Annotated in this window: 79 protein-coding genes and 7 pseudogenes (2 of these 86 only partly in view); 27 read left to right on the forward strand and 59 right to left on the reverse strand. The window is 58.8% G+C overall.

Going from position 1 to position 115,343, the window contains the following annotated elements; translation table 11 throughout:
- The 3 genes from ACQRBT_RS22880 to ACQRBT_RS22890 form a co-directional block, all read right to left on the reverse strand.
- Positions 1–737, reverse strand: partial view of a serralysin family metalloprotease gene (locus tag ACQRBT_RS22880; RefSeq protein WP_060753099.1) — the 5' portion only. 697 nt of this gene lie to the left of the window's left edge; the window shows 737 of its 1,434 coding nt (coding positions 1–737); it begins with the start codon at positions 735–737; the stop codon falls past the left edge of the window.
- 367 nt (positions 738–1,104) lie between these two features.
- The gene (locus ACQRBT_RS22885) at positions 1,105–2,208 is read right to left on the reverse strand and encodes a P1 family peptidase (RefSeq protein WP_412046028.1); all 1,104 of its coding nucleotides are present in this window, start codon (positions 2,206–2,208) and stop codon (positions 1,105–1,107) included.
- A 9-nt stretch (positions 2,209–2,217) separates the two neighbouring features.
- Positions 2,218–3,582 carry an APC family permease gene (locus tag ACQRBT_RS22890; protein ID WP_411984084.1) on the reverse strand — a complete coding sequence of 455 codons (1,365 nt, stop codon included), beginning with the start codon at positions 3,580–3,582 and terminating at the stop codon, positions 2,218–2,220.
- A 201-nt stretch (positions 3,583–3,783) separates the two neighbouring features.
- Here ACQRBT_RS22890 and ACQRBT_RS22895 point away from each other — a divergent pair, with 201 nt between their 5' ends.
- Entirely contained in the window at positions 3,784–4,569 is a 786-nt protein-coding gene (locus ACQRBT_RS22895) for a helix-turn-helix transcriptional regulator (RefSeq protein ID WP_104993750.1), read from the forward strand.
- A gap of 78 nt (positions 4,570–4,647) precedes the next feature.
- Here ACQRBT_RS22895 and ACQRBT_RS22900 read toward each other — a convergent pair whose 3' ends face one another.
- The 4 genes from ACQRBT_RS22900 to ACQRBT_RS22915 all read right to left on the reverse strand — a co-directional run bounded on the left by ACQRBT_RS22900 (position 4,648) and on the right by ACQRBT_RS22915 (position 8,959).
- Positions 4,648–5,064, reverse strand: coding sequence for a hypothetical protein (locus tag ACQRBT_RS22900; protein ID WP_411984082.1), 417 nt, complete (start codon positions 5,062–5,064; stop codon positions 4,648–4,650).
- Positions 5,065–5,534: 470 nt separating this feature from the next.
- Positions 5,535–6,614, reverse strand: a complete 1,080-nt coding sequence (locus tag ACQRBT_RS22905; protein WP_412046027.1) for a polyamine ABC transporter substrate-binding protein — start codon at positions 6,612–6,614, stop codon at positions 5,535–5,537.
- A gap of 79 nt (positions 6,615–6,693) precedes the next feature.
- On the reverse strand, positions 6,694–8,100 hold the full coding sequence (locus tag ACQRBT_RS22910) for an NAD(P)/FAD-dependent oxidoreductase (RefSeq protein ID WP_412046026.1): 1,407 nt from the start codon (positions 8,098–8,100) through the stop codon (positions 6,694–6,696).
- 49 nt (positions 8,101–8,149) lie between these two features.
- The gene (locus ACQRBT_RS22915) at positions 8,150–8,959 is read right to left on the reverse strand and encodes a helix-turn-helix transcriptional regulator (RefSeq protein WP_060752897.1); all 810 of its coding nucleotides are present in this window, start codon (positions 8,957–8,959) and stop codon (positions 8,150–8,152) included.
- A 253-nt stretch (positions 8,960–9,212) separates the two neighbouring features.
- Between ACQRBT_RS22915 and ACQRBT_RS22920 the strand changes: the two genes are divergently transcribed.
- Positions 9,213–9,497: a DUF1652 domain-containing protein gene (locus tag ACQRBT_RS22920; RefSeq protein ID WP_060752896.1), complete on the forward strand. Its 285-nt coding sequence runs from the start codon at positions 9,213–9,215 to the stop codon at positions 9,495–9,497.
- A 37-nt stretch (positions 9,498–9,534) separates the two neighbouring features.
- Here the strand turns inward: ACQRBT_RS22920 and ACQRBT_RS22925 are convergent, their stop codons facing one another.
- A complete protein-coding gene (locus ACQRBT_RS22925; RefSeq protein WP_412046025.1) occupies positions 9,535–11,982 on the reverse strand; it encodes a UvrD-helicase domain-containing protein in 2,448 nt (815 codons plus the stop codon).
- 217 nt (positions 11,983–12,199) lie between these two features.
- Here ACQRBT_RS22925 and ACQRBT_RS22930 point away from each other — a divergent pair, with 217 nt between their 5' ends.
- Positions 12,200–12,895: a pirin family protein gene (locus tag ACQRBT_RS22930; protein ID WP_060752894.1), complete on the forward strand. Its 696-nt coding sequence runs from the start codon at positions 12,200–12,202 to the stop codon at positions 12,893–12,895.
- A 157-nt stretch (positions 12,896–13,052) separates the two neighbouring features.
- Here the strand turns inward: ACQRBT_RS22930 and pgm are convergent, their stop codons facing one another.
- The 4 genes from pgm to ACQRBT_RS22950 form a co-directional block, all read right to left on the reverse strand.
- Positions 13,053–14,696 (reverse strand): phosphoglucomutase (alpha-D-glucose-1,6-bisphosphate-dependent), encoded by a 1,644-nt coding sequence (gene pgm / locus ACQRBT_RS22935; protein ID WP_060752893.1) that lies wholly within the window; start codon positions 14,694–14,696, stop codon positions 13,053–13,055.
- 104 nt (positions 14,697–14,800) lie between these two features.
- On the reverse strand, positions 14,801–16,207 hold the full coding sequence (locus ACQRBT_RS22940) for a PLP-dependent aminotransferase family protein (protein WP_205343772.1): 1,407 nt from the start codon (positions 16,205–16,207) through the stop codon (positions 14,801–14,803).
- A gap of 36 nt (positions 16,208–16,243) precedes the next feature.
- The gene (locus tag ACQRBT_RS22945) at positions 16,244–17,662 is read right to left on the reverse strand and encodes a hypothetical protein (protein ID WP_412046024.1); all 1,419 of its coding nucleotides are present in this window, start codon (positions 17,660–17,662) and stop codon (positions 16,244–16,246) included.
- Positions 17,663–18,367: 705 nt separating this feature from the next.
- Positions 18,368–19,390 (reverse strand): zinc-dependent alcohol dehydrogenase family protein, encoded by a 1,023-nt coding sequence (locus tag ACQRBT_RS22950; RefSeq protein WP_060752890.1) that lies wholly within the window; start codon positions 19,388–19,390, stop codon positions 18,368–18,370.
- A 268-nt stretch (positions 19,391–19,658) separates the two neighbouring features.
- On the opposite strand from ACQRBT_RS22950, the gene ACQRBT_RS22955 reads away from it, so the two are divergent.
- The 6 genes and pseudogenes from ACQRBT_RS22955 to ACQRBT_RS22980 all read left to right on the forward strand — a co-directional run.
- Complete coding sequence (locus ACQRBT_RS22955; RefSeq protein WP_060752889.1) at positions 19,659–20,573, forward strand: LysR substrate-binding domain-containing protein; 915 nt, start codon at positions 19,659–19,661, stop codon at positions 20,571–20,573.
- Between the two features lie 578 nt (positions 20,574–21,151).
- The gene (locus ACQRBT_RS22960) at positions 21,152–21,997 is read left to right on the forward strand and encodes a GTPase (protein ID WP_412046023.1); all 846 of its coding nucleotides are present in this window, start codon (positions 21,152–21,154) and stop codon (positions 21,995–21,997) included.
- A gap of 29 nt (positions 21,998–22,026) precedes the next feature.
- Positions 22,027–22,491, forward strand: coding sequence for a hypothetical protein (locus ACQRBT_RS22965; RefSeq protein ID WP_412046022.1), 465 nt, complete (start codon positions 22,027–22,029; stop codon positions 22,489–22,491).
- A complete protein-coding gene (locus ACQRBT_RS22970) occupies positions 22,488–24,341 on the forward strand; it encodes a dynamin family protein (protein WP_412046021.1) in 1,854 nt (617 codons plus the stop codon). The genes ACQRBT_RS22965 and ACQRBT_RS22970 overlap by 4 nt, the downstream gene beginning before the upstream one ends.
- Positions 24,328–25,953, forward strand: coding sequence for a GTPase (locus tag ACQRBT_RS22975; protein WP_412046020.1), 1,626 nt, complete (start codon positions 24,328–24,330; stop codon positions 25,951–25,953). Before ACQRBT_RS22970 ends, ACQRBT_RS22975 begins: the two co-directional genes overlap by 14 nt.
- A 117-nt stretch (positions 25,954–26,070) precedes the next feature.
- Positions 26,071–26,241 (forward strand): annotated as a pseudogene (locus ACQRBT_RS22980) (5'-nucleotidase); the annotation flags it as partial.
- A gap of 1,915 nt (positions 26,242–28,156) precedes the next feature.
- On the opposite strand, the pseudogene ACQRBT_RS22985 reads toward ACQRBT_RS22980, so the two are convergent.
- From ACQRBT_RS22985 to ACQRBT_RS23030, 10 genes and pseudogenes are all read right to left on the reverse strand, one after another.
- A pseudogene (locus ACQRBT_RS22985) lies at positions 28,157–28,906 on the reverse strand (DEAD/DEAH box helicase family protein); the annotation flags it as partial.
- The gene (locus ACQRBT_RS22990; protein ID WP_412046019.1) at positions 28,903–30,861 is read right to left on the reverse strand and encodes a hypothetical protein; all 1,959 of its coding nucleotides are present in this window, start codon (positions 30,859–30,861) and stop codon (positions 28,903–28,905) included. The pseudogene ACQRBT_RS22985 and the gene ACQRBT_RS22990, both read right to left, overlap by 4 nt.
- Positions 30,858–32,309: a hypothetical protein gene (locus ACQRBT_RS22995; protein WP_412046018.1), complete on the reverse strand. Its 1,452-nt coding sequence runs from the start codon at positions 32,307–32,309 to the stop codon at positions 30,858–30,860. The genes ACQRBT_RS22990 and ACQRBT_RS22995 overlap by 4 nt, the downstream gene beginning before the upstream one ends.
- Before the next feature lie 45 nt (positions 32,310–32,354).
- Positions 32,355–34,496 carry an Hsp70 family protein gene (locus ACQRBT_RS23000; RefSeq protein WP_412046017.1) on the reverse strand — a complete coding sequence of 714 codons (2,142 nt, stop codon included), beginning with the start codon at positions 34,494–34,496 and terminating at the stop codon, positions 32,355–32,357.
- Between the two features lie 304 nt (positions 34,497–34,800).
- Positions 34,801–35,085, reverse strand: coding sequence for a hypothetical protein (locus ACQRBT_RS23005; RefSeq protein WP_412046016.1), 285 nt, complete (start codon positions 35,083–35,085; stop codon positions 34,801–34,803).
- Between the two features lie 77 nt (positions 35,086–35,162).
- Complete coding sequence (locus tag ACQRBT_RS23010; protein ID WP_412046015.1) at positions 35,163–36,191, reverse strand: hypothetical protein; 1,029 nt, start codon at positions 36,189–36,191, stop codon at positions 35,163–35,165.
- 107 nt (positions 36,192–36,298) lie between these two features.
- Entirely contained in the window at positions 36,299–36,847 is a 549-nt protein-coding gene (locus ACQRBT_RS23015; RefSeq protein WP_038632720.1) for a 3'-5' exonuclease, read from the reverse strand.
- A 64-nt stretch (positions 36,848–36,911) separates the two neighbouring features.
- Entirely contained in the window at positions 36,912–37,808 is an 897-nt protein-coding gene (locus ACQRBT_RS23020) for an AAA family ATPase (protein WP_412046014.1), read from the reverse strand.
- Complete coding sequence (locus ACQRBT_RS23025; RefSeq protein ID WP_038632722.1) at positions 37,805–38,296, reverse strand: hypothetical protein; 492 nt, start codon at positions 38,294–38,296, stop codon at positions 37,805–37,807. The genes ACQRBT_RS23020 and ACQRBT_RS23025 overlap by 4 nt, the downstream gene beginning before the upstream one ends.
- Entirely contained in the window at positions 38,293–39,237 is a 945-nt protein-coding gene (locus ACQRBT_RS23030; RefSeq protein ID WP_170038276.1) for a CBASS oligonucleotide cyclase, read from the reverse strand. The genes ACQRBT_RS23025 and ACQRBT_RS23030 overlap by 4 nt, the downstream gene beginning before the upstream one ends.
- 344 nt (positions 39,238–39,581) lie before the next feature.
- Here ACQRBT_RS23030 and ACQRBT_RS23035 point away from each other — a divergent pair, with 344 nt between their 5' ends.
- The 3 genes from ACQRBT_RS23035 to ACQRBT_RS23045 all read left to right on the forward strand — a co-directional run bounded on the left by ACQRBT_RS23035 (position 39,582) and on the right by ACQRBT_RS23045 (position 42,281).
- A complete protein-coding gene (locus ACQRBT_RS23035; RefSeq protein ID WP_282405673.1) occupies positions 39,582–40,400 on the forward strand; it encodes a helix-turn-helix transcriptional regulator in 819 nt (272 codons plus the stop codon).
- 50 nt (positions 40,401–40,450) lie between these two features.
- Positions 40,451–41,977 carry a purine phosphorylase gene (locus tag ACQRBT_RS23040; RefSeq protein WP_412046013.1) on the forward strand — a complete coding sequence of 509 codons (1,527 nt, stop codon included), beginning with the start codon at positions 40,451–40,453 and terminating at the stop codon, positions 41,975–41,977.
- A 106-nt stretch (positions 41,978–42,083) separates the two neighbouring features.
- Positions 42,084–42,281, forward strand: coding sequence for a hypothetical protein (locus tag ACQRBT_RS23045; protein WP_412046012.1), 198 nt, complete (start codon positions 42,084–42,086; stop codon positions 42,279–42,281).
- A 22-nt stretch (positions 42,282–42,303) separates the two neighbouring features.
- Here ACQRBT_RS23045 and ACQRBT_RS23050 read toward each other — a convergent pair whose 3' ends face one another.
- Positions 42,304–43,746: a hypothetical protein gene (locus tag ACQRBT_RS23050; protein ID WP_412046011.1), complete on the reverse strand. Its 1,443-nt coding sequence runs from the start codon at positions 43,744–43,746 to the stop codon at positions 42,304–42,306.
- Between the two features lie 149 nt (positions 43,747–43,895).
- On the opposite strand from ACQRBT_RS23050, the gene ACQRBT_RS23055 reads away from it, so the two are divergent.
- The 4 genes from ACQRBT_RS23055 (at position 43,896) to ACQRBT_RS23070 (ending at position 45,522) form a co-directional block, all read left to right on the forward strand.
- Entirely contained in the window at positions 43,896–44,090 is a 195-nt protein-coding gene (locus tag ACQRBT_RS23055) for a hypothetical protein (RefSeq protein ID WP_412046148.1), read from the forward strand.
- 519 nt (positions 44,091–44,609) lie between these two features.
- Positions 44,610–44,825, forward strand: coding sequence for a hypothetical protein (locus ACQRBT_RS23060; protein ID WP_282405670.1), 216 nt, complete (start codon positions 44,610–44,612; stop codon positions 44,823–44,825).
- Between the two features lie 47 nt (positions 44,826–44,872).
- Positions 44,873–45,163, forward strand: coding sequence for a type II toxin-antitoxin system ParD family antitoxin (locus ACQRBT_RS23065; protein WP_412046010.1), 291 nt, complete (start codon positions 44,873–44,875; stop codon positions 45,161–45,163).
- 2 nt (positions 45,164–45,165) lie between these two features.
- Positions 45,166–45,522: a type II toxin-antitoxin system RelE/ParE family toxin gene (locus ACQRBT_RS23070; protein WP_412046009.1), complete on the forward strand. Its 357-nt coding sequence runs from the start codon at positions 45,166–45,168 to the stop codon at positions 45,520–45,522.
- Positions 45,523–46,328: 806 nt separating this feature from the next.
- Here ACQRBT_RS23070 and ACQRBT_RS23075 read toward each other — a convergent pair.
- From ACQRBT_RS23075 to ACQRBT_RS23095, 5 genes are all read right to left on the reverse strand, one after another.
- Complete coding sequence (locus tag ACQRBT_RS23075) at positions 46,329–47,615, reverse strand: type II toxin-antitoxin system HipA family toxin (protein WP_060752877.1); 1,287 nt, start codon at positions 47,613–47,615, stop codon at positions 46,329–46,331.
- Positions 47,608–47,925, reverse strand: coding sequence for a helix-turn-helix domain-containing protein (locus ACQRBT_RS23080; RefSeq protein WP_060752876.1), 318 nt, complete (start codon positions 47,923–47,925; stop codon positions 47,608–47,610). The genes ACQRBT_RS23075 and ACQRBT_RS23080 overlap by 8 nt, the downstream gene beginning before the upstream one ends.
- Positions 47,926–48,772: 847 nt before the next feature.
- The gene (gene fabF, locus ACQRBT_RS23085) at positions 48,773–50,071 is read right to left on the reverse strand and encodes a beta-ketoacyl-ACP synthase II (protein WP_060752875.1); all 1,299 of its coding nucleotides are present in this window, start codon (positions 50,069–50,071) and stop codon (positions 48,773–48,775) included.
- A 10-nt stretch (positions 50,072–50,081) separates the two neighbouring features.
- Positions 50,082–53,192, reverse strand: a complete 3,111-nt coding sequence (locus tag ACQRBT_RS23090) for an efflux RND transporter permease subunit (protein ID WP_412046008.1) — start codon at positions 53,190–53,192, stop codon at positions 50,082–50,084.
- A complete protein-coding gene (locus tag ACQRBT_RS23095) occupies positions 53,189–54,298 on the reverse strand; it encodes an efflux RND transporter periplasmic adaptor subunit (RefSeq protein ID WP_198762486.1) in 1,110 nt (369 codons plus the stop codon). Before ACQRBT_RS23095 ends, ACQRBT_RS23090 begins: the two co-directional genes overlap by 4 nt.
- Positions 54,299–54,504: 206 nt before the next feature.
- Here ACQRBT_RS23095 and ACQRBT_RS23100 point away from each other — a divergent pair, with 206 nt between their 5' ends.
- Together ACQRBT_RS23100 and ACQRBT_RS23105 are read left to right on the forward strand one after the other, a co-directional pair.
- Entirely contained in the window at positions 54,505–55,965 is a 1,461-nt protein-coding gene (locus ACQRBT_RS23100; RefSeq protein ID WP_412046007.1) for an efflux transporter outer membrane subunit, read from the forward strand.
- Positions 55,966–56,046: 81 nt separating this feature from the next.
- Positions 56,047–56,832, forward strand: coding sequence for an SDR family NAD(P)-dependent oxidoreductase (locus tag ACQRBT_RS23105; RefSeq protein WP_060752871.1), 786 nt, complete (start codon positions 56,047–56,049; stop codon positions 56,830–56,832).
- 103 nt (positions 56,833–56,935) lie between these two features.
- On the opposite strand, the gene ACQRBT_RS23110 is transcribed toward ACQRBT_RS23105, so the two are convergent.
- The 9 genes and pseudogenes from ACQRBT_RS23110 to ACQRBT_RS23150 all read right to left on the reverse strand — a co-directional run.
- On the reverse strand, positions 56,936–58,207 hold the full coding sequence (locus ACQRBT_RS23110; protein ID WP_412046006.1) for an OmpP1/FadL family transporter: 1,272 nt from the start codon (positions 58,205–58,207) through the stop codon (positions 56,936–56,938).
- A 318-nt stretch (positions 58,208–58,525) separates the two neighbouring features.
- Positions 58,526–59,146 carry a TetR/AcrR family transcriptional regulator gene (locus ACQRBT_RS23115; RefSeq protein WP_060752869.1) on the reverse strand — a complete coding sequence of 207 codons (621 nt, stop codon included), beginning with the start codon at positions 59,144–59,146 and terminating at the stop codon, positions 58,526–58,528.
- Between the two features lie 354 nt (positions 59,147–59,500).
- A complete protein-coding gene (locus ACQRBT_RS23120) occupies positions 59,501–60,262 on the reverse strand; it encodes an SDR family oxidoreductase (RefSeq protein ID WP_412046005.1) in 762 nt (253 codons plus the stop codon).
- A 28-nt stretch (positions 60,263–60,290) separates the two neighbouring features.
- Positions 60,291–61,118, reverse strand: a complete 828-nt coding sequence (locus tag ACQRBT_RS23125) for an EamA family transporter (protein ID WP_412046004.1) — start codon at positions 61,116–61,118, stop codon at positions 60,291–60,293.
- 74 nt (positions 61,119–61,192) lie between these two features.
- Positions 61,193–62,098, reverse strand: a complete 906-nt coding sequence (gene gcvA / locus ACQRBT_RS23130; RefSeq protein ID WP_412046003.1) for a transcriptional regulator GcvA — start codon at positions 62,096–62,098, stop codon at positions 61,193–61,195.
- 216 nt (positions 62,099–62,314) lie between these two features.
- A pseudogene (locus ACQRBT_RS23135) lies at positions 62,315–62,830 on the reverse strand (methyl-accepting chemotaxis protein); the annotation flags it as partial.
- A gap of 345 nt (positions 62,831–63,175) precedes the next feature.
- Positions 63,176–64,258 (reverse strand): annotated as a pseudogene (locus tag ACQRBT_RS23140) (HAMP domain-containing protein); the annotation flags it as partial.
- 294 nt (positions 64,259–64,552) lie between these two features.
- Positions 64,553–65,542 (reverse strand): annotated as a pseudogene (locus ACQRBT_RS23145) (methyl-accepting chemotaxis protein); the annotation flags it as partial.
- Between the two features lie 300 nt (positions 65,543–65,842).
- Positions 65,843–66,118 (reverse strand): annotated as a pseudogene (locus ACQRBT_RS23150) (PAS domain-containing protein); the annotation flags it as partial.
- 272 nt (positions 66,119–66,390) lie between these two features.
- On the opposite strand from ACQRBT_RS23150, the gene ACQRBT_RS23155 reads away from it, so the two are divergent.
- Positions 66,391–67,332, forward strand: coding sequence for a cupin (locus ACQRBT_RS23155; RefSeq protein ID WP_412046002.1), 942 nt, complete (start codon positions 66,391–66,393; stop codon positions 67,330–67,332).
- Positions 67,333–67,391: 59 nt separating this feature from the next.
- Here ACQRBT_RS23155 and ACQRBT_RS23160 read toward each other — a convergent pair whose 3' ends face one another.
- Positions 67,392–68,276, reverse strand: coding sequence for a LysR family transcriptional regulator (locus tag ACQRBT_RS23160; protein WP_412046001.1), 885 nt, complete (start codon positions 68,274–68,276; stop codon positions 67,392–67,394).
- A gap of 94 nt (positions 68,277–68,370) precedes the next feature.
- Here ACQRBT_RS23160 and ACQRBT_RS23165 point away from each other — a divergent pair, with 94 nt between their 5' ends.
- Together ACQRBT_RS23165 and ACQRBT_RS23170 are read left to right on the forward strand one after the other, a co-directional pair.
- Entirely contained in the window at positions 68,371–69,507 is a 1,137-nt protein-coding gene (locus tag ACQRBT_RS23165) for a DSD1 family PLP-dependent enzyme (protein ID WP_412046000.1), read from the forward strand.
- Positions 69,497–69,886 (forward strand): RidA family protein, encoded by a 390-nt coding sequence (locus ACQRBT_RS23170; RefSeq protein WP_412045999.1) that lies wholly within the window; start codon positions 69,497–69,499, stop codon positions 69,884–69,886. Before ACQRBT_RS23165 ends, ACQRBT_RS23170 begins: the two co-directional genes overlap by 11 nt.
- A 97-nt stretch (positions 69,887–69,983) precedes the next feature.
- Here ACQRBT_RS23170 and ACQRBT_RS23175 read toward each other — a convergent pair whose 3' ends face one another.
- The 8 genes and pseudogenes from ACQRBT_RS23175 to ACQRBT_RS23210 form a co-directional block, all read right to left on the reverse strand.
- A complete protein-coding gene (locus ACQRBT_RS23175) occupies positions 69,984–70,391 on the reverse strand; it encodes a HEAT repeat domain-containing protein (RefSeq protein WP_412045998.1) in 408 nt (135 codons plus the stop codon).
- 160 nt (positions 70,392–70,551) lie between these two features.
- Complete coding sequence (locus tag ACQRBT_RS23180) at positions 70,552–71,022, reverse strand: hypothetical protein (RefSeq protein ID WP_412045997.1); 471 nt, start codon at positions 71,020–71,022, stop codon at positions 70,552–70,554.
- A gap of 680 nt (positions 71,023–71,702) precedes the next feature.
- The gene (locus tag ACQRBT_RS23185) at positions 71,703–72,050 is read right to left on the reverse strand and encodes a hypothetical protein (protein ID WP_412045996.1); all 348 of its coding nucleotides are present in this window, start codon (positions 72,048–72,050) and stop codon (positions 71,703–71,705) included.
- 91 nt (positions 72,051–72,141) lie between these two features.
- On the reverse strand, positions 72,142–72,411 hold the full coding sequence (locus ACQRBT_RS23190) for a hypothetical protein (protein WP_412045995.1): 270 nt from the start codon (positions 72,409–72,411) through the stop codon (positions 72,142–72,144).
- A gap of 392 nt (positions 72,412–72,803) precedes the next feature.
- On the reverse strand, positions 72,804–73,193 hold the full coding sequence (locus ACQRBT_RS23195) for a hypothetical protein (RefSeq protein ID WP_412045994.1): 390 nt from the start codon (positions 73,191–73,193) through the stop codon (positions 72,804–72,806).
- Positions 73,194–73,195: 2 nt separating this feature from the next.
- On the reverse strand, positions 73,196–73,573 hold the full coding sequence (locus ACQRBT_RS23200; protein WP_412045993.1) for a hypothetical protein: 378 nt from the start codon (positions 73,571–73,573) through the stop codon (positions 73,196–73,198).
- 354 nt (positions 73,574–73,927) lie between these two features.
- Positions 73,928–74,224, reverse strand: a complete 297-nt coding sequence (locus ACQRBT_RS23205; protein ID WP_427851686.1) for a barstar family protein — start codon at positions 74,222–74,224, stop codon at positions 73,928–73,930.
- 1 nt (position 74,225) lies between these two features.
- Positions 74,226–77,432: pseudogene (locus ACQRBT_RS23210) on the reverse strand (DUF637 domain-containing protein); the annotation flags it as partial.
- A gap of 363 nt (positions 77,433–77,795) precedes the next feature.
- Between ACQRBT_RS23210 and ACQRBT_RS23215 the strand changes: the two are divergent.
- Positions 77,796–78,128, forward strand: a complete 333-nt coding sequence (locus ACQRBT_RS23215) for a DUF6124 family protein (RefSeq protein ID WP_060752854.1) — start codon at positions 77,796–77,798, stop codon at positions 78,126–78,128.
- Between the two features lie 387 nt (positions 78,129–78,515).
- On the opposite strand, the gene ACQRBT_RS23220 is transcribed toward ACQRBT_RS23215, so the two are convergent.
- From ACQRBT_RS23220 to ACQRBT_RS23235, 4 genes are all read right to left on the reverse strand, one after another.
- Positions 78,516–78,914: a hypothetical protein gene (locus ACQRBT_RS23220; RefSeq protein ID WP_158683624.1), complete on the reverse strand. Its 399-nt coding sequence runs from the start codon at positions 78,912–78,914 to the stop codon at positions 78,516–78,518.
- Between the two features lie 403 nt (positions 78,915–79,317).
- The gene (locus ACQRBT_RS23225) at positions 79,318–79,707 is read right to left on the reverse strand and encodes a contact-dependent growth inhibition system immunity protein (RefSeq protein WP_412045991.1); all 390 of its coding nucleotides are present in this window, start codon (positions 79,705–79,707) and stop codon (positions 79,318–79,320) included.
- On the reverse strand, positions 79,704–96,812 hold the full coding sequence (locus ACQRBT_RS23230; protein WP_412045990.1) for a filamentous hemagglutinin N-terminal domain-containing protein: 17,109 nt from the start codon (positions 96,810–96,812) through the stop codon (positions 79,704–79,706). Before ACQRBT_RS23230 ends, ACQRBT_RS23225 begins: the two co-directional genes overlap by 4 nt.
- Before the next feature lie 33 nt (positions 96,813–96,845).
- The gene (locus ACQRBT_RS23235) at positions 96,846–98,567 is read right to left on the reverse strand and encodes a ShlB/FhaC/HecB family hemolysin secretion/activation protein (protein WP_412045989.1); all 1,722 of its coding nucleotides are present in this window, start codon (positions 98,565–98,567) and stop codon (positions 96,846–96,848) included.
- Positions 98,568–98,840: 273 nt separating this feature from the next.
- Between ACQRBT_RS23235 and ACQRBT_RS23240 the strand changes: the two genes are divergently transcribed.
- Together ACQRBT_RS23240 and ACQRBT_RS23245 are read left to right on the forward strand one after the other, a co-directional pair.
- Positions 98,841–99,902: a Rieske 2Fe-2S domain-containing protein gene (locus tag ACQRBT_RS23240; RefSeq protein WP_412045988.1), complete on the forward strand. Its 1,062-nt coding sequence runs from the start codon at positions 98,841–98,843 to the stop codon at positions 99,900–99,902.
- Positions 99,903–99,929: 27 nt separating this feature from the next.
- The gene (locus tag ACQRBT_RS23245) at positions 99,930–100,880 is read left to right on the forward strand and encodes a PDR/VanB family oxidoreductase (RefSeq protein ID WP_412045987.1); all 951 of its coding nucleotides are present in this window, start codon (positions 99,930–99,932) and stop codon (positions 100,878–100,880) included.
- A 6-nt stretch (positions 100,881–100,886) separates the two neighbouring features.
- On the opposite strand, the gene ACQRBT_RS23250 is transcribed toward ACQRBT_RS23245, so the two are convergent.
- From ACQRBT_RS23250 to ACQRBT_RS23270, 5 genes are all read right to left on the reverse strand, one after another.
- The gene (locus ACQRBT_RS23250) at positions 100,887–101,600 is read right to left on the reverse strand and encodes a GntR family transcriptional regulator (RefSeq protein ID WP_412045986.1); all 714 of its coding nucleotides are present in this window, start codon (positions 101,598–101,600) and stop codon (positions 100,887–100,889) included.
- Positions 101,601–101,684: 84 nt separating this feature from the next.
- Positions 101,685–103,427 carry an acyl-CoA dehydrogenase gene (locus ACQRBT_RS23255; protein ID WP_412045985.1) on the reverse strand — a complete coding sequence of 581 codons (1,743 nt, stop codon included), beginning with the start codon at positions 103,425–103,427 and terminating at the stop codon, positions 101,685–101,687.
- A gap of 9 nt (positions 103,428–103,436) precedes the next feature.
- Entirely contained in the window at positions 103,437–105,320 is a 1,884-nt protein-coding gene (locus ACQRBT_RS23260) for a feruloyl-CoA synthase (protein ID WP_412045984.1), read from the reverse strand.
- A gap of 62 nt (positions 105,321–105,382) precedes the next feature.
- Complete coding sequence (locus ACQRBT_RS23265; RefSeq protein ID WP_412045983.1) at positions 105,383–106,831, reverse strand: aldehyde dehydrogenase; 1,449 nt, start codon at positions 106,829–106,831, stop codon at positions 105,383–105,385.
- Between the two features lie 77 nt (positions 106,832–106,908).
- Positions 106,909–107,739, reverse strand: a complete 831-nt coding sequence (locus ACQRBT_RS23270; RefSeq protein ID WP_412045982.1) for a p-hydroxycinnamoyl CoA hydratase/lyase — start codon at positions 107,737–107,739, stop codon at positions 106,909–106,911.
- A 213-nt stretch (positions 107,740–107,952) separates the two neighbouring features.
- Between ACQRBT_RS23270 and ACQRBT_RS23275 the strand changes: the two genes are divergently transcribed.
- Entirely contained in the window at positions 107,953–108,444 is a 492-nt protein-coding gene (locus ACQRBT_RS23275) for a MarR family winged helix-turn-helix transcriptional regulator (protein ID WP_412045981.1), read from the forward strand.
- A 1-nt stretch (position 108,445) separates the two neighbouring features.
- Here the strand turns inward: ACQRBT_RS23275 and ACQRBT_RS23280 are convergent, their stop codons facing one another.
- Positions 108,446–109,762: an OprD family porin gene (locus ACQRBT_RS23280; protein WP_412045980.1), complete on the reverse strand. Its 1,317-nt coding sequence runs from the start codon at positions 109,760–109,762 to the stop codon at positions 108,446–108,448.
- Between the two features lie 305 nt (positions 109,763–110,067).
- On the opposite strand from ACQRBT_RS23280, the gene mhpT reads away from it, so the two are divergent.
- Entirely contained in the window at positions 110,068–111,300 is a 1,233-nt protein-coding gene (gene mhpT, locus ACQRBT_RS23285) for a 3-(3-hydroxy-phenyl)propionate transporter MhpT (protein ID WP_104993567.1), read from the forward strand.
- Here mhpT and ACQRBT_RS23290 read toward each other — a convergent pair.
- From ACQRBT_RS23290 to ACQRBT_RS23300, 3 genes are all read right to left on the reverse strand, one after another.
- Entirely contained in the window at positions 111,278–112,225 is a 948-nt protein-coding gene (locus ACQRBT_RS23290; protein WP_104993566.1) for a SphA family protein, read from the reverse strand. The two genes, mhpT and ACQRBT_RS23290, sit on opposite strands and share 23 nt — an antisense overlap.
- A gap of 81 nt (positions 112,226–112,306) precedes the next feature.
- Positions 112,307–113,074 carry a coniferyl-alcohol dehydrogenase gene (locus ACQRBT_RS23295; protein WP_412045979.1) on the reverse strand — a complete coding sequence of 256 codons (768 nt, stop codon included), beginning with the start codon at positions 113,072–113,074 and terminating at the stop codon, positions 112,307–112,309.
- A 44-nt stretch (positions 113,075–113,118) separates the two neighbouring features.
- Positions 113,119–114,594, reverse strand: a complete 1,476-nt coding sequence (locus tag ACQRBT_RS23300; protein ID WP_412045978.1) for a benzaldehyde dehydrogenase — start codon at positions 114,592–114,594, stop codon at positions 113,119–113,121.
- 269 nt (positions 114,595–114,863) lie between these two features.
- On the opposite strand from ACQRBT_RS23300, the gene ACQRBT_RS23305 reads away from it, so the two are divergent.
- Positions 114,864–115,343, forward strand: the beginning of a protein-coding gene (locus ACQRBT_RS23305; protein WP_412045977.1) for a sigma 54-interacting transcriptional regulator. 1,278 nt of this gene lie beyond the right edge of the window; only the first 480 of its 1,758 coding nucleotides appear in the window; its start codon is at positions 114,864–114,866; its stop codon lies beyond the right edge, outside the window.

Raw genomic sequence — 115,343 nt, forward strand, 5'->3', positions numbered from 1 at the left:
AGCGGGCCCGAGGAGTAAGCCTCGACCCCGCCTTTACTGAAGTTCTGGTTGGTGTTGCTCTCGCTCCAGTAACTCATGACGCTGTAGCCACGCGTGTCCTGTCCATAGGTCGCGTCGTTATAGGTCGGGTTGCCATTCCCGGCGTTGTAGTCGCCAGGGTGAGCCAGGCCCAGGGTGTGGCCGATTTCGTGGGTCAGGGTCTGCCGGCCATAGTTGTTCAGGTCCGGGGTCTTGTTCGGCGTGTAGCTGTTGTTGGTCAGGTACCACGAAGTGCCGTCGTAGCCTGCGCCGGTGCCGGGCAGGTAGGCGAAAGCCGCTGCGCCGTCCTGGCCACCGCTGTAGTTGCCGAAGGTCATGTGTGCATCACCACCGGAAGCCTTTTCGGTAAAGGTCACGTTGGCGACATCCGACCAGGATTGCATGGCCAGTGCGGCCTGTGCTTTTTGCTGGGCGTTGAATTGGCTGAACCCGGAAATGCCATGTTTGTTCATGGTGGCCGAGGAAGCCGAGGTGAGGAAGGTGTAGGTCAGATCGATCTTGCCGTTGCCATCAAAGTCCCGGTACGCGGCACCATCCCGCAGCAGCTGGGTCGCTGCCTGGTCCACGGTGTAGGACGGTTTGCCATTGACCGTGAGGTTGCCGCCACGATCGTACAGATGGCTGAAACTATCGATCTGCGAATACGCTGTGCTGGTTTGCGCTGCAGAAACAATAGCTTTGTCTTTTACTTTTGACATAAACGTACTTCCTTGTTTGCAAGTGCATCAGTCTTTGTTCGATAGGAACCTCGCGGGCGAGATCGTCCTATCACTCGCCTCTTTTGAAGGCGTATCGAAACTGACACAACCTGAAATCTTTCGTCTACAAATATTTCCGCATTGAAACTGTGACGTAGATTCAACTTGAGGAAGTGCTCTCCAGCATTTATTGGGGGCCATTGCTTCTGCGCGGCCAATTGTCGCCCACTGTTATTTAAATATTAAATATCGGTAAAGCCGCTCAAGTTGAGCGGCACACTTGATAAATGGATCCAATATATTGTCACGGTGTCATCTACAACATTAAAGAGCCACTATCTGCACTATTAAAGTGCTTTGTCCCCTATTACCGGGCCACACTCCAACCCGACTTGTTCAACGCGCTGATCAGCCTCTCGCCGGCAAGTCCCGGCACGCTGATGCCGTCTTGCGTGGTCATGTCTTCACCGGCCAGCAAGGCATTGATGATCGCCTCCTCCACCGCCTCTGCCGCCGCGCTGAACAGCGGTGAAATATGGTCGTTGTTCACCATCTGCAGGGGCGTGCTCAGCGGTAGGTCCTTGCGCCCGTAATCGGCCGGTGGGATCGCCTGGTTGCCCGTGGCGAACGCCAGGAACAGATCGCCACTGGAGTCTTCAGTGCCGCCACCGGTGCGGGCGATACCGACCGAGGCACGCTGTGCCAGGCGTCGGCATTGGTGCGGCAATAACGGCGCGTCGGTGGCGAGGATCACCACAATCGAGCCCATGCCGGGCGTACCGCGTTCGGCGAACGGCGAAGGGATCTCCATCAGATGACGCCCCACCGGGTAGCCATCCACACGCAGTTCCTGGCGTTTGCCATGGTTGGCCTGCACCAGCGCGCCGACTGTCCAGCCCCCCTGCTGCGCCGGCAAGCGCCGCGATGCCGTCCCGATGCCACCCTTGAACTCGTGACAGATCATCCCGGTCCCGCCGCCCACCGCGCCCTCCTGCACCGGGCCGGATTCAGCGTTATCCAGCGCCTCGCGCACATGCTCAGGCTTGACGTGCTGGCCCCAGATATCATTCAGCAGGCCGTCGTAGGTTTCCATCACCACCGGCATGCACCAATACACGGCCGGGTCTGCCAGGCGCTCGCGCTCCAGAGCGATCAACGTGTCGCGCACCACGCCGATGCTGTGGGTGTTGGTGATGGCCAGCGGTGTGGTCAGCAGCCCCGCTTCGCTGATCCATTCAAGGCCAGTGGCGTCGCCATTGCCATTGAGCACGTGATAGCCGGCAAAGCAGGGTTGATGGCGCGCCTCCCCGGCCCGTGGCTGGATGACGCTGACGCCGGTGCGCACCTGTTTGCCGTCGATGCAGGTCTTGAGCGTGGCGTGGCCGACCCGCACGCCCGGTACATCGGTGATTGCATTCAATTCGCCGGGCGTGCCCAGCCCCAACGTGATGCCCAATTGACGTGCACGCATAACCACTCCTTACAATTTCTGAAACGCCGGACTCAACCGGCCACTGATGCAATACAAAATCACCGACGTGGCCAGCAAGCCGATGATGATCATGATGTCCCGGATCGACGCAGCCGCGATCAGGGTCGTCAGTAAATAACCCGCCCCCAGCACCGCCAGTAACGCCGGCAGCGGCCACAGCGGCATGCGGTACGGATGCTCGCGATCACGCAGCAGCACCCGGCTCATCAGCGCACTCAACGCCACCACCAGGTACACCAGCATGATCAGCAATACGCTGAATGAGGTCAGGTCCGCCAAATTGGAGCTGAAACTCAGCAACGCCGAGGGAACCGCCAGAAACAGCGTAGCCAACCAGGGTGAATCCCAACGCGGGTGGATACGCGTGAAGCAGCGATTGATGGTCGGCGTCCACAGCGCATCGCGGCCACTGCTGAACACCACGCGGCCGATCTGGATGACGATGGCGACGATGGCATTGAACACCGACAGGAAGATCCCCGCGCTGACCAGGCGTGACAGGGTCTCATTGCCGTGACTGGTCAGCAGGTAGCCGATCGGGTCGGGGCTGCTGATCATCGCACTCAGGGATGGCGCGCCAATCAACAGCGCGGTAATGGGCACCAGCTCGATCACCACCACCAGCCCCAGCGACCACAATACGGCTTTGTGTACGCCTTTGCCGCCACACTTCATGTCTTCGGCCAGCAGCACGGCGGGGCCATAGCCATTGAACGAAAACAGGCCGATACCGACCGCGCCGATCACCAGGCCCCAGGGCGCCAGATGCAACATGCCGTTCTCGACAATCTGCGGTTGCAACAGCACGCTGGCCGGCTGCACCGGGTTACCGAAGCCGATGCACACAATCACCAGCAGTGCCGCCACTTCCAGCAACAGGCAAGTGCCGGTGATCCAGGCATTGAGCTTGATATTGAGGATGCCCAGTGCGTAGCTGCACACTACGATCACCAGGGCCACGGTTTGCGAATCGAATTTCGTGCCCAAGGCGTTATTGAGATACGTCGCGGCCCCCGTTGCCAGCACCGGCGGGATAAACAGCAACATGACCAGCACGGTCAAAAACGTCGCATAACCAGCCATGCCGCCGAACACGCGCTTGGCGTAGACATATTCACCCCCTGCGCTGTTATGGGCACGCCCCAGTTCGGCGTAGCAGAAGGCGAACATCAGTGCGAGCAAAGCGGCCATCACAAAAGCCAGGAACACCCCACTGCCGGCCTGTTGGATGGCAAAGGGCGCTATGACGAACACGGAACTGGCCGGAGTGACCGCCGAAACGGTGATGGCCACCACATCGAAGACGCTCAAGGTCGGCTTGAGCACGCCGTCTGGCGCGGGAGAAGCACTCATATCGTTATCCTCTGTCGTTGTTTTTGGTGTGAGGCAGAAACGAAAAACCGGATGGGTTGCGGGATATGTTTCCCGCTGAATGAGCACGAAGGTATCGGCTGCGACGGTGTCAGCCAATTCCCCTATTGGGGTACTCCCCTTGACGGCCCCCGGCAAAAACCCAACCCTTGACCGATCTATTCGAGGCCGGGAGCCGTTTAAATGAGCCTGTTCAGGGAAATCGGCATGCATGCAGGGCTGGGGCGCACCCTGTCACAGATCGGCACCGAGCGGTTCTGGAAACAACTGGTGCTGTTACTGCATCAGTGCCTGCCCTTCGATAACGCCCTGGCGATCTTCTACCCACTGGAAGGCCCACCCCAGGCGCTGGAGGAATACGACGCCCAGCCCAGCAGCAAACCGGCGTCGATGCTGGTTTACCTCAATGGCTTGTATTTGCTCGACCCGTTTTTCCAGGCGTGCCGCGAAGGCTACCCCAGCGGTGTGTACCGCCTCGAAGAGGTGGCGCCGGACCATTTTCGCCAGAGTGAATACTTCCTCAACTACTTCCACGACAACGTCCTGGAAGATGAGGTGCAGTTCATCCTGCAATTGCCGGGGGCAGGCACTTTGTCATTGTCGCTGGGCATGCAACGCCGGTTCAGTTTTGAAGAAAGCGGGCTGATGACCACGCTGGCCGCGTGGGTGCTGCCGTTGATGCAGCAGCATTGGCAACAAAGTACTCAGCGAGTGCCGGCGATGGACAGCCAGATCAGGGACGCCCTGAGCCATTTCGGCTGCGGCGTGCTGTCGGAGCGTGAGCTGGAGGTCGCGCGGCTGGTGCTGCGTGGGTTCTCGTCCAAGGCCATGGCCGAGCGCCTGAATATTTCGCCGGATACCGTGAAGGTGCATCGGCGGCATCTGTACGCGAAGCTGGATATCTCGTCACAACCGGAGCTGTTTTCGTTGTTTATCCAGTCGTTGGGGCATGATCTGGAGAATCCCTGAGGGCCGGGTGTCACTACCCAATAAAGAGCGGCTTTCTGAAGTCGACGTCAGAAAGCCGCACTGTCGGTTTTGAGCCTTTCAAACCTTTCCGAAGATACTGTACACAACGTCTATCTCATTCCCCTCCCGGGTTTTAGCCTCCACACGTCCTCGAATCCACACAATCGGACCGGACGTAATAAACAGCACCTCGGCACTGACTGCTGGGCGGCCCTGAGTTGAGCCATGGGGAACATAAGTAACACTCACTACTTTGTCCGCTAATGTGTAAGTACCGCTTGGCGTGTCAACACCCTTAATCTCGACCTGGATGATTGCTGGCGCTAGCGGATCTGAACCTTCCATCCTGCCAAAAAATCGAATATTTCCGCTTTGTTCGTCGCGATAGACCGATGTCGATATGAAAATACTCGGCACACCGCCAGTGGTTACCGCACCCACCATACTGCCGAACGGGCTGATTTTCGGCAGGACGATATTAGGGACGTTTGGCATAAAAACTCCTTTTTTCATTTGATGACTAATAGGCATCAGGAGCTTAAGTCAATCTCCCAAAAATAAAACCTGTCAGAAATGACAGTCTAAGAAATCGGTTTTAATCGCTAGAAATTCTATGGACCGCGCCTGCCATGGTGGCCGGCCCCATAGGCGGCCTGCCGCACCTTTTATCATTGGCTTAGTGCACGTAATTGGTAAAACTGGCCATCACGTCCGCGTTAACCCCTAGTCCCACCAGTTAAACCGCCTGATACCGAACGCAGCCTTGTAGTGAACGGGCTTGCCCTAATGCCAGTCAGTTAAGGATTAACGCGGTCACTGTGGGAGGGGGCTTGCTCCCGATGGACTGCGTAGCAGGCCCATTTTTGAGGCCGCTGCGCGGCCTATCGGGAGCAAGCCCCCTCCCACAATTTATTCATCGCCCGCTTTATCGCTCAACTGACAGGCAAGCCCGCTCACTACAGGCTTCAGCGGCCGGTACGGATGGTGTTCCACACCCGCGTACGCACCCGGTCGATATTCAGCGGCATCGCCTCCAGGGCAAACAATTTGCCCATCATTTCCGGGCTCGGGTACACCTTGGTGTCGGCCTTGATCATCGGGTCCACCAGGCTGTCGGCCGCGCTGTTGCCATTGGCGTAGTGCACGTAGTTGGTGATGCTGGCCATCACGTCCGGGCGCAGCAGGTAGTTCATGAACGCATAGCCGGCTTTTTCATCGGGCGCGTCGGCGGGCATGGCGACCATGTCGAACCAGATGGCAGCGCCTTCCTTGGGGATGTTGTAGCCGATGTTCACGCCGTTTTTGGCTTCCTTGGCACGGCTTTCGGCTTGCAGGATGTCGCCGGAGAAACCGACGGCCACGCAGATGTCGCCATTGGCCAGGTCGGCGGTGTATTTCGAGGAGTGGAAGTACGCCACATACGGCCGCACTTTCATCAGCAGGTTTTGAGCTTTTTTGTAGTCTTCAGGCTGCTTGCTGTGGGGCGGCAACCCCAGGTAGTTCAGCGCGGCCGGCAACAGCTCCGGGCCGTTGTCGAGGATCGCCACCCCGCACTTTTGCAGCTTGGCCATGTTTTGCGGTTTGAAGATCAAGTCCCAGGAATCCACCGGCGCGCTGTCGCCGAGCACGGCCTTGACCTTGTCGATGTTGTAGCCGATGCCCGTACTGCCCCACAGGTAGGGAAAACCGTGGGCGTTGCCCGGGTCGTTGTTTTCCAGGGCCTTGAGCAATACCGGGTTGAGGTTTTTCCAATTGGGCAATTGGCGCTTGTCGAGCTTCTTCAGCGCGCCGCCCTCGATCTGCCGGGCCATGAAGTGGTTGGATGGGAACACCACGTCATAACCTGATTGCCCCGTCATCAACTTACCGTCGAGGGTCTCGTTGCTGTCGTACACATCGTAGGTGAAACCGATGCCGGTTTCTTTCTGGAAGTTCTTGGTGGTGTCGGGCGCAATGTAGTCCGACCAGTTGTAGATTTTCACCGTCTCGGCGGCCTGGCTGATAGACGCCGCTAACATCAAGGGAAACAGGGCAATGGCTTTCATGGTTCGATTTCCTGGCGGTTTCAGGGCTGTTGTTATGGCAGGCGATCAAGGATCCAAAGCGTTCGTGCAAGTCAAACGATCAGTGCATGAAACCTTCCATAAAGCCGGCCACGGCGCTCGCCAACTTGCGCCGCCAGGGCGCGGTATGGGGGTCGGCCAACACCTGGTCTTCATGCACAAAACTGCGAATGATCGCGTTGTAGCCCAGCCAGCGGCAGGGCTCAGGCTCCCAGGGCTTGAGTGCGTCCAGGCCACGCTCGCGGATCACCCAGGGCTGGGTGGTCAATGGCGTATCCAGGCCCAGGATCAGGTCAGCCAAGGTGCGCCCGCCCAGGTTGGTGGCGCCGACGCCCTCTCCGCCATAACCGCCAGAGAGCGCGATACCGGTCTTGTGGTCACACAACATATGTGGCCGGAAGTTGCGTGACATGCCGAGGTTGCCACCCCAGGAGTGGGTAATCCGTACCTTCTTCAGCTGTGGGAAGAGTTCACCAAACAGGTAACGACGCAGCTCGACCTCGCTGTCGGTCAGATCGAAGTTGTGTCGCAACTTCCCCGCGAACTGATAGCCGCCACGGGCCCCGAACACCAGGCGATTGTCCGCTGAGCGCTGGCCGTAGGTGACCTGACGGCTGCTTTCGCCAAACGCCTGGCCATGGCTCAAGCCGATTTCATCCCAGGTCGAGGCGGACAGCGGCTCGGTGGCGACCATCAGGCTCTGCACCGGCAACTGATAACGCCCCAGGGCCGGCAATGTGTTGGCGTAGCCTTCCACCGCCGGCACCACCCAGGCGGCGCGCACGCCGGCCTGGGCCGTGCGCAGGCGGCCGGACTGCCAATGGGTCACCGGGCTGTTTTCGTAGATCGTCACCCCCATGTTCTCCACCACCCGCGCCAGGCCGCGCACCAGCTTGGCGGGGTTGATCGTCGCGACATGCGGCGCATAGATGCCGCCATAGGGCTTGGCGATACGGATCTGTTCGGCCAACTGTTGCGGGCTCAACCAGCGGTAGTCGTGTTCAGTCAGCCCCTGGGCGTGGAGTTTGTCCAGGTAAAGACGCAGGCTGCGCTCCTGTTCGGGGTAACGTGCCGCGCAGTACAGGGCGCCGCCTTTGCGGTAGTCGCAGTCGATCCCTTCACGGGCCAACACCTGGGCCACTTCATCCGGTATGCCGTGCAACAGATCGAATGAGGCCCGGCGTTGTTGCGGGTCGAGGCCCGCCAACAAGCGGTCTTCACCCAACAGGTTGCCCATCAGCCAGCCACCGTTGCGGCCCGACGCGCCAAAACCTGCGGTGTGTGCCTCGATAATCGCGATTTTCAGCTCGGGTGCCTGGCGCTTCAGGTAATACGCGGTCCACAGCCCGGTATAACCGGCACCGATAATGGCCACGTTGACATCCAGGTCATGGGCCAGCGCCGGCCGCGCCAGCAGCGGGTCGTCCAACTGGTCCATCCATAAACTGATCTTGCGCCATGCCGGCATGCCGGGCTCCCCTACCTCATTTCGATAGGGACGATCCTAGGGCGTGAGGTTATGGGCTGTCTTGCGCGCGTGCACGCAGAGAAATTTGCTTGACGTAAGCCTTGGGCGACTGCCCGGTGTGCTGGCGAAATGCGCTATAAAACGCCGATAACGAGTTGAAACCCGCAGCGAACGCCAGCTCATCGACTTTTATCGGCGACGTGGCCTTGTCCAACTCGGCCAACAAGTGCTGGAGCCGTGCCTGGTTGACGTAGCGGTAGAAGCTCTGCCCGAGCACCTGGTTCAGCAGGTAGGACATCTGATTGCGGCTGTAGCCACACGCCTTGGCCACCCGTTGCAAATCCAGCTCCGGGTCCAGATAAGGTTGCTGCTGTTGGAAATACTGCTGCAGGTCGTTGGCCATATGCCCCAGCTGGTGCGGCGACAGGCCCAGGCGACTGACGGTCGGGCGTATGGCCTGGGCCGGTTGTTCATGCACCAGGGACGCGTATTCATTGACCCGCCAGATCAGCCCGTCACGCACGGTGATCGCTTCGCTGGTGCGGAACGACACCAACCCCTGGCCGCCACGCAAGGTGATGCAGTACTGGATGAAGGCTGTGTCACCGTCGGCGCGAATGCGGTCAGCATGGGCGATGGCCTCATCGGGCCCACGCGGCATGCTGGCTTGCAGGTACTCACGCAGTTCGGCGTAGCCCACCACGCGGTTCTGGAAGAAGTCGTGGTACTGGATGTCTGGATGGTAGTAGGCCATGACCCCATCCAGGTCGCGATGGCGCCAACACAGGTGGTGACGCAACACCAGTTCAGCCGTGGCCCGGGTGGTTTGGCAATCATCGGCCGAGGCGCTGTCGGGCATATAAGGCTCTGTGGCGGGTAAATGGTGAGACTGCCGAATTATCACGACCGCTTCAAGGGTCGATCAGCGCTGATCACTAATGGCTTTTTGCCTGATTTGAAGCAAGACATGACCTACGTCAAAGCTTCAGGAGACAACTGCCGAACGGGACAAAAAAGTCACATGATGGTTACGAACGAATGCTATTTTTGAAATTCTTCAAACCATGACCATTGACGGTCCTGGCCCTGCCGCGAGCTAAAGGAAGCGCTCAATGAACAAGGTGGGCAATATGCACGGCAACCTGAACAAAGTGACGTTCCCCAACGCCTGCCAACTGATGCGCTGGCATTTTCATCCGATGGGTTTCGAAGGCAGCATGGATGCGCCTGGCAGCATGATCGTGCGCCTGTTCGACCGGGCCAGCGGCGAGACCCTGATCGCCATCGCCGGCATCCCCTGCGCCACCGTGATGAATGCCTCCGATGTAGAGCGCATCATCGAGGCGGTGGAGGATGAGTTGGAGTCCTTTGTACCACCGCTGTCTTTGCGGGCTTGATGCCTTGCCCGGGCCGTCGTGAGCGGCCCTGCCGGAGTCATCCACGCCGGTCGTCGAAGAACGCTTTCTTGCCATCCACCCGCTCCGAGGCCCTGGGCACATTCACGCCCTGGCCCTCCGGTTTCTCGACATACCAATAGCAGTGGCTCACCGCACGGGTGATACCGACGTAAGCCAGGCGCAGCACTTCGTCTTTTTGCGCTGTGTCATAGGGCTCGCTGTCGCCGTCCTTGCCCAGCCCGGCCATGCGGTAGACCTGGTTCTTGTAGGGCGAGCTGGTGACATGCTGGCAATCGCCCAGCAGAAAAACAGCATCCGCCTGCAAGCCCTTGGCACTGTGATATGTCAGCTGTTTCAACCTGCGAGCCGCTGGCGGCAAGCTCGAATCCAGATTAACTAAAGACTGAATATGCTCTTGAATCAATAACTTATCGCTGCTTTTTCTATACAACATCAAGACCGAATTGCCTTTTTGATAATGCTCGAGCAGCGTGCGGCCCAGCGCAACATCATCGCGCTCAAGCACCGTAACCGGGACCAAGGGCTTGGGGGCGCCGCTGGCCTTGGCTTTTTTGCCGGGAATCGCCGGGGCGCTGCGCACGACATGCTCGGCGGCGTCGATGATGTGCTGGTGGCTGCGGTAGTTCTCGCCGAGCATCACACGGGTGGTCGCGGGTGACGGGAATTCCTGGTTGAACGCGATGAAATACTGGGGCGAACTGCCGCGCCAACCATAAATCGACTGCCAGTCGTCCCCTACGCAGAGTAACGAAGAACGCTGCGCCCCACGCCCGACGTGCATCGCCGGACCACGGCTGCGGATCTCACGCAGGCTGGCGCGAAGCCACGACACGATCTGCGGCGACACGTCCTGGAACTCATCGATCATCAGGTGCGACATCGGGCGCAGCAGCGGGTCGCTGAGCAACTTGAGGTTTTCCGGGGTGTTTTCACCGAACAGCGAGAACATGCGGTTGTAGGTCATGATCGGCGGCGACTGATCGAGCAGATGGTCTTCCAGGGCTTTCCAGAAAATGCTCAGGGCCTCGAAGAAGAACCTGTCGGGGTCGTCCTTGGCGAAGCTCATCCGGCCCACGGCAGTGGGTACGTCCAGGCCAAGGTTTTCGATAAAGCCGGCAGCCGTGACAAAGCTGTCCAGCAGCGGCGCCGACGCCAGTTCACCTTTAACCTTGTAGTCAAACCCGGGGCCCGCCGTGGCATCCCCCGCCAGGCTGCCCAAAAGTCGTTTAGATGATTCGTAGTTATCAAGCCAAATCAAAGGTTTGCGACAGAAAGCTTGAAACAGGGTGCGCTTTACCGCCCACTCCGCACGCACCGACAGCTTGGCATTGGGGCGTGTGATCTGGGCGTTCTCCCGGGCATCGAAGCCCAACACTACCCAAGCGTCCAGCTCAGCGATGTAGCCATGGCAATGAAACTGCGCACCATTGATCTCAAAGGTCTGGCGGCTGGGCTCAATGCCTTTTATCGGCCAGGCGCCGGCACGAAACCACAGGTCTTCGATCACATCGCAGAGTTCTTCATCACGCTTGGCCGCCAATTCGGTCACCGCCATGCGCTTTTGCACATCCGGGTGGTCGCGCTCCAGCTCCTTGAGCTGCAAGCCCTGGCGCGCCAGCGGCACGATCAGTTCACGGAAGCGTTCATGGCGACCATGCAAGCGGTGGTAGCAGGCATTCAGCTGTTGGCGCTGCGCGTCGCTGATACGCAGGTCGAACGGGTTGCTGTCGGCGTCTTCAACCCCACTGCCGAGGTTCTCGAAGGCTTGCAGCCGTTCAAAGCCCGGCAGACTGCGCACCATGGGCAAAATGCGCGAGTGAAAGGTACGCACCACCGCCTGGGCCTCTTTGAGACCAAGGGGTTGGCCCCACAGGCTGAGAATCTGCATGAGCTTGTTGATGAAGTCTTTGCGTGATTCGCGGGTGAAGGTCACCACCGTCATCGAGCTGAGCTCGAAGCCCAGATAATGGGTCAACAGCAGGATACGCAGCACCAGCGAGGTGGATTTACCTGCGCCCGCCCCGGCAATCACCGAGGTCGAGGGCGTGTCGCTGAAGATCATCTTCCACTGCGCCGCACTGGGCTGGGCATGCTCGGGCAGCAATCGGGCCACGTCGGCCTTCATGCGTTTTTTCACCTCGGCGGTCAGCGGCAGGCGCCAATCATCGAACAGGCTGTCGTCGATCCCCGGCGCGCGATGCTCGTCCGGTCGAAAGTCACGAATCAACAGGACTTGCCGGCCTTCCTCGATACCATCGGCCTTACCCTCGCGGTAGCCGTACTCCACGCCGGCCTCGTGCCCGCTGCGAAAACCATCCGCCTGGCCATGCAGCCAGGAAAATCGGTGCTGGGCCCGTAAACGGGTCAGGCCATGCCCAAACAGGCGCGCCGCCAGACGCTTGAGTAGCGGCATTTCGGCCAGTGGGCGCAGTTCGGGCGGTAGATCAGGCTTTTGTTGCGGCACGCGGACTCCTGCGATGGACTGGCTTCGACAAGTGCGCCATGGTCGCCGGAAACGGCGTTCAGTTCCAGCCAATTGCTTTATCGTCATGCAGTTAGGCGATGAAGTGAAAGTCAAAACACGCGTAACCAATCTAATCGACTGATAGGAATAAGGCACTTTTTACGCTTTTTATCGATCATCCGCTGCCGGAAAATGGGCTCATTCACAGGAGACGATCATGCTTGAACTTCGACCCTTCAATACGTTGGGCGGCGCCCATCACGGCTGGCTGGACGCTCATCACCACTTTTCATTCGCCGAGTACCACGACCCCAAGCGCATGCACTGGGGCAACCTGCGGGTGTGGAACGACGACATCATTGCGCCGGGCACCGGCTTCCCGCAGCACCCGCACCGCGATATGGAAATCATCACCTATGTGCGTGAGGGCGCGATCAGCCACGCCGATAACCTGGGCAACAAGGGCCGCACCGAGGCTGGCGACGTTCAGGTGATGAGCGCCGGCACCGGGATCGCCCACAGCGAATACAACCTGGAAGCCACACCGACCAAGATTTTCCAGATCTGGATTATCCCGAACGAATCGGGGTTGCCGCCGTCCTGGGGCGCCAAACCGTTTCCCAAAGGTGACCGCGAGGGTTTTGTGACCCTGGCCAGCGGCAAGGCCGGAGACAGCGAGAGCCTGCGCATTCGGGCGGACGCGCGCCTGGTGGCAGCGAACCTGAAAGCCGGGGAAAGCGCCGAATACCGGCTGGACAGCGGGCGGCGTGCGTATCTGGTGCCGGCGACCGGCGTGATTGAAGTCAACGGCTTGCGTGCACAAGCTCGAGACGGTGTTGCGGTGCAGGATGAGCAGGTATTGCGCGTAACGGCGATTGAGGACAGCGAGATTGTGCTGGTCGATCTGGCCTGACGGCCGGCGGCATGGATGACCTGTGGCGAGGGAGCTTGCTCCCGCTGGGCCGCCAAGCGGCCCCCGCTTTTGATTTGAAAAGACTGGGCCTGCTACGCAGTCCAGCGGGAGCAAGCTCCCTCGCCACGGTGACAATCTTTTCAGAAACTGAGTGGTATCACTCGGAAATCGCGCCGTCGACCAGCACCTGCGCTTCTTCCACCAACTGCTTGAGGTGATCTTCGCCAATAAAGCTCTCGGCGTAGATCTTGTAGATATCCTCGGTACCCGATGGGCGTGCGGCGAACCAGCCGTTTTCGGTCATCACCTTCAAGCCACCGATTGCCTGGTTATTGCCCGGCGCATGGCTGAGGATTTGCTGGATGCTTTCCCCGGCCAACTGCGTGGACGTGACCTGCTCCGGCGACAGCTTGCCCAGCAGCGCTTTTTGCGCCGGGGTGGCCTTGGCGTCGACGCGGATCGCGAACGGCTCGCCCAGGGCATCGGTCAGGCCGCGATAGATCTGGCTCGGGTCCTGGCCTTTGCGCGAGGTCATTTCCGCGGCCAGCAATGCCGGGATCAAACCGTCCTTGTCAGTGCTCCACACGCTGCCGTCTTTACGCAGGAACGAGGCGCCGGCGCTTTCTTCGCCACCAAAGCCCAGCGAGCCTTCGAACAGCCCGTCGGCAAACCATTTGAAACCCACCGGCACTTCGTAGAGGCGACGCCCGATGCGCGCAGCGACGCGATCGATCAAGCCGCTGCTGACCACGGTCTTGCCCACGGCCGCATCGGCGCGCCAGTCAGGGCGGTTCTGGAACAGGTAGTCAATCGACACCGCCAGGTAGTTGTTCGGCGCCAGCAGGCCACCGGACGGGGTGACGATGCCATGGCGGTCGTGGTCCGGGTCGCAGGCGAAGGCGACGTCGAAACGCTCCTTGAGACCGATCAACCCTTGCATGGCATAGCTCGAAGACGGGTCCATGCGGATCTGGCCGTCCCAATCCACACTCATGAAGCGGAAGGTGGCGTCGACTTCGGTGTTCACCACGTCCAGGTTCAAGCGGTAGTGTTCAGCGATCGCCGACCAGTAGCGCACCCCTGCTCCGCCCAATGGGTCGACGCCCAGGCGCAGGCCCGCGCTGCGGATGGCGTCCATGTCGATCACGTTGATCAGGTCGGCCACGTAGCTGTTGAGGTAGTCATGCCGATGAGTGGTGTCGGCCTTGAGCGCCTGCGCATGGGTGATGCGCTTGACGCCGGCCAGTTTATTGGCCAGCAGTTCATTGGCCTTGGCTTCGATCCACTTGGTCACGTGGGTGTCGGCCGGGCCACCATTGGGCGGGTTGTACTTGTAGCCACCGCTTTGCGGCGGGTTATGGGATGGCGTGATGACGATACCGTCCGCCAGGCCGCTGGTGCGGCCACGGTTGTAGCAGATAATGGCGTGGGAAATCGCCGGTGTCGGGGTGTATTCATCCCCTTCGGCCAGCATCACGTGCACGCCATTGGCGGCCAGGACCTCCAGGGCGCTGGCGCCGGCCGGCGTCGACAGGGCGTGGGTATCCAGGCCCACGAATAGCGGGCCGTTGATCCCTTGGGCTTCACGGTACAGACAGATGGCCTGGCTGATGGCGAGCACATGCCATTCGTTGAAACTCAGCTCGAACGAGCTGCCACGATGCCCGGAGGTGCCGAAGGCCACGCGTTGAGTGGAGATTGCTGCATCAGGCTGGCCGGTGTAATAGGCCGTGACCAGTCGCGGGATATCCACCAGCAACTGAGCTGGCGCCGGCTTGCCCGCAAAAGGACTGATAGTCATGCATAAACCTCGAAAAGAAGGATTCGGAAAAAGTGACAGTTTACTGGGAGTTGGACTACTTCGCGACGATATCGATCCGACAGTGATTGGAGATTTTTCATACGCTAGTCGATCTGTGCCTGGCGCAATGCCTGTGCCAGGCAATCCAGGGTGATATCAAGGTTCAGCTGCCCACTGAACGTGTGGCTGAGCCGCAGATGCTGGGAATGCAAGCCGCTGAGGCTGAACAACTCACCCGGAGCAATCACCACGTGTTGCGCGACCATGCGCTGGAACACCTGACGCATATCCACCGCTGCCACCGATTCCAACCAGAAGCTTGCCCCGGCGATGGGCATGCGATAGGTCACACGCCCCTCCAGGTGGGCATCCAGGCGCTCACTCATGGCCTCTGCCTGTTCGCACAAGTGCTCGCGCAACGTCTGCAGGTGCTGGTCGAACCGCCCGTTCTGGTAAAGCTGGGCGATGGCGCGTTGACGGATCGACGACAGCCTGAATGAACGCAGCAGAAATTGGCGCTGCAACTCGCCGCTCAGGTGTCGCGACAAGACATAACCAAACGGCGCTTCCGGCCCCAGTACCTTTTCGAACGAGGAGAACACGATCAGCCGCTCCGGGTTGACCAGGTTGCGCAGCGGGACCGGGGGCGATGCGAAACTCAGCTCACCGAATGTATCGTTCTCCAGCAACCAGCCGCCATAGTGCTCCAGCAACTGAGCCACGCGCAGCCGCTCTGCGGTCGACAGCGCATTGCCTGACGGCAGGCTGACCACCGATGACAGCAACACCAGGGGCACCGGTTCGTGACGCAGCAGCTGTTCGAGCATCGCCAGGTCCAGGCAACCGTCGGCCTGCCAAGGCAACTCGACGACCCGCACACCGGCAGCCTGCAACAGGCGCAAGATCAAATAATCACAGGGGGACTCGACCACCACCATACTGCCCTTGAGACCCAATGCATCAATCAGGATCTCCAGCACGCCTCGCACGTCTGCCCCGATGTACACCTCATCGGCCTGCCAGCAACGCGTGGGCGATGAGGTGTAGCGCGCCGCCAACGCCGTACGCAACTCCCACACGCCACAGGGTTGCGACCAGGGTTGCAGGTGATGCGGATGGCGCCGTACCAGTTGGCGCTCCAGCGTCAGCAAAGCGCCGTCGAGTGAGCCCAGCAGCGCCGGCTCATCACCACTGAGCACGGCCATTGCCGGACGCCGCGCCGCCACGTACAAGCGCTCGAGCAGATCGGCACCCGCCATCATTTGCGGGTTGACCGCAGCCGGCCAGGCAAAATAGCCGGATTTGGCCACTGAGTAGACCCGTCCTTCCTTCTCCAACAGAGAGTACGCGTACTGAATCGTCGAGATCGACACGTTCAGCCGTGCCGACAACTGCCGCAGGGACGGCAGTTTGACCGGCGTGTCCAGGCTGACCTCGTTGATGAGGTTGATCATGTAGCGGTACACCGCCTGGTAAGCGAAATCCGCCTGTCGCTCCCCGCGCAGGGTCATTGGCGCTGACCTGGGCTGACAAACCGGTGCACGCGGCTAACGCCCCGACAACTGCGCCGCCTGCGCCTGGGCCAGGCGGCGGTTGCGCAGTTGGGCACCCCGTTCGATCTGTACCGGCCGCTTGCGGTACAGGTGTTGCAACAACGGCAGCGACAACCCGCTGGTATCGACCGCCCATTGCTGCAACACATCGCCGGCCGGCTTGCCTTGCAACACGTTGTGCAGCTCAGGGAGCGCCACCAGCATGCCCGGGTGGCATTGGCCCAGGTAGCCCTCCAGCCGCTCGCCATGGTGAATGAAGGGTGAGAACAACAGGCAGGTCAACTGCCCTTCATCCAGGCCGAAGAATTCCTGGGCATAGGTCGCTGACAGAATCCGTCCGTCATCTGAGCTTGCCTCGGCAATCAGGTGGTGTGGAATGTGCCGGCGGTACATGGCGTCCATTGCTTGCCTGACAAAGCTATCCACCCCTTCTGCGTAGGACAGCTCCCGCAGGCATTGGGCCTGCAGCCCATGCAAATGCGCCATCAGCAATGGGTTAGGGAACGCCGAATGGCTGAAGTGGAACGCAAAGGGGTCCGGTTTTCGGGCCAGGAACTGCGTGAGCAGCGGTGTCGAAGAAACGTCCACCTCCCCCAGCAGATCGTCGATGCCGATATACGCCAGATGCCGGTGCCCGCCCCGGCCTGGGCTGTCGATGTCCACATAATGTTCGCCGTAGAGGTCACGGTAGCAACCGGCGCTCCACTCCTCCATGCGCGCAAACAGCGCATTGAGCGATGACGACTTGCCGGGCGGCAGAGTGATGCCCGCCGTAGTGGCCGTCTTTTTCAGCCAGGCCAGGTATTGGCTTTGCGTGCGCGCAGAATCGCCACTGACCACCGCATGCACCCCGCCACCCCATGTGGTGACCCGCTGGTAGAAATCCCCCAGGCGCAGGTAGGTGTCGTTACATAATGTCGCCCGGATATCGCCGGACGTCAGGTGCCCTATCATCAGCATATTGCGCTGGCTGACCTCACGCCCCGCACTCGACGGCGGGCGCTGGTGATTGAATGGCAGCACTTCCTGGTTTTCCACCAGGAGCAGGTCTACGCGGGGATCGTCGTGCAGAAACAACGCGCTGTAGCCTTGGTACAGGGTGTCCAGTGTCGCCTGGGTCATGCCCGCATGCCGCAAGGTGGCTACACGCAGATGAAAGGTCTTGGGCGCCCGCCCGGCAATGGTCAATTGCGCCGCCCGCAGCAGCGCCAGGGTGTAGCTGCTGACAGCACCACCGCCATGGGCGACGAGCACCTTGTAGTCACCGACTTGTTCCATGCCGCCGGCAGCCACCACAATTCGCTGGATCAACAATTGAAGTGCCGTACGCTCGGCACGGGTAAAGTGCCCGATCAACCGCTGCAGAACTTGATGATAAACATAGTTCATGGCTTGTTCGTGAATTGCGCTCATTGCTTTACTACCCGAGTTGAAATATCAGTTTCAAGCAACTGCCAAGAGCAATTGCCTGACCTATTACATCTGTAGGTTTATTGCTCGTTACAGGGTACGAGGATGGATCAACATTAGCACCTTGCAACAAACCCACCGGAGCGTTACCAGTGGCATTCCAAATGACCACCTTCGACGAGAGCCGCGATCCTGCGCGCCCTACGGCGAAAGAAGGGATAACCCTAGGAATAATCCGACAGCGTCCTACACCGCTCTAACTAATAAATTAGAGAAATATCTGACCGACATTACTTACCTCTTTCACCCGAACCCTGAAAAACCGCCCAGGCATTCCCAATAAACTTTCAATACAAATAGGCAGGGCCGAATTAGTTTCGACGAAACGACGAGGTAGTTTCAGATAGTCAATCATTGCTCAGTCCTTGAGATGACAGTGAAGGCACAATTATCGGCACTCAAATAATGAATAACAGATACAGAACAGCGCCAGAAACCCGTTCAGATGATCAACCGGCCGCACGTTAATCGCGCCCACACAACAACGCCGCGCTGGAATTCAGGGCGGCGCAAGGGGCAAAGGTATTGTTTGCGGGGCAGAACAGCCCGGTGGCGGCTTAACCCAGGCGCGGGTTAAGCCCTGACAAATGGCGTGTTTGCCTTATCCGCTCGGATTCAGGCGCGCTCATTTGCGAATACTCCTACAGCTCAAACAGCCTCAACCTGCAAGGCAACCCGCTCGCGACACGGGCATTCGTCCATGTAGCGGTGCGCTTCGACGAACTGGCTGAACGGGAACACCGTGGTTTTCAACGGCACCAGCACGCGGTCGGCGGTCAGTTGGTTGATGTCGCGCAACGCACGTTGCAGTGCCACCTGGTCCTGGATGATGCCCAGCTCCGGCTTACCGGTAAAATTACCGATGCAGTGCACAAAAAACTGAATGTTCTTCTGGAACGCGGCACAGGCCGGGAAAGGCGTCTGGTTGCCACCCTGCAAGCCATACAGCACCAGGCTGCCACGGGGCGCCAACACGTCGCCGAGCAGCGACATCTGCGGGCCACCCAGGCCATCGAACACCACATCCACACCGCGGTTATCCGTATATTTGTTGACTTGCATGAGCAGGTCCTGCTCTTCAGTCACGATCACCTTCTCTGCGCCAAGCGACAGCAGATACTCACGCTCCGCGCTGTCCTTGGTCGCGGCAATCACCCGCACACCCAGGGCCTTGCCCAGTTGCACGAACGAAGGGCCCGCGCAGTGGCTGGCGTCAGTCACCAGGGCAAACTGGCCCGGCTTGACCCGCGCCAGGTCCACATAGGCAAAGTAGGCGATCAACAGCGGCGTGTAGTGCACGCTGGCTTCAATAGGGCTCAAGACGTCCGGGTAACGGGTCAGGGCCGAGCGAGGCAGAACGATCTGCTCGCCATATACCGGGTAGTCATTGGGGCTCTCGGCCGGAAAACTGGCCACCTTATCACCCACTGCCAAGTCGTCCACGCCGTCGCCCAGGGCGACAACAACGCCGGCCATCTCATGGCCAAGGCCCGACGGCAAACGAGCGTGGGAAGACGCCAGGTTCTGACGCCAGAGAATGTCGTACCAACTGATGCCAATCGCGTCGACGCGCACCTGCACTTCGCCCGGTGCGGGCTGTGCGGCTGCATGCTCTTCGCACTTGAGCACCTCGGCCGGACCAAACTTGTGAAAACGGATCGTGCGGGACATCGCAAACCTCGCCAAAGTAACCTCTAATGCCATGAACTCTATCTGGGCTTTCCGGGCAAGGCCACCGGTCGCCGTTAATAGTCAACATGCCTGCCATTGATTCAGCTTCTGAGGAATAGACCCCAAGACTCGTAGGAAAACTCAATTAGCCGGTGCAGAGTACCAGTCTTTCCCCGTAAGATTCATGCCGGTCATACTTTTGAATGGAATCTGAAGGTTCTGAATATGGCCGTTCTCGTCAAGCTTGCTGACTCTTCCAGGACCCAAGATGAACCGTAACGACCTGCGTCGTGTCGACCTTAACCTCTTGATTGTATTCGAAACCCTGATGCATGAGCGCAGTGTGACCCGCGCCGCCGAGAAATTGTTCCTTGGCCAGCCGGCCATCAGCGCGGCGCTGTCACGCCTGCGTGGGTTGTTCGATGACCCGCTGTTCGTGCGTACCGGGCGCAGCATGGAACCCTCGGCCCGCGCCGTGGAAATCTTCGCACTGCTCTCCCCGGCCCTGGACTCGATTTCCACCGCCGTCAGCCGCGCCGCCGAGTTCGACCCCGCCACCAGCACCGCGGTGTTTCGTATCGGGCTGTCCGACGACGTCGAATTCGCCCTGCTGCCCCAACTGCTCAAACGCCTGCGCGCCGAAGCCCCCGGCATCGTGCTGGTGGTGCGCCGGGTCAACTACATCCTCATGCCCGGTCTGCTGACCTCCGGCGAAATTTCCATCGGCGTCAGCTACACCGCCGACTTGCCGGCCAACGCCAAGCGCAAGGTACTGCGCCGCAGCCTGCCAAAACTGTTGCGCGCCGACAGCGTCCCCGGCTCCCTGAGCCTGGACGACTTCTGCGCCCGCCCCCACGCGCTGGTGTCGTTCGCAGGCGACCTCAGCGGCTTTATCGATGAAGAGTTGGAAAAACTCGACCGCAAACGCCACGTCGTCCTCGCCGTGCCGCAGTTCAACGGGCTGGGCACCCTGCTGGCCGGCACCGACATCCTGGCCACCGTGCCGGACTATGCGGCCGACGCACTGACCTCCGCCGGCGGCCTGCGCGCCGAAGACCCACCCCTGCCGGTGCGCAGCTTTGAACTGCATATGGCGTGGCGTGGCTCGCAGGATAATGATCCGGGGGAACGGTGGTTGCGGTCGCGGATTCAGATGTTTTTCGGCGACCCTGAGAGTCTTTAGGCGTCGTCGGGAAGGCTGTTCGGCTGATCATCTCTGCCTTTCCACAAACCATGAAGTTCCATTCACTTCCAGTGGATCGCTACATTGGGGGCACATTCGAGGGCATGCTTTGGATGGTTTGAAAAGGATGCCCCCAGCCTAGAGTTCAACAGTCCCCTCTCGAAAACTCACCCGTTACTCTTCCCAAACACCGCGGAGTGAAGGTAGGCCGATGAGATGCACTACTCTGCCCAAGTGCGTGAGCAACCGAGTGAAACCTCCTGTGCAATTAATATCGCAGGTGTAGCTTGCCAAGCTGAATTCAGACCTCACCCCGACGCTTTTCAAAGCGCTGCCAGAAAGTCGGCCGCTCACTCCTAGTGATGCTGGAAGCTTGACCAGACTTCTAGCAGACGTGACACCGTAATCCTTCGTACATCGTATGGAGCACGTACACTCCATTCGCTTCTGGGCTATTTGGATGCCAGTGACATGATTGCCCCATGCAGCCTGCGCTCTAACGACTAATAGCCAGTTGCCACTTAGCCAGCTCATCGCCATGCTATGCACCAAATGGGATCCAACACATGGAGCGAAAGGTGCCGGACGACGACCTGCTGATTCAGCTTACCCAGCAACACCCTGACTTCTGCCGCCTGCGCACGGAGCTGGAAGAGGCGAAAAGCCTTGGCCCGGCACCTCGGATTGCCGTATGCGGACTCATGAATGCGGGCAAGAGCGCACTGCTCAACGGCCTGACCGGGCATATTGAAACGGAAGTCTTTGAAACCAAGGAAATACGGGCAACCACGCAATTACAGGCGTTGGAGCATGAAGGACGCCTCTATCTGGATACCCCGGGAATCGATGCCTGCGATGAGGATGATCGACTCGCGTGGTTGGGCCTGGCCAATGCCGATGTCATTTTGTTCGTGCACAACTTGCGTACCGCCACGCTTGAACAAATCGAAACGGCCTTCTTGTGCGAACTCAAGCGCCGTCGCCCGGATCTGGAGCGCCACCTGGTGGTGGTGCTAACCCATGCCGAAAGCGTCACCCAGCGGGAAGTCAGCGAGCAGGCGATCGGCAAGATCTTGCAGGTGCTGTTCGGGACCGTGCCGGCTGCCTTCGCAACCTCGTTCACCACCTTGCGCAACGGTGTGCGTAAGGGCAACACGAAGCTGCTCGAACTGAGCGGCTTCGACTCTTTGCGCGAGCATCTGCAGGCGCATCCGGGGCTGCTTGAGCGAGGCGTGAGCAAACAGCGTGCCGAACGCGACGATCACCGTCGCGACGTCCTGGAGCATTTCCTCGACCAGCAGATTGCCCAGCGCAGAAAGCGACTGGTCAAGCTCGAGGGCACGCAGGCCGCTCAGCTCGAACAGTTGCAAAGCAGTGTCGACGGACTCTTCGAATCGGTAAGCCATGGCTTGGCCCGCGGCTGACTGATTGATATCACGCAAGGAGAATCAACATGTGGTGGTTACTGATACCCGTGATCGGAACCGTTGTGGCAGCGGTCGTCAGTTCCGACAGCAGTGAAAAGGAAGAAGCCGAGCGCCAGGCACGCGCCAAGTCGCGCGAACGCGCCGAGGCGCGGGCACGCAAGCAGGCAAGGGATCAGCTGCAGGCGCAGCGCAATCAACAGCTCACTCAGGACATCGACGCACAGCTGAGCGAGCTGATGGCCTCGCACAAGGCCGACATCATACTTTCAGGCAAAGGCCACGCCGGTGTGACGATAGAAAGCCTGCAGGCGTTTATCGCCAGCCCGCCTCAAGCCACGGCCCAAGGCCAGCTCAAGGCCCTGCGTCTGCTGGCCCCCAACACCCGATTCAGCCCTAAATGGCTAGAGTGCGAAGGCCAAGTCAAAGCCCTGCGCACTGAAATTCAAGGCCTCAAACGCTTGAAACGACAATTACTGGACAGATCGCTATGACGCCCGCTCCCGCCAACCGCAGCGAACTGCTGCATGTCTTTGCGCAGGTCGCGCAAGGGTTCAACGAAGTGCAACGCCAGGTCGAGGAGCGCGAAGCGCGCCTTAAGCAGACTCTGGATGCGCTGGAGCGGATTCGCACGACTTCGCCATGGAGCCGCTCCGGCCTGGCTCCCGATCACCCCTTCCTGACCTTTGCCAAGGCCTGCCAAAACAATCTGGATGAGCGCTTCGACGCCTGGATCAAGAACGTCAGGAACTACGAGCGCAACACGCAGTTTCGCAGCAAGTTCGGCGACTCCCTGCTGGTGTTTGTCTTTGGCAAGGTCAAGGCTGGCAAGTCATCGCTGGGTAATTACCTGGCTTATGGCCGCACCGAACCCGATGCGCAACTGATCGCCCAGGCACAGCCCAAGCCTGAGTTTTTCAGCGAAACCTCCACTCGGTTGTGCGAACAGACCAGCGATGCGCAGATCCGCGAAAACGGCTGTTTCGGCGTCGATGTCGTGGAGGCCACCAGCGCCATCCAAGGGTTCCGCCTGCCAGGGTTGACTTGGGTCGACTCGCCCGGGCTGCATTCGGTCAACGCGGGCAACGGTGAGCTGACCAAGGACTACGTCGACGCCGCCGACCTGGTGATCTTCCTCAGCAAATCCGAAAGCCCAGGCCGTCGTTCGGACTTGGACGAGGCCAGGGCTCTGTTGCACAGAGACAAGAACATGATCGTGCTGCTCACCGGTAGCGACGAAAACGACGTGGACGTCGATGATGACGGTGAGGTCGTGGAGAAGCTGATCATGAAAGGCGACAGCGCACGCCAGCTGCAAGTCGACTACTTCATCCAGTCCCTGCGCGAATCAGCCCCCGAATGTTCGCTGGATGATCTCAAGGTTCAATCCATCTCCTCCTGCTATGCCGAGCAAGGCCCCGCCGAGGAACAGCAAGAGCGCTGGCAAGTCAGCGGCTTGGCCGACTTTGCGGCAGAAATCGGCCGCCTTGCCGTTGCCGAAGGCCTGCAGATCAAGCAGCAAGTGCCGTTGAAGAATCTGCAAGCCTTCTGCCGCCAATTGAGCGAGTCGATCAGTTTGCAGCAGACGCTCTTGAGCGAGTTGCAGAGCGAACTGACCAATGCGCGCAAAGAGCTGAAAAACAACACTGAGCGGGTGCTCTCCCAACTGCAGCAGCGCCTGCCCATGGAGATCAACAAGCTGGCTGATCAACACGCACTGGACGACCAGGGATTTTCCGACGCCTGCTGGGCGCTGTTCGACCGCCAATTTGCCGAGTGCGCCGGGGCACTGTGCGAGGCCATCGGGCAGAAGTTCGAAGACTTGGGCCATGCAGCCCAGAGCGTGGCGCCGGCCGGCAAGGCGCTACCGGGGTTTACCCCTCGCACGCGCAGCGTCAACTACCAATCGCGGCGCAACGAAGGCATCGGCAAGGCCGGGGGTGCCGGGCTCGGCGGTTGGGGCGGGGCTGAGGCCGGTGCAGCCCTTGGTACGATGCTGCTGCCGGGGCCCGGAACCATCATCGGCGGGTTGATCGGTGCAGCCATCGGTGGCTGGATGGGGGCCAAGGCTGGGGCGGCGGCGGGCGGCCAGTTCGATGAAACGACCCAATTCGAGATCATCGTCGGCGACAACCGTGACGAAGTTTCTCTAACGACGCGCGAGCATTTCATTGAATACGCCAAAGATCGCCTCAACCGGCTCTACCTCCAGCTCGATGCGCTGTGCTTCGTCGATGTATCGACCTGGCTGTCAAATCTCAGCCAGGCCCTGAAAAACCTGGACGACCTCGCTGCACAACAGATCAACGCCATTAGCAAGGAACTCGATCATGGCCCTGCCTGACTTCACTCGTGTACTCGCCACTTACGACACAGTCACTGCGCCGCTCCAGCGCTGGTTGCCAGCCGAACGCGTCAGCGAACTGGGCAACCAATTGCATAGCCGAGCGGCACGCCTGTGTCCGCAGATCATGGTCTATGGGCTCTACAACGCGGGCAAGAGCACGCTGCTCAACGCCCTAATGGGACGCGCCGAAGCGCCAATGGCCGACCACCCGGAAACCTCGGTGGTGGCCGAGTATCCTTGGCAGGGGTACGTGCTCCTGGACACACCGGGTATCGATGCGCCGATCAGGCATGAGCAAGTTGCGACGCGGCAATTGCAGGACAGCGAAGTGGTGCTGTTTGTGGTGGCAGCCGGCGGTACGATCGACGAGGCCGCCACCTGGGAACGCCTGGCGCAGATCGTCGTCTCGGGCCGCCGGGTGATGCTGATCGTCAACAACAAGGCCGGTGTGCAGCACGACAGCCGCGACTTCGTCAGCATCAACGACAACCTGCGCCAGCATCTGCAGAGCGCCGCCCTCGCCCATGGCATCGGCGATATCCTGGAGCAGGTGCCGATTCACTGGGTCAACGCCAAGGCTGCCCTGCGCGGCCGTGTCGAAAGTAAGGAGCCACTGGTGGAGTTCAGCGGCATCCTCGAACTGGAACAGGCGCTGGGCGATTTCCTTGCTAGCAGTGACAGTGGCGTGATGTTCAAGACCTGCCGCAAAGACCTGCAAGAAACCATCGAACTGGCCCTGATGCGCCTGCATCAGGCCGGCGGCGATGAACAGGCGCAGGCGCTGGACAAAGCCCGCATGCAGATCGATAGCGAGCGTGACCGGCTGCAGAGCGTGCTGCGTCATCACCTCGACAGCCGCTGCGTGCGCGCCAAGTCGAGCGTCGTAGCGCTGATCAACGATGCGCACCTCCAACCCGCTGGACAGGGCGAGCAGGCCATGGAAGACGGCGCCTCAAGAGTCATCGCAGCGCTGACCGCCGACATGATGACTGGCCTCAAGACCGAGTTGCCGGCAACCCAGCGCAAACTTGAAGACATTGGCCAGACTTTGGCCGACAGCGCCTTCGGTGCTGCTCACGCCTGCGTGAATGGCGTTACTCGCGAGAGCAACGGCAATGACGACAGTGGATTGTCGCCAGCGCTCAAGGATGCCATGCGCAAAATGCCCATGGGCGACCTGAAAACGATGACCGAGCAAGGCGTGAAGAAGGCGCTGGAACTGGGCAAAGAGCTGTTGCCCACCTTGTTCAAGGGGATCGGCAAGAAGACCATGGAACGTTGGGCCGCTATGGCCGGACGCTGGGCTGGCCCGCTGGTACAGGCAGGGATGGCCATCTACGGCATCTACCAGGCCATCAGCAGTGAAAAGGCCGAAAAGGCCACGCTGGAGCGCCAGACCAAGGCGGTGGAGGATGCGGCCAGCACCTTTGTCGAAGACTTGCGCCAAGCCTATCTGAACCAGATTGCCCTGGTGATTGAGGAAGTCTTCAAGCCGATCGATGAATGGATGGCGACCCAGCGCGCGCTGCTCGTGCAGAGCGGGCAAGAACAGACGCAAGACCAGCATTTGTTCGAAGAAGCCCTGCTGGCACTGCGTCAAGCGTATTGACTCGGTAAGGGGGCGCGTGCCCCCTCCTTACGCGACTGCGCAAGGCTCGATGGCGCTCAATTAATATACAGCCCGCTTCGCCAACACCAACTATTGCAACTCAGGCTGCGGATCATGAAGGTACTGTCGATCCTCAAGCCCCACATGTTCTTCGACGATCAACGCAGTCAACTGCAGTCTCCAGCGGATGATCTGCCGATGGTGCATGTGCCGTTTGGGGTAGCAAACACTGTCGGCCCGGCGCAGGAAACACAGCGCCATACGGATCCTGCAGAGGCTCGTCGCTGATGGGCACTGGTTTGCGCAGGAAGCTACGCCACTGTTGAGCGTCACTGATCCTTAGCTGTTTATCGAAGTGCACCTGCACGCACGCATCCATTTGCTCTTCCACCTGATGCTTGCGCTCTATGAACGAAGCAACCTGGTCTTCATCGACCGATCCCTGCAAAAACGGATAGTGAATGCTCAGCTCTGCGTTGCCTGACCGCTGCAGCCGCTGGTTCACGCAGCCAAACAGGCGATCCAGCCTCCCCACGCGTTGCTCATTGTCACCGGGTGAGCCGGCCAGGCCGTAATGATGGATCTGGTGGCACTGCAAATGCAGGTTGACCCCTTCCTGGAGTACCGAAGTGGAGACCAGCACGTTGGGATAGAACGGACTATTGAAGCCCAGGATGAGGCGCGGGCGCCCTTCGCTGTTGTCGCCACAGGCATACCAGCATGGGCTGGTGAGGCGCTTGAGGCTGCGCCACTCCTCGTCCCACTGCTCTAAACCATGATCGATGATCTTGTCGCACAGCGTGTCGAACGTCTCCAACGCTGCGATGAAATAGCGCAGCATCAACGAGTCATCGACACGTGCGCTTACCCACTCTTGAAAACCACGGTACGCAGGCTGCGCTTCACGCTCATGGGTCTGCTGCCAGTATTCGACAAACCAGGCATAAAGCTCGACGACGACAGGACTCGCATAAAGAAACCCGGCCTTGATGTAGTTCGCGAAGTTTTCCGCGATCGCAGTGTTGTCGCGCGCCCAGCCTTCGAGCTTGCGATACAGGGTCTGCGGCAAGCGCGGTACCAACAGCGACCAAACGCTGTGCAGCGGATGCTCCAGGTGGTCGTGCGGCGCACCGCGCTTGCGGGCAGCGGTATCGTGGATCTGCGGCCCGTCCCAACCGTGCAAACGCACATACTTGGCAGCATTGGCATAATCAACCCGGCCGGTCTCCGTCTTGGCGTAGAACGCGGTGTAACCGCCAATCAAGTAGTCCGATGCCGGTTCCAGGAACAGCGCAAAGACGCTTTCCGGTTTGCTGAAGCGCAGGCGCACATTGGCACAATCGGTTTGCCCACCAGCGCCTTTCTTGACCACGAACAGCTCGGCAATCCGAGACGCCAGTTGCGTGCCCTCTCCCTCTCCCTCGTCTTGCTGTGCCTCCTCGTGCGCGTCCACTTCGGCAAACGAATGCTTCACGCCTTTAAGAAACTGGGTATAGCCATCGCGCGACCAACCCTGATCGCGCCAGTGCTTGACTGCAGGATCGTCCGCTTGCTTGCCCCATGCATTGACAATTATGCCGGCCAACAGCTCGTCATAGCGCTCGTTGATGCGCTGGGTCAACTCGCGGACAGAGGGAATACGCCGAACGAAAATCAGGTGTTTCAAGTCTTCGAGCGCGGTGCAGAGGTCACCCACTGCCTTGGGCACGCACTGGTCTATCAGCAAGCCGTACTTGGGATGATCGGGAAAGGTGTGAAACTGATCGTGATAGCTGCGGGTGAGGTCACGCAACAGTTCGGTATCGGTGGCCTTGGTGAAATCCTCGACCACCCGATCTTCGACCGCGTCCTGATAATCTGCATCGCCGCCAACGCCGATCTGCGGTTTCCAGCCAAAAGACTCGAATCCTTCCAGGTAGCCATAGGTAAGGCTCTTGTTCTCCTTCTGCCGGCCCAGGTCGGCCACCAACCGCTTCTGATACAGGGCAAAGAACATCTCGGCATCCGGGCGCCCATCGAAGCTTGCAGGAACAGCTTTTTCGTGGCGGTAATGCCGCTTGCCATACAAACCGCCCTGCCCCTCCATCAGTCGCAAACGCCGCAAGGCGTGCCGTTGCAGCAAATGGCGAGTGTGTTCGGCACCGTTCATGGCTTCAAGGCCAGCGTCACGATCGATCCGGGTAAAATAACCCAGGATGTTCTGCACATCGTCCAGCCGGGTATGGCTGGGCGTCGCGGTGAGCAGAAGGTTCCAGGCGCCCAGGCGGCTGCCAGCGTTGCCAAACAGTGCCCTTGCGGCACTCACGCGCTGCGATCCACCCGACACGTTGCGCAGGTAATGCGCCTCATCGACGATGATTAGGTCAAACCCCGAGGGGCCCAGGTGCTGCTTCAACTGCTGATGAAAATCGGCAGCGATCCTGCCTGCCCCCTGAGCACCTTCAGCGCGCCGCTCGGGTTCGAGCAAGCCACTGAGCGCGTAGACAGTGGTGAGGTAAAACTGCCCTTCATCGTTTTGCACCGACTGCACCAGGTCTTCCAGCTTGTAGCGCTCACAGACCGTAGGTACCGGCATGCCATCGGTGGTCTTGACCCTGCCATCGGTTTGGCGAATGTGCTCGCGAACGAAGCCTTCGAACTCCCTGCGCCAATGCCCACACAAATGTCGGTTGGGCGCCATCACCAGCACCTTGGCATCAGGCTTGTTTTTCCACAGCCATGCCGCCACACCCAGCGCCTGGAAAGTCTTGCCCATGCCGACTTCATCCGCCAGCAGCGCCACCTTGTCCGCTGCCAAAAGGTTCCACAGGTAGGCGACCCCTTCGGTCTGCTTGGCTGCCATGGACTGGCGATCATCTGCCAGATAGCGCCAGTCAGGATCCTTGCGCCCTTTGAAGTTTATCCACTGCGACACGGATTCAGGGGTCAGCACGCTCTCTTCAAATCGACTCATGCCCCACCCCACTTGCTTTCCAATCTGCCAAATTCCTGCTCGAGCGTTTGCCGATAATCATCGTTGGCCTCGGATGGTAACGGCGGCATATCGACCTTCAGTGTGTGCCAACGCGACAAGGCAATTTTGCGGTCACCCTTGGGCAGGCGATGACGAAGCGCCAACGCCAGCTTGCAGAGCCCGTTAACCTCCTGGGCCAGGAACCAGTCGAAGACATTGGGCGTAGACCCGCTGAGGCGCTGGCGGGTCTTGTCTACCCATTCCTGCAGGCATCCCGGTCGCACGAATACCCACTGTTCGAGCGCCGACAACTGTTCAAGCCCATGCAACCGGGCCGCAAACTGGTAGCTCGCTGTGAATAGCCGGAAGTAGCTGATGTGTGCAGGGGCTGAACCGTCTTGCTCGCTTGATCCAGTGTCTTCGTCGGCGCTCCCACCATCGACCTGTAGCTCACCCGTCTCTGATTCGCGCACCCGGAAACCGACATCATCCTGGTTGGGCACAATGTCGACCTGCGCCATGGCGTCGACCAACCCAAGTAGGTCGTCGTATCGCTGCGCGCGACGGAACTCGGGGGTAGTCTCCAGCAACATGCCCACGAAGCACACCCGGCCGTCCTTGAGCACCTGGAAGCTGTGATCGAACAACAGCGCGTGCGCGTTCGCCACCGGCACCCTGCACTCTCGCAGTTCGCGGCTGCGGGGTTTCCAGCCAAGCGCGATTGCAACGTCGATGTCCGGCAGTTTTATCCGATACCCTTGGTCCGGTTCTCCTGCTGTATGCCATTGGCCGCGCAGTTGGTACACCTGCTCTGCCCAGTCAAACGCCACCACGATGTCGAAGGGAAGGTTCTGCGGGATTTGCAACGCTTGCGCCTGCAATGCTTCAGCGCTCAAGAACGACGCTGGGCTGGTGTCCATCGTGGGGCCGAGGACGCTTTCCACAGCACTGTTGTTCGCCAGGATGAACCCCGCCTCGATGTTGTTGCCGGGTAACCGCTTGCCCTGTGAGTCGAGCAGCGAGTTACTGCCCGCTCGGGTGAAATTCCATGAGCCGATGGCCAGGTGGGTGGAGGTTTTCCAAAGCTTAGCATGGGTCATCGGCGAGCGGTCATCGACCGTGCTCGGGTTGTGCCGCAAGCGCAACTCATCGTTGGCGAGAAGATCTCCAAGCGCCTCGGTCCAACCGGTGCGCAGGAACTGCCCATCGAACCGATCAGGCACCAGACTGACCTTCATGCGCGGCTGCTCGTAGCTGCGCTTAAGGTGGCTGACAAACTGTGCCAGATCCTTGGGTAGATAAGCGGACCAGACGGCCAGGTGATGGCAAGCACGCTCGCCCAGCAATTGCGCCAGAAACGGTTGCCTCTGAAAACTGTGACAGAACTGCACGGATGACTCAGCGCTGGCGAACGAGCTACTGCGCCTGTTCTCCAAGGGGCACGGTGTACCCACATTGTTAAACAGAGCCTGGAAGAACACTTTGACGGATTGATAAAGCGAAAACGCGTCGATCGGCTGGAAGTGGAATACCTCCTGATTGCGCGCCCACCCGCTGAGCGTGAGGTTGGCACTGCCCGCGCCGAGCACACGCCCCTGGTCACCTTCCAGGTAGATCACCTTTGCATGCAACAGGCTGTCTGCGTCAACGCCTGGGTAGCTCCACTCCGTTTTTTGCGCAGTACAGACACCGTGCACCTGGAGCGCCGTGCGCTTGTTCTGGTCGGCACCGATGAAACGTCGATCACAAAAGACCCTCAGATCGATTTCCTGCTCAGTCAGGGCCAACTGAAGCGCCTCGTACTCCATGCGCGTGCGGGGAATCTCGGCGCCCAGCACTGTTGGCAACACATAGGTTTCGATAAATTCGATATCGATGTTGAAACTGGTGAGCCATACCCTGCGCAACTGGCCGCAGGCCTTCACTTGCTCGGCGAATGCTGAATGCAGTTTCATGCCTGGCCTCCCCGATAACCGGTCACCAGATTGTTGAATTGGTGGATGTAGTAGGTGTTCACCCAGCGATACATGGGCGTATTTTGCGCCTCTGGCAACGCCTTGGTGCGTGCATTGAGCTTGACCTTTTCGGCCTGCTCGATTTGCACCCAGGGCAACTGGCCACGCTCGCGCATCACCGCCGCGTGGTAGCCAATCAGGTCGCGGAGCTGGTCGCTGAAGCGCTCTTGTCGCGCCAAGCGCATGAGCCGCTCCAGCCGCCGGCGGCCGGTGTGCGAAGGAATGTCGAGCAGTTCTGGATGCGCGTCGATACGCGCGGCGGCAGCCGGCAAGGTACCGGCGTCGCGCCCCAGCCCCCGCCAGTGCGCCTCGATTTCGTCGAGGCTCTGGTGCCGGCCATGGCAGGCCAGCGTAAACAGCAGATCGGCCTGCGCAAGCAGTGGTTCAACCTGCTGCACGTGCACAAGCTTTCGCCGCTCGGGCGCTTCGCTGCATTTTTTTTCGGCCACGGAGAACAACTGCTGGATCGGCATGTCGCTGCCTGGATAGTTTTGTGCCTGATCATCCAGTACCTGCAGCAGAGCGCCCGCAGCGCCAGTGTCGAGGCCGGTCAAGGCCAACCAGAAATCGCGCGTGTCAGCCCCTACTTGCGCCGAGTTTGGCAATGCCCTTCGGTAGGCCTCAATGAGGCTGTCAGGTACTTGCTTGAGCGCACTGCCGCCACCTGCCTTGAAGCCCCGGAAAAGCCCCTGCAAATGCATGCGTGCTTCTTGGAACAACACGCTGAACGGCGCGTGAGTTTGAATCATCGCCTTAACTTTCAACCACAACTGCGCTGCTTCTTGACTGTAATGGTAGTTATAGCGGTCGTTGAAGAAGCCTATTTGCATGAACGGCGTCTTGTAGCGCCCACTCACACCCAAGCCTAACTGACGTACCAACAGGTGCCCGGCTGTTTTATGGGTGAAGCGCAGAAACGGGTTGCTGTCGACCTCAAGGCGCGCACGGGCTTTGCTGGCACCCAGCACGCCTTGACTGTCAACGCCCGAGTCGGGCGCCGCAGTCACCACGGCATACGTGAAAATGTTTTCCAGATAGACCAGGCAAGCCTGGCGCAGCGCCAGGCCATGGCGCCCACCAGACTGCTCGTCCAACGCTTTACTCAGGTTGGTATCAACATCGTCCAACAAGTCCTTGATAACGGCATGATGCAACAGATTGAGCGTGTAGTTCCGTACATCGTTCGAAACCGAGTTGACCCGGTTGCGAAAAATCTGCTGGCCAAAGGCAGACCAGATGATCAGCACGCCCAACGGATCGATCTGGCTGTCGCCACTGAGGTCTTCATCATATTCAGTCAGGTATTGGCTCAACCGCATGGGATTACTCAAAACGAAGGATATCGACAGCACGACCAGGCAGCACAGGCTTTGCTGCGCCAGTGGCACTACATAGGTTACGAGCGGGGACTATCAAGAATCCCGCAGCTCTTACTACAAGGTGGGGTCGAAGTCATCGGTGCGGTAGTTGGCCATTTGCAGCAAATCAAGGCCTGCCTTCTGGCAGCGCTGCCAACCTTCATACAGATTATCGAACAGTGTAAGCGCCAGGTCGGCATGACGTTTCTTCGCTACTACTTCGTCGGGCCAGGCCCCGAGCTCATCGAAGAAATCGTCGAAGCCCGGTTGGTCTTCCATGATTTCCCGCGACTCGGTCACCCAGCCGTAGACATTCTGACATTCCAGCCGGAGTTCATCGGCATAAGATCGGAAAGAGTCCTCGTCGCAATCCTCGAACTCATGGCGCAAGAACCCAGGCACATTGGCCAACGACATGTAGCGCCGGGCGCCACGGTCCTGGCGAACGAGCGCTTCGAAATACTCGAGCTCAGTGAACTTGTCGCCGTGCGGCAGCCAGCCTGCCAGCTGGTTGGCTTCATAGGTACTGCTCACCTGCTCTTCGAGAAGGTCCAGGTATTTGGCAATTTTGGTGCCGGCAAAAATGTTCTTCTGCACCTGCAGTTGACGCTCGAAGTCATCCACTTTGTTCTGGTAGAGGGCTGCCGACTCGTCAGCGTGCGCCACAGCCCGCGCATACCGCTCGCGCAACTGGGTCATGCGTTTTTCTTCTTGCACCGGGTCTGCCGCTTCGAAAGGCTGGGCAAACTGCGCAAGCCCGGTCACGACACCAAACGACGCATCGCCCAAGACTATCCGCGACAGGCCGAAGTACTTGCGCACGCAGTCCTGCACATAAGGCGCCCTGGACATACCACCGGTCATGAAGATGACAGGGTTGGCCTCTGGGAGGTCGTTACGCACCTGTTCGAGCAGTTGCCCAAGTTTGTCCAGGAAACCCTGCGCGCTTGTGGTCAGCGCAACGTCTTCAACATGCACCGCCAAACCCTGTTCAATGAAGTCGAGCGAGAGGCCAGCAGTACGGTCGTCACTCAATTCGATCTTGAGCTGTTCGACATCCCGGTTAAGCCTGACGGTCGCGCCCTTTTCACCCAGAATTTCCAGGCGTGCCTTGAAGGGCTCGACCACACGCTTGATGCAATACTTGAGAAACGCCTGCTGGCGGCTCAAATCGGCAACCTTTGCGGCACTGCGGTAGGCATACAACGGCAGCCCATGCTCATTCCCGTGGCCAAACAAAGGCATAGCCACGCGCATGGACAGCTCGACATCCACGTCCGTCCCGCCGAGCCCTTTGCCCCAGACGCGATGGATAACTGGCATGGCAGCGTTGCCACCGACTGTTGCGTAAGCGACATCGGTAGTTCCGCCGCCCATATCGATGATGAGCGCCTCGTGTGCGACAGGCTCGCCGACGTGATAAGCCAAGGCAGCAGCGCAGGGTTCCTCGAGAAACTCAACTTGGGTAAAGCCTGCGTCCCTCGCCGCTTGCTCCAGCAGACGCTGCGGGGCCTGGTGATCGACGCTAGCCCCCGTGCCTCGAAACTCGACAGGTCGCCCGAGTACCACCGATCGAACTTCAGTACCCAGCTGCTGTTCGGCGGCGCGGCGGATATGCGCCAGGATTTGCGCCACCACACTGGTCACAACGTCCAAATAAGGCTGCTCCAGCTTGAAGCCCAGCATGGATTTGGGCGACTGGAATATCCTGCCAAGTTCGCTGTTGTACAGCGCATCTATGGCATCTTCACCGAACACACCTGTCGCCTGCCTGACGTGCAGACCTTCCTGGGCGATGCTTTCGCGTTGCTGATCGCGCCAGCGCCGGCGGATAGCGTTGAGCTCTGCCTGGCGCATCTCTTCGTCGGAGAAACGTCGAGGCTTGATCAGTGTCGAACGCCGCGCTTCTTTCTCCAGGGGAGAATACGGGTCGCCCTCGCGCGCCCTTTTGCGCTCCTCGCTGACCACCGCTGCAAGACGTATCTCATATTCGGACAACTGTTGTGAATAGCGGCTTTTACGGGCCCTGATCGCGTTGTCGATCTCGCGTTCGTACTCGACAGTGAGGCTGAACAGCGATTCATCTACGTGCCGATCCGGGAAAAACACCGCGGTGCGAAACTGCTGATCCTGGCCAAACGTGATGTACTGAACCTTGCCATTTATACAAACCGCAGCGCTGGAAAAGCTCGTACCGAAATCAACACCGATTTTCACGCTCTACTCCTGTAATCCGACGCTCGCTCGCGCTGCCCTGGGTGTGGCCATGCTGTAGCCAGGACTTTTCTCACAAAGAGAGAGTGATGTCAAAACGCCTTGGGCGCCAGGAGAGTCAAATCTTGCCCCCTTAAATTTGCCCCTGCTGTCCAAGCCCTGCATGGCAGCATCGACTGCTTGAACCGTGACTTTTAGGTTGGCCAGCCAAGCTTTTTCAGGGCACCTTGCACATCCTTGGCACTTAATTCCAAGTAGCGTTAGCCAGCTACTAGCTGATCTACCTACGTGTCTCTTTGGCAGGCCATTATAGGCGCGCCTGAATCCAGTCCCATGTTCCTTTATCCAGCCAACCGTAGTATTCATCTCGGTTCATTTTGGTCACAACCAGACGGTCGTTACTATCAATTTTAGTCGATAAATCATCGGAGACTTGCTTTGCAGTGCCTGCCGATCTTACCCACCTGACAGAATCAAGACCTATGTCTCGAACACTCTCATAGCGATCCAGGTGCTGAACAAACAAACGTCGAGCCTCACTATAATTTGGCCCTTCTTTGTTAAGATTCCACGTCACCATAAATACAGACATTATCGTACTCCCCTTTTTCACCATCATAAGAACAAGGTCAAAAATCAAAAGCCATTATTGGTAACACACCACCACAACTACGTTTTCATCACGGAGGGCTCAGTATCGCTAGACTGCATGAACGGGCTTTGAGCTTCGCCAGTTTTTACCTGATCACCATCCAACGTAAGAGAGAAACGGTGACGGTGTTCACTCTGCACTTGACTGGAGTAGAGCGTCCAATATTCCGTCGAAGTTTCTGCTTCTATGTGAAAATTAACAGAGGCGATCTTGTAATTCTCTTTCAGCCTGCTCATACCCTCTCGCAGCCTCCCATACTCCTGTTCTCTACTCTTCTCCTGGCTCTTCGCACCAAAGTAATGGATGAGGCCATGCTCAAGCAGCAGGCCTTCTTCTTTTTTCTGCACCTCATCAATCATCGAGTTACCTAAAATAAAATGAAGTGCATACGGGCTTTCTTTTGTAATTGAGAGAGCCTTGAACAAATTATAATAAACAAATACGTCTTTTTCTGCTGTAGAGATACCATACAGTGAGTCACTGTAGCCGCGGTGATCTCGTTTTAACGGGCGGCGAGCAGGATCATCGGTGGAGCCCACGTATAGAACCTCTGTGTCAATTCCAAGATTTATGCTATGCATCATCAAAAACTCATGCACAGTGAACCCTGTTGCATAGGGCTGACCAGGGCCCCAAAGCCCGATAAAACGACCTTCATCAAAAATGACTGGAAGCTGAACACCTATAAACTCGGGCAAAGCCGGAAGACGGACTTTCTTGGGCTTTTTTTTCGAACCTACCTCTAGGTGAATAATTACTTCTTTCTTAGTCCAGCTATACTCAGGGGCCGTCTTAGTACTAAACCGCACTTTACCTCTAGACGTGATAAAGTAGACAAAGCGCTTGTCATTACATTCCTCGACTTCTTTTCGGTAGGCGCGTAGCTGGTCTGAAATGCGTTTCTGGTAGTCGACACCTTCGGGTGGATTTACTAATAGATCAAACCAAAAAACGGTGTAGTCCGTCAGTTCAACATGCCAGTCCTTTTCAGAGTTTTTGTAAACTGGATTATCTTTAATAAAACTCAAGTAGCCACGAGATCCCATTTCCCTTCCTTACTCGTTGGAGGAGGCACACTCTGCCCTCCCCGCCAGAGCAGAGTTAAGCTAGTTACGATTAATAAAACCCAGATCAACGAGATTGCGAAGGAGTTTTATTCCATAATTTTTTTACGGATCAGAGAAAACAATTCTGCCTGGTAAATAGCGTCATGCAAGGCATCGTGGTCGCCGGCACTCGCAGGATTAACCACCTTTGCGATTTCGCTAGATCGCGTCATTTTCCATGCGCAGTCTGAAGCACCAAAATACATCGACTTGATGTCCAGCGCGGCTATACCGAATGGATTTTCACCGAGAAATTGGTGAAAGTAATAATTCACGAAACCCCAGTCAAAGGATGCATTGAATCCCACGAACACTACGGTTTCGCTATCGGAAGCCAATGTGTCGATCCAGGTCTTGAAGCGAGACATTGCCTCTTTCGGCTCCAGACCTTCTGCACGAAGCTTCTCTAGCGAGAGACCTGTAACCGCCATTGCCTCCGGGACGAAGTCATCGGAAATGGGCTTGATATAGCAGGAAAACTGAGCGTCGACGTCTGAGACGACGCATGCCCCTATAGAAAGCATGCTGTATTTGCCAGGAATTGGGCCTGAAGCCTCAACGTCAACCGACACGAATATCTCTTTACCTGCCTTCATATATGCTCCGCTTGCATTGGAATGTTCTACGCGTGGGTAGCACCGCTACCATGCACCGCATGCGTCAGTTGTCTTCCATAACGGGAGACGGGCGCATCGACAAAAGGGACTCAGTCAGATCCTTGAAGCTCAGGGCGCGGTCTGGGAAAGCCTTGGCCATGGCTGATGGATACAACCGAGTACGAATATCGGAGTACGTCCAGGCAGGTTGATTCCCCCGTTCTCCGGTTGCAGCTGCCAACTCGCCAAGTTGTTTTTCCGAAAGCCCCATCCCCGCCAGATCCATGCTGAAAAGCGCTTTTCGCTCACCGACGTCTGGTCGAGTGAATTCCTCCACGATGGCAGCACGTCGGCGAAGAGCGGCGTCTAACACCGAAAGCCGATTGGTGCAGAGGATCACCACGACACGACCACCATATTTTCGTAAGTCATCAACACCTTGAATCAGCGTGTTCACTGCAACCTTGTCTTCGTGGTGACTTTGATTTTGAGACCTGGACGCCGCGATCGAATCACCCTCATCAATGATCAAAATTGCGCGGCGGTTTTTGCCGGCTGCCTCTACCACTTCCGCCCAGGCTTGGGTCAACAAGGTTCCCATCTCACCGACCTTGCCCGAACCGCGCACACGGTTGCTCAGTTTGAACAACACGGAATCTTCAGTGCGCGACTCACGGACGATACGATTCGCAATGCATTCTGCTGTTGCTGTCTTGCCTGTACCCACGTCACCGTGAAAAATCACAAGTGGATATTGGTCTGAAATGAGATTGCAGATGGGCAATACACTTTTGTGGTGAGTGTTACTCCACTCCTGCAACTGGCCTTGGTTGAGCAGCAGGCGAAGCTGATTATGGATACGCTCATAACGGCCTTCGAACCCGAGCAAGACCTTTTCGCGCTCAGTCAACTGACGTTCTGGCAAGTCGATTGCCGCATCAAACACACTGGTCTTGGTCATTGGATATAGTCCTTACGTTGCATGCCGTAGCCGTTGCTGGAGTATTCGCGCCCACCACTCTGTGACAGTCGAGGATGGCTGATATCTTCATAGTTTGTCGTCCAGGAAATCTTCATTTTCCCAGCCAGCTTGTCTCGTGCTTGCTGATCGTAAGTGTCGTGGTAAGACAATACGATTCGCAGGCGAGGCTCAGTTACCTTCGGCCAGCGGGCATCGCCAGGACGATCATTAGCTAGCGCCCCGGACTCGTTGACGTAAAACCGAGTTGCCTTTTGCTCGACGCCATTACTAAGGAGGGTTAGATCGACGTAATTCAGATAGCCGTTCTTGGCCAATAGCTCAATGTCATTCGCCCATTCTCGAGCGCGTCCTTCGGTCACCGCCCCACTGCTGGAAGCGATCATCACCAGGTCGGAGGTTATGCGACGCACCACCGCCTCGATATCTGTGGTGGTGTAGGTCGTCGTTTGCGTGCTGGTCTGGGTCATGCCGCATCCTCCACCTTGAACGCTCGACCGAACAATTCTTTCCAGATTTCGAAATCACCTTCGACAGACGCAAAATTTGCCGTTTCCCAAGACGCCTCTGCGATCCGAACAATTTCCTTGCGTTCGTCCTCAGTAATCCGGCTGGCCACGTTATTCGTGTCGCACACGGGATCAAGAATCACGACAGGGTCAGTGAAATCGGAGGCAGCTCGGTTTTCGGGAAACTTGATGACTTCCTGCAGGCCGGACTCGACGATGTAGAGGAGAAAATCTCGAAAGCGCTTTTCCAGAGAACCCTCTTTTCCGTTCACCTCCAGCACGTGAGCCATGATGAGCTCAATGTGAAAGGACTTAAGCGGGCACTCGGCCTTCGTACGCCACCGCTTCGCCAAGCGCACAAGGGTGCGGAAGTCAGGATCTTGATCCTTGCGATCCTTAACGAATTTCACTTGGCACGGCGCGCAGGTTTCGGTCTTCGAGCCATCGATACGGTCGAACTGCCAGCCGTAACCTTCCTTGTTCGGGTTTTCAATGACCGGAACGATGTCCACGTCTAGCCCGGTACCAACGAACGTAACGGTCGCGGCCTTGCGCTGGATCTCAAAGTCCTCAACGGCTTTGTTCGGATACAGCTTGATCAGCGCCTCATAGATTTTTTGGCTCAGGCTTGAAAACGTTTCCTCATCTACCTTTTCGCCGCTGATGTAAAACACCACATCCACATCGACGGCATCCTCGGAAGTCTTCCGAAGGATGGTGTGCTTAGCGAACGAGCCGGCCTTCACCACGCGCTTGATGGATATCTTGTCCTGCTTCTTAAGGCTGTCGCGCAACGCGGCGATGAGCCGATCGACCTGGGCGTTATAGGTTTCGCGCTTATCCTTCGGCAAGCGCAACACGTTACTGTCGTAGTACCTGACCTGCGTATTGGTAAGTGGCATCGGCCGCTCCCTCCTAGAAATGGTTGAGATAGTTGCAACAGCCTTCCTACCAACAGCTACACCACATGCCGACGGATGGATTGGCGGAACGACGCCTGCTTCATGCACGCACCATTCAAACGGCTCGCTGTCAGTCGCCACGTCTCTACAAACACCGAAACGGTGGATGGCAGGGAGAAATTGCACCTAACAGGTTGCTAGCGTATGATTACTATACGCATAGTTTTTAGATGCAGTCTAGTTTTTATACGCTATCGAGGTTCGACATGACAAACGATTCCAATCCCACGGACGAGCAACCCACTAAGGGTCGGCAAGGAGCGCGTTGGGGCCAGGAGCGTCGCTTGGAATTCATCGACTATCGGTTGCGGTGGGATGGACAAATCAACCGAAGCAATCTCACTGACTTCTTCGGCATATCGGTGCCACAAGCTTCGCTGGATATAACCGAGTACACAAAGCTGGCCTCCAACAACATGGAGTACGACACGCGAGCGCGTGTTTACCGAGCGACGGAAGCATTCCAACCGGCTTTCCAGTCCAGTGCAGTTGAACGTTACCTCGAAGATTTGTTGCGCGTGGCTGTTCAACCAGATGTGCCTTATGGGAGCTTTTTGGGATGGCAATCCCCCGTCGCTGGCGTTCCCAAACTGGGACGACGTCTTAACGCAGATGTTGTCGGTGAGATTCTGCGAGCCATTCGTGAAAATGGTTCAGTTGAGGTCACGTACCAGTCCATGACTGATCCCGAGGGCAGTGAACGTAAGCTGACCCCTCATGCGTTAGTGCATGACGGAAATCGCTGGCATGCACGAGCGTACTGCCATAAACGCAATGACTTCCGAGATTTCTCGCTGACACGTATTAAGCGTGCTCAGTACGTAGGCCCAGATCATGAGCGAGCATCGATGGATACAGCCTGGAACAAGATGGTCGACGTCGTTCTCACTGCTCATCCCAAACTCAGTCCTGCTAAGCGTCGCCTGATCGAGAGTGACTATTCAATGGAAAAAGGAGAAATGCATCTGGAGTGCCGCCAAGCATTGCTGCTCTACCTGCTTTTCCAGCTCAACCTCACGGAGGATCAAGCTGTACAACGTCCCGAAGTCATTCAACTGGCACTCAAAAATAGGGATGAGATTTATGCCCTGCTACACCCATAACGATTAGAAGCCAGCCAACACTCACCACATCAGCTACTGGAATTGTCACGATGGCAAATCTTGAAAATGAATTCATTCTGATCGCAGGCAGCATCTCCAAGAAGACAGAGAAGGCCACGATCGACTTCGCGCATGACTTCACTCGTGCGGTTACTAAGAGCGTCCTGGCTGCACAGGGGGGCTTGGTCGTCTACTTGGCAGGCTGCCCCACCAATGAAGGTGGTGATGCGCTGACCTTCGATTGGACGGTGGCCTACGAGGCAGAAAAGCTGTTGGCTGGCTCCCCCCCTGCCCGCCAGTTGAAGATCGTGACCTCTAAGTTGGCCATGCAGGAAAAAATGACTCCAGAGCAGCGAATGCTCATCCGTCGGCTCTCGGCTGAAAATTTCGCGGAGATCATCTACCTCGAAGACGACGTGGTCACCGGCGGAAACATCGGTGATGAACAAGTGGAAGTTGCCACGGCTATGATTGCGCTGGGTGGCGGTAAAGGTGTTTCAGACCGAGCCCGCAAGATGCGCAGATGGAAGCTGCCCGTGCTGCCATTTGACTTGAACCTTGGTGGGTTCAGCGAGGACGGCAAAGGTGCGCTCGGCCTTCACGCAAACTTCTTCAAGGAGCCCCTGACGTTGTTTCCATTCACGGGCGAACAGGTGAAAGGCCGACTGGACAGCATGTCTCTACAGGAGCCGCTCCACAGCCTGGACAAGCTGGCAGATCTTTCCGTAGGAATGTTCCAAGATGAGATCGTGGCCAGGGAAGCGGCACGCTCTCCAGACCTTCTGGTCATCACGGCCATTGCTATTGAGCTGGCAGCTGCAAAGAAAATGTTCGGTGTTGGCGAAGATGTTCCAACGCGCTTCACTGCACATGGCGTCCACTATTGGCCCGTGACAATTCAACGACCTGACGGTCCACTTTCTTGCGTCATCGCTTCTCTCGGCAATGCTGGCAACGTCAATGCAACCGCCATCACAACGCTCCTGCTGTCGGAGCTGAAACCCAAAAAAGTTCTGATGATGGGGATCGCAGCGGGCCGGCGTAAAAAACTGAGCCTCGGTGAAGTCATCTTGTCCGAACGCGTCGTGTACTACGAAGGGGCAGCAGCGCTTGCCGGTGGCGAGCTTGCAGCGCGACCGGAAATGCCTCGACCTGGGCTCTCTACCCAGCAAGATCTCAATGCTTACTTCGCAACCGCGTCCTTGCCCGATCGCCTGCAAGACCATGCGAACAAGCTTGGCTTCGCGATGCCGGTAGCGTCCATAGCGGGTGAGGTTTCTGCTCAGCTAAAAGTATCCCCTGCAACCATTGCTTCCGGCGAACTGCTAATTCGAGACCCGAAGCTTTTCGAGAGTTTCCAAGGCATTCACGACAAAGCTGTGGTAGCTGAAATGGAGGCCTACGGGGTGTTCGACGCCTGCGACAAGCAGAACGTGCCTGTGATAGTAGTTCGCGGCGTCAGCGATTACGGTGACAAGACCAAAGACAACACTTTCCACAAGGTGGCTTCCGAGGCTGCTGCCATCGTGACCCTGGATTACGCCACCTATGGATGGAGCCGCAGACCGGCTCTCTGAGCCATCGTCTCTTGTTAAGTTGAGCGCCCTTCGGCCAAGGGCGCTTTCACCATAATAGAGCAACCTGCTCCGGCGTAAGGGCCGGACTATGCAAGGAGACATGAACTTGACCGATGACGACCGATCCGAAGACCAGCCACTTCCGCCCTGCTCCATCCCTGCATCATGCCAAATATCATTTCGGGGCATACCTGAAGGTATTGAATGGCAGGAAAAATTCATCGCCATTGCTCGAAAGGTTCAACGTTCGATGACGGATATGCCTCTTGGAGATGACCTTTATACCGCAAGGAACCTTGGATGATCGGATTTTCCTCAACCCTCCCTCAACCTCCTTTAAACCACTTTGCAGACCATACCCCGGTTTTTCCAGCCCGCAATTGATAAACAAAACGCATAAAAGTCTTGTCTTTGAGCTCGTGTGCGTAGAGCTTCTTTATGGCCATGGACAGAGCCTCCGCACGGTGAAGGACCTCGCTACCCCATAGCGTATTTACCTCACTGTCGAATAACGCGCGCAAATCGGCCCGAAGCTTAGCGGTATCTACCTGACCCAGTTTTTGGTCAATCGTCATGATCTCTCGTTCATGCCGATGCAGTTCGCCTTCAGAGTCTTCATCCCATTCGACGACACTGCTGGAGAATCGCTGGTTGAGCATCGACTCGTCGACGTTGCCGTCGTTGTCTATTGCGCCGAACATGTAATCCTGCGAGTAATCGGGGGACTCGATAATCGAATGAATGATGCTGCCTCGATGCCTCACGACATAGTCCTCTAACGACTCCAAATCGTGCAGAGTTGCCAGGGCACGAATACGTTCAACGAGACGCCGATCGTTACCGTCGTCAAGGAGCAATGGGGCGTCATCCTCCATCAATTCCTCAAGAGCACTCTTAGCGCGAAAGCCCTCACCCACCGCACTTATAATGCCCTTGAGCTCCTCCAACACCGCTTCACGCTTAAACCAAGAGAAGTCGGGGTCAGGCAGCAAGTTCGATTTGAACAAATCGAAAAGCGGAGCAGCGTCCTCCGCTACTGCGATCGCGCTCACGGCCTTGCACAGCTCGGTGTTATTCATGGAACTGAACTCAACTGACATCAGTTGAGGGCTGCTTTGAATAAAGGTGTCTAGGTCTATCGCCGCTGACAAGTGATCGATGACTCTCTTGAGCTGAGCATTCTTTACGAAGGCTGCTACCAGGGCTCTCGCCCGTTTTGAGTCCATGTGCTCAGAGGTGACCTTCACCCACAGCGGGTGGTCTGCTAGCACTAGACTGAACAAGTTATCGACCCAGCTCAAATCCGGATCTTCCACTCTGAGGACGACCTCATGAAAACGGTGAAAATGTTCTTTATTCGAGTTCGCTCCATTGAAGTATGGCTCGGCGCCGTAAGAAAGATTCTGGGACCCAAGGTAAGCCCTGCCGTCATGGCTCAAAAGCTTGATGTGGCAGGCTGCGTGCAAGTACAGGTCAGTCTGTCGCTGTTGATCGGCGATTGAAACAATATTTATGGCCAAGTCCGACTGCTCTTGCTCGGTTAGATCTGCTACACCTGCTAGTCCAATCAGCACGGTAGCTGGGTAGCCATCAGCATGTTGGAGATATTCCTGGTTGACATATCGGAACAGCGACTTAGTTCTCTTGGCAGAGCCATAGGTCATGATTTTGAGATCTTTTAGCGAATGCTGTTTTTTTCTATGTTCAAAGGCGCCCTCGCCATAATGGCGATGGCTCAAAGTCGCTCTGAAACTGGTCAGTTCTTCCATAAAGGCTCAGCAGGCAGTGGAAAAGGATGGAGGCGCAGACAAGCTACTATAAATCACGGCAAAGCATTGCACTCTTGAGTCCGCGTTCCCATCATCACTCACCGTTGAGTTAATAGACCTGCCGGCCGCGTGCCCCCACCGGCGGAAACATCTGTGATGAACAAGTAGAAGTTGCCACGGCGATGATTGCACTGGGTGGCGGCAAAGGTGTTTCAGACCGAGCCCGCAAGATGCGCAGATGGAAGCTGCCCATGCTGCCATTTGCCTTGAACCTTGGTGGGTTCTGCGAGGACGGCCAAGGGGCGCTCGGCCTTCACGCAAACTTCTTCAAGGAGCCCCTGTGAACTGAAATCTCCCAGAGCGCAGAAAGGAGATCGAGCAGGAAACAGTTCTGAGGACGTGGGGTGGACGTGCATTGTTGCCGGGAAAGTAGAGCGCGTCCCACCAGCTGACTTTTTCAAATCCAACGTCTTACCGTATCGAGGCATGATGATCTGGACTTGACGGGAGCAGAGATTGTTCAGATCTGATCTCGCTTGGATCAGTAAATCGACCACAAGATGCCACATCAACAACGATACACACCTACCGTCCAATCCTTCCCATGTAGATAAATCCACCTTGGCGTGCATAGCTACGTTTCTATGGTGGGTGGTTAGTGCGAATGGAAATGGCTGGTCAAGTCGAATGGAAACAGCTAGTCAAGTGAGTGCAATTACACAAACAGAGCTTGTCGCCGCGACAACGCATGAATCGCCTCTGATTTTCTTTACTTTTTCTAAGGTCTGCTTCTGGTCGCTGTCACCCACACCAAGCCAGTTCGTGCACTTACATCGCGCGTGCCTTGGGACGTCCGCCCTCCCATGGCTGCACTGCAAATGATCGGGGAGCCTGCCCTTCCCATCAAACAAGGCTTGGTCAAACTGAAGGCCCAATTCCACACTAATCAAGATGTCTACTACGCCCCCCTGCGCCAGACTTTTTTTGACGTTGTGCGCATGGAGCAAAGAACGATCCCGTACGAAAAATTTCGTCAGATCCAAACCTCGAACCATGTGTTCGCAAGCAAAATGGCATAATATGCCAATTAGCGGAAAAAACTTCTTACCGAAAGCTGGAGCTCATTATGGCAACGAGAAACGTTGTGCTCACCCCTCACCAGGAACAGGTTATCCAGGACCTGGTTCAGTCCGGCCGTTATCAGAATGCCAGTGAGGTAATGCGAGAAGGCTTACGGCTATTGGAGCAACGCGTCGCCGAAGATACCGCTAAAATTGAGGCCCTGCGTCAGGCGACCTCGATCGGCATCATGGACCTTGAGCACGGGCGCTTTACTCAGGTGAACGAAGGAGATCTGGAGCACTACCTCGAGGGCTTGAGCCTGGAGGCGACCCTCCCCGCGCGGGATAAACACTGAGCATGCCGCAGTATCGGATTACCAATGCGGCGCGCGCCGACATTGTTGACATCCTCAGGCTCTCCCAGACGCAGTTCGGCGATCAAGCGCGCCAGCGCTACCAGGCGCTGATCCTCGCGGCGCTGCAAGTGCTTGCCGACACGCCTTATCGCATTGGCAGCCACGACCGCGATGAGCTTGCACCGGGTCTTCGCAGCTATCACCTCATCTATTCACGCCAACAGGCAAAACAAACCCATGGAGCGGTCAAAAGCCCACGCCATATCGTGTTCTATCATGTGGCAAACGACGACGTGATCGAGGTCGTCAGAATCCTTCACGACGCCATGGAAGTGCAGTTGCACTTGCCGAACGACTGATCAGCGACCTGACCCAACGGCTTAACAGGCCAGGAATAGCGAAGGTAAGACGCCGCCTCCACATTGCAATCCGAGCGTCCTCGCTGCCGGCCGACTCGGCCGTCAATTGAAGTGGTGGGTTCTGGGTCTTACCGGACTATCCGCTTAGATATCGACTCATTACCCATACCCTCTTCCGAACAACCAAGGATTTGCGAGATACGGGTTATACGGAGGCGCACTGAATACCAGCCACTGCGATACTGGAGCCCGTCGGAGACCGCCATTCGCGATAACTCGCACACTCGGCACGAATGGGGGCAAAAATGGGGGCAAACAAAAGATTTATCTACTTGAAAACACCGCCCTAGAGCCCAGTCAAGATGTTTTTTGGGGATCCTGAGAGTCTTTAGGCGTTGCCTGGCAGGCTGTTCAGCCTGATCATTTCCGGCTTAGGCCATGGAGATCTACCCATTTCCAGAGTACGAGGCATCTGGGGGCATATCTGAGGGCATGCTATGGATGCTTTGAAAAGGATGCCCCAGGTCTAAAACAGGCGGACACCATCAACCTTAATTCTGGCGTTCAGTAGGCGTATTTACCGTTTGCAGAGCTGGTGTTTGCCAAGGAATGAAGCGTCAACGGTAGCGGCGACGCTCACTGTGTGTACCAAGGCGATACCCCAACTCAATCAGGTGAGTTTAAGGCTCAAATCAATACCAAGCCTTGGTCATCCGGCAACCCCCACGTCTTCGGCGGCACAGGGCCCTACGTGCTTGAGGCACACGGCAGCATTGATTATGAGAGTCGCCCGCTCCTCCCGATCTTCAGCGGCGACTGCTGCCCGCATGACCGTGGTGTAACCGAGCTATGTTCTGATCGATGCGGCATTGGATCGTGCGCAAGGTGTCTTGAGTAATAACCTGTGGGCATAGGTCCTCGGCGATGCTTGCAAACCGGCTCGCCACATCACAAATGCCGTCAATCATTCTGCCTGCAACGTCCGGGGGAACCTCGGCTTCCTCGGCAAGCCGCAGCATTTGCGTGCGGGAAATCGTCAGGGCTTCCCCCATCACATCCATCTGGTGATATCCACTTGGCCCCTCGCAGAAGGTCACGTCGTAAGCTGGCGACAGTCTCCACTGACCGTCTTGCGACATGATGTAGGCAAAGTTCTTGGGATGATCGTCTCTGTTGTTGAACGCAACATTGAAGACGGCACGTTCGAAGGCCACCGCCATCTCTCGCACGTCGTTGGTACACATCTGTGTTGCCCGCAAGAAGTTGACGTAGTCCAACACCCCCGGAGACCGGTAATTTGCCCCCGTAAAGGCCGCTAGGCTTTGCATGGGTACGCGCAGTCCATCCCGACGGTCAAATCGCTTACTAGCAAACGCCGCTAAGCCATTAGGCAGACTGAAGTACTGCGTGTCAGGGGTCTCGATACCGCACATGCGCAGGCATTCGGCGTAGACCATTTCGATAGCGCACACCTCGGCATGTTCTTCTTTGGCCGGGAACTTAATCAACCATGCTTCAAAGCCCGCCGTGACAGCAGTGGTAAACCGGCCAGTTTCGGGATCGCGATAGACGAGGGCCTTAGGCCTTGCACCTTGAGGCGAGCCGCCCACCAGCAGCAACGCATGCAGGAACTCGCCACCGTCTCCATGGAGCACTTCCTGCACTTCGGCGGCAAGCTGCTCCAGCGGGATGTGGACTTCAGACTCCTGCCCTTCGGGTGCCACTGGCTCAAACGTCATGGCCCCCATTGCATTGCTACCGATGTAGGCCAGCCGTTCCAGTGAGCCGATGCGCGCCGTGGTGAGCCCGCGGCGCCTGAACATACGGTCCATCAGCAACATGCCCCACCCATCCGGCAAGGAGTCGTAAACAGGCCCTGGCAAGTACAGTTGGTGGTCTGGGAAATCTCGGCGCAACTGAGTCCCCTCCAGCGGCAGCGTGTAGGAGGACAGCTCCAAGCCCCTTTGCCTGGCTTCATTGCTGTACTCGAACACGATCAGCGGGCGACCGGTCAGGGCAGTCGTGGAGACCAGCGTGCCCCATTGCAATCGCTCACCCCAGCCCTCGTAGAAGACGTTCACTTGCTCAAGCATTGCCGGACTTCCTTTTTGTACGGAGACGATTGGCGCTGTTTTCGTAACGCCGAATATCCTCGATGGTGTCCAGCTTTGGCAGGAACAAGCCTTCAAGTTCCTTGGTTCGGCCAAGAGCCATCGCCACCCGAACGACGCTCTCGAATCCGACATTGCGCCCGGCTTCAAGATTGGACACTGTGTTTGTGCCGATGCCAGCACGCCCGGCCAAGTCGGCTTGTGTCATGTCCAGCGCCAAGCGCTCTGTGCGCAAGCGATCGCAGATGCGTTTAACGACTTCGCTCGGCTTGCTGAAGCTTAAATCCAACATAGTGTGTACCTAGCCCATTCTGTGCCAGTTAGTTCCCAAAATTATAGAATTAACGCATAGCCCTATCAAGCGACTTAATTCCCTAAATCTGTGCCTTATCGCTTGATTTCTAGCTTTAGCCACAACTTACTGGACTTATCTACCACAAAGGCAAAGGGCAGGGAGAACTATTGGGGCCTGCTCAGAACCGTATTTTGGATGAAGGCTTGCCTTCCGCCTGAGCCCGGTGAGCGTTGGGGGCAAAAATGGGGGCTACAGCACCGGCTGCCAGCAATTCATTCACCGGAGTTGAGCCTGTTGGATCATTCAGTTCTGACGTGCGCATCGGGGTTGATCAATCGGGGCAAAAGTGGTCGAGCGCTGCTTGAAGGAAATCTCTCATCCATCAACCACGTGTGAAGGCGTCTAAATTAGGGGTTTCTGGGAACCAGGGAAATGCAATCAGATGGAATTTCAGACATGCCACGATGGCACAAATGGGCTTGGTCTCCGATTCTGCTCGCCGCAGTCGGTGCAAGCTGTTTGGCGCTAACGCTGATCCAACATGCCCAGGGATGCGGGATCGACTTCTGGAAAGCGCGTCGTGGTAGCTGACAACAGGCATCGCTTGCAGGACAATTTCTCGGGGGACTCGCCCACAGTGTCATGACTGAACGCAACGATTGCACACCGGCCCTCTTCAGCAGAAGCGAGGTACTGGGTGATCAAATATCGATAGGGGTTTTCAGCGGTCAATCCAGCCTGCGCGGCTTGCGCCTCCCATATCGTCCAAAATCAGAGCGCGCGTCGCATCTGCCTTGCTGCCTTTAAAGCGACTCATCTCCTGCCTCCGGGGCACAACCTGCCATCACACTTCAGACTCAGGCGCCCAGCGGCGGAACAGCACGCTCGCGTTAACGCCGCCAAAACCGAAGCCATTTGAAAGTGCGTGAGTGATCGCCATCCCCCGGGACTTGAGGCTTACCAGGTCAAGCCCAGCAGCCGCCTCATCGGCATGATTCAGGTTGAGCGTGGCAGGCGCGATCTGATCGCGAAGTGCCAATACGGTAAAGATCGCCTCGATGCCTCCGGCCGCCCCCAGAAGATGCCCGGTGGCAGACTTGGTCGCGCTGATTGCCACACCAGAGCCACTCCCGAACACCGAGCGAATGGCGGCCAACTCGCCCTTGTCACCGACCTGGGTGGAGGTCGCATGTGCATTGATATGTTGAACATCTTCGGGACTGACAGCAGCCTGACGCAGAGCCTGCTCCATGGCGCGGCGTGCGCCGCTACCGTCCTCGGGACCTGCGGTCAGGTGATAGGCGTCTGCACTGGTGCCATAACCCACCAGCTCAGCCAATGGCTTGGCGCCACGCGCGAGGGCATGCTCCAGTGACTCGATCACTAACAACCCCGCACCTTCGGACATCACGAAGCCATCGCGATCCCGATCAAAAGGCCGTGAAGCCTGCTGCGGGTGCTCGGCAAAACCGGTGGATAGCGCACGGGCCGCCGCAAAACACCCCAGGGTCACACGGTCGATCGCCGCTTCGGTACCGCCGCAAAGGGCGATATCCGCCTCGCCACTTCTGATGATTCTGGCGGCATCGCCGATAGCCTGTACGCCGGCGGCACAGGCCGTTACCGGTGCGCCGAGCGGCCCTTTGAAACCGTGCCGGATGGAAACGTGCCCCGCCGCCATGTTGGCGAGAAAAGACGGTGCAGTGAATGGCGACAATCTGCGCGGGCCACGTGTATCGGTGGTCCGTACAGCATCGGCAATCGCACCAAACCCGCCCACGCCAGATGCAATAATCGTCGCGGTCCTCTGCTGATCTGCGCTTTCAGTCGGGTGCCAGCCTGCCTGCCCAAGCGCCTCATGCGCCGCTACAAGGGCAAACTCAATGAAGCGATCCATCTTCTTGCGGTCCTTGGCGGAAATGATGCGCTCGGGGTCATACCCCGCGATGGCGTCTTCCGCCAGTGACGGCACCTGACCGCCAACTGCAACGCCCGTCCCCTCGGTAACCTCGCCCGGTAACTGGCGGATGCCGGAACGCCCAGCCAACAAACGCTTCCAGACCTCCTCAACGCCGCACCCCAGCGGTCCGACAATGCCGACACCCGTGACTACGATTCGCTTTTGGCCATTGAGATTATTCATTGAACCCTCCTCATTTATCAGTCAATAGTGCTTGGGTGGGTGTCGCTGTATGAGTGCTGCTCTCAGGTTCAGGACGGATCTTGAACCAGATGGAGTACATCGCAGGCAGGAATACCAACGTAATAACGGTCCCGACAAACGTGCCTCCGATCAGGGTGTAGGCCAGCGTCCCCCAGAAGACGGAATGGGTCAGCGGGATAAACGCCAGGATTGCCGCCATTGCTGTCAGCAAGACTGGGCGGGCCCGCTGTACCGTGGCTTCGACCACCGCATGGAAAGGGTCCAGCCCTTCTTGTTCATTGTGGTGGATTTGCCCGATCAGAATCAGCGTATTGCGCATCAGGATGCCCGAGAGCGCGATCAGCCCCACCAGCGCGTTGATGCCAAAGGGTTGTTGAAACAGTAACAAGGTCGGCACCACACCAATCAATCCCAGCGGTGACGTGAGGAACACCATGATCATTGCGGAAATTGAGCGGACCTGCAGAATGATGACCAGCAATGTCATGGCAATCATAATCGGGAACAGCGGCAACATCGCCGTACCGGCCTTGCCCGACTCCTCGATTGCACCCGCTTGTTCGATCCGATACCCATCCGGCAGTTTGTCGATGATCGGCTGGAGTTCTTTCACAATCACACTCGAAACATCCGGCGGCTGCAAACCCTCGGCAATGTCGCCTCGTACGGTGATGGTCGGCGTACGATCACGACGGCGAAGGATCGGATCCTCCATGCGTACATCGATTTCCCCTACCTGAGACAATGGAATCCGCTGACCCGCCGTGCCGACCAGGGTGAAACCTTCGATCCTGGCGGGATCAAGGCGGATATCACCCGCCGCACGCCCGACCACCTGCACCGAACGAATGTCCTCGCGAACCACCGTGATCGGTACGCCCGCCAGCAGGAATTGCAGTTGCTGTGCAACCGCGCTTGAAGTCAACCCCACGGCCTGCAAACGATCCTGATCCAGCGTGAAATGCAACGTCGGCGTCAGCGGGCCCCAGTCGGTGTTGACGGTTCTCATCATCGGACTGGCCTGCAACACGTCCTGCACCTGGCTGGTGATTTCGCGAAGTTTTACCGGGTCAGGCCCCATCACCCGGTAGGCGACCGGGAACGGTGAGTACGGACCAAACACCAGTTGCGTGACCCTGACCCGCGCTTGCGGCGCAAGGCCTTCGGCAACCGCCTCGCGGAGACGGAACTTGAGGGCTTCACGAGCCTCCTGGCTGTCCGTCAGCACCACGATTTTCGCGAATGACGGATCCGGCAGTTCCGGTGCCATCGCCAGATAAAAGCGCGGTGCACCTTGCCCGATGTAGGCCGTGACGATTTTTGCCTCATCCTGCTTTTGCAGCCAGGCTTCTATCTTGGCGGTGGTGGCGCTGGTCTGCTCAATGGAGGTTCCATAGGGCATTTGCACTTCAATCAGCACCTCAGGGCGGTCCGAGGTCGGGAAGAACTGCTTCTTGACCAGCCCCATGCCGAGGATAGACACCACAAACAAAGCGATAACAGTACCGGCCACCAACCATTTGCGCGCAATGACCTGCGCCAACACCCGGCGGAAGCGGTTGTAATGACGCGTGTTGTAGATGGCAGCGTGGCCACCTTCGACCGTCTTGATGTTCGGTAACATCTTCACGCCAAGATACGGGGTAAAGACCACGGCCACCACCCAGGAGGCGATGAGCGCGATGCCGACAATCCAAAACATGTTGCTGGTGTACTCGCCAGCTGTCGACTGTGCGAAGCCATTGGGCATAAAGCCGATCGCCGTCACCAGGGTACCGGACAGCATTGGCGCAGCCGTATGACTCCAGGCATACGCGGACGCTTTGATGCGGTCGTAGCCCTCTTCCATTTTTACCACCATCATTTCGATAGCAATGATGGCATCGTCCACCAGCAGGCCGAGCGCCAGAATCAATGAGCCGAGGGTAATCCGGTCAAAGTTCTTTCCCGTGGCCTCCATCACCACGAACACCACGGCCAGCGTCAACGGCACAGCAGCCGCCACCACAACGCCGACACGCCAGCCCATGCTGAGAAAGCACACCAGCATCACCACGAGCAGTGCGACGAAGAACTTGACCATGAACTCGCCGACGGCCGAATCGATATTTACCGCTTGATCGGTGACTTTGGTAAACGCCATGCCCAGCGGCATGCCATGGTTGATCTTGACCGTCTCCGCATCCAGCGCCTTGCCGAGGTCCAGCCCGTTCCAGCCATCGCGCATCACGATCCCCAGCAGCAACGCATCTTCACCGTTGTTACGGACGAGAAAGGTTTTTGGATCTTCGTAACCACGTTCAATCGTCGCGACATCAGAGAGTTTGAGCGCACGTCCCTGGAGCGTAATAGGCGCGTCCCGAATCTTCTGCAGCTTGTCGAAGGCGCCATCCAGACGGAGGAAGACTTGGGGCCCCTCGGTTTCGATCGAGCCGGCGGGCGTGAGCACATTTTGATTGTTCAGCGCGGCAAAGATGTCCTGAGGCGATACGCCCAGGTTGGCCAGGCGATCATGGGAAAACGAGACAAAGATACGTTCGGGTTGCTCCCCGATAATATTGACCTTCTTCACACCCGGCACATGCAACAGGCGCTGGCGCAACGACTCGGCATCGCGCACCAACAGGCGCTGTGGCTCACCTTCGGCTTTCAGGGCAAACAGGGCGAATGTCACGTCCGAGAATTCGTCGTTGACCATCGGCCCGATGACACCGGCCGGCAGCTTGATCGCCTCATCATCGAGCTTTTTACGCGCCTGATAGAACTCTTCCTGCACCTGCGACGGCGGCGTGCTATCCAGCAATGACAGCATCGTGAACGCCAGGCCTGGGCGGGTATAGGTTTCCGAGCGGTCGTACCACTTCAGTTCCTGCAGGCGTTTTTCAAGCGGCTCTGCGACCTGATCCTGCATCTCCTGGGCAGTCGCCCCCGGCCACGCGGTGATCACCGTCAACTGCTTGACCGTAAAGGGAGGATCCTCTGCGCGCCCCAACTGGAAGAACGACAGGATGCCCGCAACGGCAATCAGGAAAATCAAAAATACCGTAATTGAGCGCTCGCGTACGGCGAGCGCCGAAAGGTTGAAACGCCCCTCGCTCATGGATGAGTCCCCGCAACCTTGACGTCACCCTGCTCAGCCAGACGCACCTCTTCGCCATCGCGCAGCAGGTGTGCACCCAAGGCTACAACGGGCTCACCCTCCTTGAGATCGCCTGCGACGCGGGCTGAATCGTCGCTTAAGCCCAGGACCTGCACAGGCCGCCAGCTCACTTTCGCCGGTGTACCGGCGATGACCCACACCCCCGTCCCCTTGCCGGGGTCATAAACCGCCGCGATGGGTACTTGCAACACCGGCCTCTGCGCCGCGCCTTCGGTAATCCTGAGCGTGACGGTCGAACCAAGTGGTGCATTCGCCAGTGCGCCCTCCAGCACATACCGCGCCTCGAAGGTGCGAGTCATACGGTCCGCCGAGTCCGACAGCAGCCTTAGCCTTGCGGTAACAGCACCGGTGGTGTTGCCATAAAGTGTCGCTTGCGCGGAAGACCCGGCTACCGGACGCACGGTCTCGGGCAGGTGCACGATCGCTTCGCGCTGCCCTGCCCTCGCGAGCCGAACCACCGGCTGCCCCGGACTGACGACTTGCCCAGGCTCAGCGAGCGTCTCCACCACGACGCCGTCGGTATCCGCCACCAGCACCGCATAACCCGAAGCATTGCGCGCCACGTCAGCCTGCGCCTGCGCGGCGCCCAGTTGCGCCCTTGCGGTATCCGCCGCCGCTTTAATCTGGTCATAGGCCGATGCAGAGACCGCGCCTGCAGCTACCAGATCACGGTAGCGCGCTTCGTCATCCGCAGTCTGCTTGGCTCGGGCCCGAGCGGCTGTGACCGACTCTTGCTGTGCCCGCGCCTGTAAACCCAAGTCAATCGGGTCGAGGCGCATGAGCGGCTGGCCACGCTTGACGGTCTGGCCGGTGTCAACCAGGCGCTCAAGGATCTTGCCTGACACCCGAAAACCCAAATCGCCCTGAGTGCGGGCAGCGACGACCCCAGTGAAAGAGCGCGAGATATCGGAGGAACCTTGAACCGCTGCCGACCTCACCAGAGGGGCTTGCGTGCGCGGATCTTGAGCGGTGGATGAGTCGCCACACGCCGTCAGGACGAGAGGAAACAAGCAAGCGGCAATAGGGACAGGTCGAAGCCGGCGCATAGATTCCCTTGATTCAATAATAGGATGGAAATCATATTTTTAGATCTGTGACCATATTTGTCAATCGTCACAAACGTGACACATCACGTTAACTCGGTAAAAGTGCTATTTATCAGCCAATCTGGCAGTGAATCAACAGTGTCAATTGACAGGTGGTGACCATATCGTAATATGGTTACACACAACATTCGATTCAAGGAATCTAAATGCCCTCCCTTCAGCCCCTAGCTCTTTTGGTGAGCGTCAGCCTGATAGCAGGTTGCGCGGTCGGTCCGGACTACCAACGTCCTGACGCGCCGCTTTCCAGTGGATATATGGGCCAGGCCGCTGTTGAACAGCGGCCTGGTACGCCGCAGGCAAGTCTTGTTGCGTGGTGGGAAGGCTTTGGTGATCCACAGTTGGCCGACTTCGTCTCTAAAGCACTTGCGCAGAACCTGGACCTGGCACAAGCGGCGGCGCGAGTCACACAAGCGCGCGCAGGACTGGGCGCCGCCAATGCCGCGTTACTGCCCTCGGGAAACATCAGCGGTCAGGCTGCGCGGTCCTATCAGTCAATCGAGACGCCACTCGGCCAAGTGCTGAATTCAACCCCTGGCTTTGATCGATACGGAAGTTCCTACGAGCTCGACCTTGATGCGAGCTGGGAGGTGGATGTATTTGGCGGCCTGCGACGCGGACGCGAAGCTGCACTGGCCGAGTACCAGGCCTCCGAGGCTGGCGTTGCCGCCACACGCCTGGCCATCGCTGCACAGACGGCTGATATCTACATCACGGTCCGTGGATTGCAGGCCCGGCTGGACATCGCAAACCGACAAGTCAAGACGCAGGAGCAATTGCTGGAAAAAGTCCAACTGCTCTATGGCAAAGGCCTCGCCGCCAGCTATGAGGTTCGCCAAACGGAAGGCTCGCTGTCGCAAGTCCAGGCAACAGTACCGGCCCTGCAGACCGGCCTGGATGCTGCAATGAACGCGCTCGACGTGATCCTCGGCACACCTCCAGGCACGCATCGAGCGCAATTGGCGAGTCAGGGCACGATTCCTCTGGCACCACCACTGAACGACACTGGAACACCCGCCGATTTGCTGCGCCGCCGGCCAGATCTGATTGTGGCTGAGCGCCGCCTCGCGGCCTCCAACGCACGCATCGGTGAGGTCAGCGCCGAGTACTACCCGAAGTTTTCACTTAGCGCATTGCTCGGCAGTGCCACGGCCGTATCCGGCGGCAACCTGTTTACAGCCGGTGCCAGCCAGTCGGCAGGCGTCTTGGGCCTGCGCTGGAGGCTTTTCGACTTCGGTCGCATAAACGCACAGATTGACCAGGCAAAGGGGCAGGAAGCCGAAGCCCTGGCCGCTTACCGCCAGTCTGCCCTGCGCGCCACCGAGGATGTCGAAAACGCTTTCTCCGCCCTGGTGAACCGGGAACTTCAAGCCACCACCCTCACCACAGGCGAGGACGCCCTGACACAGGCCCGCCAATCGTCGTTCACGGCTTATGAAAAAGGTACAGCCAGCCTGATCGATGTGCTGCACGCCGACGAGACCCTGCTGCGAGCTTCCGATGCACGCGCGCAAGCTCGAACAGAATCGGCACGAGCGGCCGTCGCCGCATTCAGGGCTCTCGGCGGTGGCTGGCAGGCGCCTGAACCCCAGCCTTTGGCGACTCAATGAGCCACGACTAGTGGTTTTTGGTCGTGGCGCAAAGCAGCGAGTTGGCGAACCCCACAACAGCAATACTCAGAGAACAATACTATGCAGTCGAGCGAGAATTCCTGGGTACTCATTACCGGCGCATCAAGCGGTTTCGGCAGAGAGTTTGCACAACAGTATGCTGCAGAAGGAAGATCACTGATCCTGGTCGCGCGCAGACTGAATGAACTTGAAATGCTCGCTGAGGAGTTGCGCGCACGTTACGCCGTCGATGTGTTGGTGCAACAGGCGGACCTGTCATCCATTGATGTGATTATCGATCTGCATCGGGATCTGCATGACCGCAACATTGTCGTCGATATACTGATCAACAACGCGGGCTATGGCCTACAAGGCGCATTTCTGGACGAACCCCTGGAAAGCTCCCTGGCTATGATCGACTTGGATATCGCCAGTCTGACCGCCATAACTCGTCTCTTTGCCGAGGATATGCGAGCCCGGCGAAAAGGGCATATTTTGATGGTTGCCAGTCTGCTGTCTTACCAAGGCGTTAAAAACTTTGCCGTTTACTCCGCCGCCAAAGCTTATGTGCTGAGATTCTCCGATGCGCTTCATCGCGAACTCAAAGGTGACGGTGTCGTCGTCACTGCGCTGTGCCCAGGCATGTCTGACACAGGCTTTGCATCAAACGCCAAGCAAAAGATCACCCCCCTCTTGCGCAGGGTGATGATGCAACCCCAGCCCGTGGTACAAGCAGGAATCCGCGCACTGCAAGCGGGACGAATGAGCGTCGTGCCGGGTTTCGGCAACAAGGCCATCAGCGTGCTGACCTGGGCCACGCCTCGTCGGTTTCACCAGGGGCTTATGGAACACGTAATGGGCGTCTGAGTACGGGATAAAACACCGCCTTTCCCAACGGTAGCCGTTGGGAATGCTCTAAACGACCGGAAGTAATGCACGACTCCCGGCCGGTGTGTGGAACAGCAGCCAATCAGAACCGATAACTGACAGAGGCTCCAAGACCGCTCGCGCTGTTTTTATACTTGGAACTGTAGGCGCCCCTAGTCGCAGAGACGTGATTGACCCGAACACTCTCTTCCCACAGATAAGAGTAGGCAACATCAATTGTGAAGTTGTTTGCGGGGGTCCAGCCTGCGCCGATGCTGAACACTTTCCGGTCGCCCGTAGGAATGCGCGGCCCTCGATCGGTGTTATTGGTGGGCGACTGATCGACCGAGAAGCCGGAACGAAGCACCCACCGATCATTTAGCTTGTACGCCGCGCCGATCGCGTGCGCCCAAGTATCATGCCAGTTCTGTTCTTCGGTGACGGAACCTAGTTGAGCATTCAACAAAGGAGGCAACCCTTGGGTCTCAATGTTCAACTCCTTGAAGCGACTCCACCGAGTCCAGGTGCTTCCCACGTAGAGGGTCCAGTCATCATCCAGTTGATGAGTCAACGACATGTCGACTGACTCTGGAGTATCCACTTCCAACGAAGCGTCATAGCTACGACCACTTACCCCTAACACGCTAAAGAGACCGTCAGTGACCTTGGTCTTGGCATCCAGGCGGTAGCTGACCTTGGAATGGTAAGTCATCCCCAGACGGGTTCGGTCTGTAGCCTGCACCAAAATACCGACGTTGAAACCCAGAGCCGTGTCATCCCCGGTGCTTTTGAGTTTGCCGTCATTGCGGCCAGGGCTCAGCGGATTGGGTACCATCCCGGACAGCTCGCCGCTGATGCGGTTGATGGTAGGACCAAACCCGATCGACACTTTATCGTTAAAGGCATAGCTGACCGTGGGCTGAAACGTGAGGGTCGTGACTTCACTTTTGTTCGCATAGTATCGGCCAGCAAAATCGCTGCCGTAATCGGTCATCAGACCAAACGGCACATAGAACCCCACACCGAATGCCCAATGCTCATCAACAGGCTTGACGTAGTACCCCATCGGTACCGTGGTCACTGGCACCATGTCGCCGTCTTCCTGACCGCCGAATGTACTGCGCGTCTGGCTTATATCCGACTTCGCGAAAAGCGTCGCGCCGCCCACGCTGACCTGTTCGCTTTTCAAGCGAGCCATACCCGCCGGATTACCGAAGACCGTGCTCGCATCTTCAGCCGAAGAAGAGCGACCGGCAAATCCGGAGCCCATCCCGCTGATGCTTTGTTCGTTGAGCGCAAAACCGCTCGCCAGCACATTAGAAGAAGCAAGCACGACAGCCAGTCCAAGTGGACGCTTGAGCAAGTTTTTTTTCATTGTTGGAACTCTTCGTGATCACCGGAAAGAACCGGCTAGCAGTAGTTTTGTTATGGGCTCAGTTCGTTTGCATCACGTAAAAAGGCCACAGCTTGGCGCGCCCAAAGAACCCAGCGACCGCCGTGGAAATAACAGAGTGGCGCTGAATCATGGCAATGCAGCCAAAACTGAGGCACCATATTTAGTCATGTGACCATTTATGTCAATGGTCACAGTCCAGGCAAGAACGTGTATGCCACTGCTCGATGCAATGGCTGAAACTGAAAAGGTATTTTTTCGACGTTCACATGAACGCTGCGCAGAATGCGCAGCCGGGAATCACGGCATGAGGCTGCGCAATATAAGATTTGAGGTGAGCGTGGGGGCTGTCTCAACGAAGTCAAGATTGTATTGCAGCAGCAACGGGTTGACGAAAGGCCGCAGCGCAAAATGGATGGAATCGACCGTCTCATCCAATGGGGTCTTGCGTTCAAATTCGCCGCTTTCCCGCCCTTCACGCACAATCTGCAAAACGAAACGCTTAATCTGCGCGTCGTAATTTTGTGTACTTGGCCAGCTTTCTGACGCCGCAAGAGCGGCAATGTCATAGAGCTTTCGATCGTTAAAGAACAGGCTTGCACCTGTGGAGATCAAGGTTCTGACCAAGCGTCGAAAGCGCTCCATTGACGAAACATCATCGACACTGATGGCCTGTTCAACCGCCGCGACGATTTCCGCCAAGCAATTTGAGCAGATGGCTTCGCCGATCGCCTGTTTGGAATCGAAGAATTTGTAGATGTAAGCCTTGGAAAATCCGATAGCCTTGGCCAGGTCGGAAACCGTGGTTTTGCTGTAACCGTACTGGCTGAAATGTTCGTTGGCCGCCGCGACAATCTGATCTCGAATGTCATGATCAGCTGGGCCTCGAACGCCGGGCGAGAAAATGGATGGCTGGTTCATGCCTGTAGCTTACGGATCCAATTCACAGTTGACAACTCGTGACCGTTTTAAAACCGGGTCACAAGTCTGTCAGGCGCTGGATACCTCGCTAAATTGACTTGGATCGGTCGGGATGCGCACCCGCCATAATGCTGACTATCTCTTCAATGCATCATTATTCAGCGCAGTACATTGTCTAACTTGTCCCACTTTACGGACTCACTGGCCGTTTTTTTCAGGTAAATAGGTGCATTGGCTACCAGAACAAAGACTTGATCCTGGAGGCCACTGCCCTCGCGAGCGAGAAACGCTAAACATGCTGCTTATATAAGTCATGACCGGAAAGACTTTCCGTGCAGGCTTCCACAATCTGACTCATTTACCGCCCGTCACATCCAGGAATGTACCAGTAACAAACGATGCCTCCGCACTCGCCAACCATAGAATCGCGCGGGCCACTTCCTCAGGCTGTCCGCCCCGCCCCATGGGGATCGATTCCTTGACACGATCGACCCGCCCCGGCTCACCGCCACTGGCATGCATTTCGGTATAGATATGTCCGGGGCGAATACAGTTAACGCGTATGCCTTCGCGTGCGACCTCCTTTGCAAAGCCAATGGTGAAAGTCTCCAAGGCTCCCTTTGACGCCGCATAGTCGACATACTCATTGGGGCTGCCAAGGCGCGCCGACGCCGAAGAGACATTGACCACCACGCCGCCCGGGCCGTTGTGACGGTAAGCCATACGCTTTACCGCCTGCTGGGCACAGAGGATTGGCCCGATGGAATTGACCGCGAAAATGCGCTGCATCCGCTCGAAGCCGAGATCCTCCAGGCGTGACTGAGTCGCCAGCATTCCGGCGTTATTGACCAAGACGTCAATGCGTCCGAACGAGTGGTCGATCGCCGCGAACAAATCAGCCACCTGCCGAGGGTCCGCACTGTCGGCCCGCATCGCCAGCGCTCTGCGCCCCAACGCTTCCACATCCGCAGCCACAGCCAGCGCTGCGGCCTCGTTGGTAACGTAGCTGATCGCGACGTCATAACCTCTTGCAGCGGCCAGCCGGGCCGTTGCTGCCCCTACTCCACGACTTCCACCCGTGATTAGAATCAGCGGTGCCTGCGAGACGTCGACCATTAGATATTGCTCCTGAGCCGTGGCTGTATCAGCCGATAAGTAAGGTGCCGCTGGCGATCACTACGCACGCCAGTATCCGGCGTGCGGTTAACGTCTCGCCGAGGAAGACATAGCCGATCAACGCCGCAAACAGCACGCTGGTTTCACGCAATGCGGATACCGCGCCCAAAGGCGCTTCGTTCATCGCGTAGATGACCATTGCATACGCGAGCAAAGAGACCAGGCCGCCGACCACAGCAGTCGCTGTTCCGGGCCGTGCAGAGAATAAGCTGCGGGCATCACGCAGACCGATGTAGACCACCGGCATCAACACGCCCCACAGGGCGCACATCCACACGGTGTAGGCCAGCGGTGCACCGGAGAGCCTGGCACCGATGCCGTCGACCACGGTGTAGGCCGCGATAAAGCCGCCCGTTCCCAGCGCATAGGGCAGGCTGGGAACCGAAAGACTGCGCCCTCTGAAGGCCAGGGAAATAATCCCGCATGACACCAGCGTAACGCCGAGCAACTCGCCAGGCGTGATGCTTTCTCCGGCAAAAACGGCTGCGCCCAAGGTGATCAGCACTGGCGACGACCCACGTGAAATCGGATAGATCTGCCCCAGGTCGCCGACTCGATAACTGCGCACCAGAAACAGGTTGTAGCCCACATGCAACAACCCCGAAAGCACCGCGTAGCCCCAGCTTTCAATCGCGGGGGGCAGCATGAATGCTGCGGCAACGAGGCTGGTGACGGCGATGGCAATGCACATCACCGTCATCGACCATAGCCGATCAGCGCCGCTGCGCAGCAGCGCGTTCCAGCTGGCATGCAGGAGCGCGGCGAAAAGCACGAGGAAGATGAGATGGATAGGCATGCGCCACTCTAGGCAATTCGGCGCCGGGACTAAAGCGAAGGCTCCTCATCGCAGCATGAATGAATGCTCATGCCTTAAGGTTCTACGTGTTTTACCTTCAGCGCCTCATCGACTAACCATTGACGAAAGCTGGCGATGTGCGGCTGTGATTCAATGCCCTTGGGACAGACGAAGTAATAAGCAAGCGGCGATGGGAACGGCACATCGAACAGCCGAACCAAACGGCCATCGCCGATTTCGCTCTCGACATGCCCGCTGCGCACCAATGCAACGCCTTGGCCGAGCAGAGCCGCTTCCACCGTCATGTTGGTATCACCAAATCTGACGCTTTCCTGAAGCGGCAAATAGGCCAGCCCGACGGCTTGAAACCACACTTCCCACTTGGGTACCAACTCGGCACCGTCCCGAGTCAGAAGCGGGAAATGTAACAACTGCGCAGGGTTCTGCGGAGTCCCGACGCGCCGCAACAGTTCTGGGCTGGCCACAGGAAACACCTGCTCCCCAAACAGGAACTCAGAATACAGACCAGGATAATTGCCCTTGCCGAGCCTGATCGCAACATCAGCCTGGCCGTGAGAGAAGTGAATTATTTTATCCGTGGTATCCAGCGAGACCAACAGTTCCGGGTGCTGACGAGAGAGACGCGGCAAGCGTGGCAGCAGCCATTTGAGCGCGAAGGAATAGGTGGTACTGACGCTGAGTCGTACCCTGTCTTTTTGCTCGCGCAAATCACCCAGGGTTGCCTCCAGGCTGATGAAAAACTCGCGCACGATGGGCGCCAGCGCAGCCCCCGCTGCCGTGAGGCGTAACGCCTTGCCACGTTCAAACAACTGCACGCCCCAAAGGGCCTCAAGATGCCTGAGCTGGTGGCTGACCGCGCTTTGAGTCACATGTAGTTCCTGTGCGGCCGACGTAAAGGTCAAATGCCGGGTGGCAACTTCAAATGCGCGCAAGGTCGCGGTGGGCGGCAGGTCTCTCATGGGCAGTATCCGGCGAGTTATCAGAAAAGTGCATGCATGAACGCTTCTTCATGATAGGCATAAACTCACTCGGGACGCTGTGTTCTCCATCGATCCCCCCGCCGACGGCGTCGGCCAGGCCTGAGACATAACCTGCGGGCACGCCCAGGGAAAAGACTGCATTGACCGCCCGAATGAAAACGATGAAAGCTCACCGTTTTCATTCGGCCTGGGAGACTAATATTTAAAACGCCCTACCAGGCCTTTAAGCTCCCCGGAAATCTCTATCAACCGCCCCGAGCCAGTCTGTGACGACTGGGCAAAGCCCTCGACCAACTGGGCATCGGCATGGATCTGTGCGATGTGCCGGTTGATCTCCTCAGCCACTTGATGCTGCTGTTCGGCGGCAGTGGCGATCTGGGTGTTCTGGTCGCGGATCGAGTCCACCGAGCCGCGGATCTTGTCGAAGCTGTCACGGGCCTGCTGGATGCGTTCCACGCTGGCGTGGGACACCTGCAGGCTGCCTTGCATCTGTTGCGTGACTTCCTGGGTGCGGCGGGCGAGATTGCCCAGCAGGCTGTCGATCTCGCCGGTGGAGTCGGCGGTGCGACGCGCCAGGGCGCGGACTTCGTCGGCGACCACGGCGAAGCCTCGGCCTTGGTCACCGGCACGCGCCGCTTCAATCGCGGCATTGAGCGCGAGCAGGTTGGTCTGCTCGGCGATCGAGCGGATGGTGTCGAGAATGGTGTTGATGTTCTGGCTGTCCTGCTCCAGCAACTGCATGGTCTGGGTGGACCTCTGCAAGTCTTCGCTGAGCTTGAGCACGCTGCCGGTGGCTTCGCCGATGTGCTGCTGACCGTCATGGACGTCGCGGTAGCCTTCGTCGGCACTCGACGCGGCAGCACTGCACGAGCGCGCGACTTCGTTGGCGGTCGCCACCATTTCGTTGAACGCCGTGCTCACCAGCTCCACCGCTTCACGCTGGCGACCTGCGGCCTGGTTCATGTTGTTGGCCACTTCGCTGGTGTCGACGGCGGCGGTCTGCAGGTCGGATGATGCGTTGCCGATGCGTTGTACCAATTGGGCGATCATGCCCAGGAACTGGTTGAACCAGCCAGCCAGGCCGGCGGTTTCGTCCTTGCCCTGCACCTTGAGTTGGCGTGTCAGGTCGCCTTCTCCTTCGGCGATTTCCTGCAGGCCGTCGGCCACGCCGCGAATCGGACGCACGATGACGCGGGCAAAACTGGCACCGACAAGCGCGAACACCAAGGCCAAGGCCGCTGCGATGGCGGCGATCAACCAGGTCAGGCGGGTGGCCTCGGCCATCACTTCATCACGCTTGATCAGGCCGATAAAACGCCAGCCCAGGTCTTTGGAGCTGACCACGTTGGCCATGTAGGGCACGCCATCGATCTCGATCTGGGTCACACCGTCGCCGCGCTTGGCCAGTTCGGCGTAGTTGGGGCCAAGGTCAGCCAGGGGTTTGAAGTTGTGCTTGGCGTCGCTGGGGTCTACCAGCACGTTACCGTTGGCCTCCACCAGCATCAGGTAGCCGCTGTTGCCCAGCTTGATGTTGCGCACCAGTTCAGTGAGCTGCTTGAGCGACACATCCAGGCCCACCACGCCGAGAATATTGCCGGCGGCATCCGCAACCGTGTGCACGGTGCCGATCAGCGTCGCATCGTCCGGCGCCCAGTAGTAGGCACCGGTGCGCACGGTGGTGCCTGGCGCGGCGATGGCCGCTTTGTACCAGGGACGCACGCGAGGGTCATAGTTGTTCAGTTTGCTGTCGTCCGGCCAACTGGCGTAGCCGCCGTCGCTCAAGCCCAGGGACAAGTAGGCGGTACTCGGATGGCTTTTGGCGAACTGGTCGAATATCGCCAGCAACTCTTTGTTGGTCGGGGTCAGCGGAATTTGTGCGGCATCGGCGCCGGCGTAGCTCTTGAGGTCCTTGGCCGCAACCACGCGCGGGTCCTTGGCAACATAGTCGACGTTTTGGCTGATGCCGTCGAAGAACTGCTTCATGCCATTGTCGATCTGGCGGATCTCGCGACCGCTGCTGTCGAGAAAATTGGCCTGGGCCCCCTCCCGCACATTCAGCACTACCAAAACGGCGACCAGGATGACCGGGATGCACGCGATAGCCGCGAACGCCCAGGTCAGCTTCTGCTTGATATTCATGACTTCACCTGCGGGTATTTATAGTTTTGGCAAGGAGAAACGCTAGAGCTGAACGTCGCATGTGTTGTTATCGGAGCCCATGCTTACACTGAATTATCGGCCGCGATGGTGCGCACTTTAGAAAGATACCGGGAGCTTTTGCACGGCGAATGTCCAGGCTGCACCCAATAAAAAAGGCCTGCGCAGCAGGCCCAGCCTTTTCAAACCAAAAGCTGGGGCCGCTTCGCGGCCCATCGGGAGCAAGCCCCCTCCCACAGGTTATTAACTGACCAGCATTATGCTAAAGGGCAGGCTTTATCGATTAAAGCGCTCGACCAGGGAGTATTGCGTGGAAGCCGTGCGGGTCAGCTCGGTGTTCAGCCCTGCCGATTGGTGCGCCTGCTCCGAGGTTTGGTCGGCCAGCTGGGCGATGGTGGCGATGTTCTGGCTGATTTCCTCGGCCACCGCGCTTTGCTCTTCCGTTGCGCTCGCAATCTGGGTGGTCATGTCGGTGATGTTGGCGACGGCTTCACTGATGCCCAGCAACGCCTTGTCCGCCTCGAGCACTTGGAGTACGCCCTCTTCGGCCTGGCGGCAACCGCTCTCCATGGTTTGCACGGCTTTGCCGGACGAGACCTGAAGCGTGGTGATCAGTTGATGGATCTGCGTGGTCGATTGCGAGGTGCGCTGTGCCAGCTGGCGGACCTCATCGGCCACCACGGCAAAGCCTCGGCCCATGTCGCCGGCACGGGCAGCTTCAATGGCGGCATTCAGTGCCAGCAGGTTGGTCTGATCGGCGATGCCTTTGATCACATCCACGACCGTGCCGATTTCATCACTGTCCCGCGCCAACTGCGCCACAGTCAGGCCGGTTTCGCTCACCACACTCGACAGACGCTCAATGGCTTCGCGAGTTTCCCGGGTTACATTGCGGCCACGACCCGTCAGCTGGTTGGCCTGCTGGGTGGCATCAGCGGTGCGTTGCACATGCCGGGCAACTTCCTGGGTCGTCGCCGCCATCTGGTTGACTGCGGCCGATACCTGTTCAGTCTCGACCCGCTGGCGCTCCAGGCCTTTCGAGCCCTCAGCGGCCAGCGCCTCGGATTGCCCTGCGAGTCGGCTGAGTTGCTCGGCAGTGTCCTGCAAGCGCGTAAGGCAAGTCTTCAGACGCGCAGTCTGGCTGACGAAAGCCGTTTCCAGGCGGGCTTGCGGGCCACGGGCATCGCTGTACATCTGCGCAATCAACGCATCGGAGGTCGAGGGTTCGGTCATCTGCAACAGGCGCAACGTTCCGCGCTTTTGCCAACGTGAAAAGACCCAGCCGACCGGTAACGCCACGGCTGCCGCCACACCGAATGCCAACGGCGCACTGAAGAACACACCGCTCACCGCACCCGCCAGCCCGGTGGCCAGATATGGCAGGTAATCTTGCGCAGCACACACCCAGTTGTCCCAGCCAGGGATGGCCGACTTTCCTTGGCTGATACGCTGATAGAGCGCTTGCGCCCGACGGACCTGATCCGCCGTCGGCTTGACTCTGACCGACTCGAAGCCCACCACCTGGCTGCCTTCGAATATCGGTGTGACGTACGCGTTGACCCAATAGTGATCGCCACTTTTGGAGCGGTTCTTGACGATCCCCATCCATGGCCGACCTTGTTTAAGCGCACTCCACATGTGCGCGAACACGGCTGGGGGCACGTCCGGATGACGAACGATGTTTTGCGGAGCCCCTATCAGATCTTCTCGATTAAAACCGCTGATCTCGACAAACGCGTCATTGCAATAACTGATAACGCCTCGGGCATCTGTTGTAGAGATAAGTTTCTGCTGTGGGTCAAGTGAAACTTCGCGCTGAGTAACGGGTTGATTATTTCGCACAACGACTACCTTTTATGACTTGCATAGCCATCGGCAAGCGCCAGGAAAAGTTAATACTTTTTTTTGAAATTTTTCTTATACATACAGACTTTGTACCGAAATCGAACAATAAGCGAAGCTTTTATAAACCTGAACGAAAGTACCAACTAAGAAGAAATAAACAAATAGCTTTGCTGCCATAACGGTCGCAGTTTCTATATATATCAGCACTTTGCAGAAGGGCCTGATCCGGCCTACGCTGCATCCACGGATCAGCGAGCGAGGTGACAATCGTGAACAGCACATTCAGGATCGATGCAGTAGACGCCGTGCCGCCAAACGAGCGCGAAGCGGAATATTTCGAGTACAGCAAAGCGGCAAATCCGATCAGCGCCAAGCTCATTACAGGCGTGCCCTACCACAACTTTCCAGCCTCGCTCTGCGACTCAGGCCCCTCGCGGGTCGTGCCGCTGGACCTGAGCGAAGCATTGGGCTGCGAAGGGCCGGCCACCGGCCCCGGGCTTTGTGCCAACTTTATCCGCCTCAATGTGGGCGACAGCCTGACGCTCCAGCCCAACGCCACCTCGCAGGTTTTTTATGTGATTGCCGGCGCAGGTAAAGTGACCCAGGGCGAGCACACCCTGGAATGGTCCAAAGGCTGCTTCATGGCACTGCCAGGTCTGCTGGGCGCCTGTTTCAGCGCGACCGAGGACGCCCGGCTCTATTACGTGCATGACGAGCCCCTGTTGCGCTATCTCGGCGTGACCCGCAGCACTGACCGGTTCTTGCCGACGTTGTACCCGGCGCAGACCGCCAACGCGAAGTTGCGTGAAGCGGCCGATGACCCGCGTGCGCAAGACCGCAGCCGTATCAGCATCTTGTTGGGCAACCGCAATTTCCCGCAAACCCGAACCGTGACCCATGTGCTCTGGGCCATGTATGGAATTCTGCCGGCCGGTTCGGTCCAGAAGCCTCATCGGCATCAGTCGATTGCGCTGGATTTCATCGTCGATTGCCCGACAGGTTGCTACACCCTGGTCGGCACCGAACTGGACGCCGATGGCCAGATACGTCATCCGGTTCGCGTGGATTGGGCGCCGGGGCTGGCGTTTGTCACGCCGCCCGGCTACTGGCATGCCCACTTCAACGAGTCCGGCCAGGAAGCGTTCCTGATCCCGATCCAGGATGCAGGGCTGCAGACATACCTTCGCTCGCTGGATATCCGCTTCAGTTGATAGCAGTCGGGCAAGCGGCGCACTTGCATGAAGCATGTTTGCGCCGCCCTTTCAGCTGATCAGGCTTTCAAAGCATCCTCCAGAAATGCCACCAATGCCCCCACCCGCGGGCTACGCAGCTTGCGTGAGGGCACCAACAGGTTGATCGGCGCACTGTCGAATTGCCAATCCGCCAACACCCGGACCAGGCTACCGTTGGCGATTGCATCACTGACATCCCACTGCGAACGCAGCACCAAGCCCAAGCCTTGCTCGGCCCAACGCCGCGCGACGCTTCCATCGTTACTCAACAGCGCGGGTTCGATGCGCAGTGTTTTGCGCCCCTGCCCCTTACGCAGATGCCATAGCGTGACATCTTCATCATTTTCACGAATGCAAATGCAGCGATGCTCGGCCAGTTGCTCCGGTGAAGATGGCACCCCGTACAGCTCCAGATAGGCTGCGCTTGCGCACAACCATCGGTGGTTTTGTGTAAGGGGCCTGGCGATCCACAGGCTGTCATTCAGGTGACCGATATGAACCACCGCGTCGCTGTCGTGACGATCAGGCCATGGCGTTTCACGCAAATCCAGCTGCAGGCGCAGCTGTGGATGCAACCTGGCGAAGCGCGCCAGCAGCGGCGCAATCCGCTGGCGTCCATAGCCGAACGGCGCCGCCAGCCTGAGCGTGCCGGTCAGCCGCTCATCCTGTTGCCTGAACGACTCCGGCAGCGCCTCCAGTTGCTCCAGTAACAGCGCACATTCACGGGAGAAACGCTCGCCGTCGGCGGTCAGGCTCAAGCGCCGGGCATCGCGATTGGCCAGGGTCAGCCCCAGCAGCGTCTCGAGCTTACGTAGGCGCATGGACAGTGCGGGTGGCGAGACGTTGAGCATTCTGGCCGCAGCGCTCAAAGACTCGGAGCGCGCCAGTGTTGCAGCCAGGCGTAGATCTTCGACAGAGATCATTCAATTTTACTTAATGATTGATGACCATTGATTGAACCACAAATTTACGAACGCTGAGTAGAGTGGCCGCGTATCCAGCCACCTGAGCTCTGTCATGTCAGCCCCGATTGCCTCTCTCGATACCCCCGTCGCGCTAATCGATGTCTCGCGAATGCAGCGCAATATTCAGCGCATGCAGCAACGCACGCACAGCTTGGGTGTGCGCTTGCGCCCGCATATCAAAACCAGCAAATGCCTGCCCGTGATCAAGGCGCAGATAGCCGCCGGCGCGAGCGGCGTCACGGTGTCCACCCTGAAAGAAGCGGAGTATTGCTTTGCCGAGGGCATCAACGATGTGTTCTATGCCGTGGCAATAGCGCCGGGCAAGTTGGCTCAGGCCCTTGCACTCAGGCGCCAGGGCTGCAACTTGAGTGTGCTCACCGACAGCGTTGTCGGGGCCCAAGCGATTGTCGCCTTCGCACAGCAACACGACGAACGTTTCGACGTGTGGATCGAAATAGATTGCGATGGCCACCGCTCAGGCCTGGCCGTTGAAGACCCTGCGCTGCTAGCGGTTGCCCGTGTCCTTGTTGAGGGCGGCCAGCAATTGCGCGGCGTGATGACCCACGCCGGCTCCAGCTATGAACTCGACACTCTTCCAGCATTGCAGGCCCTTGCCGAACAGGAACGCCATCTCTGCGTCAGCGCCGCTGAAAAAATCCGCCAAGCCGGGATGGCCTGCCCGGAGGTCAGCATCGGTTCCACACCCACCGCCCTGTCGGCGCTGAACCTGGAAGGCGTCACGGAAGTACGTGCAGGTGTCTACGTCTTCTTCGACCTGGTCATGCACAACATCGGCGTTTGCCAGGCGGACGAGTTGGCGCTGAGCGTGCTGACCACCGTCATCGGCCATCAGCAAGACAAAGGCTGGATCATCACCGACGCCGGCTGGATGGCCATGAGCCGTGACCGCGGTACTCAACGCCAGCGCCAGGATTTCGGCTACGGGCAGGTGTGTACCGAAACCGGCGAATGGATCGACGGTGCGCGAGTGACGGGCGCCAACCAGGAGCACGGCATTATCACCCTTGGAGCGGCCCAGGACACCGACATCGTGGCGCGCTTCCCCATCGGCAGCCGCCTACGCATCCTGCCCAACCACGCGTGCGCAACCGGCGCGCAATTCCCGCACTATCACGCCTGCGACGCCGAAGGCGCCGTGCACACCTGGAGTCGCCTGCATGGCTGGTAAGATCGAGTTGATCCACACTACCAACGCGGCCGCTCCGGGCGGGCACTACTCCCAGGCGATACTGCACCAGGGCGTTTTATACGTGTCCGGGCAGTTGCCGGTGCGCACAAACGGCGAGCACAGCGCCGACCAACCGTTCGAGGTGCAAGCCTCGATCGTGCTCGACAACCTGATGGCAATCCTCAGCGCAGCGGGCCGGAGTGCGAGTGACCTGTTGAAGGTGACGGTGTATGTCGTGGGGGTAGAACACTGGGCCGCTTTTGATCGGGTTTATGCGCGTTATCTGGGAGAGCATCGGCCGGCTCGTGCGGTGGTTCCGGTGGCGGGGTTGCATCATGGTTATTTGATAGAAATTGAGGCGGTGGTTGGTGGGTTGTGACTGTTAGCGTGGGTCAAGGATGGTTTCTTTAACTCTTTAGTCATATCAACTGGTTGGCTGTTAAGTAAGCTATTCTGGTCTCACTCCTATCTCTCAATTACGCGCCACTCAACTTCCTGACCAACGTAGCCGCCATTAGCTTCAACGTTCTGCTCTCTGCCTCAAACCTGTCATCTAGAGCGCGTATTACCTGCGCCCTGTCAGAAATATAGCCAGCCAAAAAAACTGATTCAATAGATTCAATTGCATGAATGACAACCGACTCCTCTCCAGCTTTCAGAAGCATGAGCAAAACGTACAGCGCCCGCTCATCATTCGAATCACCGAGAGACTCCGCGCACCTACCTCGCCAAGCTTCAGACTTCGTCAGAAGAGCCGATTCAAGTTCGCTCCAGCTTGAATTATCAAACTGAGAGACCTTGGAGGCCGCGATATCAATCCCTACATCCGACCAGTAATCTTCTGACCCTATGGAACCCAGCAAAAACTCATATTCCTTAAACATATTTCACCTATTATAAGTAAAACAGAGGTCGGCCCCTGAGGGATCCCATATTTTTAAAGAGCAACGCTGCTGAACTCTGAACAACGCAAGCGCCCCTCAGGGTCTGCCCCCTATACTCTCTATTTCCCAGGGACTTCCACCCCGCTTTTCTTTTGGACCATTAACTCACAGAGGTAAGGCTACCCCCCTCACTGGTCATTATTTCCTCTGGAATTTCATCATAGACAAAAAGTTCATCACCTAAGTTTAATATGCATAGGCAAAAACCGTTATCAAACGAGAGAGCAACGCCTATCACTACGTCTTCCGCCAAGGACTGCACAAGCGATGCTGACACTAACCTCCTTCCTACAACATCGGAAAAACAAAGCTCACCAGAGATACAAACAATATCTTGCCTTCCGTATTCACCTAAATCGCGGCTTGAAATCGGACTCAAAGAAAAACAGAGAGACGCACCATCAGGCCCGCCATAGAGTTTCCCGATTTCAGAATTTTCAAATAGAAGGCCAACCTCTTGGGGGGCAGAATCCCTCTCGGAAGAGAAAACATGAAATAAAGCATTTACTGTCAGTAGTTTCTTCCCGAGCACTGTTAACAGCCAGGCAATCATAAGTTCAGGAAATTTCATTACCTGACACCTCCCTTCAATGCGCTCTGTACAGATGAATTCTGAGTTACCCCATCCTTCAGGATAGTAACGAACGTTCCATCAGGCTTGGTAACAACCACATCATTACCCTTAACTCTGAAAAACACATCACCCCGAGGAAATAGGGGTCAGACCACCATTCTTTATATTTTCAAAGAGAAACTCTGCTGAACTCTAAAAAACCCAAAAACGTGGTCTGCCCCCTACTCCCCCCCCTACTTCATTTGGAGGACTGCGCTATTCGGTCTAGTGCATCTTTCTCAGCATCAACTATCGAGCCAACTTTTGCACCAACGAACCAGTCTCACCTCGGCAAAAACCGTTTACACAAAAATGTTTTGTAGTTGTCAGGCGCCGCACTTATTAACGTCTCGAGATCATCACCACGAACCAAAGAATGGTCGACTATAGACTCAACAAAATAGTACAGATACCCAGGATTCTCACTCAATTCCAACTCGAACCCCCGAAGAAACTCCAGTATGTGTTCAAATGAATTTTCCTGCACCAGAGTGCAACCTAAAAACTCGTACGCGGATATGTAGTATGAGTTCTCAATAATTCCACCCACCCCGCCTAATTCTTTTAATGAAGCCTCCAGAGCTTCAGCGGACAAGAAGGGTAAAGAAACCAACCACAGAACAAACTTTCTGAAGCACTCATCGGCCAAGAGCATTGTCGATATCCTTTATTAGCTGTTTAGCAAAATCAATATCTCGCTGACTGTAAGGGTATTTGCCGGGTGGTTGATTGTCAGCATTACGAACTAGATCACTTAGTCTATTACTGAGCTCGATGGCTTTTTGCTCATGCCCAGCGGGAGACAACATGTCGCCTGTAGCTTTCTCATAACGCACAGCGTCAGCCAATCCGCCGTTTCCGACCCTGCTGCCAGTTTTATCCGCACCGTAATACGAAGTCAGAATCTTTTCAAATTGGTCGCTATCTGCTGGCCGATAAGTGGAAATAGGGGTCAGACCACCATTCTTTATATTTTTAAAGAGCAACTCTGCTGAACTCTAAAAAACGCAAGTCGTGGTCTGACCCCTATTTTCGCGGGTGCTAGGCCGGCGTCAGATCACATCTAGGCCTCTACAATTAACAAGAGACATTCAAACCGCAAGCAGAGATAAAATCACGTATAGGTATATCAAGAAAGCTACTCTCTCCAGCGGAAAGAACATCTTGCAATGTGACGATGCCTTTTTCAAAGTCTAAAGAAACATCAAAGCAATTAAACTCGAACTCCCTGAACAGAACGCTCTTTGAGCAAATCCGCTCATCAAAGGCATCTTTCAAAATAGAGCGAACACTGTCGTCCAACTCTTGGGCGACAAATCGTTCTATTAGTGTGCCGCCACTACCCATAACCATTCCTAACTAGTATGGGAATGCAGTCTAAATCACACCACCCCGAACATTTATTTTGATTGTCGATCTTGGAGCGCCTGAGACGTTTGTTCCAATCACCTCACCTGCGTTGTACTCAATAACGTGCCCACCTGGGCCATTAGGAGTTACCTTCCCATATCTCAGTGCGTTATCAACATAACTAGAGACATCTTTAACAGATGTTCCTTGCGAGAACTTACTAACACTCGCTAGTCCTGAGTCAGGTCCATGGCGATAGAATACATGCTCAATACCTGTCATCAAACCACCTTTGTTATAACTGCTCGTGCTCCACGATGCATCTATTTGTCTTGGGGCTGGTGATGCCTTGATTGTGTCATCTACAACAGCCCCAGTTCCTTTTGCACCTAAAAGTAATCTAGCCAGTCACCGGACTTAACTTTCTGTCTCTTCTTAAGGAAATCCTCGTACCGGGATTTATATTTTTCAACATCTCTCTCAATATCTATAGAAATAAAACCACGCCCTCTCTCCTCTACAGATAAAGCTGTTAGCTCAATCTTCATCGGCGAAAGCTCTATCAAGACCCCTGAAACCTTAGACTTATGGAATATAAAGCTCTTTCCCCCGGCCAAGGGAAGGATTTCATCCATCACAGAAAACATTATTGCAGGGTTAGACATCTCAATTTTTTCACCATCTTCATAATTTTTCGAATAGTTTTCTGGTATGAGGAAAAGCTTATAATCAATAATAACCAGCCAACCATCTGGCTCAACAATATCGCCGACATTCATTATCACCTCCCTATCACAATAGCATTAACGCCTGTTGACATTGCGCCATCTAACAACCCTTGTTGAACACCTCTTGGCCCGACATATGGATCTCGTGTCATATAGTAACTTACGCCGTCAACAGACTTAACACCATCAACAATAATAAAGTGTTTTCCTTGGCCGGCGGGAACCTGAACGATAACACTCGCTCCTTCTTGCAGTGCTTTGCTTAACTGCTCAGGTAGCATTGTAGTGTTTACAGTATTTTTAACTCCCGCCTTAGATATCACATCTGATAATTCCAGAGTGTTAACGCCAGTCGGCCTGACCCCGTTTACAAAGCTTCCAATTGCATTGTCAAGGCTAATAGCCGCACCCGTTTTGTAAGTAATTGTCATTGCTGCGCAGGCTGGTCCGCATACAGAGCAAAATAGGGTCAGACCACCATTCTTTCTATAATTTTAAATAGCGCAAAAACGTGGTCTGACCCCTATTTCCTTTCATTTCAGGAACAAATGCTCCATCTTTAATCACATACTCTGCATCATCTATATAGCGTTTAAGATTATAAGAGTTCCGACCAAATGCTCCCATCAATTCTGAACTATGTTCTCCAAAGTGCTGAACCGCCTCATCACCCTTAAAAAACCTTGTTGCCGGGGAATGAGTCAGGAGCTTAGGACCATTATCGACAACAAGGTTCCCGCCAGTCGCCGCACTTGCACGGGTCTAGCCTGTCGCTTTTGTACAAACTAATCAAGTTCGTACGTAAATTTATCCTCCCATCCGAAACCTTCATCCTGCTGCTTGACTCGCTCTAGAACTTCTACGATTTCCTCAAATGAAGCGCCCAAATTCATCTTGGATACTTGAGCACTTTTCCACACTAAGACTACCGGCCTCTCTACGCCAGCGCTGAGCAAGTCCCATAATGCGTCCCGATTGAAACCATAAAACCCCTGCACGTCAAGTGCCGTCGCCAATTGCTGATGAAAATCCATTTCACTCATTATTTTTTTCCCGAGAATTACAACATTCACGCACACCACCTCACTTCCAACTTCCAATAGGTGCCACAGTCTTATAATGATCAGTCGTTATGTACAGTAGACCATCGTTGGAGTATAGCAACCTTGTCCCTGGCTGATTACTACGAGACATAGTACTGGTCAGCCCGACATCCGCCTCAAACCATGTCCTACCTGCCGAGGATGGAAGAACATTCGTACTATTCGCAAAAACGTCACCACCCATCTGCCCACTTGGAACGCTGTTGTTCAATGCTTTTCCAGGCTGCCATCCTTGTTGAGCAGCCTGTGCCTTAGTAACGTAATTACTCGGAAGTTGCCCCGTTGCTCGTAGACTGTCGACAATGCTATTTGCTGCCTCTGTTGTCTTGAGATCAAGCTTCAATCCAGCATAACTGGCGGCATTATGCGCTGCATTGTCTACAGACTTTTCTGCAACTTTTGCACCTGCGATCTCCTGCGCAGGAAGCGCATCACCACCATTTGCAGATACTACGGGCTTCTTGCCCGGCAACAGAATCGACACCCCCTCTCCACTTGCGAGTTTCGCGGTCCCCTTGAACAGCGCAATTTCCATCGCCGCCCGCGCAGCCGCGGTTCCATAGTCACGCATCGGGTTAACATCACCCGGGTAGGTATCAGAACTGAACGAATCAAGTACCTTTTGCCCCTGAGTGTATTGATAAGGCGTTAGCAGCTCCCCTGTCGCCTGCATCCCATCGTGAAAGGAAAGCGCACCTCCCAATCCGGAAAGCGCTGGTGCAGCACAACCCACAACTGTCACGCAGGCTGGCGTAGACAGTATTGCACCGCCGAAGCCCGCGGCGGCACCAATCGCCCCCAGCACAGCACGCCCCGCATTTCCAGAACGCTTCAGCGCCTCATCATTCTTCAGCAAATTATCGTTGGCTTTATCCCACCGCCCGTATTCATCAAAAGCACCAGTTGCCATCAGTTGCTTCTGAGCATCTTTAAAGCTGCCACCATCCAATTCGAGCTCACGGATGACTTTGTAGTTAGGGTCGTCAACCGGAACGGAGGCGCTGCAATGCACCAAGGCACAGGCGGCGGCTTTCAATTTATAGGCGTTGTCCGGATTGTCTTTCTGCAACGACTCAAGCGCGATTGTCTCTTTTTGATGCAGTTGGCGATTGTATTGATCCGCCATTTGCGACACCCAGGACGCCTTATTGACATCCCCTCCGGCCAAGCCTGCAGCAGTCAGTCCGACAATCTGCGCTACCCCTTGCCTCAACTCTGGTTGTTTGTCGAATGTATCGTTCAGAACCTGCGCCATTGCCTGACTCGCACCAGCAGCAATGGCCCCGGTCTTGAAGTCCCCACCCGTGGCACTGGATACAGCACCACCAAACAACGCGTGCATGGAGACACGAGCCACACCTCCCTCAGCCCACATCGCCATGCCATTGGTATCGCCTGCATTCTTAGCGGCCTGCCAATGCTCCTGGGCATAACTTCCCACGAAGTTAAACGCCGTCGCTGCCGCTACGTTCCCGGCCTGGGAGACCAGACCGCCCGTCACATTCTTGCCCAGGCTTCCGCCACCAATCGCGGTCTGGATGGCTCCGGTGGCCACACCTTGAGCACCCGCATGAACCGCAAACCCTCCAATCCCCTCCAGGGTACTGAGATCAAAACCTTTGGTCAGGTTATTGAACGGCTTGGTAGTGCCTCCCAGATTTGGATCGATGACACCCGTGGTGAAACCAGCGGCCAATCCGGAAATCAGCGCATTTTTTAAGCTGTCACTGCTGAACGTGTCTTTGAACGCCGCTCCGAGATTACCTTTGTTATTGATGACGCTAACCGCTCCCGTGCCGGCTAACGACGTCAAGGCACCTGTCGCGATAATGTTCCCGAGCCCTGCTGATGTCGCAGCAACTGCTGCGCTCGTTGACGTGGCGGCTGTCGCAGCAGTTCCGGCTGCCATCGCAGAACCAGATCCAGCCGTTGCACCTGCGAGCGAACCGACCCCGGCACTGGCAGCCCCCGCCGTCAATACCGTGACAATGATGATGATCGCCAGCATCGCCCCCTGCCCAAGGCTGGAGTTGCTGTACTTATAAGAGTCGTGCGTTTCCTTGATCAGCTTCCAATCAACATCCCCGCGTTTCTCGGCGTCCTTCAACCACGCCATCTGCGGATCGGCCTTCACCATCGCGTCAATTGCCTGGCTGACGGTCTGCTGATTGACCTGCTTGACGTCAATGTGCAAACCGTCAACAGCCTTGATGATGATGTCGCCCTTGGCAACCATCTGGGTCTGCCTGACGGTTTCATCGGTATTGCCCTTGCCACTCATGCTGTTCCAGGCCAGGCTGCTTTTGCTTTTCGCGTGGCTTTCCTGCTTGAGGTCTTTCACGCCCTCGAAGGTCACCGCACCACCACTGACAATCGCGATATCCTCACCACTGTCAAGCTTGGCCGCCTGATACACCTGATCACTGCCACTCTTGAGCGTCAGATCCCCCCCGCTCGTGATCTCACTCCCGATGTTGGTGACCTGCGTGACTTCATCCCTCTGAGTCTTCTTGCTCCCGAAACTCCCCTTCTTCTTCATGTCATACAGCGAATAATCGCTGTCTTCCGCCGCCAGCAACCCCAGCTTTCCACCCGCCACCAAATACGCTTCATCCCCCGCACTGACGCGGCTGGCAATCATCGCCAGGTCCTTGCCAGCACTCAGCGAAACATCCCCGCCGGCCTTGACCGACGTGCCCACCTGGCTCACATGGTCTTCCTGCGCCTTCACCTTCTTCAGGTTCAACGCCGAATGCTGCTCGTCCGCCGCCGAAGCCATCGTCAGGTCGCCCACCGCCGACATCGCCACATCCCGCTTGGCATCCATCTGGCTGGCAATTGCTGTCAGATCGCGGCCAGCAATCGCTGACAGGTCGCGACCCGCCGTCACCGATGAACCGTTCTGGGTAACGGAGCGGCTGTTGTTGCGGGCGCTGAGGTTCGCGTTGCTGTTGGCCTGCTCCACTGAGCCGAAGCTCAGGTCGCGGCCGGCCTGGATGGTGGTGTCGCGCCCGCTTTGCAGCACGCTGCCCTGGTTGGAGAAGTCGCGGCCGGCCCTGATGCTCATGTCGTTGGCCGCTTCGATACGTGCGGCGCTGTCGAGAAAGTCGCTGTGTTCGCTGATGACACCATCGCTGCTGTCGTGGCCGGTGACGGTGCGCTCGTTGATCACGTCGCCATTTACGGCGTTGCCGAATGAGTAGATGTCCTACAACAAGCCCTGAAACAGGAAAGTCTGAGGCGACAGCGCCTTGCTCCCTTGCCTACGCTTGCGTCAGAATCCGCCGGCTTGTGCGCTTGAGTGGGCGTCTCTAAGGTTGCTCGGTCGCTGAAAACTCAGTGATCGGGTTTAGTAGCCCGGGGTTATTCCAATCAGTGCATAAGCTTCATCTGTCGGACGACAACGTCCGTGCTTTATGGTGGCTGTGTGCAGGGCGTCCTCGGGCGCGCCGGCTTTCTTGGAATTCCCCGGTCTACTAACCTGCGCACAGCTGCCACCCCTTAGTTTAGTAGCTCAGAGGTGGCGGCCCTAAAGTGGGAAATTCCAAGTATGTTCAAAGTCACGCCTAATCCTCCAAGTAAGCCCGACCTGAAACTCAATCAGGCGGCGCATCGCGCCATAGATCACTACCTCAATCCAGAAACGGCTGCACCTCTGCCGCCGCCGGGCTTATTCAGTGTCGCACCCGACACCAGCTCAGAAACCCTGATCACCAACAGCTACGAAACCTTTTCCTCAGTCAGCGCCTTGCTGCTTGACCTGTCTGAGGACCTGACCGGGAAACCACGCGATGTAGCGCTGGCAATACACCAGTTGAGTGAGTTGGGGGTGTTGCTGATGGACAAGCTGATGGAACGGGAGGCAGCAGTAGCGGGCAGCTAAGCCTTTAACGCAGTACCGAGCCGTCGTAACGCCCAACGGCGGCTCGGTGTTTTTGCTATTGGGTTGTGCCGTGTCAACATATAGCTTGGTGCCGATAACTTTTAGACCTGCGTAAAGAAACGATGACGTGGCAACGAAAAAAAACAAAGAAAGCACTGTTGTATTCGGCGTGGGGGATTACTGTTTTGGCTTAATAGGGGGTTTGGTCAAGCAAGCATTAGAGGAGCCACCTCCGCCCAGAGGGAAACAGGGATAAGACCACCATTTTTTATATTTTCCCTGGCTTGCGGGAATGCCTGATTGACGTTTAGCTTTATTAAAAGCTCCACTTCGTCCGGCGCCTATAGGGCTAATATTCTCAGGAGTTGTGCCCTTTGCACCAACAACTTACGAAGAAAAAAAACGGCCATTTTCGTCCACCCAAATTATACCTGGCACTTCATAAAAATACATTGTGAGTGCTTCGTCACTTTCACTCACAACGCCTTCCGGCCACTTATCTTTCAAGAAAGACACGATCTGTTGCGCATCCAACCGCCAGTGAGACTCTTCATCATTAATCGAAAATTTCGGATGCGGATTATCAGAAGAAATATAGCAATCCGCATTTGGCGCTATAAATTTTATTCTTCCAGTAACAAGCAGATATTCGACCACAGAAAAAAAAGCATCTTTTTGCTGAGAAAACGATAGCTCAGGATTCCATGAACCAATTGCACTAAAAAGAGCCGATATCCACAGACCAAATGAATCACGTACTATTTCTTCAACAAATCTAATATCCATTATGGATTTCCAATCAGAAATTTTATTTCTGGATTATACGTTGTGCCTGCCGCGGCTTTAGGCACATCAATAGTCCAGGCTGGACCAGTCTGGCCAGATGAAGAGGAAAAATTTCGAAGCGTGAAATTCCCCTCAGGTGTATTAACAACATATATATCCCCTTTTCCAGGAATACTACGAGGAGACGGCAACTGCGTCGAGCCTGTCAACTGCGAAAAATACTGTTTAACTTCCACATCTGTGGCACCAGAAAATATTTTTGCATTTCCTGTGCTTGGAACCTCAATGAGCGAGCGGTCTCCGATTTGAATACCACTCCTTGTACCCGAAGAGCTAAACAGCTCCGTTATTTCGGTACTGCGGCTTATGCTTGGAATACCTTTTGCACCAACTTACAAACTACTTAAACGCCAAGCGCTCTCATCAAAGTCGAAGCATCCTTTAACAGTTCGGGATCTTGGCTTAAATTATTCACTTCGGCTAAAGCGCAAGCGGCTTCTTGCGCCAAACTTTTGTTTCCCTGCCAACACTCTGCACTCACACTTGCAAGAGCTGCAAGCAGCTCGCCGTCGTATTTCTCCCCTGCCAACACATCATCATGTAGCAACATCACAGCAAAGGGTAACAATTCATTAACAAAAAGATTTTGCCTAATTGCGCGACATACATCCCCTATACTTAAATGACCTAGTGGAGTATCGCATACCAAATGGTACCATTCGGTCAAAGACGAAGGGCTGTCTTCTGGCAACCAACCAATTTGAGTAAGTCTTTCCAACTCACGAAACGTCATATCCCGGCACCATTTAAAGCTGACTCAATACGATCGATAGTATCGACCGCTCGCTGGCGTGCAGCTTGCGCTGACGGTTCATTCACGCCCTTTAAGGTTTCCGCATGGTTCCGCAAACCTCGAAGAGTGTCGTTCATCTCTTTTAGGTGATCCCAATAACCACCGCCAGGCTTCGGAACAGGATTACCAGCCATATCCTTTAAGGTTCCCGTAATATCACTATCCTTGAAATTATTAAGAATATTGTCAATTTTTCCGATAGCTCTTTTTTGGCCTTGACTCAGCGTAGCCAGAGTGTCTCCAGCCCCTTTTGCACCAGCCTTTCCTGCTCCAAATACAATCGCAGCCCACTTAGCAACGTCGCTAACCTTATCAGGCTCAATACTGAAACCCAACCCTGCAGCAAAATCACCCGCTGCTTGCACCACCCCAGACGCGATCCCAGCCTCTACAATCTGAAGCTGGGCCGTCATATTGGTCAGCTGAACCACCGTGAGCACCCGTTTCATATCATCCGGGATGGTGGCGTCGACTCGGGCTTGAGAGATGAGTTCGTGGGTCTTACTGTAGTCCGCTACGTAATCTTTTGATGCAGCAAAGCAATCCTTGGGGCTACGCTCACAAAATGATTTCAGTGCCTTGTCATTTGCGTCGCTCAAGGATGCAAACTTATCTCTCACTTCATCGCAGTTGCTATTGTCAGCACAAGTTCTTGCCTCTTGGATTAACGCCTCTACCTCTTGGTGTCCAAGATGGTTGAAGACTGTCGCTTGTTGCGCAACCCAGCCTGCAACGTTTTGAGCTTTTTCATTTCCTCCTGCTACTGCCGCAACGGTCATTCCCAACAACTGGGAAGTCATTGCCAGAACTTGATCGTGCGCGATACCGGGGAACATTACGTCACCGTACTGCTCAATCAGCGCCTTGTTCGCACCCGCAGCAAGTGCCGATGTCGCAAAGTCACCTCCTGCTGCTTCGCCAATCAATCCACCGACAATGGCATGAACCGCAACTTTCGTAGACAAGCCAGTGCCAAGCAAACGATCACCAACCTTGTCATAAATCGCTCCTGTGAGAGCGTCAGATGCAAGGCCAATTGCCGCTTGACCAAGGTTATCGACAAAATTCCCACCGTTCGACACAGTTTTAAGCGCTGCGCTCACAGCGAGTCTTGAGCCCATATTGAGATCAAAACCGCTCATGCCACCACTAACACCTGCAACCACATAGCCTTTCAAGGCATCGGTGGATGTCACATCCTTCAACACAAGGCCCAGATTGCCTTTGTTATTGATTGTGCTAATCGCTGCGCCACTGGCCGCAGAGGTGATTACTGAAGTTAGGGCGACGTTAGCCCAACCCGCGGCAGTTGCCGCAGTCGCGGCCGTAGCCGCCGTTGTTGCCGTCGCAGCAGTTGCCGCAGTAGCAGCAGTTCCGGCTGCCATCGCAGAACCAGATCCCGCCGTTGCACCTGCGAGCGAACCGACCCCGGCGCTGGCAGCCCCCGCCGTCAATACCGTGACAATGATGATGATCGCCAGCATCGCCCCCTGCCCAAGGCTGGAGTTGCTGTACTTATACGAGTCGTGCGTTTCCTTGATCAGCTTCCAATCAACATCCCCGCGTTTCTCGGCGTCCTTCAACCACGCCATCTGCGGATCGGCCTTCACCATCGCGTCAATTGCCTGGCTGACGGTCTGCTGATTGACCTGCTTGACGTCAATGTGCAAACCGTCAACAGCCTTGATGATGATGTCGCCCTTGGCAACCATCTGGGTCTGCCTGACGGTTTCATCGGTATTGCCCTTGCCACTCATGCTGTTCCAGGCAAGGCTGCTTTTACTTTTTGCGTGGCTTTCCTGCTTGAGGTCTTTCACGCCCTCGAAGGTCACCGCACCACCACTGACAATCGCGATATCCTCACCACTGTCGAGCTTGGCCGCCTGATACACCTGATCACTACCACTCTTGAGCGTCAGATCCCCCCCGCTCGTGATCTCACTCCCGATGTTGGTGACCTGCGTGACTTCATCCCTCTGAGTCTTCTTGCTCCCGAAACTCCCCTTCTTCTTCATGTCATACAGCGAATAATCGCTGTCTTCCGCCGCCAGCAACCCCAGCTTTCCACCCGCCACCAAATACGCTTCATCCCCCGCACTGACGCGGCTGGCAATCATCGCCAGGTCCTTGCCAGCACTCAGCGAAACATCCCCGCCAGCCTTGACCGACGTGCCCACCTGGCTCACATGGTCTTCCTGCGCCTTGACCTTCTTCAGGTTCAACGCCGAATGCTGCTCGTCCGCCGCCGAAGCCATTGTCAGGTCGCCCACCGCCGACATCGCCACATCCCGCTTGGCATCCATCTGGCTGGCAATTGCTGTCAGATCGCGGCCAGCAATCGCTGACAGGTCGCGACCCGCCGTCACCGACGAACCGTTCTGGGTGACGGAGCGGCTGTTGTTGCGGGCGCTGAGGTTCGCGTTGCTGTTGGCCTGCTCCACTGAGCCGAAGCTCAGGTCGCGGCCGGCCTGGATGGTGGTGTCGCGCCCGCTTTGCAGCACGCTGCCCTGGTTGGAGAAGTCGCGGCCGGCCCTGATGCTCATGTCGTTGGCCGCTTCGATACGTGCGGCGCTGTCGAGAAAGTCGCTGTGTTCGCTGATGACACCATCGCTGCTGTCGTGGCCGGTGACGGTGCGTTCGTTGATCACGTCGCCATTTACGGCGGTCATGGTGACGTCGCGTCCGGAAATGATGCCGCCGGCCTTGTTGACGATGTTGTTGCCCGCCAGCAGGTCCAGTCGGTTGCCCGCTTCGATCAAGCCACTGTTGACCAGGTCGTTGCCGGCCTTGGCCGACAGGTTGTTGCCGGCACGCAAGGTGCCGACGTTGTTCAGGTTCTGGCCGGCGATCAGGCTGACGTCATTGCCCGCAATCAGCGCGCCGTTGGGCCCCAGGCGGTTGTTGGCGTTGGCCAGGTACAGCACCGGCACCAGCACCTCTTCGCCGTTGACCACGCTTTTTTCCAGCCAGACGATGTCGTGGGTCAGCGCCGCGACTTGCTCGGAGCTCAGGCTGACACCTACCGCCAGGTTCAGCGTTTGCTTGCTGGCGATGGCATTGTCCATCAAGTATTTGAACAGCTTTTCGTCGCTGGTTTGCCCATCGAGGAAACGCTGGCCGGTACGTGCGACGACGGCTTGCTGAACCAGGCGTTGTTCGTAGAAACCATCGCCCAGGCGCTTGGCACTCTCGTCCGGGTTGTAGCCCAGCCCGGACAGCAGGTAGTCCGAGCTCATGAATTGCTTCATGCCGGTGAGCACCGGGTTGGTTTCGACCAAGTATTTGTGCGGCTGCGACACCGCGCTCTTGTCTGGAAGACCCTGCACCCGGTTGACGGTCTGGCTGGCAACCGGAGTCGGTTCAGCCGCAGATGGCACAACTGCGACCACGGCAGGTCGGCTGCTGACGCTTGCGCCAGGCTGATCGACTGGCGGCGTGACCGACGGGGTCTCTCGTGGCAGAGGCGCCACCGGAACCACCACGGATGGCTGCGGCGCAACGACACTAACCGGTGTAACAGGAGCCTGTGGGATCAGGCCCGGCAGGTCAAGGTCGGGGCGCGTGCTACTCGGCGCAACGGCTACAACGCTGGTCGCGCGATCAGCAGTTGAGAGGCTTGGGACGTTCTGGTCAGGGCGGGTGCCGCCAGACGACGTTCCATCGGGTGTGGTCAGCACGATACGGGCGTCGCGCTCAGCGGGCGTCAGGCCTGACAGGTCGACATTCGGACGAGAGACATCAACCGTCGGCCGCGAGCCTTCAACAGGGTTTTGGGTGTTGATGCCATCGACCTGGGTGATATCGCCGCCGCTGGTACGGCCAGGTTGCAGCGTGACCGCATCGGCATTGCCTATGCCGGCGATGTTAACGGCACTGGCCCTGGCGTTGATTCCGCTGGCCTCGCGGGCCGTAACCGATACCTGTCGGCTGTTGGCGGAGAGCTGGGTGACCTCTTCCAACTGAATCGTCCGCCCCTGGGTTTCAGGAAGGGTCTGTTGGCGTTGCGCCAAACCGACGCTGGCGGCGCCAAGGGTCCAGCTCTGAGGCCCGGCATTAGCTTGAGCTGCTTGCCCGCTGCTGGCGCCCTGCCCGCTCAGGCGGAACAAACCATTCTGGCCGGTGGGCAGGCTGAAGCCCGGAAGCGCGAGGGGGTTCACTTGCTGTTGGGCCAGGTTGGGAGGCAACTGCGAATTGATGGAGATCGCCGTCGAATAGCCACTTCCTGCGCCTGTATCGGTTTTCGTGCGGCCGGCTGCTACATAGGCGTAGTAAGGACGCACCACGCTGTTGTTGATGTTCTGGGCAGCGTTCAGTGCGACGTTGCCCCCCGCCTGGATGACCGCATCGTAGGATTGGCCATCGCTATTGAGCGTGGTGGTTTTTTCGGAAAGCTTGCCGCCCCCCATGAGGCTGAGGAAATAGCTGAGGTCTGCTTCGACGGTCGCCGAGGGCGCAGGGCTATTTTTTGCATTGAAGTTGGCGGCCGCCGGCAGCGCCTGGAAGATTTGCGTGACAAAGTTCCAATACGTGCGGGTGGTCTTGATCTCCTGGGCTTGCACACCCTGGTTATTGATAGTGGTCGCGTTGGCGGTGAGGTTGCCCGTGGCAGCAATGGTGCTGCTCAGGTTGTTGAGCGTCTGGGCGTCGATCTGCATGTCAGCGCCGCTGCTGAGCGCCGAGGCCACGCTGCTGCGGGTAACGTTCAAGCGATCGATTTCATCGATTTGCCACAGACCATTTCGACGGCCTTTGCTGCGGAAGTCACATCCCGCACCTGGGATCAGGTTGCAGTCGAGTTCGGTGATCTTGACCGAACTTTTTTCATGCCCCGAATATTCCAACACGTCCCTGACGTTATTGACGGTCATGGCACTGACGGTCAGGTTTTTCGCACTCTCGACGGTGCCCGAACGGTTATCCAGCAAATCGGCTTTGGTCTGGCTGGCATCTTTGGCGATGAGGACATTACCCAGCCCGTAAACATCGGCGTAGGTGTTGGTAAAGCGGGTGGCCAGCAACTGCATGTCGCCGCCGCTGGTGATCAACCCATTGCTGTTGAGCAGGGTGTTGCTGCTGAGGGTCAGATTGGCGCCTGTCGCCAGTGTGCCGGTGTTGCTGACATCTGCTGCCGTGACGGTCATGTTGTTGGCCGAGGTCAGACGCCCGGCGTTAGTCAACTGGCCGCCCACGTTGATCGTGCTGTCCTGTCCGCCGGCAATACTCGCCGCCGTGCTCAAGTTCACTTGCCCGGCACTCAGGCCCAGGTTACCCACGCTGCTGTAACGCCCATTGCCGCCATAGCTGCCGGCCAGCGTCAATTGGGCCGTGCCATCGCTGGCGATCAAGCCATCGTTGTTCCAGTTACCACCACTGCCTACGAAGCTGTCAGACGCCAACAACTGGCCGCCTGCGGCTTGATTCAAGGTATTGACGCTCACCGTCAAACGCCCAGCCTGGATCACACTGCTGTTGGTCCAGGTATCAGCGGCCAGGGTCAAGCCCCCTTGGGTGACGACAGTGCCCCCGGCATTGGTCAGGTTCGCGGTGGCAATATCAAACGTGCCGGTGCCGCTGTGCAGCAGGCTGCCGCCCTGGTTCTGGAAGCTTGCGGCATTGAGGGTGAGGTCGCTGGTGCGCGTTTCCAGGCGACCGTTGCGGTTGTCGAATACGCCGCCGACCTGGAAGTCGGTCTTGCCGCCGCTGCCCATGGCGCGCAATTGGCCGCCCTGGTTGTCGAGGCTGCCGGCTTGCACATTCAGCAGGGTGTCGCTCTCGATAATCCCCGAGTGGTTGCTAAGTTGGCCGCTGAGCCCCAATTCAACCCGGTTCGCCGCCATTTGCCCGAAGCTGTTGTCCAGCCCCGCACCGCCGACCCGCAGCAGGTCCTTGGCGTACAGCCCGCCGTAGGCGTTGGCGAAATAATTGGCGTTGACCACGGCGTCGCCATTTTGCGCGGCGATACGCCCGTGTTGGTTATCCACGCTGCCAGCGATCAGGTTCAAGCGCTGGCCCTGAATCACGCCGGCCTTGCCGACCTGGCTATAGCCGTTCAGCAGCCTGTCAGCCACGTTGGCATCCAACAGGCCCTTGAGGCTGGCGAGTGTGCCGCCCTGGTTGTTCAGGGTATTGGCTTTGGCACTGACATCACCGCTTTGCGCCAGAAGCTTGCCATCCTGGTTATCCAGCTCACCGCTGACATCCAGGCTCAAGCCACTTTGGCCCTGTACCACGCCCGCCCGGTTACTCAGGCTGGCAGCCTTGACTTGCAGGTCTGCACCCTGGCTGTAGATCAAACCGTCGGCGTCGTTTTGCAGGACGCCGGTGCTGGTGATTGCTACGCGGTCCTTGCCGGCGATGGTGCCGTGCTGGCGGTTGTCGAGGCCGCCGGTGAGCAGCGTCAGCAGGCCCTGGCTGGCAATCTGGCCGCCCTGGTTGTTGACCTGGGCAGCGCGCTGCAACAGCAACGGGCCGGCGCTGGCCAGCTTGCCATTGGTGTTGTCGAGGATGCTCAGCAGGTTGAGGGTCAAGCGGCCGTTGCTGGCGAGCGTGCCGCCCTGGTTGTGCAGGTCGGTGCCGGTCACGGTGAGCGCCTGCTGCGCGTTGACGGTGCCGGCCTGGTTGTCGAGGGTGGCAGCTTGCAGGTCGAGGTCGGCGCCGCTGTCGATCAGGCCGCCGTTGGCGTTGTTCAGCCCGGCGCTGATCACCAGGCTTTGCCCGGCGCCGCTGGACAGGATGCCGCCGCTGTTGTCGAGGCTGACCGCCCGTACGCTCAGTTGCCCTTGGCTGACCAGGGCACCGGCACCACCATTGAGCAGTTCGCCGGAAAGGCCCACGTCGACTGCCCCGCTGCGGCTGGACAGGGTGCCGTTGTTGCGGTTGTCGAGGCGCCCGCCGTAGACGTTCAGACCCTGCCAACCGGAAACCAGGCCGCTCTGGTTGAGCAGGTTGGTCGCGTTGACGGTCAGCACCTGGCTGCTGATCAGCTTGCCGCCGCTGTTATCCAGGGTGCCGGTGCTCAGGGCGAGGTTTTGCTGGCTGGACAGTTCGCCGTTCTGGTTGTTGAAGGTGCGCAGTCGGTTGAGGGTCAACGGGCCTTTGGCGAGGATCAAGCCGTTGCGGTTATCCAGGTCGTTGTTGTTCAGGTCCAGGGTGACGCGTTGTTCACCCATGACACGGCCACCCGCCAGGCTTAGGGCGCTCAGGTTCAGGTCCATCGCGCCTTTGGCGGAGACCTCGCCGCCGCTGCCGGTGTCCAGGCTGGCGGCGCTCAGGTTAAGGGTGCCCTGGCTGTTGATCAGGCCGGCGGCACGATTGTCCAGCGCCATGGCGCTGAGGGTGACGCCTGCCGTACCGAGCAGGCTGCCGTTCTGGTTGTTCAGGTTGGCGCTGGTCAGGGTCAGCGCCTGCTTGGCACTGATCAAGCCCTGGTCCTGGTTGTTGAGCAGACCCTCGCTGGTCAGCTGCAGGTCGCTGCGGCTGGTCAGGGTGCCGCCGCGGTTGTCCACAGAGCCTGCCTGTGAGTTGAGGCTGGCCGCACCGATCAGGCCCTTGACGTTGGCCAGTGCCTGGGCGAGGCGCAGCGTCAGGTCCTGGTTGCTCAGCAGTTTACCGTTGCTGTTGTCCAGGCTTTGCGCGGCCAGGGTGAAGGCTTGGGCGCTGGAGATTTCACCGTTCTGGTTGTTGACGGCATTGAGGTTGTCGAGCAGCAGCGGGCCGAGGGTATTGATCAGACCGCCCTGGTTGTTCAACTGGCCGTTGTTCAGGTCGAGGCTCAGGCGGGTGTTGCTGAAGAGTTTGCCGCCCTGCTGGTCCAGGCCCGTGACACTGGCCGTAAGCGCCTTGGCGCTGCCGATGCTGCCACCGTTGTTGAGTTGGCCGGCGCTCAGGTTGAGCGTGTCGCCGCTGTTGAGGCGCCCGCTCTGGTTATTCAGCACGCCGGTGGTGACCGCAACCGGCCCTTTACCGCTCAGGCTACCTTGCTGGTTACCCAGGCCGGTGCTGCGCAGCACCAGGGCGCCATCGGTGACCAGTTCACCGTTCTGGTTGTTCAGTTGGCCGGTGACTTCGACACTCAAGCCCTGTGCGCTGGAGAGGCTGCCCTGCGTGTTGTTGAGGCTGCGCGCCTTGACGTCGAGGGTCCCCTCACTGCTCAGCAAGCCCTGGCTGTTGTCCAGGTCGCCGGCCAGTTCCACTTGCAGTGGTTGTTGGCTGAGGAGCTTGCCGCCACTGTTATCCAAGCCGGTGCCCGCCAGCATCAGGCGCTGGCCGCTGAGTTGACCGCCGTGGCGGTTGAGCAGTTGATCGACGCTGAGGTTCAGGCCACTGCCGGCGAAGACCTGGCCGTTGTCGCTGTTATCCAGTCGTTGGCCGGTGACGTTGACGTCGGCGTTGCTGGTCAATTCACCGGCGCGGTTGTCGATGCCGGCCACGTCGAGTGTCAGCGCTTTTGTGGCGCCGACCAGGCCGCCACGGTTATCGAGGCTGGCACCGCTGAGGTGCAGGGTGTCGGTGCCGATCAACTGGCCTTGCTGGTTGTCGAGGCGGTTCGCGTTGACCGTCAGTTCAGCCTTGCCGGCGATTTCGCCGCCACGGTTGTCCAGGTTGGCGCTGCCCAGTAACACCTTGCCGTCGCCCATCAGGGTGCCGCGCTGGTTATCGATCAGGTCGCCGGCACTGAGGTCCAGGACACCTCGGCTGCTGACCAGCCCCTCAGTGTTGTCCAGGCTGAGACTGCGGCTGTAGAGGCCGGCGCTGCTGATACGGCCTTTGAGGTTGGCCAGGGCCTGGTCGATGCGCAGGGTCAACGCCTGGTTGCTGATCAGCTTGCCGTTGCTGTTGTCGAGGTTGCGCGCTGCCAGGGTGAAAGCGTTCTGGCTGGAGATCTCACCGTTCTGGTTGTTGAGGTTGCCGAGGTTTTTCAGCACCAGGGTCGGTGCATTGATCAAACCGGCGTTGTTCAAGTCACCGTGGTTCAAATCCAGGTTCAGTTGGGTGTTACTGAACAACTCGCCACCCTGCTGGGTGAGGCCGGTGAGGCTGGCGTTCAGGCTGCCGGCGCTGGCTATGCGGCCGGCGTTGCTGACCTGGGCCGCCTTGAGGTCGAGGCTGTCGGCGCTGATCAGGCGCCCGCCCACGGTGTTGTTGAACAGGCCGGTGTCCAGGGTCGCGGCGCCCTGGCTTTTGATCAGGCCCTGCTGGCTGTTGTCGAGGCTCGCGCTGGTCAGGGCGAGGGTTTGGGCGGTCTCGAGGATACCGCCCTGGTTGAGCAGCTCATTGGCGCTGCTGATGTCCAGCGTACCGGCGCTGGAAACACTGCCGCCGGTGTTATCGATGCGTTGGCCGAGCAGTTGCAACGTCCCTTCACTGCTGATCTTGCCGTAGCTGTTATCCAGCCCCGCCGCCAGTTGAATCGCCAGCGAGCGCTGGCCGGCAACGGTGCCTTGGGCGTTATCCAGGCGCGTGCCGGTCAAGCGTGCATCCTGGGCGAACACCAGCCCCTTGGCCTGGTTGATCACCTGGGCCACGGCCAATTGCAGCGCTGTCCCGGCCAGCAGCTTGCCGCCGCTGTTGTCCAAGCGCTGGCCGCTGAGCTCGGCGTCTATCTGGCTGGAGATTTCGCCGGCCCGGTTATCGACGCTGTCGACCTTGAGTTTCAGCGCTTTTGTGGCCCCGACCAAAGCACCGTCGCGGTTCTCGAGGCGGGTGCCGGTGAGGGCCAGATTGCCTTGGGCAACCAGCTCGCCACCTTGTTGCGTCAAGATGCCGATGGTAGCGTCCAGGTCGGCCTGGCTGGCGATGCGCCCCTTGTCGTTATTGGCGTTTTCCAGCGCCAGACGTACCGGACCTGCGGCGCTGAGCAAGCCACCCTGGTTGCTCAGCGACTGGCCCGTGATGCCCAGGGCCTGCTTGCTGTTGAGCACGCCCTCGCGGTTGTCCAACTGGCCAACGTAGAGGTTCAGGTCCTGGTTGGCGCGGATCGCGCCGGCGCGGTTATCCAGGCTAGTGCCGCGCAGGGTCAGCAGGTTCTGCCCGGAAACACGCCCGCCACGGTTGTCCAGGCTCACCGCCTGAATGTCCATGAGCCCTTTGGCCATCACACTGCCCTTGGCCTGGTTGTCCAGCAAACCGTCGACTTTCACGCGCAGGCTGCCATCGCTGACCAGGCTGCCGGCCTGGCTGTTGTCCAGGCTCGCCGACGTGACTTGCAGGCGCTGGGCGGCACCAAGGGTGCCCGCCTGGTTAACCAGTGCGCCCTGGATCGCCAGGTCGAGGCTGACATCGCCCATCACCTGACCGTTGTGGTTGTTCAAGGTCATGGCGTTGACCACGCTGGCGCCGGCACTCGAGACTTCGCCGTCGACGTTGAGCAGGTCACCGGCCAACGCCAGGCTCAGGTCTTTCGAGCTGCTGAAAACGCCCTCGCTGTTGTCCAGGCTTGCCGCTTGAGCCGTGAGCCCGGCCGCAGAAACCTGGCCGTTGCGGTTGATCAACGCCTGATCGATCTTGAGGTCCAGCGCCTGGTCGCTCAGCACTTTGCCGTCGATGTTATCCAGGCTTTGCGCGGCCAGGGTGAACGCCTGTTTGCTGGAGATCTCGCCGCTTTGGTTGGCGACCGTCGCCAGGTTCTTGAGCAGCAGCTGGCCTGGCGCACTGATCAAGCCTGCGGCGTTGTTCAGGTGGCCTTTGTTCAGGTCCAGGGTCAGCGCACCCGTGCTGTAAAGCTGGCCCCCGCCGCGCTGGTCAAGCCCGGTGATGCTGGCGGTGAGGGTGTTGGCGCTGGCGATGCGACCCTGTCCACGGTTGTCCACCTGCCCTGCCGCCAGGTTGAGGCGCTCGGCGCTGGTCAGCCGTCCGCCCTGCTGGTTGTTGAAAGCGCCGGTAGTGACCTGCACGGCACCGTCACCGATGATTTTCCCGCCCAGGTTGTCGAGGCTGGCGCTGGCCAAGGTCAAGGCGACCGCGCTGAGCAACTCGCCTTTCTGGTTGCTGATCGCGCCCGAGGTGGTCAGTACCAGCGGTGCGGCGCTGCTGATACGCCCGCTGTCATTGGCCAGGCTGGCCGCGAGCAGGTTCAGGCCGCCATCGCTGCGCAGCGCACCTTGCTGGTTGTTCAGGTAATCGCTCAAGGTGATGCCGAGGCCGCGCCTGGCGTACAGGCTGCCCTGGGCGCTGTTGTCCCATTGCGCGGCGTTCAGGTTGATCGACTGCTGCCCGGAGATGATGCCCTTGAGCTGGTTGTTCAAGCGCTGCAGGGTCAACTGCATGTCGCCGTTAGCCAGCAGGCGCCCGCCGGCGCTGTTGTCGAACTGCTGGCCGGTGAGCGTCAGGTCGGTGACGCTGGAGACTTCCCCGGCGCGGTTATCCAGCGTGTCCACCGCCAGGGTCATGGCCTGGCCTGAGTTGAGCAAGCCGCCGTCACGGTTATCCAGCGTGGTGCCGTTGACCTGCAATTGCCCCACCGCCGCGACGCTGCCGCCACGGTTGTCGAATTGGCCGACGCTCAGGTTCAGGTGATTCTTGCCGGTAATACGGCCTTTGGCCTGGTTATCCAGGCTGGCAGCCGTCAATTGCAGCTGGGTAGTGGCGGCCAACAGCCCCGCCTGGTTGAGCAGCTGACCGCTGATCAAGGCGCTCAGGACACCGTCGCTGGTGAGCTTGCCCTGGGTATTGTCGAGGCTGCCGGCGCTCAGGTTCAAGACCTGGCCCGTGACAAGGCGGCCGTTGCGGTTGGCTACCGCGCCCGAGTGCTCAAGGGTGAGCCGGTTGTCGCCCTGGATCAGCCCCTGGCTGTTGTCCAGCGACGCCCCCGTGAGGGTGGTACTTGCGCCGAGGATTTCGCCCTGGCGGTTGTCGAGTGCCGTGTCGACCTGCGCCGTCAGGTTGTCGCGGACCTTGAGCGAGCCCTCGGCATTCACCAGGCGATCAGCGCGCAAGTCCAGGCCAGTGGCGGAAACCAGGCCCTTGGTATTGTCCAGGGCCTTGGCAATGCGCACGATCAGCCCTTGTTCGCTGAGCAACTTGCCGGCGCGGTTATCCAGGCTGTCGGCGCTGAACGTCAGCGCCTGGGTACTGGAGATTTCGCCGCCCTGGTTATCCACGCTGGCCAGGTTGTTCAGCAGCAGCGCACCGGGGGCATGAATCAAGCCGCCCTGGTTGTTCAGGTGGCCGTGGTTGAGGTCCAGGCTCACACCCGCCTGGCTATAGAGGCGGCCATCGCTGTGTTGGTCAAGGCCCGTGACGGACGCCGTGAGTTGCTGCTGGCTGGTGATGCGCCCGCCGGCACTGTTGTCTACCGGCCCGGCCGTGAGCACCAGGGTGCCATCGCTGTTGAGCGTGCCTTGAGCGTTGCCCAACGCGCCCTTGGCCGACACGGCCAGTTGTTGCTTGGAATAGAGTTTGCCGCTGCTGTTATCCAGGCTGGCCGCCGTGATGTCCAGCGCCTGGGCGCCAAACACCAGGCCCTGACGGTTATCCAGGGCGCCAAGGCTGGTGAGGTTCAGCGTGGCATCGCCCTGGAGCAAGCCCTCTCGGTTATCCAGGGAGCCGGTATTGACCGAGGCGGTGCGCGCCAACAGTTTACCGTTGCGGTTGTCCAGCGCAGCGTCGACCTGCACCGTCAGGCCGTCAGTCGCACTGAGTGTGCCGCCGAGGTTGTCCAGGCTGCCGGCACGCAGGTCCAGCGCCTGGGCGGACAGCAGGCCCAGGGTGTTGTCCAGGGCGCGCGCAATTCGCAGGGTCAGCGCCTGTTCACTGAGGACTTTGGCGTTGCGGTTATCCAGCGCATCGGCCGCCAGGGTAAACGCCCGGCTACTGGAGATTTCCCCGCCCTGGTTGGCGACGCTGTTGAGGTTGCTCAGCCGCAATTGACCCGGTGCGGTGATGGCGCCGCCCTGATTGTTCAGATGGCCGCGATTGAGATCCAGGCTGACGTCGCCCTGGCCGAACAGGCGACCATCGTTGTGCTGGTCCAACCCCGTCACGCTGGCGCTGAGCGACTGCCCGCCGCTGATGCGCCCACCGTCGCTGTTATCCACCTGGCCTGCCTTCAGGCTCAATTGGGCATCACCACGCAAGCGTCCCTGCTGGCTGTTGTTCAGGGCACCGTCCAACGCCAGGTCGAGATTCTGGTTGGCATACACGCTGCCCTGGCGGTTATCCAGGCTGGCCGCGTTGATTTTCAAGACACCGACCGCTGCGAGGTTGCCGTTGCGGTTATCGAGCGTGGTGCCGACGAGGGTCAGGTCGGCTTTGCTGCTGATGCGTCCCTGGCGTTGATTATCCAGACTGCCCAGGTTCAGGCGTAGATGACCGGTGGAAGCCAGCAAGCCTGCCTGGTTGAGCAACTGCCCGGCGATCACGGCGGTCAGGGCGCCGTCGCTGGTCAGCGTGCCTTCGCTGTTATCCAGGCTGGCGGCATTGAGGGTGAAGGTCTCGCCGGCCGCCAGGGTGCCGTGCTGGTTGATCAGGGCAGCGCTGCTGAGGGCCACACTGCGATCGCCTTGGACGCGCCCTGCGCTGTTGTCGAGTGAACCGGCGGTCAACGCCAGGTCATTGGCCAGCAACTCGCCGCTGCGGTTATCCAACAGCCCATCGACGCCGAGGTTCAACGCGGTACGCGCAGACAATTTGCCGCCCTGGTTGCTCAAGCTCCCAGCTCGGGCGTCGAGGCTTGTGGCCGACACCAGGCCTTTGGCGTTCGCCAGCGCACGGGCGATACGCAAGGTCAGGGCCTGCTCGCTCAAGACCTTACCCAGGGTGTTATCCAGGCTGTCCGCTTGCAGGCTGAAGCCGGTGGCGCTGGAAATTTCCCCGCCCTGGTTGTCGACGTTGTTGAGGTTATTCAACAGTAACGACCCCGGTGCGTTGATCAATCCACCCTGGTTGTTCAGATAGCCGCGATTGAGGTCCAGGCTCAAGTCGCCCTGGCTGTAGAGACGACCGTCGTTGTGCTGGTCCAGGCCGGTCACATTCGCGCTGAGGCGCTGGCCGTTGATACGCCCGCCGCTGCTGTTATCCAGCAACCCGGTGCGCAATTGCAGGGCGCCGCCGGCGCTGAGCTGGCCGCCCTGGTTGTCCAGGTCGGCGCTGTTCAGTTGCAGGTCGGTGCCTGCGCTGAACAACCCGCTCTGGTTAAGCAGGTGACCGGCAATGGCGGCGGTCAACGCGGCATTGCTGGTGAGCTTGCCAAGGGTGTTGTCGAGGCTGGCCGCAGTGAGTTGCAGGGTCTGACTGCTTGCCAGGGTGCCATTGCGATTGCTCAGGTCGCCGCTGTTGATCTTCAGCAGAGTGTCGCCCTGTATCCGACCTTGGGCGTTGTCCAGCACGCCCGCCGTGAGCCGCACATCGCGGCCCAGGATTTCGCCATTGCGGTTGAGCAGTGTGGCGTCGACGTCGTGGGTCAGGCCGTTCTGCGCCACAAGATGACCGTCGCTGTTGTCGAGATTGCCGGCGTGTACCTGCAACGATGCGGCGCTCACCCGGCCTGCAGCGTTATTCAACGCCTGGGCAACGGCCAGCATCAGCGACTTCTCGCTCAAGACCTTGCCGCCGCGGTTATCCAGGCTGTCGGCTTGCAGCGTGAAGCCGGTAGTGCTGGAGATTTCCCCGTTGCGATTGTCGACGGTATTGAGGTTGTTCAGCAGCAACTGGCCGGGCGTGCCGATCACGCCTGCCTGATTGTCCAAGTGCCCACGGTTGAGGTCCAGCGCCAGCCCGAGCTGGCTGGAGATACGGCCGCCGCCGTTGTTCAAGCTGCCCACATTGACCTGGCTCGCGCCGACAGCACTGACGCTGCCGCCACGGTTATCCAGCACCCCCGTGACCCGAGCGTTCAGCGCAGCGCGACTGTTCAGGCTGCCGTTCTGGTCATTGACTAGGCCGGCGGCATCGATTTGCAGGCCGGCGGCCGCAATCAGCCCCGCACCGTTATTCAAGACCTGGGCAATCTGCAGGGTCAGCCCCTGGTCGCTGAGCAGCTTGCCGGCCGCGTTATCGACCGTGCGTGCGGCGACGGTAAACGCCCGCGCACTGGAAATCTCACCTTGGCGGTTATCCACGCTGTTGAGGTTGCCAAGGGTCAACTGCCCAGCGGCGTTGATCAGCCCGTTGCGGTTGTCCAGGTGACCCTGGTTGAGGTTCAGGCTCAAGTCGGTGTTGCTGTATAAACGCCCGCCGTCGTGTTGATCGAGGCTGCCGAGATTCGCGTTCAAGCCTTGAGCGCTGGCGATCCGACCAGCGCCGCTGTTATTCACCGCGCCCGCCGTCAGGTCGAGGGCCTGGCCGCTGGTGAGCGCCCCACCCTGCTGGTTATCCAGTGCACCGACCTTGACTGTCGCGTTGCCGCTGGACTCGATACGGCCCTGCTGTTGGTTGGCCAGGCTGCCACTGAGTTCAACAGCGAGCGTGCCTTGGCTGGTCAGCGATCCTTGTTGGCTGTTGTCCAGGGAAGCGGCATTCAACTGCACGGCCTGGTGCGCAGCGATCCGCCCGGCCTGGTTGTTGATGGCGGAACTGGCATTCAAGTTCAAGGTTTGCCCGGCCGACACCAGGCCTGCCACGTTATCCAGCATCGCCACCTGCAAGCTGGCCTGGCCAAGGCTCGACAGTTCGCCATTGCGGTTGATCAACTGGCCGACCGTTGCCGTCAGTGCTGCGCTGCTGGTCAACAGGCCGCCCTGGCTGTTGAGCAACTGCCCCGCGTTCACGCCGAGGCTGCCGGCGCTCAAGATTCGGCCCTGGTTCTGGTTGTCCAGGCTCGTGGCGCTCAGCTGCGCATTGCGCTGAGCGCTCAAGGTGCCGCCTTGGTTGGTGAGTTCGCCGGTGTCGAGGCTGAGGTCGCGACTGGCAATGATGGTCTTGCCGGTATTGTCGATGGCTTGGGCTGTCAGGCGCACATCACCCTGGGCATTGCGGCTGTTGTCGGGGTTGACGCCGGCTTCGATAATCCCGCTGTTGGTCAATCGCCCGCCCGCGTCCAGCGTGAGGCTGTCCTTGGCGGCCAGGGTTTGTTGGTTGGCCAGTGCGCCTTGGGTTTTCACCGACAAATCGGTGCCGGCATACACTGCGCCCTTGGCTTGCACACTGGCCGCATTGACCGCCAGCGCCGTACCGGCGGAGGTCTGCCCCATGATCACATTGCCTGCGGCGTCAATCCGAATATCACCACCGGCCACCATGTCGCCCGACAACCGCACGCCAACACCGGCCTCGGTGCCGATCAGCTTGACCGCGCCGACATACATCCCACCCAGCGCCGACGAGTCGATGGCCAGGTCCGGTGCCTGGCTGCCATCCGCTGCGCGCGCGGTGGCATTCAAGGTGCGTGCGTCCACATCGTTGCGACCGGCGACGATGGTGAGTTTTTTCGCCTGGATCTGCGCATTGATCGTGGTGGCGCGGGTGATGATTTCGAACTGGTCGACGTTACTCGCATTCAGGCCGGCGCCATCGATGGCGACAGTGCCTTGGTCAACCTGATAGCGGTTGATCTGGCCGTTTTCGATCACGGCCTTGCCGGTGGTCAGCGTGGCTTGCGGGGTGTTGATGAAACCGCAGCCATTGCAGCTGATACCGTAGGGGTTGGCGACAATCACATGGGCCGACTGCCCCGCCACTTCAGTGTAACCGCGCAGCTGGCTGGGGCTGCCGCCGTTGACCTCATTGAGGATGACGTTGGCGGCGCTGCCGTGGAAATTCGGGTTGCCGACGATGATGCCACCCAATTGGGTGTATTGGGTGCGGTCGGTGGCGTTGTTGAGGATCACCCCGTTGGCACCGACGTTGTAGTCATGAAACTGGTTGTGCGACAGGCCGTTGGCGTTGGGTGCGGCAATGTTGACGATCGGCACGCCATTGCCCGCTTGCGCGAGCGTGGTGCCGGGCGCACTGACCACGATACCGTCCGCCTGAGCCAGCAGCGGTTGCCAGAACATGGCGTTGGCCAGGATCAACGCCAACCCTCGTTTAGGCAGCCCCAGGAAGTGGGTGCGGCTTTTTACGGCAGCAGAAGGCTGGCGCGCGAGGAAAGCGAACTGGCGAACGTCCATGTCATGTCTCGTTGCCCGAAGGCGGTCAAAAATTTAAAGAAAGAAATCCAGTCGGAAATAGATCGGCGCTTCACGCTCAGTGATGGCGGCCGGTCGTTCCAGAGAGTGGGCAAAGGTCACGCTGGCGGCGACGTTCTTGCCACGGGCAAACAGCTCTACCGAGTTACTGCTCATGCGCCCATGCTGCTCGGCGTTGTAGCGGTCGCGGCTGATCACGCCCTGGTCGTAACCCAGGCTGGTGCCGTACTCACTGAGCACCGGCTGCAGCCAGGCCCAGGTCACCGGGCGGCTCCAGCGCAGGTCGTTGCGCCAGTAACCGCCACTGTCGCCGGCGAGCATCTGGTCTTTGTAGCCGCGAATTGACGACTGCCCGCCCAGGCTCATGCGCTGTGGGCTGAACAGCACGTCTTCGCTGTGCTGGCCGGTCATCAGGCTGCTGAAACTCAATGACTCGCCCCACAACTTGAAGGGGTACAGGTAGCTCAGCGTGGCGGTGTATTTGCGATAGCGAGCATCGGCCTGGCCGGGTTTTGGATGATGATTGGCCTGGGCATCGAATGCACCAATGCCGTCTTGCATGCCCAGGTCGATGTTGAGAAACGACTCACCGATACGTCGCCCGTGATTGATGCCGAACTGGGCTTCGCTGAGACGGTTGCTGCTCACGGCGAGCTTGCTGTCTTCAATGAAGTTGTTCGTGCGCAGGTAGGCCACGCCAGTGCTCAGGGAGGTTTTGCTGAGGGCATCGCGGTGGATCACGCGTTCCAGGCGCAATTGGTGGTTCTGGCTGTCGCCGGTCTGCTTGAACGTGAAGTTGTTCGCCTCGGCCCGGGAGCGGTATTCGCTCTCGGTGTAGCTGTAGGTGAGGTTCCACCAGCCGAACGGCAAGCTGTAGTTGAGCATCGAATTGCGCGAGGTTTTCTGATGGTCGCTGACGGCATCGTGCCCGCCGCGCAAGGACAGTTGGTCAGCCAGGCCCAATGGATTGTCCCAATCCAGGCTCGCGCCCCACTGCTGCTCGCCGGTACTGCGCTGGCCGCCGTTATGCCGCGACAGGCCCACACGCCAAGGCTTCTGCGGGGTGTTTTTGACCAACACATCGCTACCGCCCACCGCCTTGCCCGGCGCCAGTTCCATCTGCGCCTGGTTCGAGGGCAGACGGTTGAGCTGGTCGACCATCTGCTCGATTTCGCGCAGGTTGAGCAGCTCACCGCTCTTGCCCGGGAAACTCATCGCCAACTGGCGGTCGGTGATGCCGCTGCCCTCGGCGCCCTTCAAGCTTTCCAGCTTGCCCTCGACCACCTGGATCTTGAGGTGGCCGCTGGAGAGATCTTGCTGCGGCAGGTAGGCGCGACTGGTCACCAGACCTTTGGCCAGGTAGCGGTCAGTGATGACTTTGAGCACCTCGTTAAGCTGTGGTACGCCGAGGCATTGGTCGATGTAAGGCTTGATCAGGCGGTTGCGTTCGCCTTCGGACAACGCTTCAGCGCCGGAGAGCTCAATGGCTTTGATCGGGAAGCAACGAGTGTCGGCAGGCCCTGTCGGCGTCGCAGGCGTCGCGGATTTACCCGGCAACTCCTTGAGATCCTCAAGCCGCCGTTGCTGCTCTTCGAGCAGGCGGTCCTGGCGATCACGAATCAGGTCGGTGATGCCTGGGGTAGCCTGCTGTGTGGCGGCTTGCGCCCACCCGCCCGCGCCCAGGCAAAAAAAAGCGGACAGCAGGCTGAGCCTGGTCCGGCGTGCAAAACGCCACATCGATTAGATCCCTCTACATGGCTCAGTGCCATCATTCGGCGGCGATAATAGGGTGGCGATATAGTGGCGTCAATTAAATGTGCATCCCCGCTTCACGGCCACAGATCCCCTGCCCGTCCTTGAGTCCTTTCAAAGAACGGATCATTGGATCCACTGAAACCCAATTGACCGATAATCGCCCAATATATAAACGCATTAGCGTTGACCTATCCAGCCAGCCGCCCATTTAATGGATCCATTAAATAAAAATAACGCGTCGCCTGGAGAGTCGTCATGTACCCCAAGAACACTTGGTACGTCGCCTGCACCCCTGATGAAATTGCGCAAAAGCCTTTGGGCCGACAGATCTGCGCTGAAAAAATGGTGTTTTATCGTGGCCTGGATGGCGCCGTAGTAGCGGTCGAGGATTTCTGCCCGCATCGAGGTGCGCCGCTTTCGCTGGGGTATGTCGAGAACGGCAACCTGGTCTGCGGCTATCACGGCCTGGTGATGGGCGGTGATGGCAAGACGGTGGAAATGCCGGGGCAGCGCGTACGCGGGTTTCCCTGCAACAAGACGTTTGCGGCCGTCGAGCGCTACGGTTTCATCTGGGTCTGGCCGGGCGATCAGGCCCTGGCCGATTCCGCGCTGATCCCACATCTGGAATGGGCCGTGAGTGATGAGTGGGCCTATGGCGGCGGGTTGTTCGAGATCCAGTGTGACTACCGCCTGATGATCGACAACCTGATGGACCTGACCCACGAAACCTACGTGCATGCCTCCAGTATCGGCCAGAAGGAAATCGACGAAGCACCGCCCGTGACCACCGTGGAAGGCGACGAAGTCATCACCGCCCGGCACATGGAAAACATCCTGGCCCCGCCGTTCTGGCGCATGGCCCTGCGCGGTAACAACCTCGCCGATGATGTGCCCGTGGACCGCTGGCAGATCTGCCGCTTCACCCCGCCCAGCCATGTATTGATCGAAGTCGGCGTGGCCCATGCCGGCAAAGGCGGCTACCACGCGGCCGCCGAGCACAAGGCGGCGAGTATTGTGGTGGACTTCATCACCCCGCAGACCGACACCTCGATCTGGTACTTCTGGGGCATGGCGCGCAACTTCAAGCCCGACGATGAGGCACTGACCGCGAGCATCCGCGAAGGCCAGGGCAAGATTTTCAGCGAAGACCTGGAGATGCTCGAACGCCAGCAACAGAACCTGCTTGCCCACCCGACGCGCAATTTGCTCAAGCTCAATATCGACGCCGGCGGCGTGCAGTCACGCAAAATCCTCGAACGCCTGATTGCCAGGGAACACACGGTCGAACCTCACCTGATCAACACAACCACCGCCTGAATAACCCCAACGCAGGAAGGACTGAACATGATCGATGTGGTGGTGGTATCGCGTAACAATGAAGCCCAGGACATTTGCAGCTTTGAACTGGCCAGTGTCGATGGCAACCCATTGCCGGCGTTCAGTGCCGGCGCGCACATTGATGTGCACTTGCCGGACGGGCTGATCCGTCAATACTCGCTGTGCAATCACCCTGAAGAACGTCATCGCTACCTGATCGGCGTGCTCAAGGACCCCGCCTCACGAGGCGGTTCGCGCAGCCTGCACGAACAGATGCAGCCAGGCGCGCGCCTGAGCATCAGCGCACCGCGCAACCTGTTCCCCCTGGTGCACGACGCCCGACGCAGTGTGTTGTTTGCCGGGGGTATCGGTATCACCCCGATCCTGTGCATGGCCGAACACCTCGCCCAGGCGGGTGCCGACTTCGAATTGCATTACTGCGCCCGCGCCAGCGAACGCGCAGCGTTTGTGCAGCGCCTCAAGGCGTCGCCATTTGCCGAGCGGGTGTTCCTGCATTTTGACGAACAGCCCGACACGGCCCTGGATATCGCCCAGGCGCTGGCGGCCCCCGCAGACGACGTCCACCTGTATGTGTGCGGCCCGTGCGGGTTCATGCAGCATGTGCTCGACAGTGCCCGTGCGCTGGGCTGGCAGGACAGTTGCCTGCATCGCGAATACTTCTCGGCGGCGCCGGTGGACAGCCGCCTCGATGGGCGGTTTTCGGTGCAAATCGGCAGCTCTGGCAAGGTCTTTGAGATTCCGGCCGACCAGAGTGTGGTGCAGGTGCTGGAGAGCCACGGCATCACAATTGCCGTGTCGTGTGAACAGGGGGTGTGCGGCACCTGCCTGACTCGCGTGCTGGACGGCGTACCGGAGCACCGTGATCTGTTCCTCACCGAGCAGGAACAGGCGCTCAATGATCAATTCACTCCCTGCTGCTCGCGCTCAAAAACCCCAATGCTGGTGCTCGATCTCTGAGGCATGTCACGAGGCGGGCAAAATCACCTTCATGCGCGCGTCGGCGGTGGCTGAGCTGAAGGTGTCGGCATAGCGCAACGTCGCATTGGCGTGTTCGCGCATCAGCGCTTCGGCCCGTGCGCCCTGGCGATTGACCAGGGCGTCGAACACCGAATGATGTTGCATGTGCGCATAGTTGAAGCGGCGGTATTCGCGGACCATGTCCTCGCGGTCCACCGCCAGTGCCGTCACCGAGGCGAATGGCAGGTGATCATTGCGCGCCAGGGCATCGGCAATCGCCGGGTTATGGCTGCTTTCAACGATGACCTGGTGAAAGCGCATGTTCAGGTCGTGATAGACCTCAAGGTCGTCCTCGGTGACATACCCCTTGTCGAACAGTTGATCGCCTTCGACCAGGCAGCGCTCAAGCGCCCTGCGCGCGTCATCGGACAAACCGCGTTCGGCGGCTTGACGCGCCGCCAGGCCCTCAAGCACACCGCGCACTTCGACCGCGCCGGCAATATCGCTGGGGCTGACCGACCGCACCTGATAGCCACGCCCGCCGAACGGCACCAGCAAGCCTTCCTGTTCAAGGGTACGGAATGCCATGCGCACGGGCATACGCGAAACGCCGAAGCGCTGCGCCGTGGGAATTTCCATCAGGCGCTCACCCGCCGCCAACTCTCCGCTGGCAATCATCTTGCGCAGTGCAATCAGCACCAATTGGCCGGGCTTGCTCATCCAGGCAACTTCCAGAAAACGTGGGTCGCCCCATAGTATCGCAAGTCGTCGGATCGCAAGTCGTCGTGCTGCAAGTCAGTGCAATCAGACGAACGCCAGCGCCGCGCGTGCCCCCTCGATTGCGCCCAGATGCTGGGCCAGCCGCGACGGCAGGTAATCGAAAAAGAACCCGGCGCTTTGCAGCTTGGCGTTACGCAACGGATCGCTTTCGGGTAATGCCCTGGAGACCCGCGCAGCCCGTGCCCAGGCGAAGGCCAACAGCGCTACGCCACACAACTGGAGGAAGTCCGGCGCGGCCCGATACGGGTATTCTCGGTCTTCGCCAGACCGCTCGCGTATGGCGCTCACCGCATCGGCCAAGGCATCGCAGAGACGGTCCAAGGCGGCGGCAAACCCTGCGCACTCAGCATGCTGCCGGCCCTGCCCGGCTTCAGCGCGCAGCTCGGCCAGCAACAAGCCAAACGCCTGGCCCTCATCCCCCAGCACTTTGCGCAGCAACAGGTCATTGGCCTGGATCTCATTGCTGCCCTCATAAATCATCGCGATGCGACTGTCACGCAGGGTTTGCTCGATACCGAACTCGGTGACATAACCGTAGCCGCCGAAGACCTGCAACGCGTTGCTGGCCTGGCGAAACCCCTGTTCGGTGAAAAACGCCTTGATGATCGGGGTCAGCAACGACGCCAACGCGGCCGCCGCCGGGTCCGGCCCCTGCTCAGCCTGATCGAGCAAGTGCGCGGCCCAGTAACCGATGGCGCGCAGGCCTTCGCTGGTGGTGCGCAACTCGAGCAACACGCGGCGCATGGCCGGGTGATAACGAATGGGGTCAGCGGCTTGCGCCAGCACTGTCGCGGGCCGTGACGGTGCGCGCATTTGCACGCGGTCAGCGGCGTACTGCCGGGCGTGCTGCCAAGCCGCATCGACGTGCCCCAAGCCTTGCAGGCCGACATGCAGGCGTGCTGAATTCATCATCACGAACATCGCTGCCAGGCCACGATGGGGCTCGCCGATCAACCAGCCCTGGGCGGCGTCGAACACCAGGGAGCAGGTGGCGCTGCCCTGGATACCCATCTTGTGCTCGATGCCCTCACAGCGCACGCCATTGGCCTGGCCATCGTCCAGGCACTTGGGCACCAGGAACAACGAAATACCGCGACTGCCGGGCGGCGCGTCGGGCAGACGTGCCAGCACCAGGTGCAGGATATTGGCGGTGAAGTCGTGCTCACCGCCGGAAATAAACAGCTTGCTGCCGCTCAGGCGATAGCTGCCATCCCCCTGGCGTTCGGCGCGACAGCGCAGCAAACCGACATCGCTGCCGGCCTGCGGCTCGGTCAGGCACATGGTCGGCAAGCTATGGCCGCTGATGATCTCGGGCAGATAACGCGCCTGCAACCACGGCGCCGCATGGGTCTTGAGGCACAGGTAGGCGCCGTGGGCAATGCCGGTGTACATGGCCCAGGCGTGGTTGCTGGCATAGAGCATCTCTTGCACGGCGGCGTCGAGCACCTGCGGCAAGCCCTGCCCGCCCAGCGCCTCAGCACAGGCCAGCGCCGGCCAGCCGCCGTCGACATAGGCTTGATACGCCTGGGCAAAGCCGTCCGGGGTGCTCACCTGGCCCGTCTGCCAGCGGCAGCCCTGACGATCACCCGGGGCGTTCAAAGGTGCCAGCACGCCCTGGCTGAAGCGCGCGGCTTCCTCCAGCACTTGCAGCGCCAGCGGCAGGTCCAACGCCTCGAACGCCGGGTTGCGGCGCCACGCATCAGGCGCCTGCAGCCAATGTTCGAGGACAAATTGCATATCCCGCAGGGGCGCCTCATAGCTGGGCATCGGCCCACCTCATCGTGTGTGTTCCGCACGCAGCAGCGTGGGGTCTTCACCGCGATACAGCGCCTCGACTTTCGCCGCACGCCACTGCAATACCGCACGCTGGTTGATCGAACCCTTGTCGGTGATTTCCCCGCGATCGATGGACGCCGGCTCGTCGAGCAGCGCAATCCATTCCAGGCGACTGGCATTGCCGGTGGCCTCGCGATTGAGGCGCTGCAACCAGTCGCCGAACCACTGGCGCACCGGCGCCGAGGCCAATACTTCGGTGTCGCTGGCCTCGGCGCTCAGGCCCGCCAGCCTGCGGCATTCGTAGAGCCTGGCGAACACCAGCGCACCCAGGCACTCACGGTCCGGTGCGGCAATCACCACATCCTGCACATAGGGCGAGCCTTCAAGCACGGCGCGATTGCGCAGCGGGCCGACGCTGACAAATACCCCGGAAGACAGCTTGAAGTCTTCGGCGATCCGCCCGTCGAACATCAACCCCCATTGCGGTTGCTGGGGGTCAGCGAGCTTGAGCGCATCCCCGGAACAGTAATAACCCTGCTCATCGAACGCCTCGGCGGTTTGCTCAGGCGCCCGCCAGTACCCGGGCATGATGTGCGGCCCGCGAAAGCGCCCTTCGAACTTACCATCCACCGGTACCAGCCGCACCTCGCAACCCGGCGCGGGCAAGCCGATGTAACCGGCCATCGACAATGGACCGGTGGTGAAGGTGCAGGATGGCGCGGCTTCGGTCATGCCCAGCCCCGCCATCATGCGGATGCGCTCGCCGCAGTGCCGCTCGGCCACCCGGTCAAGCCGATCCCAGACACTTTGCGACAGGCCGGCGGCAGCGAAGAAGAACAGCTTCATGCGGGCAAAAAAGCACTCGCGCAACTCGGCGTCCTGTTCCAGCGCATTGACCAGTTCTTCCCAGCCCTTGGGCACCGTCAGGTACGCCGTGGGTGAGATCTCCTTGAGGTTGCGCAGGGTCTGGGCGAAGCCTTGGGCCGTGGGTTTGCCGTCGTCCAGGTAAAAGGTGCCGCCGTTGTAAAGCACGATGCCCACGTTGTGGCTGCCGCCAAAGGTGTGGTTCCACGGCAGCCAGTCCACCAGCACCGGCGGCTCCTCGCCAAACACCGGAAACGTCTGCAACAGCATTTGCTGGTTGGCGCACAGCATGCGTTGGGTGGTGATCACCGCCTTGGGCAACTTGGTCGAGCCCGAGGTGAAGAGGAATTTGGCGATGGTGTCGGGGCCGGTGGCGTTGAACGCCGCCTCGGCCTCGGCACCGCCGGGTGTTTGCAGCAGGCGCGTAAAGCTGATGTGGGTACGCCCCGGCACCTCGCCGCGCACACTGATCAGCGGGGTGTCGGCAGGCAGTACCGCATCGATCGCACGCTGATACGCCGGCGCATCGCTGACAAACACCAGCCCCGGTTGCAACAGGTCGCATACATGCCGCAGCTTGGCGAAATCCTGGGACAACAATGAGTACGCCGGCGAAATCGGGCAGTAGGGAATGCCGGCGTACATCGCGCCGAGGGCCATCTGCAAATGTTCGATATCGTTGCCCGACAGCAGCGCCAGGGGCTTGTGCGCCGACAACCCGAAGCCCAGCAGGCTCTGGGCGATGGCTCGCACGCTGTCGAGCATCTGCGCGTAGCTGACTCTGCGCCATTCACCGTCGGCCTGGCGCGCGGCGATAAACGTCTGCTCAGGCCGTACCTCGGCCCAATGCACCAGACGATCCAGCAAGCGCCTCGGCAGCTCGGCCAATGGCTCCAGGGAACGCATATGCAGCACGCCCTGTTCTTCAGTGACCTCGACCGACGCATGGCCGATGGACACCGCGCGGTACTGCGGCGGGTGCGGCTCGGACTGAGGTTGCGGTCTGAATTCGGAACTCACAAGGATGCCCTCCATCAAGGCGGGTCAAACGCCCGCCTTTATTGTTATGTCGCGCAACGGACTCAGATCGGGTAGTGCCGTGGCCCGTTCTGCAACGTCACCCAGCGCAATTGCGTGAAGTGTTCGATGGAGGCTTTGCCGCCAAAGCTGCCATAACCGCTGGACTTGACGCCACCAAAGGGCATCTGTGCCTCGTCATGCACCGTCGGGCCGTTGATATGGCAAATGCCGGATTCCACCCGTTGCGCAAGCGCCAGGGCACGTCCGGTGTCGCGGCTGAAGATCGCCGCCGACAAACCGAACTCGGAATCGTTGGCCAGGCGCAGCAGCGCTTCGTCACCGTCAGCGCGCAGCAACACCGCCACCGGGCCGAAGGACTCTTCGCGGTAGAGCCGCATGTGTTCGGTGACACCCTCGATCAGGGTCGGCTGCAGGATGCTGCCGTCCAATTGCCCGCCGGCCACCAGGCGTGCGCCCTGGCTCAGGGCATCGTCGATCAGTGCCTTGATGCGCGTGCCGGCGCCGACATCCACCAGCGAACCCAGCACCGAATCCGGCGCGGCAGGGTCACCGGCGCGCAGGGTTTCGAGTTTGGCCGCCAGCTTGGCGGTAAAGGCATCGGCGACCTTGGCATCGACAATCAGGCGTTCGGTGGACATGCAGATCTGCCCCTGATTGAAATACGCGCCGAAGGCTGCAGCCGCTACCGCAGCGTCCAGGTCGGCGTCATCGAGCACCAGCAACGGCGCCTTGCCGCCCAATTCCAGCAGCGCCGGTTTGAGATGGCGAGCGCAGAGTTCGCCGACAATCCGCCCGACATGGGTCGAACCGGTGAAATTGACTCGCCGCACCGCCGGGTTGGCGATCAGCCGCTCGACAATCGCGGCCGCATCCGCCGGCGCATTGCTGATGACATTGACCACGCCATCGCCCAGGCCGGCGTCCTGCAACACCTGGCCGATCAGCCGGTGTACCGCCGGGCTTAACTCGGAAGCCTTGAGTACCACGGTGTTGCCGCACGCCAGCGGCATGGCAATGGCGCGAGTGGCGAGAATAACCGGAGCATTCCAGGGCGCGATGCCCAGTACCACGCCGCACGGTTGGCGCAGGGCCATGGCAAAGCTGCCAGGCACATCGGAGGGGATGACTTCGCCGGTGATCTGGGTGGTCATCGACGCGGCTTCGCGCAGGATGTTGGCCGCCAGGCGCACGTTAAAGCCATACCAGTTAGCCATGGCGCCGGTCTCACCGGCCGCGGCGATAAATTCAGCGCTACGCGCCTGCAATTGCTCGGCGGCCTTGAGCAGGCGGGTGCGACGTTCGTTGGGCGCCAGCGCAGCCCAGACGGGAAACGCGGCCTGGGCCGCCGCCACCGCGGCGTCGGCATCTTCCAGGGTGGCGGCGGCTACCCGCGAAACTACGGCACCGGTCACCGGGTTGCAACGCTCGAAGGTTCGACCGTCGCGGGCGGGGCACGACTGGCCGCCAATCAATAGGGGCACGTCCAGCATGGTGATTCCTCTTTATTATCTTTATCGGGAATTCGTTCAAGCAGGGTGACGGCAATGCGGCCCGCAGGCCGCACACGTCAGCGTTTATACGCCTGCAGGCCCGGCTTGATGCTCTTGTCGTCGAGGAATTGCTTCATGCCCTGCTCGCGTCCGCCTTCGGTGTCGAGCAAGCGTGACTGATCGAGCTTGGCGTAGAGGTAATCTTCGTTCTGCTCCCAGGTCAGTTCGCGGCAACGCTTGAAACCATGCTTGGCCGCGCGCAGCACCACCGGGTTTTTCTCCAGCAGGTTGCGCGCCAGCTCAATGGTGACGTCGCGCAGTTGCGCCAACGGCACGCACTCGTTGACCAGGCCCATTTCAGCGGCCTTCTGCCCGCCGAAGGTCTTGCCGGTCATGATGTAATACAGCGATTGACGATGGCCCACGGTGTCGGCCATGGCCTTGCTGACCAGGTTGCCCGGTGGGATGCCCCAGTTGATTTCCGAGAGACCGAAGGTCGCTTCATCGGCGCAGATCGCCAGATCGCAGGCCACCAGCGGGCTGAAACCACCGCCGAAGCACCAGCCGTTGACCATGGCGATGGTCGGTTTGGCGTACATGCGCAGCAGCTTCCATTGCCATTGCGAGGCTTCACGGCGGATTTTTTCCTGGAGGATTTCCGGGCCGGCATCCACTTCGCGAAAGTATTCCTTGAGGTCCATGCCTGCGGTCCAGGCTTCACCGGCGCCCGTCAGCACCAGCACACCGGCGGCCGGGTCCTGCTCCAGGGTTTCCAGCACGTCGATCATTTCCCGGTTGAGGGTCGGGCTCATCGCGTTGCGTTTTTCCGGGCGATTGAGAATGACCCAGGCGATGCCTTGCTCGATCTCAACCTTGACAGTGGTCCAACGGCCTTCGTAATTGCTCATGGCGGTATGCTCTTGTTCTGGTGTGAAGATGGATTCGAAATTAAACCGCAAATATGGTTATGTCAATTAACTATTAATTTGAATAACCAATATTTCTCAAGGTGTGACCAGCGTTTTTTCCTACGACTTGAAAAGCTGTCGTAGCCAGGGCGCGTCAACCCCGGCAAACTAGATAGCCTTCTTAACCTCCATTTCCTGAGGATTGCATTGCCAATGGCCAAGCCCTCCACCCTCGCCGCCGCCCGCCAGGCCCCGCCCGACAACGACGAGGCACGGCCGCCGCTGGATTCAGCGCTGGACGATCTGATCGGTTATGCCCTGCGCCGTGCCCAGCTCAAGCTGTTCCAGAACCTGATCGGCCGGCTGTCCGAGCATGACCTGCGCCCCGCCCAGTTCTCGGCCCTGGCGATCATCGAGCAGAACCCCGGGTTGATGCAGGCCGACCTGGCACGCGCCCTGGCCATCGAGCCACCGCAGGTCGTGCCCTTGCTGAACAAACTGGAAAGCCGCGCCCTGGCCGTGCGCGTGCGCTGCAAACCGGACAAGCGCTCCTATGGGATTTTCTTGAGCAAGCCTGGCGAAATCCTGCTCAAAGAACTCAAGGACATCGCCGCCCAGAGCGACCTGGACGCCACCGCCGCCCTTGACGCCGAAGAGCGTGCAGAGCTGCTGCGCCTGCTCAAGAAGGTGTACCAGGACGGCTGACCTACCAGAGCGCCACGGTGTAGAGCACCAGGAAGCGTGTCTGGTTTTCATCGCGAAACGCGGCGCCACCGGGGAAGTCGTTGCGGTAGATCGACTTGCGCGCCATCAGCCCGACGTTCTTCAACGGGCCACTCTGGATCACGTAGCCCAGTTCCATCTGGAACTCACGCTCCTTGCGGTCTTGGGCATTGAAGGCCGTCAATTCGATATTGTCGCCACGCACATACCGCAACCGGCTCTTCAGGCCCGGCAAGCCTGAGGCCGCAAAGTCATAGTCGTAGATCGCCTGCCAGGTGCGTTCCTTGGCGTTGAGAAAGTCCGAACTCATGGTCAGTTCGCTCATGCCCATCAGCTCGGTACCCGAGATATAGGGCGTGGCCGTGTCGCCGCTGGAGTGCATGTAGCCCAGGCTGAAACGATGCCCGCCGAGGCGATAGCCGAACAGCGCCGAGAGGTTGCGGTTGCCCACCTTGCCGGCCTTGGCGCTGCCGTCCTCGCGGCTGAAAAAACTGCGCAGATCGCTGGTCAGTACCCCGTCGCCCACTGGCAGGTTATGCAGCAGCGCGAAGGTGTCCTGCTGGTAGAGGTCCGCCACTTGCGCGTGATAAATCCGCAGGCTGAGGTCTTTATTGACCTGGTAATCGCCGCCCAGGTACGCCAGGTGCGAGGTGGTTGCGGTGGCGTTGAACCGGCGGTTGGGCGAGGCGATCGTCATGGCCTGGTAGTCGGTGGAATCGCGCTTGTTGATACGGTCGATGTAGCCGGTATTCAGGGTCAGCCCGTCGATATCCTTGGAACTCAAGGTCGTGCCGCGAAAGGTCTGCGGCAGCAGGCGCGACGGGCTGGCAAAGGCGAACGGCAGAAAGATCGACACGTCGCCGGCCTTCACCGTGGTTTGGGCAAACCGCAACTTGGCGGTCGGCGCCAGCCGCGAATATTCATCGGCAGCACGCTTGTCGCTGGCCGATACCGGCAATAACTCAGTGCCGCTGCGGTCTGGCGAAGAGTCGAGCTTGACCCCCATCAGCCCGCGCATATCCAGGCCAAAGCCCACGATACCTGGGGTGTACCCCGATTCCAGGTTGAGGATAAACGCCTGCGCCCATTCGCGGGCGGCGGTCTTGGCGCCATCGTCCTTGTAGTCACGGTCCAGGTAGTAGTTGCGTAGCGTCAGGGTGGCATGACTGTCGTCGATAAACCCCGCCGCCCACGACGAGGTGGGCAGAACACTCAACAGCAGCAGCGCACTGATCAGGCGTGGCGTGCGGTACGACACACAGCAGGCCGCCGCGACAGCGCCCGTGGGGAGTTTTTGCATGTTCGATGTCCATTTTTTGTTGTTGTTTTTGGGGTGACACGCGCTCGGCCAACCGGCTTCGCCAACAGAGAATGGAAACAGCTAGAGGCACTCGTCAACCGCGACTGACCGATAATCGAACGTTAATAAACCTATCTATTTTCATCTACCCCATGTGTTCCCAGCGCAAACGACTGAGATAGAGGGCTTGTTGGTCGATATCTGCGGCAGGTTCGCCGTCGTAGTTTTTTTAGTTATATTTGTTATCTTAATCGTCAGCAGCCGATCGGCTCGCACCACAACAAAAACAACAATGAGGTTTGCCCATGGACAGTCCATCGCGTCGTTCGACGCTGACTATCGCGTTGTGCTTTATCGTTGCGCTGATCGAGGGTTTCGATCTGCAGGCCGCCGGCACCGCTGCCGCCGGGTTGCGGCAGAGTTTTGCGCTGGACCCGAAAATGCTCGGCTGGGTCTTCAGCGTCGGCATCATTGGCTTGCTGCCGGGGGCGTTCTTCGGTGGCTGGGTCGCCGACCGCATCGGCCGCAAGAAAATCCTGGTCAGTGCCGTACTGCTGTTCGGGCTGTTTTCCCTGAGTACTGCGTTTGTCGAAAGCTATTGGAGCCTGTTGCTGGTGCGCTTTCTCACCGGCCTGGGCCTGGGCGCCGCGCTGCCCAACCTGATCGCGCTGTGTGCCGAGGCGGTCAGCGAAGGCAAGCGTGGCACCGCGATCAGCGTCATGTACTGCGGCGTGCCACTGGGCGGCGCACTGGCCGCCGTGGTGGCGATGTTTTCCAGTGAACACTGGCAAACCACGTTTATCATCGGTGGCCTGGCGCCCTTGCTGGCCGTGCCGCTGATGATCTGGCTGCTGCCTGAATCCAATGCCTTTCGCCAACAGTCCGGGCAAGCCCGCAGCCTGCGCCCCTCCACCGGCGAGGCACTGTTCGGCGAAGGGCGCGCACGCACGACCCTGGCGTTATGGTTCAGTTACTTCTTCACCCTGACCGTGATGTACATGCTGCTCAACTGGCTGCCTTCGTTGCTGATGGGCCAGGGCTTCAGCAAACCCCAGGCGGGCTTGGTGCAGATGCTCTTCAATATCGGCGGCGCCCTTGGCTCGCTGCTGGGCGGGGTGCTGCTGGACCGCTGCAACGCGCTGAAAGTGGTGCTGTGCGTGTACACCGGGTTGCTCGCCGCACTGGCCGGGGTCGGCCTGTCGGTGGGGATTGTGCCCATGGCCATTGCCGGCTTTGCCGCCGGGTTGTTCGTGATGGCCGCCCAATTGGTGCTGTATGCCAGCGCCCCACCCGCCTACCCCACCGCCGTGCGTGCGACCGGCGTGGGGGCGGCCGTGGCTATCGGCCGGCTGGGCTCGGTGGCCGGGCCGCTGGCGGCCGGGCAACTCCTCGCGGCAGGCGCCGGCACTCCCGGCGTGCTGTTGGCGACGTCCCCCGGCGTGGTGATCGCCGCACTCACCATCATCAGCGTGATGCTACGTGCGGCGCCACCGGGCCTGCCTGGCACCCCCGCCGCTAAAACCGGTGCAGCCAGTTAAACACCAGCTTGTTGCCCTGGGTGCGGTTTTGCGCCTGTTGCTCGAAGTACGCGTTCACCGACAGGATATTTTCCTTGTTGAACGCGTACATCATGCCCGGGCCGATGGCCCAGACCTTTTCTCGACGCCCACTCACCGCATGCCCATCCACCTTGGTGTCGGTGATCTGCTTCAACCAGTAGCCATTCAAGCCCAGGCTCAATTGCGCGTCGATGGCGTACTGCAGCGTCAGGTTGGCATGCAGTGCCTGCCCGGCCTGGGTGCTGGAGGCATCTCCAAAGCCTGCCTGCGGCTGATCATTCTTGCCATTCCACAGGTACATGAAACGCCCACTCGCCGACCACTTGGGGCTGAACCAGTATGTCGCCGCGTAGTAGGGGTTGAATGACCAGAAATGGCTGCCGGGGTTGATCGAGCGATTGCGGTCGTAAGCGCCCACCGGCACCGTCACATCCGCCTCGACCCGCTGGGTCAACCACGGGCTGCCATCGGCTCGGGTTACTGTCGGCAGTTGCAGGAACGCGCCCAGCGTGACATCGCCAAACCCGGCCCGGGAACTGAGTGCCGCGTTGTTCAAGCCATCCTCCACCGACACATGGGCCAGGGAGGTATTGATCAGGGTAAATCCTGGCATCGCGCCATTGGCCAGGGGCTGGCCGACGTAGATGATCTGCGTGGTGGGCGCCACCACTTCCAGGTCCTGCCGGGGCAACGCGAGCTTGTTGCCATGGGCATCATTGAAGCGGCTCGCACGCGAGTACGTGAGGTATTCCTCCAGGTACCAACCGGGTCCGGCAGGCGCGGGTGAGCCGTCATAGAAGCTGGTGGTCCCAAGGTTCAGGCCGGGTAAGTCGTAAGCATGAGCGGTCGCTGACAACGCGACCCATGTCACGGCCGCAACCGGCCGCAAGATAGGCTTGAGCATCTTGTATGTCCTGTATTTTTGTTGTTGTTCAAGACCCCCGGCACGGCGCTGCCGCACCGGGGTGCAACGCTGTGGCGATGCCTACAGGTAAGTGGCGGCCAACCCGCCATCCACCGGCAGATTGACCCCGCTGACCCAACGCGCCGCGTCCGAGCAAAGGAACGCGATCACTGAGGCCACCTCATCAGCCAAGGCCGGGCGGGTCATGCGCTGGCTGTCCTCGGCCACCCGCTCTGGCCCGAGCATGCTGACGAAATCCCCCAGAATCGGGGTGAACACCGGCCCTGGCGCGACACAGTTGATACGCACCCCGTGATCGCGAAACCAGGCTTGGGATTGCTGTGCGCTCCAGACGATCAGCGCCTCCTTGAAGTACTGATAGCAGGTGTCCTGCTCCACCGGATTGGCCGCCAGCCACTGCTGCCCGGTCCTGAAGCTCTCGGTGGCGGCCAGCGCTTTGTGCAACGCCAGGCGCTGCGGCCACTGCGCGCCGAGCACCGAGGCGACGTTGACGATGCTGCCGCCCGCCGGCATGCGTGGCAGCAGCGCTTGGGTGAGATGGCGCAACCCCAGGTAATTGACCTCCGCCACCGTTTGCACCGGCGCCGTACCGGGCACACCGGCAATGTTGCACAGCGCGTCAACCCGCGTCGGCAGGCGCGCCACCAGCGCGTCGATGCTCGCGGGATCGCTCAGGTCGGCATGAAAAAATCCAGCCAGCGTCAACTGCGGTTCATGGCGATCGACGCCCAGTACCGTGGCGCCCTGGAAGCGCGCCAATCGCGCCACTTCCGCTCCAATGCCCGACGCGACGCCGGTGACGATCAAGGTTTTGTTGTACAGGTGCATGTTCAAGCCCTCTTATTGTTGTGTAGGCAGGCGCGAGCCAAGGCTCAGAAGGGATAGGCCGGCGGCGTGTTTTTTACGGTGACCCATTGCCATTGGCTGTATTCGTCCCAATCAGCCGGCCCGCCAACGCTGCCGCCATTGCCCGACGCGCCGCGCCCACCGAAAGGGTTGCTGCACTCATCCGCCACGGTCTGGTCGTTGATATGCAGCAGGCCGCAGTCCAGCCGCTCGCCGATGGCCATGGCGCGCCCCACCGAGGGCGAGAGGATGGCCGCCGAAAGCCCGTACTCGGTGCGGTTGGCCAGCTCGATGGCCTCCTCATCCGTGGCAAAGCTGACCACCGTCGCCACCGGGCCGAAAATTTCCTCTTCAAAGGCGCGCATGCCCGGCCGTACGCCACTGAGCACCGTGGGCTGGTAAAACAACTGGTCATAATCGCCGCCCGCCTCCAGCTTTGCGCCCGCCTGCAGGCTGTCGTTGACGATCTCGCGCACGCGCTGCAATTGGCGCAGGTTGATCAAGGGGCCGAGCGCGGCTTCACCGCGCGCAGCGTTGCCCACGGTCAGCGCACGGGCCTTGTCCACCAACTTGCGTGTCAGGCTGGCGGCGATGGACTCATGCACCAGCACCAACCCGGTCGCCATGCAGATTTGCCCCTGGTGCAGCCATGCCCCCCAGGCGGCATTGCTGGCGGCCAGGTCGAGGTCGGCGTCTTCGAGAATGATCAACGGGTTCTTGCCGCCCAGTTCCAGCGCGACTTTTTTCAGGTGCCGGCCAGCCACCTCGGCGACTTTGCGCCCCGCTGCCGTGGAGCCGGTAAACGCGATCATCCGCACGTTGGGGTCGCGGCACAGCGCCTCACCTGCCGCTGCGGCGCCGGGCAACACATGCAGCAAACCCTTGGGCAAGCCCGCTTCTTCGAACAGCCGGGCGATCAGAAAACCACCGCTGACCGGGGTCTGCGGATCGGGCTTGAGCACCACCGCGTTGCCCGCCGCCAGGGCCGGTGCCACCGAACGCAGCGACAGCACCAAGGGAAAGTTGAACGGGGAAATCACCCCGACCACACCATGGGGCTGGCGCCGTGCATAGGACAAGCGCCCCGCCGCGCTGGGCAGCACCACGCCGTGGGGTTGGGACAGCAAGCCCGCCGCCTGATGCAGCAGCACGATCGCTTCGCGCACTTCGTGCTCGCCCTTGAACAGCGCGGCGCCGGTTTCCCGGGCGACATACAGCGCCAGTTCGGCGAATGACCGTCGGGCCACCTCGGCCGCCTTGCGAAACACCTCGGCGCGCTCCCGTGGGCCGAGCGCGGCCCAGGCCGGTTGGGCCAGGGCCGCGCTGCGGCTGGCCACGGCGATGTCGGCCGGGCTGGCCATGGAGCAGTGCATCAGCGGTTCGCCGGTGGCAGGTTCGATCACGGGGATCACGGCTCCCGAAGCGGGCTCCCAATCGCCGTTGAACAGGCATTCGGACTCGATGGCCCGTTGTAACAGGTGGGTGGTTTCAGACACAGACATGGCAACTCCCGGTTCTTGTAATTGTCATCGCCTGCACGGGTGCAGACGCCGCATCAAGCCTTGAGCAAAGGCTGTGCCGCTTGCACGAGACCCCGCTGACATAAACCGTCGAAGGCTCTGGATCGGGGCCTTTCACGCGCCGCGTTGCGGTGCTCCACCGCTCAACTGCAAAAACCACCACCGCGCCACTTGTTCAATTGATAAGGTTATGTTTAATAACTATCTGAGCAGTGACTCATATCGATCACTCGCCTTGCAGGGGCATAACAATGACTAATCCCCAAAGCACGCAGCCCGACGACCGCGCGAGCGCCGCGCACTATCATCCGCGCGGCGACAGCCGACAACTCAGCGACAGCAGCTCACCCACGCCTGCGGAGCTGACCGACTGCCTGTTTTTCTCTCCCGAAGACGGGCGGATCTGGCTCAACGACCAACGCATGTTGCTGCTGCACAGCTCCGCCTTCGGCGCCCTGCGTGGGGAAGTCATCGAGCGCCTTGGGCTGGAGCAGGCGCGCGGCCTGTTTACCCGCACCGGTTATGCCTGCGGCGCGCGCGATGCGCGCCTGATACGCGAGCGCTGGCCACAGGCCGATGCCGCCGCCGTGTTCCGGGCCGGGACGCACTTGCACACCCTGGAAGGCATGACCAAGGTCGAACCCCTGTACTTCAAGTTCGACGCCGACTCGGGGTTCTATGAAGGCGAGTTTCTCTGGCACCACTCCTGCGAGGCCGACGAGCATGTGCGC

This window comes from Pseudomonas sp. R19M, assembly GCF_050312585.1.
GTDB lineage: Bacteria > Pseudomonadota > Gammaproteobacteria > Pseudomonadales > Pseudomonadaceae > Aquipseudomonas > Aquipseudomonas palleroniana.

Excerpts from the sequence above, each read along its gene's own strand:
- ACQRBT_RS22885 (WP_412046028.1), bottom strand. The coding sequence starts at position 2,208 with ATGCGTGCACGTCAATTGGGCATCACGTTGGGGCTGGGCACGCCCGGC.
- ACQRBT_RS22890 (WP_411984084.1), bottom strand. The coding sequence starts at position 3,582 with ATGAGTGCTTCTCCCGCGCCAGACGGCGTGCTCAAGCCGACCTTGAGC.
- ACQRBT_RS22895 (WP_104993750.1), top strand. The coding sequence starts at position 3,784 with ATGAGCCTGTTCAGGGAAATCGGCATGCATGCAGGGCTGGGGCGCACC.
- ACQRBT_RS22900 (WP_411984082.1), bottom strand. The coding sequence starts at position 5,064 with ATGCCAAACGTCCCTAATATCGTCCTGCCGAAAATCAGCCCGTTCGGC.
- ACQRBT_RS22905 (WP_412046027.1), bottom strand. The coding sequence starts at position 6,614 with ATGAAAGCCATTGCCCTGTTTCCCTTGATGTTAGCGGCGTCTATCAGC.
- ACQRBT_RS22910 (WP_412046026.1), bottom strand. The coding sequence starts at position 8,100 with ATGCCGGCATGGCGCAAGATCAGTTTATGGATGGACCAGTTGGACGAC.
- ACQRBT_RS22915 (WP_060752897.1), bottom strand. The coding sequence starts at position 8,959 with ATGCCCGACAGCGCCTCGGCCGATGATTGCCAAACCACCCGGGCCACG.
- ACQRBT_RS22920 (WP_060752896.1), top strand. The coding sequence starts at position 9,213 with ATGAACAAGGTGGGCAATATGCACGGCAACCTGAACAAAGTGACGTTC.
- ACQRBT_RS22930 (WP_060752894.1), top strand. The coding sequence starts at position 12,200 with ATGCTTGAACTTCGACCCTTCAATACGTTGGGCGGCGCCCATCACGGC.
- pgm (WP_060752893.1), bottom strand. The coding sequence starts at position 14,696 with ATGACTATCAGTCCTTTTGCGGGCAAGCCGGCGCCAGCTCAGTTGCTG.
- ACQRBT_RS22940 (WP_205343772.1), bottom strand. The coding sequence starts at position 16,207 with ATGACCCTGCGCGGGGAGCGACAGGCGGATTTCGCTTACCAGGCGGTG.
- ACQRBT_RS22945 (WP_412046024.1), bottom strand. The coding sequence starts at position 17,662 with ATGAGCGCAATTCACGAACAAGCCATGAACTATGTTTATCATCAAGTT.
- ACQRBT_RS22950 (WP_060752890.1), bottom strand. The coding sequence starts at position 19,390 with ATGTCCCGCACGATCCGTTTTCACAAGTTTGGTCCGGCCGAGGTGCTC.
- ACQRBT_RS22955 (WP_060752889.1), top strand. The coding sequence starts at position 19,659 with ATGAACCGTAACGACCTGCGTCGTGTCGACCTTAACCTCTTGATTGTA.
- ACQRBT_RS22965 (WP_412046022.1), top strand. The coding sequence starts at position 22,027 with ATGTGGTGGTTACTGATACCCGTGATCGGAACCGTTGTGGCAGCGGTC.
- ACQRBT_RS22970 (WP_412046021.1), top strand. The coding sequence starts at position 22,488 with ATGACGCCCGCTCCCGCCAACCGCAGCGAACTGCTGCATGTCTTTGCG.
- ACQRBT_RS22975 (WP_412046020.1), top strand. The coding sequence starts at position 24,328 with ATGGCCCTGCCTGACTTCACTCGTGTACTCGCCACTTACGACACAGTC.
- ACQRBT_RS22990 (WP_412046019.1), bottom strand. The coding sequence starts at position 30,861 with ATGAAACTGCATTCAGCATTCGCCGAGCAAGTGAAGGCCTGCGGCCAG.
- ACQRBT_RS23005 (WP_412046016.1), bottom strand. The coding sequence starts at position 35,085 with ATGTCTGTATTTATGGTGACGTGGAATCTTAACAAAGAAGGGCCAAAT.
- ACQRBT_RS23010 (WP_412046015.1), bottom strand. The coding sequence starts at position 36,191 with ATGGGATCTCGTGGCTACTTGAGTTTTATTAAAGATAATCCAGTTTAC.
- ACQRBT_RS23015 (WP_038632720.1), bottom strand. The coding sequence starts at position 36,847 with ATGAAGGCAGGTAAAGAGATATTCGTGTCGGTTGACGTTGAGGCTTCA.
- ACQRBT_RS23020 (WP_412046014.1), bottom strand. The coding sequence starts at position 37,808 with ATGACCAAGACCAGTGTGTTTGATGCGGCAATCGACTTGCCAGAACGT.
- ACQRBT_RS23025 (WP_038632722.1), bottom strand. The coding sequence starts at position 38,296 with ATGACCCAGACCAGCACGCAAACGACGACCTACACCACCACAGATATC.
- ACQRBT_RS23030 (WP_170038276.1), bottom strand. The coding sequence starts at position 39,237 with ATGCCACTTACCAATACGCAGGTCAGGTACTACGACAGTAACGTGTTG.
- ACQRBT_RS23040 (WP_412046013.1), top strand. The coding sequence starts at position 40,451 with ATGGCAAATCTTGAAAATGAATTCATTCTGATCGCAGGCAGCATCTCC.
- ACQRBT_RS23050 (WP_412046011.1), bottom strand. The coding sequence starts at position 43,746 with ATGGAAGAACTGACCAGTTTCAGAGCGACTTTGAGCCATCGCCATTAT.
- ACQRBT_RS23060 (WP_282405670.1), top strand. The coding sequence starts at position 44,610 with ATGGCTGCACTGCAAATGATCGGGGAGCCTGCCCTTCCCATCAAACAA.
- ACQRBT_RS23065 (WP_412046010.1), top strand. The coding sequence starts at position 44,873 with ATGGCAACGAGAAACGTTGTGCTCACCCCTCACCAGGAACAGGTTATC.
- ACQRBT_RS23070 (WP_412046009.1), top strand. The coding sequence starts at position 45,166 with ATGCCGCAGTATCGGATTACCAATGCGGCGCGCGCCGACATTGTTGAC.
- ACQRBT_RS23075 (WP_060752877.1), bottom strand. The coding sequence starts at position 47,615 with ATGCTTGAGCAAGTGAACGTCTTCTACGAGGGCTGGGGTGAGCGATTG.
- ACQRBT_RS23080 (WP_060752876.1), bottom strand. The coding sequence starts at position 47,925 with ATGTTGGATTTAAGCTTCAGCAAGCCGAGCGAAGTCGTTAAACGCATC.
- fabF (WP_060752875.1), bottom strand. The coding sequence starts at position 50,071 with ATGAATAATCTCAATGGCCAAAAGCGAATCGTAGTCACGGGTGTCGGC.
- ACQRBT_RS23090 (WP_412046008.1), bottom strand. The coding sequence starts at position 53,192 with ATGAGCGAGGGGCGTTTCAACCTTTCGGCGCTCGCCGTACGCGAGCGC.
- ACQRBT_RS23095 (WP_198762486.1), bottom strand. The coding sequence starts at position 54,298 with ATGCGCCGGCTTCGACCTGTCCCTATTGCCGCTTGCTTGTTTCCTCTC.
- ACQRBT_RS23100 (WP_412046007.1), top strand. The coding sequence starts at position 54,505 with ATGCCCTCCCTTCAGCCCCTAGCTCTTTTGGTGAGCGTCAGCCTGATA.
- ACQRBT_RS23105 (WP_060752871.1), top strand. The coding sequence starts at position 56,047 with ATGCAGTCGAGCGAGAATTCCTGGGTACTCATTACCGGCGCATCAAGC.
- ACQRBT_RS23110 (WP_412046006.1), bottom strand. The coding sequence starts at position 58,207 with ATGAAAAAAAACTTGCTCAAGCGTCCACTTGGACTGGCTGTCGTGCTT.
- ACQRBT_RS23115 (WP_060752869.1), bottom strand. The coding sequence starts at position 59,146 with ATGAACCAGCCATCCATTTTCTCGCCCGGCGTTCGAGGCCCAGCTGAT.
- ACQRBT_RS23120 (WP_412046005.1), bottom strand. The coding sequence starts at position 60,262 with ATGGTCGACGTCTCGCAGGCACCGCTGATTCTAATCACGGGTGGAAGT.
- ACQRBT_RS23125 (WP_412046004.1), bottom strand. The coding sequence starts at position 61,118 with ATGCCTATCCATCTCATCTTCCTCGTGCTTTTCGCCGCGCTCCTGCAT.
- gcvA (WP_412046003.1), bottom strand. The coding sequence starts at position 62,098 with ATGAGAGACCTGCCGCCCACCGCGACCTTGCGCGCATTTGAAGTTGCC.
- ACQRBT_RS23160 (WP_412046001.1), bottom strand. The coding sequence starts at position 68,276 with ATGATCTCTGTCGAAGATCTACGCCTGGCTGCAACACTGGCGCGCTCC.
- ACQRBT_RS23165 (WP_412046000.1), top strand. The coding sequence starts at position 68,371 with ATGTCAGCCCCGATTGCCTCTCTCGATACCCCCGTCGCGCTAATCGAT.
- ACQRBT_RS23170 (WP_412045999.1), top strand. The coding sequence starts at position 69,497 with ATGGCTGGTAAGATCGAGTTGATCCACACTACCAACGCGGCCGCTCCG.
- ACQRBT_RS23175 (WP_412045998.1), bottom strand. The coding sequence starts at position 70,391 with ATGTTTAAGGAATATGAGTTTTTGCTGGGTTCCATAGGGTCAGAAGAT.
- ACQRBT_RS23180 (WP_412045997.1), bottom strand. The coding sequence starts at position 71,022 with ATGAAATTTCCTGAACTTATGATTGCCTGGCTGTTAACAGTGCTCGGG.
- ACQRBT_RS23190 (WP_412045995.1), bottom strand. The coding sequence starts at position 72,411 with ATGGGTAGTGGCGGCACACTAATAGAACGATTTGTCGCCCAAGAGTTG.
- ACQRBT_RS23195 (WP_412045994.1), bottom strand. The coding sequence starts at position 73,193 with ATGAATGTCGGCGATATTGTTGAGCCAGATGGTTGGCTGGTTATTATT.
- ACQRBT_RS23200 (WP_412045993.1), bottom strand. The coding sequence starts at position 73,573 with ATGACAATTACTTACAAAACGGGTGCGGCTATTAGCCTTGACAATGCA.
- ACQRBT_RS23215 (WP_060752854.1), top strand. The coding sequence starts at position 77,796 with ATGTTCAAAGTCACGCCTAATCCTCCAAGTAAGCCCGACCTGAAACTC.
- ACQRBT_RS23220 (WP_158683624.1), bottom strand. The coding sequence starts at position 78,914 with ATGGATATTAGATTTGTTGAAGAAATAGTACGTGATTCATTTGGTCTG.
- ACQRBT_RS23225 (WP_412045991.1), bottom strand. The coding sequence starts at position 79,707 with ATGACGTTTCGTGAGTTGGAAAGACTTACTCAAATTGGTTGGTTGCCA.
- ACQRBT_RS23230 (WP_412045990.1), bottom strand. The coding sequence starts at position 96,812 with ATGGACGTTCGCCAGTTCGCTTTCCTCGCGCGCCAGCCTTCTGCTGCC.
- ACQRBT_RS23235 (WP_412045989.1), bottom strand. The coding sequence starts at position 98,567 with ATGTGGCGTTTTGCACGCCGGACCAGGCTCAGCCTGCTGTCCGCTTTT.
- ACQRBT_RS23240 (WP_412045988.1), top strand. The coding sequence starts at position 98,841 with ATGTACCCCAAGAACACTTGGTACGTCGCCTGCACCCCTGATGAAATT.
- ACQRBT_RS23245 (WP_412045987.1), top strand. The coding sequence starts at position 99,930 with ATGATCGATGTGGTGGTGGTATCGCGTAACAATGAAGCCCAGGACATT.
- ACQRBT_RS23250 (WP_412045986.1), bottom strand. The coding sequence starts at position 101,600 with ATGAGCAAGCCCGGCCAATTGGTGCTGATTGCACTGCGCAAGATGATT.
- ACQRBT_RS23255 (WP_412045985.1), bottom strand. The coding sequence starts at position 103,427 with ATGCCCAGCTATGAGGCGCCCCTGCGGGATATGCAATTTGTCCTCGAA.
- ACQRBT_RS23265 (WP_412045983.1), bottom strand. The coding sequence starts at position 106,831 with ATGCTGGACGTGCCCCTATTGATTGGCGGCCAGTCGTGCCCCGCCCGC.
- ACQRBT_RS23270 (WP_412045982.1), bottom strand. The coding sequence starts at position 107,739 with ATGAGCAATTACGAAGGCCGTTGGACCACTGTCAAGGTTGAGATCGAG.
- ACQRBT_RS23275 (WP_412045981.1), top strand. The coding sequence starts at position 107,953 with ATGGCCAAGCCCTCCACCCTCGCCGCCGCCCGCCAGGCCCCGCCCGAC.
- ACQRBT_RS23280 (WP_412045980.1), bottom strand. The coding sequence starts at position 109,762 with ATGCAAAAACTCCCCACGGGCGCTGTCGCGGCGGCCTGCTGTGTGTCG.
- mhpT (WP_104993567.1), top strand. The coding sequence starts at position 110,068 with ATGGACAGTCCATCGCGTCGTTCGACGCTGACTATCGCGTTGTGCTTT.
- ACQRBT_RS23290 (WP_104993566.1), bottom strand. The coding sequence starts at position 112,225 with ATGCTCAAGCCTATCTTGCGGCCGGTTGCGGCCGTGACATGGGTCGCG.
- ACQRBT_RS23295 (WP_412045979.1), bottom strand. The coding sequence starts at position 113,074 with ATGCACCTGTACAACAAAACCTTGATCGTCACCGGCGTCGCGTCGGGC.
- ACQRBT_RS23300 (WP_412045978.1), bottom strand. The coding sequence starts at position 114,594 with ATGTCTGTGTCTGAAACCACCCACCTGTTACAACGGGCCATCGAGTCC.